The following is a 113789-nucleotide window of genomic DNA, read 5'->3' as shown; positions in this document are numbered from 1 at the left end:
TGGTCCGTTATTTCGACTATATTCTCACTGTAGGGAAGAATTTCCTGTTCGGGCTGATTGTGATCGGTGAGATAAATCTTCACAGGTCTATGGGCCGCCGCTGCCGCCGCCTGATCGGCTCCGGTGAATATGTCGGGGTTGCCGCCGCATTGCTCAATGAGATAGCGGGCGTCGCGGTGGAGCTTCCATTTCTCTTCCGGAAAATAACGCAGAACGGCAAACTCTCCTCTCTGCCCGGCCGCCGACAGGAGTTCCGCTTTGACATAGGAGGTTATCAGAGAGTCGAGGTCTCCCGAACGGTTTCCCGAAATCAGGATTAAAGGATCGTCAAAGGGGGGCATCAGCCTCTCTGGCCCGTTTTCTTTATGATATGGAACCCGAACTGAGTCTGGACAATATCGCTGATGCGGCCCTGAGATAGCTTGACCACAGCTTTTTCAAAAGGGGGAACCATCTGTCCCGGTCCGAACCATCCCAGATCTCCTCCTTTGGATTTGCTCGGGCAGGTGGAAAATTCCTTCGCAAGGGCGCGGAAGTCTCCGCCCTTTTTCAGACGCTGCAGTATGTTCTGGGCCAGAGCCCTGTCTTTAACCAGAATATGACTGGCTCTCCATTCCATGATTCTGCTCCTTGTTAGAGGGGAATTTCATTTCCATAATATTGTGAAATCAGGAATAACTCAAGGCGCATGTACCGTTGACTTTAGAAGCGACAAAACCTATTCTGTTGGCATAGGAAAGGTAGGAAAATGAATAAAAATACACTGACTCTGTTTATACTTATATCACTGATTATTTCTCCCCTGACGGCTAAAGGGGCGCGGGAGGAGTATCCCGAAAACTTTACCGTCAAGGCGACAGCTCTGAACGGTCCGACAGGTATAGGGATGATATATCTCTTTGATGAACAACCTGATTTCGGCGAGGGAGTTTCGGTCGAGTACTCGGTTGCCCTGGCTCCGAAAAACCTTATGGGCGATCTGGCTAAAAAGAGCATCGATATGGCTGTTCTTCCCGCCAATATGCCGGCTCTTCTCCATGCCAAAGCTCCGGGATATAAAGTCGCGGCTGTGACCGGAATGGGAAATCTCTATATCGTCAGCCGCGATCCGTCTATCGGGAAACCGTCGGATCTGGTCGGCAAAACGCTCTTTAACGGAGCCAAGGGCGCGACTCCCGATTTTATGACCCGTTATCTTCTGACGGGAGAGGGGATCGATGCCGATAAGGACCTCTATATGGATTTCAGTTACGGATTACCCGATCTGGCAAAGGCCGTCATCGGCGGATTGGCCGATACGGCTGTTTTTCCCGAGCCTTATATCACCATGATAACCGAAAAGAGCGATGCGGAGATCGTCATCGATCTTCAGCAGTGGTGGATGGATCAGAAGGGGACAGATGAATCCTATCCCCTTTCTGTATTTGTCGTAAAAGAGGAAATCCTGGAAAGCTATCCCCTATTCGTGGAGCGCTTCCTCAAGGCTTATCAGGATTCTATAAAAAGAGTTACAGAAAACCCCTCCGAAGCCGCTCTGCTGGTTACCGAGAACGGTTTTACCATGGCGGCGGATGTCACGGAAAAAGCCATACCGCGTTTGAATCTGAAATACACCGATGGTGAGGCTGCCAGAGATATGCTGACGCAATATTACGGCATATTATACGAAATGGATCCCGCTACTGTTGGCGGTTCTGTTCCGGGAGACGACCTGTACTACATTGAAAAGTAAGCTTCTCTCTTTTATTTCAGTAGCTGTACTTCTCATTCTCTGGAAAATCGTTTCGCTTGTTCTGGGAGCGGAGATTATTCTCCCCTCTCCGGAAAAGGCTTTTTTCGCACTGGTAAACCTGATGCGGGAGGAGAGTTTTCTCTCCCATGTTCTGTACACGGTAAAAAGGGGAGCCCTCGGGTTTATTCTCTCCGCCGGACTGGCTCTTGTTGTCGGGATCGCTGCCGGAGAAAACCGTTTCTTTTTCACTTTAATAAAACCTCTTCTCACAGTTATTAAAACCGTGCCGGTTCTCTCTATCGTACTCCTGGCCATCATCTGGCTCAGCACGGAAAACGTACCGGTATTCGTCTGTTTTCTCGTTGTTTTTCCCCTGATCAGCGGTAATGTTATCGAAGGGATCCGCCATGTCGATCCCCAGCTTCTTGAAATGGCCAGAATATATAGAGTCTCGAAAAGGCGGATAATTTTACAAATTTATATTCCCTCTCTAATTCCCTATCTTCTGGCGGGACTGTCCACAGCGGCCGGTGTCACATGGAAAGCGGTTATCGCCGCCGAGGTCATCAGCATGCCCCGGTTCGGGATCGGGACGGGTATGCAGTTCGCCCAGATTCAGCTTGATACGGCCGTGCTGTTCGCATGGACCATAACGGCTGTAATCATCAGCGCCGTGACGGAAACATTGTTACTGATGCCGGCCCGTTTTCTGCCCTGGAGGAAGGGAGCATGACAGTCGATATAAAAGATCTGACAGTTTCCTTCGGAGATCTGAAAGTTCTCGGTGGGCTTGATCTCCATTTCCCGGAGAAGGAAATATCCGTTGTTCTCGGACCTTCGGGATGCGGCAAGACGACAATTCTCAATGTTCTGACTTCCTCGGTATCACCCCGGAGGGGTTCAATCGAGGGAATAGAAGGAAAACGATTCTCCTATCTTTTTCAGGAACCGCGTCTGCTGCCGTGGCTGACTGTCGAAGGGAATCTGAACTTCGTTCTCGATGATATTTCCGATAAAAGGGAACGGGAGGCTCTGTGCCGGCGGGTTCTGAAAATGACCGGTTTGAGCGATTACGCCTCCTGGTACCCCGGCAAGCTGAGCGGAGGAATGAAGCAGCGGGTTGCCATCGCCCGGGCTTTCGCCCATCCTTCCGATATGATTCTGATGGATGAGCCCTTCCAGGGGCTGGATTTGAAGAGAAAGCTCTCTCTTATCAATCAGTTTACCGATGTCTGGGAGAAAGAAAAAAGAAGCGCCGTCATGGTGACTCACGATATCGGCGAAGCCATAAGGCTGGCCGATAAAGTCTATGTTCTGACAGAAAAACCGGCAAGGCTGGCCGATGCTTTCACCATAGATATACCCCGTCCTGAGAGAGAGCCGGGAACTAAGCGGTACAGCGAATACGAAAAACGTCTGTACGATCTTTTAAGCTGACCGTACAGAGCGGCGGGCAGCCGCTGCAACGGCTGCTTTCTCAGATCTGACGCTTGACGTAGCTCTCCAGGTTTTCCACCTTTGTCTCGACCAGACCTCTCGCTTCGGCTGATGAAATGAATTTCTTGAACTTGGTGAACCCGAGATTTTTGGTGTTTATCCCCTTGTCGAGAAGACGGGAGTTCAGAATGGAGTACTGGTGGAACTGAGCTTCTTTTTTGCCCTTATCAAGATCTTTCAGTTCCTCGATGAGAATGCGCAGGGCACTCTGCAGAGATCCCACATCTTTACGGAACTTGGTACCCGGCAGAATATTGGTCTGCTTGTCCTCTTCCTCCAGACGGATGTAACCGGCTTTTACGGCCGCGGAAACGAAAGCGCTCCACCGCCGGTATCCGAGAGACTGCTCTTTGAAATCCCGGTTGAGGATTTTCATCTTGATTTTCACCGTACCCATATTGCAGGTTTTATTTTCGCTCTGGAGAAGGCTGGCCGATTCGGCAAGGCGCTCGAACCAGTATTCCTTATTCTTTTTAATCTGACCTTCCGTGGCTTTTTCTTCGGGAACTTCATCGTCATCGGAATCGTCCGAATCGTCTGAGGTCAGGACTTCGCGGTAGTCAATGAAACTGTCGGCGATGATCAGAAGATCCTGGGCTGCTGTTTTGATATCGCAGATGATATGGATTTTCTTACCGGTTTTCTTCAGGGAGAGGAGGAGGGGACGGAAATCGCTGTCTCCCGTAATCAGAACGTAGGTGTCGATGTTGTTGTAATAGCGGAGCAGGTCAAGAGCATCGGATACGAGCTGCATATCGGCGCTGTTCTTGGTTTTTCTGGCCCGGGGGATATGAACCATGTAAAAGTTCCTGGAGGAGAGCTGGGGACCCAGGCTCCGGAATCCCGGCTTGCTCCAGTCGGCGTAGGCGTAAGAGCAGACGACGGATCCCATGGATTCCACATATTCCGACATCCCGTCGAGAAAGAGAGTGTTGGAGCTGGAAGGAGTTACGTTTTCCAGGTCCCAGAGTATAGCTATGTTGCTTGTCATATATTATTCCTTTGATAATTGCCTTGTTTGAAAGTGTTATCTAATTATAGTCTTTTAAGTTGATCTTGCAAAGGAAATGAGATCATTTGAGAGGAGAGTCGATCCATTTCTCCGCTTCATCGAGATCGTGAAACAATCGGGAATCGTTGGTATGGGAGAACCGGTTCCAAAGAGTCATTGTTTGAAGAAGATATAAAAAAAAGCTGACCTGAAGTCAGCTTGACAATAATGCCACCGGTGAGATTTGAACTCACGACACAAGGATTTTCAGTCCTCTGCTCTACCGACTGAGCTACAGCGGCATTAACAGTGGTGAATATATATTGATACGGAAAAACTGTCAATAGAGTTCTAAATAATGGGGGAAAAAATGTACTGTCCACTTTAAGGAGCGAAGTATCCGATTCCCTGCTGATGTTCATCATCCTGATACACATGGAGGAGATTGCCGCCCGTTGCTTCTTTGACATCAATTATATGAATGACATTTTCCAGAGAGGAGTAGTGCGGAACAATATCCCTGAGTATATTGGGAGACTTCAGGAAGAACTCTTCATTGAAGATCGTGTCCTCTCTGTCGGGAAACAGGGCAATGGAGATAATGTTAGCCTCCACCAGGTCGTTGAAGAAATGCGTTCCGAAGGATACTTCCGGTGTTGAACCGCTCTGTTCGAAGGCAATTTCTCCCAGGATCAGTGTTTTGTTGATATCGTTGTATCCGACCTTTACACCGAGGCTTATATCGCTGCTTCCCCATCGGCCGGGACCGAAAAGAGCAAACCGCTCTCCCGCCAGCGCCTGGTTGATACTGTGCACAGCCCGTCCGATTTCCACTTTGTCCTGATAGGTTTCCAGCTGATTGTAGGCTTTGGGATCCACATAAACGATTTTACCTATGTTCTTGATGATTTCGCTTGTTATGCACTTCCTGTTGGTGAAAAGGGTTCGGTTTGAGGGAATATTTTTAGGGACGGTTATGCTTTCGCTTGTTTTCTTGATGTTCAAAGGGCGGCATTGGAGTATATAAAGTTTGTCGCCGTGCCAGGCGAATTCCACATCGACCGGTCTGTGGTATCCATCCTCAAGCTTAGTCAGTATTTTTTTCATGATCCGGATGAAAGGTGTTTTATTAATAAGATTATCAAAGGTTATACAGGCATCGGAAGGGTCGAATTTATCCGATTTGAACATGGGAGGCGCGAGATGCCCCTCTTTGTTGACCGATATGGCGTTGAATAATTCCGGCAGTTCACTGTTTTCCGCGCTGTCGAGCAGATCAATAAAAGGAACGGTTTCCAGTTCCTTTGTTTCCAGATTTATGACGTCGACACTTTTCTGGGAGTATTTCCGGATCTGAGGCGCGGTAATTTCCGGCCGGAGCGTGGGGTGGCTCAGCGATATCATGCGGGGATAGTCGTTTCCGACTCTGTCCACGGCTCTGGTTCCCAGACCGTAAACGAGTCTGAGCAGTCCTTCCTCTTTTTTTATCTTGGGGTTCCACCGGTATCCGTTGTAGGAAAAAGCCACGCCGGCAGCAGCGGGGAAGAAGTATTTTCCGACTTTCTGTCCAACGACTTTCTGGACCAGAACATTCATTCTCTCATCGAAGTCCAGCAGGTCGTGGTCCTGGCGGTAGATGATCGGGTCAAGGGCGAAGGTGCTGATATGAACCTTCTTGAAAGCCCATATGAACTCGTCCACTCTGTCCTTGATTTTTCCCTGATTGCTGATAAAAATGGAGTCGTATTTTCCCGAAAACGAGTAACCCATATTATCTTCGAGCAGCGTGGACGAGCGGAGAATCAGCGGTGAATCATCGCCGATCTTTTCGAGAAAGCCTTTAATCATTTTCTTCTGATTAGGCGGAAGTTCTGCTTCCATTATGGTTTTATCGATTATTTCAAAATCCCGCCGCAGGTCGCTCTGGTTTTTGTATTTCTGACTGTGAAAATAGTGCAGGTTGTTGTAATCGACGAAGTCGCTGAACATTTCCGAGTTGAAAAACCACGATTCGGGAGTGGTGACGTATTTTTCCAGTTCCTCGTCGATTTCACCTAACGAAGGTTTCAGAATCTTGTGGGCGAGGATAATACCCGCCGCTTTTCCTCCGACACGACCGGTTTTACTCGATGCACCGTAAAAATTATCGGTCAGTTTTCCGATGTCCCTCACATTGATATGGTCTTTGGCTATGCCTATATAAGGAAGCTGATTGGAAATAAACCTGTCGATCAGTTTGACCCGAATCTCTTTGGTTTCGTTCAGAGGCAGATATACGTCTCCCGCGGGTATGCGGCAGAAATCATCGAGGTATTTCTTTATTTCTTTGGAAGATTTGTTCTCTCTCGTTACGGCTCTGGCCAGGACTTTTATCTTTTCATGCTTTCTGGCCAGGTTGATATAGTTTTCCACATCCTCTTCAGGGTGGGAGTTGATGAAATAGTATTCGATGAGCATATTCCGGTAATCGCTGCGAATTCCGGGATTATCCTTCTGATCGGGATTATTCTGTAAATAATCCAGTGTGAGTATTTCAAGTTCCTCTTCACTGAGAATCCCGTCACTCTCAAGCTTGTCAAGAAAAGTCTGGAGGATCTTATCTATCATGTCATTGTAAGGGATCATTTTTTTATTCAAAGTGAAAAGTTTGAAAAGGATATCATCGGGTCTGTTCATCGTTTCTCCTGTTTATGAAAAAAGGCAGCCCGCAGGCTGCCCTTCAAATTCGCTGCTGAATCAGAGTCAGGAAACCCAACCTCTGAGTTTAACCGCTTCGGCTACGCGTTTTACCGCTACCAGATAGGCAGCCTGACGCATATCCACCTTTTCAGCCTGAGCCATTTCGTAAACAGCCTGAAACGCAGCTGTCATTTTATCGTCAAGCCTTCTGTGAACTTCATCGAGCTCCCAGTAGTAGTTGTATGTATTCTGTACCTGCTCAAAATATGATACCGTGACTCCCCCTGCGTTGGCAAGGAAATCGGGAATCAGGAAGACTCCTTTTTTGTAGAGCACATCATCGGCTTCCGGTGTAGTGGGACCGTTTGCCAGCTCGAGAACCATCTTGGCTTTGAGGTTGTTGACGTTTTTGTCTGTAATAACACCTTCGATTGCCGCGGGAACCAGAATGTAGCACTCCAGTTCAAGAAGTTCCGCATTGGAAATGGCTTTTGTTCCGGGGAAGTCTTTTACGGAACCGGTTCTTTCATAAAATTTTACCAGTTCATCGATATCGAGTCCGTCTTCCTTGAGGATCGCACCGTACTCATCACTGACGGCGATTACCTTTGTTCCGATGATCTCTTCCGCGAGGATGGCGCAGTAGCGACCGACATTTCCGAATCCCTGGATTACCATGGATTTCCCTTTCAGGTCCAGATTCATGTTTTTAGCCGCTTCCCTTACTGTGAAAAGACCGCCTCTGGCTGTTGCATCGGTCCGCCCTTTGCTTCCGCCCAGGGCGAGAGGTTTTCCTGTAATGATTCCGGGGTAGGAACCCTCTTTGATGGCTTCGAACTCATCCATCATCCAGGCCATGATCTGGGGTGTCGTATTGACATCCGGCGCGGGAACATCGTTGAGAGTTCCGATATCGCGGGATACGGCTCTAATATAAGCTCTGGCCAGTCTTTCTTTTTCCGAATCGGAAAGAGTCTTGGGGTCGCAGATGACGCCGCCTTTTCCGCCTCCGAGGGGAATGTCGACAACCGAAGTTTTCCATGTCATCCATGTAGCGAGAGCCCTTACTGTATCGACAGTTTCATCGGGATGCCATCTGAGGCCGCCTTTCGCAGGTCCTCTTGCCGTGCTGTGCTGTATTCTGAATCCCTGAAAGACTTTTGTCGTTCCGTCATCCATCTTAACGGGGATATTTACTTTTACTTCGTGCTGAGGGTTTCTCAGGAACATATGTGTTCCTTCGTCGAGTCCTAATTTGGCTGCAGCTGTATCTAACTGTCTCTGAGCCATTTCAAATGGGTTTATTGCATCCATAACTGTCTCCTATCATTACAGAAATAACCATAACTAAAGAATATTTTTTTTAAATACAAGTTAGTATTATTCGAAAAATCCAATCTGGCAAGCTAAAAATTACGAAAAAGGTGAAAAATGGATTTAATCAATATATTTCCCGATATTTTCGGGGGTTATTTATATCAGAACATCAGACAATGAAGATTTTATTGTTACTACTTAAGTAGTATAGCATATGTCTTCCAGAATGTATTCGCTTTTTTTAACTGGATTTCAGATTCCGGTCGAGGATTTCCTGTATATCTTTGAGAACAATGGGTTTGGCTATATAATCGTCCATTCCCGCTTCAATTAGAGCTTCTCTGTCGCCTTTCATGGCATTGGCCGTCAGTGCGATGATTTTCACATTTTTATTCGCCTCTCCGCCTTCCCCATTACGTATGCGGGATGTCGCTTCTATACCATCCATAACCGGCATCATCTGGTCCATCAGAACAGCATCATAGGTCCGGTTCCGGCAGGCTTCCAGAGCCTGCTCGCCGTTTTCAGCCAGATCGGCCGAATAACCGAGCTTTTTAAGAAAGTTCATGGCCACAAGCTGGTTGATCTTGTTATCTTCCGCAATCAGTATGCGGATCCGGCTGTTTTCTTCACGCTCTTCCGGAAGAATCTCCTTCCGGGAATTGTTAAACAAAACTGTTTTTTTCCGTTTCTCTATGACAGTTGTCAAACAGTTTATCAGTTCATCCTGACGGCAGGGCAGGAGGAGTCTTCCGTCGATATTCTTATTCAGCGGAGAGTCGCGGGAGAAAGAGGTTTCGATTATCATTGTCTTCCCTCCTGCGCTGTTTCGCCAATCCCGGTTTGTCAGATTTTCATGGACCAGTATCACATCGGCCGTGGCAATCTCTTTTTTCGTCAAATCTTCAAACTCTGAGGCTCCGGCTGCTTCCATATGGAGTGATTTCAATCTTCTCATTAAGGCTTTCCTGCTGACAGCGTTTCCATTGATGACGATCGCTTTAAGGTTTTCCAGTTCCCTTACATCGCGGGCCAGTTTAATGGTGAACCAGAAAGTGGAGCCTTCTCCCGGGCGGCTGTCCATTCCGATTTCCCCTTCCATCATTGATACCAGCTCTTTGGAGATAGCCAGTCCGAGGCCTGAACCGCCGAATTTTCTTGTTGTCGACGAATCGGCCTGTGAGAATGACTGGAAGAGTTTCTCTTTCTCCTCTTCAGAAATGCCGATGCCCGTATCAATGACTCTTATATAGAGAGTCAGATCACCCATTCCTTCGTTTATCTGGCTGATTTGCACTTCAATAAAACCTTTATTGGTAAACTTCAGCGCGTTTCCCACAAGGTTGAGGAGTATCTGTTTTATCCTGCGGGGGTCGCCTACCAGTCTGTCCGTCACCTGTTCGTCAATGTTGACTTTAAACCGGATATTTTTTTCCTTGAAACTGACAGCCATCATTTCGATGATGTCTTCGAGCAGATTTCTCATGCTGAATGATGCCAGTCCCAGTTTGAATTTGCCCGCTTCGATCCTTGTGTAATCCAATATGTCATTTATCAGGAGGAGAAGGGTATTGGCGCTTTTGAGAACGATTGAAACCTGGTTCTGCTGCATATCGGTTAATGGGGTATTTTTCAGCAGGTCGGCCATGCCGATGATTCCGTTCAGAGGGGTCCGGATCTCATGGGACATATTGGCCAGAAATGATGTTTTCGTCCGGCTCATCTCTTCGGCCTGCATTTTGGATATTTCCAGTTCTTCCCTGATCCTCTTCAGTTCCGATATATCCTGGGCGATCAGCAGTATTCCCGCGTAGGACTGATCTTCCATCAGTACGGTTGAGAGGCTGATTTTCACATCAATCGTCCGGCGCTGTTTATTGATAAAGCGCCATTCCATATTATTTATCAAATCGGGATTATCTGTCAGCCAGGAAAATATCTGAGAGCTTTTCAGCCTGACGCCCTTTTCCGCCCTGATGTAGTTTTTGATCTCTCTTAGAAATGACGGCGCATAGAAGTGCAGCAGATCCCTTTTTCCGATGATCTCTTCCGGCGTATAACCCAGCATAACGGAAGCCCCACGGTTGAACTGACGGATTATGCCCTGGGGATCGGTGGCTATGATAGCCGCATCGGTCGCAGAATCCAGAATGCTGTTGAACCGCTGATGAAGCACTTCCAGGTTTTTTCTCCGGTTTATTTCATCAGTAATATCACGTATTGTCGCGCTGACTCCGGCTACTTCTCCGTAATCGGTGTAGATCGGCGATAACTTGGTTATGAGGTTCTTTCCCCGGTAGAAATCGTTATATTCTTTTTTCTCCCCGCGCAAAGCCGCTTCGTATCTCGCTTTCCAGTCGACGTCCATAATATCGGGAAGAGGGGGCTTAACCGGTTTATCTGCGGTTTCGAGCAGTTTGGAGAAATGGTTGTTGTAATCGACCAGAGACATCTGGGTATCTACGGACCAGAAGGCCATATCGATGTTCTGCGAAAGAGTATAGAGGTTGAAGGATTTGCGCTTCAGAACCGCGGTCTGCCGGCTCGTTTCGAGAGATTCATGAATGACGATCAGGGTTCTTTCGGTTCTGTTTTCCCTGATTTTATGGGCTGTTCCCAGACAGGCGACTTTCTTTCCATTGCCGTGAATGATTGATAGTTCCATGTCTCGGACAACCGGATTCTGTTCCAGCCGCACAGCCAGCTGCTTACTTCCACCCCTTAGGGATATTGAGCGGAATGACGGTTCATCGGTGCGGAACCATTCTTTAAAAACGTTGTTTACCCGGATTATCCTTTCACTTTTCAGTTCCATAATGATAAGGGGGTAAACTCCGTTTTCAAAAAGCGCTTCGTGAAGAGGCGCGCCATCGCCCATGGTTTCTTCTCTCTATTGAAGTTTTTTTTCCTTAATAAACAGTTCCATACTCTCTTCCCGGGAAAAAAGATAGGAGGTTCCGCAATTATGACAAAGGGATTTTATCGGGAAATCGTTTTTGCTGATGATGTCCTGTTTATCCGTATCGGGCAGGGCGCTGATGTGCACTCTGATCCGCTCTTTGCTGCAGGGGCAGAAAAACTCTGTGTCGGAGGAGGCCAGAATCTGAGGTTCGAGCGAGGCGAGTCTTTCTGATATAAAGCTCTCCGAAGTTTTGTCATCGGCAAACCATTGTCCCAGCGAGGGAAGATCCAGAATGGTCTTCTCCGCTTCCAAAAGCAATTCGTCATCGGTTCCGGGAAGGGCCTGAATGAGCAGCCCCCCCGCGCCTTTGACATTGCCGTCGTCACTGAATGAGACATCCAGCTTAAATGCCGTAGCCAGTTGTTCCGAAGCTGTGAAATAGTACGCCAGATCACGGGCCGTATTGCCGTATTGAATTTCAATCTGCCCGGTAAAAGGTTTATTCGTCATGCGGTTGAGTCTTGTAAAGGAGAGGACTCCCGCGCCGAAATAATCCGACAGAGCCATGGATCCGGGATCAGGCGCGTTGATAGGATTGTTGAAGAGATATCCCCGCACGTTGTGATTGTGGTCGGCTTCAACGTTAAGTCCGCCGAGGGGGCCGGAACAGCTGACCTGGATTTTTATGACATCCTCTTCTTTGAGATTGGCTGACAGCAGGGAGGCTGCCAGGTAATTGCGACCGAGGATTAGCGTTTCGGCAATCTGCAGCTGATGATTCGCTCTCATCTGGTTGATCATAAGGGAGCCGTTGCACAAAACGGCTCTCATTTTACCGCCGCCGAGCAGGAAGGAGGTCAGTTTGTCCTGCTCCCTGTTTCCGGAATTCTCAAGAAAGTCCGGATTTTCAATTTTCCGTTTGACCATAATAAAGAAATAGACTTAAAGGTGAGCTTTGTCAATGCGGGTAAAAAAAAGAGGCTGATACACGAAGTATCAGCCCCATTGCCACCGGTGAGATTTGAACTCACGACACAAGGATTTTCAGTCCTCTGCTCTACCGACTGAGCTACAGCGGCAAGACCTTTGTGAATATAACGCAACAGAAAATTTCTGTCAACAGGGGAGGAAAAAAGAAAAAGTTATTGACTAAAGATGTTTCTCTCTATAGAATCGGGGAAATCATCAATGTATCTATACGTAGATACATGTGAATTAATTGGAGGATCTGATGCCGGAAAAACGGATGGATACCATAATCAGAACACTGCCCGGCGAACGGTTTACCCCTTTTGCTCTGGCCGATAAACTGAATGCCAGGATAATACTTGAATCGGCGGCTTTTTCGAGAGGACGCTCCCGATACTCGATTCTCATGGTTCATGAGGCTTTCCGCGTCTCCCAGGAAGGGGATGACATTTATATAACGGAGAAGGGGAGCCGTAAACGGGTGCGCTCGGGAGCCAGGGATATTCTCGATGTCCTGGCCTATTTCTCCAATCAGCACAGCATCCCCTCTGCCGGCATGCCTTTCCCGGCGGGCGGCATCGGTTTTCTGTCCTACGAGTTCAGCCGCAAATGCGACACCATCAATTTTTCGGAGAAGGCCGACCCCCTGAATCTTCCCGACGCGATGTTTCTCTTCGGCCATATTTTTATTGTTTTCGACCATTTTACCGATGTCATATATCTGATCGGCCTCAATTACAAGGAACAGGAGATCGATCTTGAGGAAGCGGTGGATGAGACGGAAAGGAAGATCAACGATTTGAATTTTAATTATCTGGCTCCGCACGACCGCGATTACAGCGCTGAACTGATCTTCAGCGATCAGGAGAAGGACGCTTTCCTCAAGGGTGTCGTCCGCATAAAAGAGGAAATTATAAAAGGAAACCTTCTGCAGGGTGTCGTGTCGCGCAGATTGAGAGTTAAAACCAAACTGCCGGCTCTGGAAGCCTACCGGAAACTCCGCTCCACAAACCCTTCACCCTATCTTTTTTACATTGATTTTGATGATTTTCAGCTTTTCGGGTCATCTCCGGAAGTGCATGTGAAAGTCAACGATGGCCGGGCTCTCCTCCGGCCCATTGCCGGAACGAGACGGCGCGGCGCCAATGCCAAAGAGGACAAAGCCCTTGAAGAAGAGCTTCTCGCCGATCCCAAAGAGGGGGCTGAGCACCTGATGCTCGTCGACCTGGGGAGAAATGACCTGGGACGGATCTGCCGGTCCGGATCTGTGGAAATGACCGAATTCCGATCTATCGAAAAGTACTCCCATGTCATTCATATCGTTTCCCAGGTGGAAGGGGATCTGGATGAAGGGAAAAGCGCCGCAGATGCCGTTCGCGCGACTTTCCCTGCGGGAACTGTTTCCGGCGCCCCTAAGATCCAGGCTATCGAGACCATCGACAAACTGGAGATCTATCCGAGGAAATTCTATGCCGGCCTTATCGGCATTATGGAACCGGAAGGGAATATGGATTCCTGCATCACCATCAGAAGCGCTCTGAAAAAAGGCGATTCCATTTATATGCAGGCCGGAGCCGGTATTGTGTATGATTCGACTCCCGAGAGAGAGCTGGAGGAAACCGGCGAAAAACTGAGAGCCATGGCGACAGCCCTGGGCGTGGAGGTTTAGTATGATCCTTTTAATCGATAATTTTGATTCCTTTACTTATAATGTTTACCAGTTTCTCACTGAGCTGACAGATATCCCCGTGGAGGTTCACAGAAACAATGCCATCTCTATTGAGGACATCAGAGAGATGAATCCCCACGCCATTATCATCTCCCCCGGTCCCGGCCGGCCTGAAGATGCGGGAATATCCATGGAGACTGTCAGGACTTTCGCCGGAAAGATCCCCATTCTGGGGGTCTGCCTCGGGCATCAGGTCATTGGAGAAGTCTTCGGTGGAAAAATCATCCCGGCTGCCAGGATCGTTCACGGTATGGTCGAACCCGTCAGCCATGACGGCAAAGGGGTGTTCAGGAATCTTTCCGCCCCGCTGAACTGCACCAGATATCACTCGCTGGCCATAGAAGAAAAGAGTCTACCGGCCGAACTGGAAATTACGGCCCGGACTCCCGATGGCGAGATCATGGGCGTCCGGCATAGGGATTATGTCGTAGAAGGTGTTCAGTTTCATCCTGAGTCCATCGCCTCGGAAGAAGGTAAGCGGATGCTCAGAAATTTCCTCAATTACAGAAAAGAGCCTTTCGATGTAAAGGGAAAACTGGAAAAAATCATGAACGGCCAGGATCTGAATCGTGATGAGGCGGTCCTTTTTATGGAGGAGCTGACTGATGGAAGCCTCAGCGATATACACATCGCAGGATATCTGACGGCCTTCAATACCAAAGGTGTCTGCGCCGAGGAAATCGCCGGGTGCGCCTCGGTCCTTCACAAAAAAAGAGTTCCCGTTAAAACCGGAGAACCGGTTCTCGATATAGTGGGAACCGGCGGCGACGGCATAGGTACTTTTAATATTTCTTCTTTTTCCGCGCTGGTCGCAGCAGCGGGCGGCGCAGCCGTGGCAAAGCATGGAAACAGGGCCGTCAGTTCCAGAAGCGGAAGCGCCGACTTTTACCGGGAAATGGGTGTTCCTGTAGACATCTCTCCGCAACAGGCGGAGAAATTACTATCCGATGCGCGCTTTTCCTTTCTCTTCGCACCGGTGTACCACAAAGCCATGCGGTTCGCCGCACCGGTCAGAAAAGCCCTCGGTGTAAAATCGATTATGAATCTGCTCGGCCCCCTGGTTAATCCCGCCGCGGCGGAATATCAGATCATCGGTGTTTACCGGGAGGACCTCTGTGAAATTATGGCCGATGCCGCCCATATGCTCGGCGTGAAGCGGGTTATGGTGATTTACGGGCAGGACGGTATTGATGAGCTTTCAGTCTCAGCGCCTTCGAGGGTTATCGTCATCGATGAAAGGGGACAAAAAGAAGATTATATTTTCGATCCTGCAGCACTGGGGATCGGTCCTTATTCCCTCGATGATCTGAAAGGGGGAGACGCTGCTGAAAATGCCGCACTTGCCCGGGATCTTCTCGATGGAAAAGGAAGGCCGGCTATCAGGGATGCGGTTCTGCTCAACGGCGGAGCCGGGCTCTATATCTATGGTCTGGCCGGTTCCATAGAAGAGGGATACAAAATAGCGAAAACATCTCTGGAGTCCGGGAAGGTTCAACAACTTCTGGGACATCTGCAGGGAAGTTTCTCATGAATATTCTCAATAAAATAGCTTCGATACGCAGAGAGACCATTAAAAGGGAAGGCTACACTCTGGGATCGGCGGTTCCACCGGAAAGGGACGTCCCTTTACAGAAGTTCGGTCAGAATCCCTTTGTCATCTGCGAGATAAAACGGCGTTCGCCGTCGAAAGGGAAAATATCGGAAATTGCCGATCCTGTTAAACAGGCCGGTCTGTATTTCGGAAAAGGTATCCGCAATATTTCAGTTCTGACTGAAGAAGACCACTTCGGCGGAACGCTCGATGATCTTATTGCAGTAAAAAGAGCCTATCCCGAAGCGGCTGTTCTCCGTAAAGACTTTTTACTTGAAAAAGAGGATGTGCTGGTATCCTACAGAGCCGGTGCCGATGCCGTTCTGCTTATCGCCGCCTTGCTGGACAAAGAGAAAATCGAAGAGCTGTACCATTATGCCGTAAGCCTGGGATTGGCGGTTCTTGTGGAAGTTCACAACAGGGAGGAAGTCGACAAAGTGCGCTCTTTCCGACCGAAGATTATGGGAATCAACAGCAGGAATCTCAAAACCTTCCGAATAGATCAAATCCTTCCCATCGAATTGAAGAAGCATATCGATTGGGAGACTCAGGTCGTTTACGAGTCGGGGATCTCCTCTTTCAATGAGGCTATCATACCCTTTGAGAGCGGTTTCGCCGGGATTCTGGTCGGCGAATCTGTTGTCAGGGATCCTGATCTGATTGATGATCTGATCCAGGCTGCGGAACGTAAGGGGGAGGGAAATTTCTGGAATCGTCTCTATTCGCGGAAACGGCAGGGCAGGCCTCTGGTTAAAATCTGCGGTATAACAAACCGCGAGGACGGGGAGGCAGCGGTCGGGATGGGAGCCGATATTCTGGGTTTCGTCCTGGCCGAATCGCCCCGGAGAGCGGATCCCTCATTTATCCGGACTGTTAAGGATCTTGATGTTCTGAAAGTGGCGGTCGTGGTTACAGGGGAAGGCGAGCCGGACAGAGAGGTCATGGAGCTCCTGGAAAAGGGGTATCTGGATGCTGTTCAATTTCACGGCAATGAAAATCCCGGTGATCTGAGGAGTTTCTCCTATCCCTGCTTCAAAGCTCTGAGATTGAGAGACAGGGGGGATGTGCAGGAAATTGACAGATTTCCCGGACCGAGAGTTCTGGTCGATGCCTGGTCGGATAAGGAATACGGCGGCACAGGCAAGCGCCTTGACGGAGAGATAGTCACTGAAGCTTCGCAAGTCCGGCCTCTCTGGATGGCTGGCGGATTGTCTCCGGAAAACATCAGCGGGATTATCAGTGAATTCAGACCCGAGCTCATCGATGCTTCGAGTCGTCTCGAAGCGGAAAAAGGACGTAAGGATCATGGGAAAATGAAAGAATTTTTCAGGGAGATAGATAATGGCTGTGTATAATGATTTTTTCGGTCCCTACGGCGGACGTTATGTGGCGGAACTGCTCCGGGGACCTCTCGACGAACTGGAAGCCGCTTTTAAAGAAGCTATGGATGACGATGGCTTTCTAAAGGAACTGAACCGTTTCGGCAAAGAGTATATCGGCCGCCCCACGCCGCTGCTCTACGCGGAGAAAGCATCGAAGGCGGTTGGCGGTGCGGATATCTATATCAAACTGGAAGGGCTGGCCAATACGGGAGCCCATAAAATCAACAATGCCGCCGGTCAGGCTCTTCTGGCCAAAAGAATGGGGAAGAGCCGGATTATCGCTGAAACGGGAGCGGGTCAGCACGGCGTGGCAACGGCGGCGGTCTGCGCCAGGCTGGGATTGGAATGCCGGGTCTACATGGGCTCTGAAGATATAAAGAGGCAGAGACCCAATGTTTTTCTCATGGAGATGTTCGGCGCCGAAGTCTTTCCTGTGGAATCGGGATCCAAAACCCTGAAGGATGCCGTGAACGAAGCGCTCCGTGACTGGGCCTCCTCCAGCGCCGATACCCATTATCTGATCGGTTCCGCTCTCGGACCGAGCCCTTATCCCGATATGGTCCGGGAGTTCCAGTCCGTTATAGGAAAGGAAGTCAAGGCGGAACAGGAGAAGAGGAAGCTTCAGGTCAGAGCCATGGTCGCCTGTGTGGGCGGCGGTTCCAACGCCATCGGCTTTTTCGAACCTTTCATCCATAGCGGAACGCCGAGGCTGATTGGCGCGGAAGCCGGCGGTACCGGACCTGAAGAGGGGTGCCATGCCGCGAGAATGACGGGAGAAGGCAGAACGGGAGTGATCCAGGGCTATAAGAGCCGGTTTCTCTTCGATGGAGACGGGCAGGTTCTGCATACCCATTCCATATCCGCAGGACTCGATTACCCGGGCATCGGTCCCCAGCTGGCTCATCTGGGCGATACGGGACGGATCGAATTCACTTCAGTCCGCGATGATGAGGCCCTGGAAGCCCTTCGTTTTTTCGCTTCCAACGAAGGAATCATTTTCGCTCTCGAGTCGGCCCATGCCGGCGCGGCGGGACTGAAAATCGCGGAACAGTACAAACCGGGAGAGGCTGTTATAATAAATATGTCGGGACGGGGCGATAAGGATATTTTCATTACGGCCAAAGCCCTCCAGCGTGATAAATGGTTTGACTTTTTAAATGAGGAGACGAAAAATGGCTGACGGAAATATAGTAATGACTCATCTGGTCGCAGGTTATCCAAATCTTGAGGAATCCCGTCTAGCCGCATTGGCCATGGTTGCCGGAGGTGCCTCCTATCTGGAAGTCCAGTTTCCCTTTTCCGACCCCATTGCAGACGGCCCGCTTATTCAGGGAGCCTGCACCGATGCTCTCAATGAGGGTTTTTCGACAGATAAAGGATTTGAATTCCTCGCTTCTCTGACCGCAGAAACCGATGTCCCGGTTTTTCTTATGACTTACGGCAATCTTCTCATGGCTCCCGGTGTGGAGAATTTTGTGGAAAGAGCGGCTGAGAGCGGTGTCGCCGGTCTGATCATTCCCGATCTTCCCTACGATTATGATGAAGGGCTCTATGAGGCCGGCAAAAAAGCGGGAATACCTGTTGTTCCGGTTGTCATTCCCGGTATCGATGAAGAAAGACTTAATGCCGTTCTGGGGATGACCCCCCCCTTCATCTATACCGCTGTGAGAAAAGGGATAACCGGAGCCAGAACGACGATCGGTGAGGATACCGTCGCATTTCTCGATAAATTGTCCCGCTCCGGTGCCAAAGTTCTGGCTGGATTCGGCATACGGGAGAAGGAGCAGGTCGATCTTCTGGCTCCCCATGTGCACGGTACTGTCGTCGGATCGGCCCTTGTGGAAATTATCGGACGGTGCGCCGAAGAGAAAAGGGCCTGTTCCGGTGAAGTGAAAGCCTTCGTGGAATCGCTGATCTAGATTTTTCCCATAGCGGCCAGGGTGAATCCGGCCGCCATGGCGCAGGCTGTTTCGGTACGGAGAACCCGGGTTCCCATGGATAGCAGAGAGAATCCTGAATCTTTGAGAAGCGTTCTCTCTCCCTCCGTCCATCCCCGTTCGGAACCGATAGCTATCACATTCCTCTCTTTCTCCGGACTGTATCGGGAAATGGGCATAACAGATTCGTTGTTGTCCAGCGCCGCTCTGGCTTCTCCGCCTTCCAGTGCTTCCAGACAGAGCCGCAGACTGTGAAAGCGCCTCACTTCCGGTAGGAGCGTCGATTCGCCCTGCTGGGCTCCCTCCAGCACATACTCCCGGTATTTTTCATTTTGCCAGATTTTACTGGTCAGGTAGGATTTCTCACCCAGTTCCGTCCCGGTAAACCAGATACGGTCCACACCGGTAGAAGTCAGATCTTTCAAAAGCCGTCTGGCTGTCGGCGGCCTGGGAACACCTATTATAAGAGTCAGCGGATAGAGCCGCGGGGAAGTCCACTGTTCATCAAATTCCAGAACCATGCCGCTGCTGTCAAGGCTTTTTATCATGGCCCGGCCGCCGGGGCCATTAATAATCCCGCAGTCAAAACTGTCATTTTTTCCCAGTTTCAGAATGGTTCTGATATGCTGATACCGTAAGTCGAAAGAGGGTATTTTATTATTGATTTCATCATTTTCAAAGAGAATTAGATTCATAACTTTGATTGTACTATAATTAAGTCAGGAGGGTCGATGTCAGATTTTTTCGCTAAGATAAAAGCCCGGCTTTTTGTACAGTTTTCCGTTCTCTTTGCCATCCTGCAGGGCATTGTCCTCGTTACTGTGTCCCTTCTCCATATCGCCATGGGAACCGCTAAACCGTGGCAGCCGCTTATCATTTATATTCTGCTGGAATTACTCGTCTATTTTTTATTTATCTTTCTCATAAAGTATTATCTGAATAAATCTCTTGGCAGCCAGGAAGCCGTGTCCAAAGTTCTGTTTCGCAACACCAGGAATATTATCAATAATATTTCTCATGAGTGGAGAACTCCGCTGAATGCCATAATGGGATTTACCGACCAGCTTTATCATTCAGAGACGGACAGTAAAAAGAAAGAGGCATTAAATGCCATCACCCAGAACAGCCGCAGACTTTTTATTATGTCCAAGAAGCTGATTGATTTTTCATCTATCGAAACCGGTCTCTATAAAATCGATCCCCAGTATCAAAGTGTGAATAACCTGCTTATGAACCTTGTCAATAAATTCGATGAAGCTGCGAGAATGAAAAATATTCAAATCGAACAGATAAATAATATCCCAGGGGACATGCGTATCTATTTCGATTTTCACGCCGTTTTCGAGATTCTTTCCATGATCATGGAAAATTCCGTGAAATTCACATTTACCGGATCAGTTACCATCTTTGCCGAGTATAAAAGGAAAACGCTCCGTTTCGCCGTAGCCGATACAGGCATCGGCATAGATGACCAAAAAAAGCAAATTGTTCTGGAATTATACCGCCAGGGAAATGCCAATCTTGACCGTGAGTTTGAAGGGATCGGACTGGGGCTGACAATTGCATCCAAGCTGGTGGAGTTAATGAAAGGAAGTCTCAGAATCAGTGACAATAAACCGCAGGGAACGGTTGTCACTGTAGAAATAAAATGCGAATCCAGGCAGAAAAATCCGGCCATGGCAGACGAGATACTTGAGTCGGCAAAAGAAGGACTGAATGCCGAACAGAAAGAGATTCTGCGCCATGCAGCGGAAGAGCTGGGGGATTCGGTCAAAGTTTTCAACTCTGAGAAAATACGGGAAATTGGCTTTAAAATTAAAGAAAGTGATCCTCGTCTGGAAAATTATGGGGAAAAATTAGTTGAAACAGCCCGGTATTATGATGAAGCGGGGCTGGCAGCTTTAGTACAGCAAATGCTGGAGGATTCCGGTTCATGAAGAAGAAACCGATAATTTTAGTTGTCGATGATGTTGCAACAAACCGTCAGTATCTGGCGATGATTCTGGGGGAGAGCGAAGTCTATGATATCCGCCTGGCTTCCAACGGAAAAGATGCCCTAGAGTTTGTGGCCCGGGAAAAACCGGACCTGATCCTTCTGGATATCATGATGCCTGAGATGGATGGATATGAAGTGGCTTCCCGGTTGAAAGAGGATTCGCAGACTAACGATATTCCCATACTCTTTATTACAGCAGTTACGGGAACGGAAAATATCGTGAAAGCCTTTGATCTGGGAGGAGTCGATTATATTAACAAGCCCTTTAACAAACAGGAGCTTATGTCGAGGGTTTCCGCCCATCTCAATCTAAGGCTGGCGAGGATAGAACTGGAGGAGAAAAACCTCATCCTTAAGAGCCGGGAACTCCAGCTTATGGAACTGGTCGATGAAAAAACGAAACGGCTTGACGGTACGGTCTTCGCGCTGGTCAACGCTCTTGAGAATGCCAATCTTTTCAATGACACCGATACGGGCGATCATATTGCGAGAGTTGGGGCATACGCGGCTCATTTCGCCAGAGAATACGGATGCGATGAGGATTACATCAAGAGGATCAAACTCTATTCGTCGCTTCACGATGTGGGGAAAGTCGGAATCCCAGATAAAATCCTCAAAAAACCGGGGAAATACACACCCGAAGAGTTTATCCAGATGCAGGAGCATGTTGTTATAGGCTCCCGGATGCTCGATAATCCCGCCATAGATATCATGGCGAAAAATATTACTCTCTACCATCATGAAAAGTGGGACGGTAGCGGTTACGTGCGGGGAATTTCCGGTGAAGATATTCCGCTTGAAGCGCGGATAGTCGCCATCTCCGATGTGTACGATGCCCTCAGCACGAAGCGCCCTTACAAGGAACCGTTTCCCGAGGAGCAGATCGATAAGATAATTCTTGAAGGCAAGGGATCTCACTTCGATCCCCGATTGGTGGATATCTTTTTCCGCTCAAAAAAAGCTCTTCTTGAAATTCAGAAGCGGTTCAGCGAATGACTGGACTGAAATGCCCTCTCTCCGTTATGATGGGCACCGGAGTTAAATGGAAATGGAATTAAAAGGTTATCAGAGATCTTATCTGACAAAAGAAGCCCACGAAATAAAACCGGTTGTTATGATCGGGCGCAACGGAATGAGCGATCAGGTCATTAAAGCGGTGAACGAGGCTCTGGACATACACGAACTGATCAAGGTCAAGTTTATCGACTTTAAAGAATCACGTCACGATCTGGCCGGCGTTATCGCCGAAAAGACAGAGTCCCTTCTGGTCCGCGTTGTGGGTAATATAGCTATCTATTACAGAGAGCACAAAGAAAAAGATAAAAGAAAGTACAGAATTCCCCGCTAGCTTTACTGATTATCGTACTGCTGGACTTCATTGAGCTTGTATTCCAGCTGTACGCCCGCATCGGCGAACATCGTCTCCGATTCGGCGCCGGCATGATATTTCTTTTCACAGACGACCCTGACAATCCCGCAATTGATTATCAGCATGGCGCAGGTCCGGCAGGGTGTCATGCGGCAGTATAGCGTTGCCCCTTCGATGGAAATGCCTCTTTTCGCCGCCTGGCAGATCGCATTCTGTTCGGCGTGAACCGTGCGGACACAGTGGTGGCTTTCGTGGCCGTCTTCGTGAACAACCGTTTTGAACTGATGGCCGGCTTCATCGCAGTGGGGAAGCCCCTGGGGAGCACCGACATAACCTGTGGCCAGTATCTGTCTGTTCTTGGCGATCACGCAGCCGCTCCGGCCCCTGTCGCAGGTAGCCCTTTTGGAGATTGCTTCGCAGACTTCCATAAAATAATCATCCCAGCTCGGTCTTGCATAGTCGCTCAAAAGATTCCTCCGTCCGTCGGTTTCGGTATCTGTACTATATCATAATCGCTTAAAAAAATATATGCTGTTCATCCGGGATTTAAATCCCCCTGGAGGTACAGTATGGAATCGCCTTTTTACAGAGGATTGAAAAAAATAAAAAAGAATCATTTCGCCGGCAAGGTTAATGATGTGGAAGCTGAAATCAAGGAGATGCTCTACAGGAATCTCAATTTGGATGACAGCGTCTGCGATGATATTTTTTTCCGGTACTGCTCGGAAAAAGAGAATCTCTTTGATTCAGCTGAAATCCTGGCGGATATCGTCGATCTTTTTAACCGCCAGTATGACGAAGATACCGATCCTCTGACAGAAGAGGACTGGATATACGTTCGAAACATCGTCGATGCTTCGGCCGAAGAGATGGATATGGATGTGATTACTTATATTATGCGATTGATTGTGGATCGCGGATTGTACTGACCGATTTTCAATTGAAGCGGGAATTGATGTAATTCATTATGATTTCGTCATTGATATAGCCAAGATCAATGGCGATTTCACCGAACATCCGTTCATCGCCCTCATTCTGTTTTTCTATAACCTGGTTCCTCTGTTCTTGTGTCATAGCTCCGATCCTGACAAGACCTTCGCCTATTTTTTCAACTGCCATCGAGTCGCCTCCGTTACTACCATTGTATAGTCTTATGGATTTCCGTCAATACGGTTTTATTATAACACTGTTCCCGTCAGGGGGAATATCGAGAAAAAGTTTGCCGCCATTAATGCGGCTTCGGATCCTGCCGCCTTCCGAATCGTACGCTTCTGCGCTTTCCCAGTTCTCAGGGATACTGAGGCTTAGAGACAGGGGGATATCGTATTCGGAATCATCCAGATCATCATCCAGAGTCAGAATCAGGGAATCGGAAGAATTTTTTATATGGAGATCAGCGGCATCTCTCTCATATATGTACTTTGATACCGTTGCGAAAGTTTCTATCCAGAATCCCCTCCCGATTATATAGTCAACAATAATTCTAAAGTCTTTTTCCGGGAGAGCGCTCCAGCCCAGTTCATCTTCACCGGCGCGCAGCGACTGAACACCGTGGAAAGAGGTGACGAACCAGGACCCTCTGTTGAGAATATCTTCCGCCACACCCATCCACTGATCGGAGCTGTGACCGTTGAGAATTCCAAGAGCATTGACGGAGTACATATTCATCGGCGGATCAGAGGGTATTCCCCCTTTTCTGTCATAATAATAGGAAATTACACCATTACCGGATCGTGCGGAGATATAGTATTGCGATGCGGCCTTCATGGTCTCATCGGTTTCTCTCCAATGAGGCCAGCAGAAAGTTTCCACAACAGTTCCGGGAATTTCTGCTTCGATCAGATTGCGGCTCTCTCTGAATTCAAGATCGAAATCGATCTCTCCGCGACTCAAATCAATATGGCTCATGCTGTGGCTTCCGATCTCATGGCCCGAAGCGGCTATTTCCGAGGCTTCCTGCCAGGACATCATTCTTCTGCTGGTTCCGTGATCGTTCCAGATTCCTGTGCCGATCAGTCCCGCAGCCAGATAGAACGTTCCTTTGACCCCTTTTTCCTCCAGTACCGGCCAGGCAGTCGAGTATTGATCATAAGTGCCGTCATCAAAAGTCAGAGAAGCTGCGGCCCGGCTGAAACCGTGCCAGCGCGCCACGGTAGCATCAAAATCAAAATCTCCGGGGATCCTGTATTGCTCTTCCTGGAAATTCCGGGAAAAAGGCGGCATTTCAGAACCAGCTGTATCATCTTCTCCTTCGGTTTCAGGAGGAATGAGACAGGATGCTGCCGGAATCAGGATGGAAATAAAAACTGCAGTTCTCATGAGCCGCTTCATGTTCATGTATTGAATAGTAATGATTCGATTAGCTGATGTCCATAGAGGAAAAAGGACGGTTCTTCTATAATGGAAGATAAAGTTCTGGAAAAATGATTGGCGAAAACTGGACAAAGGAAGTCCAGGCCTCCGTATTCCGCACATGCAATCGTGAAAAGTCTGTATCAAACTTGCCAGAATTGGTGGTTTATGCTATTGTTGAATTAGTTTTTACGTGAAAATAGATAAGATAAAATGAATAAGGGTATAAAATATGAACATTTTTGTTAACCATATCGGCTACGGTCCGGAGGACAGAAAGCAAGCCGTTATAGAAGGACCGGAAAAGCTGGCGACATCGGCCGTTTCTCTTGTAAACAGGGAATCCGGAGCCGTTGTCTGGACCGGGCAGCCTCAGCAGAAAGGAGGGGTCGCCCGATGGAAAGACTGGAACTTTCTCATTATTGATTTTTCCGAAATTAAGGAAATCGGCCGGTACTTTTTCCAAATGAATGCGGATGGGAAGATTATAACATCCGAGCCCTTTCGCATAGGTGAAGATTTGCTGCGGGAGACCACAATTTCCGATCTTCTCTACTATTTCAAAAGCATGCGTTCTTCCGGCAATTACGACAGGCAGGACAGCGCTGTTCCCCTATTCGGAACAGATAAAACTGTCGATGCCCACGGCGGCTGGTATGATGCATCGGGCGATACGAGCAAATATCTGAGCCATCTCAGCTATGCCAATTATCTCAATCCCCAGCAGATTCCCATGGTTGCCTGGAATATGATAGATGCACTTGAAGAAATGAGGGCCGCGGGAAAGCTGACCGGCAGCGAAATGGAGAAGCGCTTTATCGAAGAGATTCTCCAGGGTTCAGATTTTATCATGCGCATGCAGGATCCGTCGGGCTTTTTTTATATGACGCTCTTCGATCAGTGGTCGAAAGATCTGAAGAAAAGGATGCTCTGTTCCTATACGGGTCAGGATGGAAAGAGATGGGAATCCTATCAGGCCGGATACCGTCAGGGCGGAGGGGTAGCCATAGCTCTCCTGGCGAGAACCGCGGCGATTGGAGCGGAAGGGGATTACGGTCGCGATGACTACCTCAAAGCGGCCGTCCGGGGATTCGACCATCTGGAAGAGCATAATATTTCCTACCTGGACGATGGAAGAGAGAATGTCATAGACGATTATTGCGCTCTTCTGGCCGCATCGGAATTGTTTGCCCTTACCGGCGAAAAGCGTTTTCTCGATGCTGCGGAAAAAAGAGCGGCCAGCCTGTCGGGGCGGGTGAGGTCAGACGGCCCCTACAGCGGATGGATCAGCGCCGATGGACAGGACAGACCTTATTTTCATGCGGCCGAAGCGGGGCTTCCCGTTCTATCTTTAATCCGTTATCTCGAGTGCGCCTCATCGGCGGATCGGAAAGACAGAGATTCGGTTTTAAGCGCTGTCAGGAAAATCATGGAGTTTGAACTGTCAATTACCGGAGAAGTGAATAATCCTTTCGGTTATGCCCGCCAGTATACAAAGGCGGAAGACCGTGAAGCATCGGGAGCATTTTTCATCCCCCATAACAACCCTTCGGGTTATTGGTGGCAGGGGGAGAATGCGAGGCTCGCATCGCTGGCTTCGGCGGCCTTAAAGAGTGCCCGGTTGTTTAAAGAAGAGAGTCAGTTGACTGTTGATTTAAGAACCTACGCCCTGGACCAGCTCAACTGGATTCTGGGATGCAACCCTTTCAATATGTGCATGATGCAGGGGCACGGTGCCAACAATCCTCCTTATGAGAGAGACTTTATCAATAATCCCGGAGGGATCTGCAACGGCATAACTTCCGGGTTTGACGATGAGGAAGATATCGATTTCGCTCCCCGGGGTGCGGGACAGCTCGGAGATCATTCGTGGCGCTGGGGTGAACAGTGGATCCCCCATGCGGGATGGTTTTTACTGGCCGTTTCGCTGCTTTAGTTCGTCTAATTTATTTTATCAGACCGGTAGTATCTTTTCAGGGGCATGAATGATACTGCCGGTTTTTTATTTTTGTTCATTATTTGACTGCTGAACCTATGAGTGTTAGATTTGTATCAACTTATTTCAAAAGGATTAGCTATGTACTCACAGGAATTCTATAACAAGCTTCTGTCCATGGCTCTGAAGAACGGAGGCGATTACGCCGATGTATTCGTGGAAGATACGAATGACACGGTTCTTCTCTTCGACAGCGGCAAAGTCAAGTCCATAAATACAGGTCTTATAGCCGGAGCGGGTATCCGGGTGATTATGGGCGGAAAAAGCGTCTATCTCTATGCCAGCAATGCCGATGAGCAGAAGCTCCTCAATCTGGCCGAAACAGTCGCTCAGGCTGTAAAATATGATAAACGGGGGAATCTTGGAGATCTGACTCCTGTTTCTCTCTCCAATGCCCACAACATCAGGATTCTCCCTTCATCGGTTGACCTGAGAGACAAACTCGAGATTCTTTCCCGCGCCGATACCGCAGCGAGAGATCATTCGTCTAAAATTCAGGAAGTCATTGTCCGCTACTGGGATAACTCCCAGAACGTAACGATCGCCACATCGGAAGGCAGGCTCGTCAATGACAAAAGAATCCGCACCCGTCTGGCGGTTACGGCCGTCGGTGTAGAAGGCGATAAAAAGGAAACAGGCTTTTTCGGGCCCGGCAAGGCTCTGGGATTTGAGCTCTTCGACCGCTATACTCCCGAATCCATCGCCGAGGAAGCCGCGCGGATAGCCCTTGTCTCCCTTGAAGCGGGAGCGGCTCCTCAGGGGAAAATGCCGGTGGTTATGGATAATGCTTTCGGAGGCGTTATCTTTCATGAAGCCTGCGGCCATGCGCTTGAGGCCACGGCTGTTGCGGATAACGCGTCGGTCTTCTGCGGCAAACTGGGACAGCAGATCGCCAATCCCATTGTCACGGCCATTGATGACGGAACCCTTCCCAATGAGTGGGGTTCCCAGAACTTCGATGACGAGGGGATGCCGACTCAGAAAAACGTCCTGATCGAGAACGGGATTCTCAAATCCTATATGGTCGATAAGCTTGGATCCTTGAAGATGAATCATCCCGTTACAGGAAGCGGAAGAAAAGAGTCATACAAATATGCACCCACATCGCGTATGACCAACACGTTCATCGCTCCGGGAAACAGCACGCTCGAGGAAATGATTTCCACTATCGACAACGGGCTCTACTGCCGCAATATGGGCGGCGGATCAGTGAACCCTCCGACAACAGATTTCAACTTTGCCGTTGCCGAGGCTTATCTGATTAAGAACGGAAAAATCGATCGGCCTGTCAAAGGGGCTTCTCTTATCGGAAAGGGGTCGGACATTATTCAGAATATCGAAATGGTGGGAAGAAATCTCGATTACGGTACGGGAATGTGCGGTTCCGAATCGGGGTCCATTCCCGCCAATGTAGGCCAGCCGCCCATAAAAGTGACCGGTCTGGTCGTCGGCGGACAGGAGGGGTTATGATGAGCAGCAACGCAGAACTTGTAAAAAAAGCCTTAAAAGATAGAAAATTCGAAGAAGCTGCGGAAATCTATTTTTCCTCCTCTTCTAAAACCAGTATAAAAGCTCACGAAGGCGAAATAGCTTCATTCTCCTACGCCGAAACATCGGGACTTGGCGCCAGAGTGGTTCTTGGCAACAAAATGGGGCTTTCCTTTACGGAAAAAGTAAACGGGGAGAATATTGCTGTCTCACTGGATAAAGCCAGGGAAAACGCCACATACATTCCCGATGATAAGGGATACGCCATTTTCGAGAGCGATGAGGAAAGGGTTTATGACCGTTTTAAAAGCGCTGATCTCCACAAGGTTTCGGTCGAGCAGAAAAAAGAGCTGGCTCTGGAAATCGAAAAATACGCCAAAGCCTATGATGAGAGAATCATAAACGTACCGGAAGCGATATACAGCGATGTGGCCAATGAGCGGATTGTAGCCAACTCTTACGGCCTGTGTAAAACCGAAAAAGCTTCTCTCTGTTATGCCTACGCCTACCTTATGGCTTCCGACGGCAAGGATACGTCTGTCGGTTTCTACTTCCAGGGGGAAAAGAACTTTGCCGATCTCGATCCGAAGAAGATCGCGGAACTGGCCGCAGAGGATGCTCTTTGCAAGCTCAATGCCGAAGAAATTGATTCCGGCAGCTATCCCGTCATTTTTTCCGCATCCACGGCATCCAGTCTCCTCGGGGCTTTCATTAATTCCGCCGGAAGCGCTTTCTTCGGTGAGAATATACAGAAAGGCCGGTCAAAGCTGGAAGGCAAACTCGGCCAGCTTATAGCCGCATCGCATATCAATATTATTGACGACCCGTCCATATTCAGCATGGGAGCGGCTTCTTTCGATGATGAAGGTGTTGAAGCTTCGACTCAGTATCTCATCCGCAATGGCGTTTTTGAAACGGAGCTTCACAATCTCTACAGTGCGAAGCGCAGCGGCGTGGAATCGACAGGGAACGGGAGCCGCGGATATTCGTCTCCTCTTTCCACAAAGCTCTACTCTCCCTATCTTCAGCCTTCGGATAAAAAAGAAGAATCTCTTTTCGGCGAAGCGGAAGGGGGAATTTATATAACTGATGTAGAGGGTCTTCACGCGGGACTGAACCAGATCAGCGGAGACTTCTCTCTGGCGGCAAAAGGTTTTCTCATTGAAAATGGCAAAAAAGGTAAAGCCATTAAGAACATCACCGTCGCCGGGAATTTTTATGATCTTATAAAAAATATCATAGCCGTGGCGGATAATAACCGCTTCAACGATTACGCCGAATTCAGTTCGCCTTCTATTTATGTGAAGGCTTTGTCTGTGTCGGGTAAATAAATTTTATATGAAGGGGGTATTTCGGATACCCCCTTTTTCTACATCATCCCCAGCTTCTTCATCCGGCTTTGAAGCGTCGTCGGCTTCATTCCCAGCAATTCCGCAGCCCCGCCGCTGCCGTATATTTTCCCGTCTGACAATTTCAAGGCCATTTCTATATGCTGCTTTACCGCTTCGTCCATAGTGACGAACGGCATATCAGGTTTTTGTGTTTTTTTCGCATTTGCATCTTTGCGACCGGGACCGGGTAGTTTCCCTCCGCCCGGAGACAGATGCTCTTTCCTGATTATTCCGTCAGCCGCCATCAGGGCCGATCGGCGGATCACATTCTGCAGTTCTCTTACGTTTCCCGGCCAGGAATAGGAGAGGAGGCTCTCTATGGCATCGGATGAGAAATAATGATGCCGGTACGCTTCGCTTTCCCGGAGATTATTCAGTAACTGTTCCGCTATGACGATGACATCCTCGCCTCTGTCCCGGAGCGGGGGAAGAAAAAGAGGAAAGACGCCCAGTCTGTAGTAGAGGTCCTCTCTGAACAGTTCTTTCTCGACTTGTTCTTTGAGATCTTTATTGCTTGCGGCTATCACCCGGACATCACAATGCAAGGTTTTTTCGCCGCCGACTCTTTCATAAGTCCCTTCCTGGAGTGTTCTGAGGATTTTCGGCTGTATTTCCGCCGGAAGATCGGCTATTTCATCGAGAAAAAGGGTTCCTCCGTCTGCCAGTTCAAAACGGCCTTTCCGGCGGATTACCGCTGATGTAAAGGCTCCTTTTTCATGGCCGAAAAGTTCGCTTTCCGCCAGGCCGGCGTTGAGGGCGGAACAATTGAGCGTAATAAAGGGCTTGCCGCTTCTGGAACTCAGATCGTGAATTTTCCGGGCCACCACTTCTTTTCCCGTTCCTGTTTCTCCCTGAATCAGAACCGGGAGATCTGAAGCGGCCACTGTCCTTATGCATTCCAGAACGCGTTGCCATTCCGGTGAATTCCCGTAGATATCGCTGAAAACGCTTTCTTCCGGTCGGAGAAGAAAGTTCCTTTCCTCAATGAGATCTTTGTTTCTGGTAATCAAGGCAATAGAAGAATCCTTCTGGGCGATTATGACGGCAATGAGTTTTGATATGGTCCCGACAAAATTGACTATGGCCGGAGAAAATACGCCGCAGGCTCTGTTATCCAGTGTCAGCATTCCCAGCAGATAGTCTTTTACATATAAAGGCGCGACCAGACAGGAATGGGAATCCGGCAGATCAACTATATTGACATAGGTATCCTCGTGTTCCAGATCCTCGTCAAAGAGATGGGGTTCGTTGCGCTTTAATATCTGAGCCAGATCCTGTCTTTTGAGCAGATCGATTTTATAGGATTTGAGTTTGTCGTTAACCAGCGGCCCTGCTGCTCTTTCAACGGTCAAGTGGGAACTGTCATTCAATTTTAAAATAACAGCAAGCTCATAATTGAGCAGTTCTTCTAGAGACTGGAGTATAAGATCCAGCACTCTGTCGGGATGAACATCGATAAGCTGATCTTCCATGAGACTAACCTCCACGAAATATCGTCAGACCGATATTTCGTTACAATCATAACCGATATATCGTTGTTTTGTAAATATAATGAACTGTTGTGCATCAGCTTAAGGTTTTTGTCTGCCTAATAAAGTTGGCATGCCCTTTGCAATATGAGATGTATATGAAATTGAAAATTACCAAGGAGAACAAAAATGGAAGAAAAAACAATTAACATGCCTTTGCTGGGAGATGCCTTTCCCGAAATGACAGTAGCGACAACTCACGGGCCTAAAAATCTGCCCGGAGACTATAAAGGGAAATGGTTTGTCCTCTTCAGCCATCCCGCCGATTTTACTCCTGTCTGTACGACCGAGTTTGTCGGTTTCCAGAGAAAAGCGGAAGAGCTGAGCAAAATGGGTGTTGAACTGATCGGGATGTCAGTGGACCAGATCTTCAGCCATATCAAATGGGTTGAGTGGATCAAGGAAAAACTGGATGTGGAGATAACCTATCCCGTTATTGCCGCCAACGATACCATAGCCAATAAACTGGGGCTTCTCCATCCCGGAAAAGGAACCAACACAGTCCGCGCCGTATTCGTCATCGACCCGGAAGGTAAAGTCAGACTGACTATCTATTATCCCCAGGAGATCGGAAGAAATATGGATGAAATCGTCCGTGCCGTCAAAGCTCTCCAGGTTTCTGATAACAACGGAGTGGCCGTACCGGCGAACTGGCCTGAAAACGATCTTATCCAGGATAAAGTGATTATTCCTCCGCCCAACAATCAGAAGGATGCGGCAGAAAGACTGAAGAAGTACGAAGGCTATGACTGGTGGTTCTGCTACAGGGATCTGTAATCATATCAGTCAGATAGATGAAGGGAACCGCCTGAAAAAGGCGGTTCTTCTTTTTACAGAAGTTTTTCACTGCCCGAATAGACTTCTTCCACTTTCAAGGCGGCGGCAGCGTGTCCGGGATGTTTTTCCGGATTCCATTTTTTCATGTCTTCAAAAACCGGTCCTTCTTTGTGGTATTCCACTGAGCCCTTTATCTGATAAGCCTTTTTATCTTCGGTGATAAAGAGAATTGAACCGGTTGATCCCTCCAGGATATTGTCTCTCGTTTTTGCAAAATAATTATCTGCCACGATCAGCCGGTCTTCGCCATAGCGTGAAACGCATGTGGCATAAATGGCATTGGGTTTCCCTTTGCTGTCCACTGTCGTAAATATGACGGGACCATCCATTCTGTCCCAGGCATCGATAACCGTACGGGGTAATTTGGCCATAGTAAACTCCTTTATGTTTCTTTCTGAACCTAACACAGGCAGACCCGATGGTCAAATGTTTGTGCATATGCTAAATAAATAATTCTCTAAATGAAATTTTAGCTGGAAAAGATATATAATCTGCCCTAATTCGGGTAAATATTTGCTATTTAATACCCGATTTCGGTGCTTTTTATGGAAAAATGTTTTAAATAGGGCTATATATACAATAATGGCAAAAATGGAACTTGAAGAATCATTCAGGCAATATCTGCTTTCATCTTATCCCATAGACGAATCTCTTCTCAGTCATCTTCTCGATGATCTGGGAGAATACTTTCTCAAAGCTCCGCAGGAGTTCATAGTCCAGCGTCATCGACAGCTTCAGAAGCGGGGACTGAGAAATGAGGAAATATACAGAAAGATTCAGAGGGAGCTTCAATCCAGACCATTTGCCGGCCCTCAAATGAGTCTGAGACAGATAAGAAGGGTCATTTACGGATAAATTGAAGATCCGGGAAACAGCGAAAAGGAGAACATTATGTGCGGAATAGTCGGTTATCTGGGAGAAAGGGACGCGGTTCCCGTTCTTATGCAGGGGCTTAAGCAGCTCGAATACAGAGGATACGATTCATCGGGAATCGGTATCGTTCACAGAAAAAAAGTCAAAGTCATAAAAGAGAAAGGCAAACTCGCCATGCTCGAGAAACAGCTGACAGATAATCTGACCGCCAAAATCGGTATAGCCCACACCCGATGGGCAACCCATGGCGGCGTCACGCAGGAAAATGCCCACCCCCATACAGGACCGAAGGAAGAGGTTATCGTCGTCCATAACGGTATCATAGACAACTATGCCGGACTGAAAGAGAAACTTATTGCCGAAGGTAATGTTTTTAAAAGCGAGACAGACTCGGAAGTCGTTGCCCATCTGGTGGAGAAATATCTTGATCTGGGTCCTGAACAGGCGGTTTCCAAAGCCATTTCCATGATCAACGGAACCTATGGTCTTCTTTTCCTCTTCAGAGATCATCCCGATCTTATTATCGCCGCGAGAAACGGCAGTCCCCTCGTTATCGGAATCGGAAAGGATGAAATGTTCCTGGCTTCCGATGCCATGGCCTTCGCCGGTTACACCCAGCATGCCGTATTTGTCGATGACGGGGAGATGGTTATCCTCAATCCGAAGGGATACAGGATCATCAACAGCCAGAATCTGGAAATTGACAGAGATGTGGAACAGCTGGAAGTCGCTTCGGAAAACCATACGAAAGAGGGATATCCTCATTATCTCCTGAAGGAAATTCATGAACAGCCTGAATCGGTTTTCCGAGCCATGGGGCGAGGCGGACGTCTTCTTCCTGACTTCGGTTCGGCTCTTCTCGCGGGACTCAATCTGGAGAAACGGGATTTCTTCGATATCAAAAAAATCCATATCATCGCCATGGGGACGGCTTACTATGCCGGTGAGCTTGGCAAGTTCATTATAGAGGATCTGGCTCGCATTCCTGTAGAAGTCTCCGATGCTTCTGAAATGTGTGGAATGAACCCCATTGTCGATAAAGACACTCTTTTTGTTGCCGTAAGCCAGTCCGGCGAAACCAGAGATACTATCGCGGCCATACAGGAAATCCAGCAGAAAGGCGGACGGGTCGTCGGGCTTGTCAACACTGTCGGTTCGACTCTGGCCAGAATGACCGATGGCGGAGTGTATATTCATGCGGGATCGGAGATCTCTGTAGCCAGCACAAAGGCTTTTTCGAATCAGGTGACGGTTCTCATACTCATGGCTCTGATGATCGGACGGTCCAGGGATATCTCTCTGTCCAGAGGTCGCGAACTGGTTGCCGAGCTGAAAGCGCTTCCCGGAAAGATCCAGGATATCCTCGATCGGGGATCGGAGCTCCGGAATATGGCGGAAAAGCTCAAAGATTATCAATCCATACTCTATCTGGGTAGGGGTATCAACTATCCCGTAGCCCTTGAAGCGGCTTTGAAAATGAAGGAAGTCAGCTATATCCATGCGGAGGCTTACAGCGCGGGATCGCTCAAACACGGTCCGCTGGCCTTAATCTCCGAGGAAATGCCCTCCGTATTCATCTGTACAAGCGGCGATTATCAGGAAAAGACAATCAGCAACATTCAGGAAGTGAAAGCCCGGGGCGGCAAGGTCTTTGTTATTTCCAATTATAAAGACAGCAATCTGGAAAATCTTGCCGATGAAATCTTTATCGTTCCCGGATCGGATGAAGCCATTTCTCCTCTTCTGACAATTGTCCCCTGTCAGCTGCTCGGCTACTACACGGCTCTGGCTCTGGGCCGGGATATCGATCAGCCCCGGAACCTGGCAAAATCGGTAACGGTGGAGTAGGTTTCCTGTAGCATAGGTAAGGGTCTTATATGAAGGGGGAATCCGTGGACTTTTCTATTTACACTTCGGAACAGATTGAAGAAATCAGGGAAATGTTTGTTAAAACCTTTACAGATTCGGAAGGAGAGAGTGAAGGTCGCTTAATCGGTGATTTGACTTACGATTTTATGACTTCTACAAAAAGTGAAGATCTCTATGGTTTTGTGGCGATGGATGATCAGAAAATCGTAGGGGGCATCTTCTTTTCACGTTTGGCCTTCGACAACGGCACCAGGGCTTTTATTATGGCTCCGGTGGCCGTTCATACCGATTTTCAGGGGCAGGGAATCGGTCAGAAGTTGATCCGCTACGGTCTTGGAAAACTAAAGGAAGAGGGAATTGAAATAGTTGTTACCTACGGAGATATCAATTTTTACTCAAAAGTCGGATTTCAAAAGATAACAGAAGACATCATCAAGGCGCCTTTAAAACTATCCTATCCCGAAGGATGGCTGGCTCAATCATTACTGGGTAATCAGCTTCATCCTATATCCGGCCGGACCTATTGTGTGGAAGAGCTAAAGAAACCCGAATACTGGTAGAATTTAACCTCTCCACAACTCCCGGGGTTGCCTGGAATCAATAAAACAACCCCGGAATTGAGCTGATATGATTCCGTTGGAAAAAACTCCCATATTTGATTTATTACACAATCAGGTATAATAATTAGAGAAGGGTAGCTCAATGGTTCGTCTTGTAAGAATAATTCTCTTTTTTCTCAGTATAATACCGATTGGAGCTGAAAATACTACTTTCACACTTGTCTCTGAGATATGGCCCCCTTTCCGTATTTCCCAAAATCCAGGAGACTGCGATGACTGCGGTATCGATATCGATATTATCAATGAACTGGAAAGACGACTCGATATAACAATAGAAGTTGAATTCTGTCCCTGGGCAAGAGCGCTTGAGGAGATTAAATCCGGAAGATCGGATTTAATCATAGGATTTGCCTATTCAGAAGAGAGAGCTGAATATGCATCTTACGTCCCTGTTTCCTATACATCGGTAGAACCGGTTTTTTACACTCATACAGGTTCCGGGGCTTCTGTTGGAGAGTATGGCGATCTTGCCGATAAATCCATCGGGCTTTCCAGAGATTCGGTCTATTTCGAACCTTTTAATTCCGATGAATCCCTGAATAAAGTCTATCTCAAATCTGAAAAGCAGATTCTCGATATGCTGGCTCTCGGCCGTCTGGAACTCGCTGTGGGGACAAATCCCAACATGGCTTACGATATCGCCCGCTTCGGTTACTGAGACAGGCTGGAATTAACCGGTTTCAAACCTGGTTTTTCAACAGATCTTTTTCTCGCATTTTCCAGAAAATCATCAAAAGTCGATTGGCTTGAATCCTTTGAGAAGGTCATGAGTCAGATGATGGAAGACGGGACGGTGGAAGCAATCCTGAATAAATACAGATGAGTCGTGTGTAAGCGGAAGAACCGATTCTAAAGATTGATAATCTTCTGACCAGCCCTGCTTTTTGCGCCTGGCATAACCATTGGCGTTCCGAACAGAGGGTGACTGGTTACAATAACCGGTATGTCGTATACCTCGGAAATGATTTCTTCCTTCAGCACATCAGCAGGAGTTCCGTAAGAAGCTATGCCGCCTTTTCCCACGAGAGCCAGATGATCGGAATAGAGCGCCGCCGTGTTAAGATCGTGTATGCTGATAATAACGGATATCCCTCTGTCATGAGCCAGATTGGCCACCAGATCGAGGATTTCCGTCTGATATTTTATATCCAGGTGGGATGTCGGTTCATCGAGAAGAAGGACTTCCGGTTCCTGTGCCAGTACCCGGGCCAGGGCGGCGCGCTGCTGTTCCCCTCCGGACAATTCGGTTATGCAGCGTTCAGCCAGATCGGAGAGACCGGTTTTTTCAAGGGCATCCTCCACAATATCCCGGTCTTCGCAGGAAAAAGGAAGAAGCCAGCCCCGGTGGGGAGCCCGGCCGAGTGCGACAAACTGTCTTATGGTAAGCGGTAATGCGCTTCCCGAATCCTGAGGCGTGAAAGCCATTGTCGAAGCGGCTTCCCGGGAGGAAATCTTCCAGAGGTCTTTCGATGCCAGAATGACTTTCCCCTTTTTAGGCTTTATCATACGGGCCAGAGTGTTAAGCAGCGTGCTTTTACCCGCTCCGTTCGGTCCGATCAGTCCCAGGATGGAACCGGGGGTAATGTGAAGATTTATGTTTTCCAGAACATTCCGTCCGCTGTAACCGCAATCCAGGTTTTCCGTTTCCAGTCTTTTCATATCAGCCTCTTAGTTCTCCCTTTCTGGTTTTCAGGAGGTAGAGAAAAAACGCTCCCCCCGTTACCGATGTAATAATTCCCGCCGGAAGCTCCATGGGAGCCACGGCCGTACGGGCAATGACATCGGCCGCCATCAGCAGCAGGGCCCCCGTCAGCATGCTGGCGGGGATAAGCTGCCTGTGAGATGATCCGAAAAAGAGCCTCGCCATATGAGGGGCGACCAGGCCCACGAATCCGATTATGCCGCCGGCAGCGACAGAAGCTGCGGTGGTCAGTGATGCCATAAGAACGATGAGAGCTCTGGTCCGCTTGATGGGCAGTCCCAGACTCCTGGCCGTTTTCTCTCCGCTGGCCAGAGCATCGAGAGGTCGGGAGAGGAGCCAGAGCGCCAGACATCCCAAAAGTATAAAAGGAGCCGTTCCTGTCAGATCTGTCCAGCTTCTGCCCGATAACCCTCCCAGAAGCCAGGTATAGGTTTCATGGAGCGTCTTGTCGGACAAGAGCATAATCAGCGAAACGGCAGAACTCAAAATGGTGCTGAGAGCCGTTCCGGCCAGAAGAAGAGAGACGGTGGAAGTGCTTTCCCCCGATTCCGCTATAAGATAGACGAGAAAAACAGCTCCGATCGAACCGATGAAAGCCGCGACCGGCACGGAGTTGAACGGGCCTATCTGTATGGACAAACCGAAGGCAATGGCCATGGTGGCTCCAAGAGCCGCGCCGCCTGAAGCCCCGACGACGAAGGGATCGGCCAGGGGGTTGCGGAACATTCCCTGGAATGCGGCGCCGGCAGCAGCCAGACCGCCGCCGATAAGCGCTGCCAGAATGACCCGGGGCAGCCGGAAGTTCATGACGATTATGTAATCGGTTCCCTCTTTGACCGCACCGGTGAGGACTTTGAAAACCTCTCCCGGTGAGATGGATACGGCTCCGGCTCCCACGCAGAAAATGGCCAGGATCAGAACCAGTAAGAGAAGGACGCTGATTGACAGAACATACCGGCTCGGTTTCATATCAGAACAGTTCCGGGTACAGGGCTTCGGCCATCATTTCGATCGCCTCTATCATTCTCGGGCCGGGGCGAGATACGATATCCCCGTCGAGAAGTATGATTCTGTCGTTGATATAGGCATCAATCGCATCCCATCCTTCTCTTTCCCTTAGAGCTTCGGAGTTGAGTTTATCTCCATGTGTTTCCGATGCGATGATGGCCTGGGGGTTGCGGCTTACCAGTTCTTCCGAGCTGACCTGGGGATAGTCTCCTTCCACATCGGTAAAGATATTGTTACCGCCGGCATAGCTTATCATCTGCCCCGTGAAGGATTCCGGTCCGGCTGTCATGAGCGGCGCGTCCCACACTTCGTAGAAAACCCGGAGTCTGTCGCCATCGAGCTTTGACAGTTTCTGCTGAACGGCCTCTATTCTCTCTTCGATTTCTTCTGAAAGAGCTTTTCCCTGCTCCTCATGGCCGGTTATCATTCCCAGTTCTTCGATTACCGAGCGAACGTCATCGACTGATTTGGGTTCAATGGACAAAACGGGAATTCCCGCTTCCTTAAGGGTATCGGCAATGGGCTGATGGGCTGAAACTCCGGCGATAACCAGATCGGGATTGAGACTGATTATTGTTTCGATACTGATAGTCTTGGGGGAGAATCCGCCGATGATCTCCCGTGTCGCCGCCTCTGCCGGGTAGTTGCAGTAGCTTGTCACTCCCACGACCTGGTCGCCCGCGCCAATGGCGAAAAGGGTTTCGGTTGTGGAAGGTGACAGGGAAATGATTCTCTGAGGATAGGATTGAACCGGAGTTTCCGCTTCTGTCGTTTTTTCCCGGGATCCTCCGGCCCAGAGCGTCGTGGTCATCAGTAAAATAAACCAGATCGATGCTTTCTTCATGTTGTTTCTCCTTGGGCGGCCTTTTATAAAAAACCGCACTGCAGTCAGGAGGGTATGGTGTTTATTAGTTAAAATAGACAGGCCATACCCGGTCTGAACCTCGCAGACATTATGGGTATTGTATTCAGGCAGGTCTCCTGGCTCCGGAGGATCATGACAGCCGCCTTCCCGGATACAAATAGTTCCAGTGGCATGTGGAGCTGTCAAACTCCGTTACAGTGGCGGGACCGCACAGGATTTCAACCTGTTTCCCTTTTCACGGCTTTTCAGCCGACCTGAATGACTTCGTTATACAACAGGTAGACAATATTGGCAAGGGAAAAAGCCCGGCCATAGGAGAGGTTTGTCTCTTCGGTCTTCACAGAACGGAGTCCCTATCGGATCGGGGCTCAGCTTAAGAGGATGGGGCTTTCCCGATCGGAAAATCCCGGTTTATGGGTAAAGTGCGGAACGGTTTCGCTTTTCCCGCTCAAAATCATATGTATGGCTCCCAGATAGTGATAGGACATATTGAGCGATTCGTAAATGCAATCCATTAATGTCAGTTCCGAGCCGGGGAGTTTTTCCTGAAGATCACTCAGCCTGATTCCGTTGATAAATTTATCCAGACGCAAGCGGATCTTGTAGAAATACCCGTTAAAGCTCATATAGGGATTGTGATGGAAGGGATTGAAGCTCTTTGTCAGGGTTTCATAGGACTGGCGGTTGTCAATCAGACGGGCCTGGAAAAAGTAATCCCCGTATCCCGCAGGGGTCAGGACCCAGCGGTCTATGAAAATCAGTATTGTCAGAAGCCATCTTCTTATACTGGCGCCGCTGTACTTCCTGATATCAAGGTCGGCTTTGTTTTTCCCCGGTGTGAAAATATCCTCGATCTCCCAGAAAATGAAATTCAGCCGTGAACAGAGAGTCTCTACAGCCGATTCATCATCTGTGGCACCCGAAGCCGGGCCAGACTGAACCGGCTGGATCCTGCTGTTTTCCAGATAATTGTCGTACTGTTTCCGCTTCTCTTCCCGGGAAAGTATCGAGTAGGCTTCGTGGATAGACCGGAAGATAAGTCCGGACCGCGATGAACCGGAGTTCTTGTCGGGATGGTGGATTTGAGCCAGTTTGCGGAATGCCGCTTTTATCTGTTCCTGTGATGAGGTACGGTCGACATTCAGTATTTCATAGTAATTTTTCAATCGGCTCATAAATAAAACAGGGAGGCTCCTGTGAACCTCCCCGCGATTATCAGATTGTTATGCTTTTTCCGCAAGCAGTGTTTTGGTAGGCTGATCGCAGACTTCCGTCGGTCCGTAGTACTGGATGGCGCCGGGGAATGTGTAAGCTGTTTCCACAGCCCATTTGTCTCTCTGGGAAGCGAAGAGCTTGAAGGGCGCTCCGTCCAGTTCAACCAGAGCCTTTTTTATAACGGGCTTCATGTGTCCGTGTCTCTGCTCCATGTTCATCATCATGGTCAGGGGAACGCCGCCGGCAACCCACTGGTCGGCCGGTTTGTGAAGTTCCGCCACGTTGGAAATGTATCCGGTCAGTCCCTGAGCCAGAAGAATAAAGGCGGAATAACCGAGAGAGTAGCAATAGTCCGCATCGAAGTTGGAGGGGAAGGCGCATCTTCCTTCATATCCGAAGAAGTGGGCCTGAGTGCTGAACTTGCCGTTGTATTTGCCTTCGGCTTTAAGCTCTTTCAGTCTCTTTCCGACCATTTCGATAATCATTTTTTCTGTTTCGATAAGGGAAACCTGAACGTTTCCGTGGGGGTCTCTGTCCATAAGAAGCTGCGCCTGGATTCCCGCAGGAAGGCTAGTGAATACGGGAGCCGCTTCCGCTGACAGTTTTCCCGCCAGCCATGTTTTCTGTGCTTCCCCATCTTCGAGCGCGGCGAACTCATCGGCGTCATGGGCCAGAAGGTCGTTGATTTCGGCGATCAGTTTACCCACTTCGGGGATAAATTCTATCAGTCCTTCGGGAATGAGGGCCACGCCGAAGTTGTCTCCCCTGGCGGCTCTCTTCACGATAACCTGGGTTACGTCTTCCACGACCTGGGCCAGCGTCATCTGTTTTTTCTCGACTTCTTCAGAGATGATGCAGATGTTGGGCTGAGTCTGGAGCGCGCATTCGAGACCGATGTGCGAGGCGCTTCTACCCATCAGTTTGATGAAGTGCCAGTATTTCTTCGCCGAGTTGGCGTCTTTTTCAATATTACCGATAAGCTCGGAGTATGTTTTTGTCGCGGTGTCGAAACCGAAGGAGGTTTCGATATATTCGTTCTTCAGATCGCCGTCGATGGTCTTGGGAGCTCCGACGACAGTGATGCCCGCATTTGTCTTCTTAAAGTATTCGGCGAGAACCGCGCCGTTCGTGTTGGAATCGTCACCGCCGATGATGATTACCGAATTGATGCCGTTGGCTTCGCAGACTTTTCTGGATTTCTCGAAATGCTCTTCCGTTTCCAGTTTGGTCCGTCCCGAACCGATCATATCGAATCCGCCGGTGTTGCGGTATTCATTCATAAACTTGTCATCGATCTCTACAAGATCGCCGTTGATGATTCCATCAGGCCCGCGGAGAAATCCGAAGAGTTTATTGCTGCTGTTGGCTTTTTTCAGAGCATCGTAAATTCCCGCAATAACGTTGTGGCCGCCGGGGGCCTGTCCGCCTGAAAGGATGACTCCCGCGTTAATGGTTTTGGACGCGAAATCATTGGACCCTTCGGTAAATCTGGCAATAGGGGCGCCGTAGGTATTTTCAAAAAGGGCTTTGACTTCAGCCTGGTCCGCGATGGATTCCGTGGGGGCACCCATGGAACAGGTTATTTTTGTTATGTCGCCTCTCAGTGCTGTGGGAAGTTTGGGCTGGTAGCTGTACCTGGCCTTCTGCAATGCAGAAATATTACTCATTTCATTCTCCTGTCATTAATTACAATATTCAAATTCATATCAATTTTTAAGTGTTTAAGTCAATAGAACCGGACCGGCTGAGGCTTCCCGGATTTTCAGCATCCTGACCGAATCCTCTCCGAAAATCGAACCCATGAAAAGCTGGAAATCTTCAGCTCTGTCCCGGGGGACATAAGCCTGAATGGTACCGGCGAATCCTCCGCCGTGAACGCGGCAGACGCCATGTCCGTCGAGAAATCCTTCACAAATAGCCAGGCCGACGGGAATCCCCTGTTTTTTCACATCTTTTGCGGAATAACAGTTCTGCAGGTATTTGAAAGAGGAGTTGCCCGAACGGCTGACCAGTTTCAGGTAAGTTTCGAAGTCATTGTGGAGAAGGCAATCTATCATTTCCTTTACTCTTCTGTTTTCTCTGAAGAAATGAATGGCCCTGAGAAAAGTCCTGTCTCCGAACTTTTCCCTTATGGCGGGCATTTCCGCCAGAAGATCCACTTCGGTGGTTTCCCGGCATATATTCTTTCCCAGGACCGATGCCGCTTCTTTCATTTCAGCCGGAATGGAGTTGAAATCTTCATCCAGGCGGCTGTAACTGCCTCCCGTATGAATGATGAAAAGCTCATATTCGAAATCATCAAAGTACAGGTCTATGGGCGTTATCTGCGGCGTTTCCCCTTCCCGGAAATCCATTGCGATTATCCCGCCGGTACCGCAGGCGAGGGGGTCCATCAATCCGCAGTGCTTGCCGAAGTAATGGTTCTCCGCTTCTTTTCCGAAAAGGGCCAGTTCGGTAATGGACACAGCGTTATCGTTGTAGAGACTGTTGAAAATCGTTCCGAGCAGGATCTCGATACTGGCCGATGAGCTCAGACCCGAACCCGGAAGGACGTCCGAAACGATGGAGGCTTTGAATCCTCCGATCCTATAGCCCTTCCTGGCCAGGGATGCGGCAACTCCGCGAATGAGGGCTTCTGTCTTTCCCGACTCGTCTTCTCTCTTTTCCAGGTCTGTCAGATCAACTTTAAAAAGGGGGAAATTTTCCGAATTCACTGTAACGACGGTGTCATCGGTTTTGGTTACCACAGCAACGGAATCCACATTTACAGCTGCGGCCAGAACAATCCCGCCATTGTGGTCCGTCTGGTTTCCTCCCAGCTCAGTCCGCCCGGGGCTGCTCAGAATCATGGCTTTTTCCACATTGAAAAAGGCTTTATGCCAATTGAGCAGATTTATATAGCGCTGCCTCTGTGTTCCCACATTGGCCGTGCCGTATAGTTCGGAAAGTCTGTCATCGTAAAAAAAATCTCCCAGCCTTTGAACCGCATCATCTATTTTTTCCAAGTTTCACCTCTTTTCAATCCTTATAATAGCGGATAAGCTAATTTAATTCCAACAACAGTCGATTATAAAATCAGTTCATCAAAATACAGGATATACGCTTTACCTATGAATAATAGCACTGTCTCCATGGAGAAAGTACGGAAACTCGACGAGCGGGTTTTTCAGGAACTTCTCCGTGTGAATTGTTCTCTTCTCTGTGTGAATAAAGCCCGGGGGAAGAGAAGAACCATACCGCTGAGAGCTCTCTATGAAAACGACAGGGAATTCTGGCTCCGCGAAAGTTCCGAATGGAGCTATTTCGTCGATTCTTCCTTGATAGATCACATTAACGATGGTCTTAAAGCAGTCGATCTGGAACTGGAAAAACGGTTGACCCGCCATGAGGAATCCATCGAGAAGGAATTGTCCGGAGAGTACTCTCTGCTCCGGGAAATCCCTCCGGGAGAGCGGATAAACGCCTTGCGGGAAACCCTCGAAAAAATCAACAGGCTCATAGAATCGCGTCATTTCTCCGATCAGGAAAAGCGCGATGTTCTGGTTGAAGCGTCCTATTATTCCTGGCTGGTCAACAAAGTCACGCTTGAAGAAGTTTCAGGGCTCAGCGACCGTGACGCCAGATTGGCTTCTGAAGAAGTCGCCCGCATGACGGAGAAAATTGTCGATGCCTTAAGTGATGTTCTTTCGGAAGAGGATGAACGCTATACCTATATGCACTCCCTTATGGATAAATCGAACGGATCAACTGTCCGCCATATGGTGAGGACTTTTGTCATGGCGCACCGGTTTATCCTCTTTTTTAACAGACAGATGAACGAAAAGGGATTGGCTTCCCGTCTCAGGGCCGATTTCGGACTCTACCGCAAGTGGTATGCTTCCCTGCTACCCGGGATTCCGGAACAGGATCTGACGCTCGAACATATATTCAAGGGCGGCATCAGGCCTGTCAGCGAAAAAGAACTGAAAGTGTATTCAGCGGGATTCCTTCTCCACGATATCGGCAAACAGCGCTATATCAACTACTTTGAAGGAGCGGAAGGATATGACAGCCGCAAAGTCGAAGCTCATGCCAAAACAGGTTTCCGCATGTTGCTGCAGAAGAGCGTTTACTCACGCAAAATCGCTGCAATCGCGGGATTTCATCACGAGTATTACGGTCATGAGAGCGGATACGGATATTACAGGGAACTGAAAGCGCTCATGCAGCTAGATAACTGCAATCATCGCCACAATTCCTGTATATCCTATGATCTTGATGATTTGAACCGTTTTGAATCGCTGGCTTATCTTCCGGTGAAATTTCTTGAAATCGTCGATGTCTATGATGCCGTAACCGATCCTGTCCGGACATATAAGCGCCATATGAGAACGGGAGAGGCTCTGAAGTTTATCAGAACCGAGTTTGTGGATAACAACAAAAAGCTCGACATTATTCTCTTTGACCTTTTCGTCCGCTTTATGGCTTCCGAAAGACCAGTTGTCTGAAAGAGCTCTTTCAATTAAACTTTAAATATGAAAGAAATCAAACTCTTCAAAATGAAGAATGTCATCCAGGAATACGCCTGGGGTTCTCCCGACGCCATTCCCGGACTCCTGGGGATAGATAATCCCGAAAAAAAGCCTAAAGCCGAATTATGGATGGGAGCTCATGGCAAAGCGCCTTCCCGGATTGAGCAGGGAAATAAAGAGATCCCTCTCGATCAATACATAAGGGAGAATAAAGTAGCCGTTCTCGGCGGAAAACTTGCTGAAAAATACGGAAACCTGCCTTTTTTATTCAAAGTCCTTGCCGCCGGCAGTCCGCTTTCCATACAGGTTCATCCAAATAAGAAACAGGCCGAAAAGGGATTCGCCAGGGAAAACAGCCTGGGTATAGCCATCGATGCCTTCAATAGAAATTACAAGGATGACAATCATAAACCGGAAATTATCTGCGCCCTGACGGAGTTCTGGGCCATGAGAGGATTCAGGCCTTTTCAGGATATTGCGGATCGCTTCGAAGCTCTGGATATTCCTTCCTTCCGCAGAGAGACAGCGGCATTCAGATCGAACCTCACCTCCGAAGGACTGGAAACTTTTTTCAACGCCCTCATGTCGCTGGAGGGTGAAAAAAAGGACAGATTCATTCGAGAGCTGACCGGAGCCGCTGCGGGAATACAGGGCGATGAGTACCAATGGGTTCTCCGCCTTTATGAAAAATACAGTGACGATGCCGCCATTGCCGCCCCATTATATCTGAATCTCCTGAAGCTGGAGCCCGGACAGGCCCTTTATCTATCGGCCGGAGAACTGCACGCCTATCTGGACGGTCTGGGAATGGAACTCATGGCCAGTTCCGACAACGTTCTGCGCGGAGGGCTGACGCCGAAATACATCGACCGCGAGGAACTGGGAAACATTGTCAATTTCAACGGCTCCGAGCCGGAAATCCTTCAGGCCCGGGCCACTGATCCCCTTACAGAAATTTACAGGACACCTTCAAAGGAGTTCGAACTTGCGAGACTTTCTCTCCGAAGAGGAGGGGCCTCCTATGATACGGCTTCCATAGGGTCAGTGCAGATTTTATTTCTGACAGAAGGCTCAGCCGATTTTACTTCAGCCGATGGAGAAATCCTGCATGCGGAGAAAGGGGAGTCTCTGTTCATTCCCGCGGGAGCTCCATCGTGGATGGTAGAAGGAGATGCCCTCATCTTCAGAGCTTCCGTTCCGGAGGATGGCGCTTTATGAGGGTCTGGGTCGATGCCGACTCCTGTCCCCGCCCTGTCAGAGAGATTGTGGAACGGGCGGCGAAAAGGGAATCCATTCCGCTGATATATACAGCCAACAGACCAATCCCCATGGAGGAGAACGAACTTTTCTCCATGGTTGTCACCGAATCGAAGGACCAGAGCGCCGATCTCTACATCGTCGACAATGTGAGAGGGGACGATCTAGTCATAACCCGCGACATTCCGCTGGCCGACCAGCTCGTAGAAAAGGATATAGCTGTTCTCAATGACCGCGGCGTGCTCTATACGAGAGAAAATATCAAGGAACGTCTTTCCGTCAGAAACTTTATGTATGAGCTCCGGGAATACGGCGGAGGCGTGGAGAGACACAGTGCTTTCGGACCGAAAGAGAAGCAGGCTTTCGCCAACGCATTCGATAGACAACTAAGAATAATGTTGAAATAATTATCGCAAAATACTCTTTTCGAAAAAAAAGCTACCGGTTGCTCCGATTTATGTGGTACAATGATCACATAGAAAAACATAAGGGAGATAAAAATGGCTAGAGGTAGACCAGAGATTGATATCGAGAGATGTAAGGGCTGCGGTTTATGTACAGCTGCCTGTCCGCAGAAAATTCTCGAAATGTCCATCGAAACCAACAATCAGGGGAATAGCTATTCCTATTGTATCGACCTGTCAAAATGCACAGGGTGCTCCATGTGCGCCGTCCAGTGCCCCGATTCAGCTATACAGATATATAAAATCAAAGAGGAGGCGGCCAAAGCATGAGTAAATCAGTTCTAATGAAAGGGAACGAAGTTCTGGCGGAAGCGGCCATCCGGGCCGGATGCACCCATTACTTCGGATATCCCATAACTCCGCAGAATGAAATTCCGGCTTATATGTCCAAGGAAATGCCCCGGAGAGGCGGTTGTTTTCTTCAGGCGGAGAGCGAAGTCGCCGCTATTAATATGGTTTTCGGTGCTTCCGGAGCCGGAGCCCGGGTTATGACCTCATCATCATCGCCGGGTATGTCTTTGAAACAGGAGGGAATCTCCTATCTGGCCGGCGCGGAACTGCCCTGCGTTGTGGTCAATATGATGAGAGGCGGTCCCGGTCTCGGCGGTATCGCCGGTTCCCAGGCCGATTATTTCCAGGCGACGAGAGGAGGCGGTAACGGGGATTACAGAACCATCGTACTGGCTCCCGGTAACGTTCAGGAAATCGCGGACCTCACAGTTCAGGCCTTCGATCTGGCAGATAAGTACAGAATGGTTGTCATGATTCTGGGAGACGGTTATCTGGGTCAGATGTCCGAACCGGTCATCCTTCCCGAACCGGATATTAAACCGGTTCCCAAGCCCTGGGCTGTTTCAGGCGCCAAAGGGAGAGAGCCCAACAAGGTTATGTCTCTCCGCCTGACGCCGGAAGATTATCTGGAAAAACACAATATCCATCTTCAGGAACTCTATAAAAAAGTGGAAGGCGAAGCGACTCAGTCCGAGTCTTTTATGACCGATGACGCCGATTACCTGATCGTCTCCTATGGAACGTCCTCCCGTATTGCGCGGAAAGCTGTAAAAATGCTGCGCAGGGAAGGTGTAAAAGTCGGACTGTTCCGGCCGATTACACTCTGGCCTTTCCCCATGAAGGAACTGCATGAACTTTCGAAAAAAGTGAAAAAAGTCCTTACGGTGGAAATGAGCGCCGGACAGATGCTGGAAGATGTCAATATCGCTGTAAACGGTGTCACCGAAGTGGATTTCCTCGGTAAACTGGGCGGAGCTCTGCCCGAAGCGAATGAAATTGTTAAAATAGTAAAGAGCTACGGGTGATAAAATGACGGAAGAATTAATATATACCAGACCAGAATCGTTAAAAGAAAAGAAAACCCACTACTGTCCGGGATGCGGACACGGGATTATTCACAAGCTTCTCGCAGAGGTTATGGATGAGCTCGGTATCCGGGAAGAGGCCATTGTCGTCGCTCCGGTAGGATGTTCGGTGCTTATTTATGACTATATCAATGCCGATGGCATCGAAGCGGCTCACGGTAGAGCGCCCGCTGTCGCTACGGGAGTCAAACGGGTACATCCCGATAAAATCGTCATTTCCTATCAGGGAGACGGCGACCTGCTGGCGATCGGTACGGGCGAAACCATCCACGCGGCCAACAGAGGGGAAAACATATCAGTCATTTTCGTCAACAATGCCATTTACGGTATGACCGGCGGCCAGATGGCTCCGACTACCATGTCTGAGCAGATAACGAAAACCACTCCTTACGGCCGCGACGTTGAGGATGTGGGGTACCCCATCAGGGCCTGTGAGATGATGAACACTCTTGTCGCTCCGGTCTACATCGAGAGGACTTCTATTCACGACGTCAAGAATATAAGAAAGACAAAAAAGGCGATCAAAAAAGCACTGCAGAATCAGATGGAAGGAAAAGGGTATTCCTTTGTGGAAATCCTCTCTACCTGTCCTACCAACTGGGGCGTAGCTCCGGTTAAAGCCGCCCAATGGGTGGAAAGCGCTATGGTTCCCTATTATCCCCTCGGAGTATTCCGCGAAGAAAAGGAGAAAATCTGATGCATGAAGAAATAATCATTTCGGGATTCGGCGGTCAGGGCGTTCTCCTCGCGGGCAAGCTGCTCTGCATAGCGGCAATGAGAGAGGGAAAACACGTGTCCCATATTCCCTCCTACGGGGCGGAAATGCGCGGGGGAACAGCTCATTGCAAGGTGATAATATCCGATGAGGAGATATCCTCTCCCGTCATTGAGCATCCCACTATCGTTATCGCTCTCAACACTCCGTCCATGCACAAGTTCGAGCCGAAAATGGCGGAAGGCGGAATGATGCTTTACAACAGCTCTCTTATCCAGGACAAGCCCTCGCGGTCTGACATCAAAGTGGAGAGCGTCAATGCCAATGATATATCCGAAGCGGCCGGTTCGCTGAGAGCTGCCAATATGGCGGCATTGGGCTATCTTCTTAAAGTCAAACCGGAAATCGCTTCCATGGACGCTTTGAAAGAGGCGCTCGATGAAGCTATCTCGGCGAGAAACAAGAAGCACAACCCGATCAATATCAAGATTATGGAAGCCGGCTACCAGAGCTGATCTTCAGCCCCCGAAATCGGGGGCTTTTTTTTCACCATATGCAGAAGCCTGCGGTGACTCAGGTATTTCAAGCGTCCAATCGACAGCCGATAAGGGCTCCGGTCTCTTTTCCCCGGCATATTTGAGATTGATAGATGCCCGGTTCGTGCGTATGATGATGGATATGAATGTGAGTTCTTTTGTGCTGGCGACCATTTCCATTTTATCCGGGGCTTTTTCGCTCGGTGCCGTTTCGATAGTCTATATGCAGTTCAGGACGCGGATCGTCAGGTTTATGCTGCTTTTTATCCTGTCTCTTTTTCTTATTTCTACAGGGTTCTGGTCCAGCGCGCTGATCCGGATCCCCGGTTTGTCCCGGGAGTCAGTTGAGCCTTTTCTTCTCCTTTTGCAGTCAGCGGGAAGCACCATCAATATTATCGTGCTCCCCTATTTCATGGCGGCGCTGATTAATCTCTCTCTCCCGCCATCGGCCTGGAAACTTGTCTGGCTCTGGAACAGTCTGTTTATTGCCGGTATTGTCATCTCCTATCTTCTGCCCGGCTTTACCCGTTTTCTTCCCCTTATGGGTGCCATGCTGGTTATAACGATTGTGTTCTGGCTGATCGTCGCCGGATTGAGGAGAAGAACGATCCGGGATAGGCTCCTGAAAAAATCGATTCTGTTTTTTATTATCGCCTCGGCAGCTTTTGTGCCGCTGCTCGTATTGGATATGATGATAACTTCAATCCCCATACAATCCCTCTCTTTTCTCGATAATTTCAGTCTGCCCGTCTATCTTATGACTATCAATGCGGGCAGTTTTCTTTTTGCCGGTTCTTTTCTCAACAGAGACCCTCTGGCGGATGAATCGGGAGTCACCGACCGCTTCCGGCAGACTTATAATATTTCAGAAAGAGAAACGGAACTGGTTAACAAACTTCTGGAAGGATTAAGTAACAGGGAGATTGCCGATCAGTTATGCATTTCTGTCAAAACAGTGGAAAACCACCTCTACAACATTTACCGGAAAACGGATGTTTCAGCACGCGGGCAGCTTATCCATATGCTGCACAGCTGGGAAAAGGGGTAGGGGAAAACACCCAGAGGGCGATTTGAGTGGTTTCCTCTATTTTATCTTTGTCTGTTACGGCTGAAGATAGGAGAAACGGAGGTTATCAAAATGTACCGGAAGATACGTAATGCGGTTTCTTTATTGTCCCTTATTCTCTTTCCCCTGACTTTTTATTATTTCTCGCCGGTTCTGCCTATGCAGGGGGCATCGGAAGGCCTTATTGCCGGCAGCCTGATCTTATTTCTCTTTCTTTTCCTTTCTTCTCTTGTAACGGGCCGGCTTTTCTGTTCATGGATTTGTCCGGCCGGGGTTATTCAGGATATAGCGGGGCAAAGCAGAACAAAAGCTGTTAAAGTCAGGTCTATTTCCTGGATTAAATACCTGGTTTGGATTCCATGGCTCTTGCTTGTCCTTTTTCTTTTCCGCAGAGCCGGAGGGATACAGGGGGCGGATTTTTTCTATCAGACGGAATACGGAGTATCTCTTACCCGTTTTGCCGATGCAGTTATTTATGGAATCGTCATTCTCGTTTTTTATCTGATGTCCATGATTTTCGGAAGGAGGGCTGCCTGCCATACAATCTGCTGGATGGCTCCCTTCATGGTGCTGGGAAAGAAAACAGGGGAAATTTTCAGAATTCCTTCATTGAAAATTAAGACAGATCCGGAAAAGTGTGTTTCCTGCGGCCGTTGTTCTTCAGTCTGTCCTATGAGTCTACCCGTCGAATCATATGGAAAAAAAGGAAAATTGAACGATGCCAACTGCATTCTCTGCGGCCGCTGCATCGAAGTGTGCAAAAGAAATGTTTTTACATTCCAAATCATGAAATAGTTTGCAAAGACCGGACGGTTCGACATAATTTATAAAGTACAAAAATAAATTATATATTCTGCAAGGACTGTATGTATCATTATAGAGACATTATAATGAAGCTGATCCGGTCTCATTACATCTTATTGGTGCTTTTCCTTCTGATAGCGCTTTTTGTTTCTTCGCAAATAAACTATCTTCTCTTTCACAGTCTCGTGGAACTTTTTTCGATTATTGTCGCCGGCAGCGTTTTTTTTCTTGTCTGGAATGCCAGGAGTTATATCCATTCGCCTTTTGTCATAATTATCGGAACCGCTTCATTATTTATCGGTTTTTTTGATTTGCTGCACACACTTTCCTATACGGGAATGAATATCATTGTTGAACAGTTAAATGGAAATCTGGCAACGCAGCTTTGGATTGTCAGCCGGTATATGGAGAGCCTTGCTTTTCTGGCCGCATTCATTTTTGCAGGAAAGATGACGAAAGCTCATAATATTTTCGTATTCCTCTTTTTCACATCGCTTTTTCTTATGCTGGTTCTCTTTTACTGGCAGATATTTCCGGTCTGTTTTATCGAAGGGGTCGGGCTGACTCCTTTCAAAGTCTACAGCGAGTATCTAATCTCATTTATATTCCTGCTGGCGATCTTTTTTGCTATTCGCCATAAGAAGATGATGAACCGGGAAGTCTATAAAATGATTATCATCATGATGACTCTGAGTATTCTTTCCGAACTGTCATTCACATTTTATGTCAGCGCATACGGGATATTCAATTTTATAGGTCATGCATTCAAACTGTTCTCTTTTATCTTTTTTTACAAAGCCATTCTGGTTACGGGAATTTTAAAGCCACAGAATCTCTTCTACAGCATGCTGGAAAATGAAGAGGAAAGGCGTAGGCAGAACGAGTTTATCCTCATGACCATGGCGAAAAATTATCCCGAATCCTATTTGCTGATTGTAGAGAAAAACTTAACAATCAGTTTCTCTACGCGTAACAGGGAGGCAACTGAGGGATATGACACTCTGGAGGAACTGTTCGGTGAAATGAAAGATGAAATCATTGCCAGAATCAATGATGCTTTTCTCGGAAAACAGAAACATTTCGAATTGAGCCGTAAAGGACAGTACTTCCAATACAAGACGGTTCCTCTATTTACAAAAGATGAAAGTGTCGAACGGGTCCTTCTCGTCGTTGAAAATATTACGGAAAGGGTCAAAGAAGAGAAAATGGAGCAGGCAAGATGGAAGTTTAACGATTTTGCCGGTAGGCATACTCTGGAAGAACTGCTTCGATACTTTCTCGACGAAGCGGAGGCTCTTACAGGCAGCCGCATGGGATTTTTCCATTTTGTAGACAGAGATCAGAAAAATGTGACTCTACAGACATGGTCCACCAATACGCTGCAGACAATGTGCAAAATCGGTAAAAAAGGACCTGAAAGGCACTATGCCATAGACGATGCGGGAATCTGGGTCGAATGTGTCCGCGAAAGAAAGCCTGTTATCCATAATGATTACCAGACTGTCGCGGGACGAAAAGGACTGCCCGAAGGACATGCTCCTGTGCTCAGGGAACTTGTGGTGCCTGTCTTCCGCAATAAGAAAATCGTGGCCATTCTGGGGGTCGGAAATAAGGAAGAGCTCTACAATGAGGATGATTTGAAGACTGTCAACGATCTGGCCGATCTGGCCTGGGACACCATTGTCAAAAAACGGACGGAAACGGCTCTGGAGGAACGTGAAAAGAGATTGCGCAATCTTGAAACGGCTCTGGAGCAGAGTCCTGTTTCCATCGTCATTACCGATAAAGCCGGCCGGATCGTCTACGTAAACAGAAAATTCTGCAATATAACCGGGTATGGAGAGGATGAGCTTCTTGGAAAGAACCCGAAGATTCTCAAGTCCGGAGAAACTTCGGAAGAACAGTATAAGGAAATGTGGGGGACAATCAGTTCCGGGAATACCTGGAAAGGAATATTTCACAACAGGAAGAGAAATGGAGAACTGTACTGGGAAGATGCTGTCATAGCCCCTGTTTTTGATGCAGGCGGGGCCATTTCTCATTATGTCAGTGTGAAAGAAGACATTTCCAGGAGACTGGAAGAGGAAGAAAAGCGTAAAGATCTTGAAGAGCAGCTTCAGCATCAGGGTAAGATGGATGCTCTGGGACAGCTGGCAGGGGGAATGGCTCATGATTTTAATAATACATTGAGCGGCATTATCGGAGCGGCGCAACTCCTGAGCGATTCATCTGTTTCCCTGGATGAGAAAGGAGAGAAATACGTCAATATGATCCTCCAGGCGGCTGTGCGGGCCGCCGATCTGACAGCCAAGCTGCTGACTTTCTCCCGAAAAGGGAAAGTCGATTTCCACACTGTGAATTTACACGAACTGATTGATGAAGCCGTCTCGATTCTCAAGAGGACCATAGATAAAAAAGTGGCCATAAATGTGGAGAAAGAGGCTGGTAACTTTCTTGTCGAAGCCGATTATTCATCACTGGAAAACAGTCTCATGAATCTTTGCATCAATGCGGGACACGCCATGCCCGACGGGGGATCCATCACAATTATCACTGCGAATGTTCAACTGGATGATAGGTATTGCAGGAACAGCGCCTTTGAACTGTCTCCCGGTGAATATATCCGACTGGAAGTCGTTGATACCGGTACGGGAATCCCCTTGAGAATCCAGAAAAAGATATTTGAGCCTTTTTTTACAACCAAAAAGCGCGGTAAAGGAACCGGGCTGGGGCTTTCTTCCGTTTATGGAACAATTCAGGAACATCATGGAGAAATCTCCGTGTACAGTCAGGAAGGGGAGGGAACGTCATTCCACCTCATACTTCCCTGCAGCCGGCAAAGGGTGTCCGGCGGTGATAACAGCAGAGGGACGATCAAAGGCTCCGGTTTGATTCTTCTTATCGATGATGATGAGTTTAACAGAAACATCGGCCATGATTTGCTGACCGATCTCGGTTATGATGTCCTGCTGGCGGAGAACGGAAGGGAAGCCATCGAAATATTCATAAAAAATAAAAATGAAATCAGGCTTGTTCTCACCGATATGATTATGCCGGAAATGAACGGCCGGGACACATTTAAAATACTTCGCAAAATCGACAGGAATCTGAAAATAATACTGGTATCCGGTTTTGTCAGCAAAGAATCCTATGAAGATCTGGTATCCCTGGGCCTCAATGGATTTATCCAGAAGCCCTACAGGATTGATGAATTAAGCCATATGATAGACAGAGTTCTCAACGGCTGAGATTCTTATTTCTGAATCAGCAATGTATTCCACATGGTCCGTTTGCCCTTTAAGAGTTTTCGGCCGGAAATGAGGAAAATGGATACCAGCATAAACAGAACATAGGCGGCGATTACCGCGAAGGACATATACATCCATTTGGGATCGCCTGTCTGAAACGCCTTGGAGGGAAAATTAATCGTCAGAATAAAGGGTATGAACATAAAGAACGTCAGACCCGAGGCATAGCTGTAATCTTCCGCGACAGGAGTTTCAAAATCCGGATCGACAACTCTGAGAAGTGCCAGGCCGGTGGAGAGCGTTCCCGTCGACACACCGAAGAGAAGAATCATGCGGATAAACGGGTAATCGGTAAACATGCGGGAGCACATCCAGGGGGTCGTTATAATCGTGACCGCACCGCCGAGCAGGACTGCTACGAGTATGGGGAACCAGTAGTTCATAACGATAACAAGGGAGATGGCAGCGATGGCGCTGGTTACCATGACATCGATAGACACTCCGGAAATACGGTGCATGCTGTGGTTGTCTACAATGTACTGGAGTTTTAACAGTTTCAGAAGGTTTTTTACGATGATGCCGCTAAGCGCCGCAAAAACGAAGCTTATGCCCCAGAAATTTTCCGCCAGTTCCATACCAAGAGGCCCGGCGAAAGAAAGAAGGAAACCGATCAGTTTGAGCATGAGGAAAGTAAACAGATAGGTGAAGAAAACCAGTCCGACATGGAGCGTCATGGAATCGATGGCTTCCGACTGGGTGGAGAGGTAGGCTCCAACAGGTTTCTCGCTTTCTGTTTTATAGATACCCGTACGGGAACGGTCCTTTTTCAGCTGATCGAGTTGTTCCTGTGTAATCCATCCTTTTTTTACACCGTAATTGATGAGGTAGATGCCTCCGATGCTGCAGAAGATAAATCCTATGGCGGCAAAGGTCAGTCCAATGGATCCGGCATCCTGTATGCCGAAGTTCTTCCAGCTCTCGCCTATGGCGTAGGCCTGTCCCGGTCCCTGGGCAAATCCCAGCGGCAGAAGGTACCCGAAAGAATGAAAAAGTTCGGGGCGCACAGTGTAAATGAAAACCAGAGTAACGCCGATGCCGATAATGACCTGCAGAATCATCTGGCTGATGATAACTACGGAGGTGGCGTAAATGTTTTTCCCTCTTTTTCTGTTTTTCCATTTGTTGGTTCGCAAAGTTATGGCAATGAAGGAAATGCTGAGCATATGATAGGCTAATTCTCCCAGTCCCATAGAGGAAATTCCCAAACCGGGCAGAACAAAATTATAGAGGGGAAGCAGTAAAAAACCGGCGATAATGGAATTGGGGATAAGGAATTTCTGAAAAAAAACAATTTTGCTTCTCAGCCAGGTGGCAGTCAGCAGAGCAAGGGATATAATCCCGATATCGATAAAAAAGGTCCATGAAAAAATCATATCGACTCCAATGTAATTCATTGTATTTCTATTTTTACATATAGTATATATAATTAACTATATAACATATTTGTAAAAGGTTAAAGTTTTGTCAGAAGATTATACAAAGGATTATAGGGAATCCCTGCTTTACAAATTCCTGAGAAGTCTGGTTAAAAATGTCGTTATGCCCTATTACAGGGTAAGCTGGGTCAATAAGGAGGCGGTGGATAAGCTGGAGAAGCCCTATCTGGTCCTGCCGAACCACAGCGGTTTTTTTGATCCCTTTTTTCTCAATGCGCCGGTAAAGGAAAAGTTCCACTATGTGGTTTCCGACACTCAGTTCCGTTCCCCCCTGATGCGTTTTCTGCTCGGGCAGACCGGCGCCATCCCCATAACGAAAAACACGAATGATCTGAAATCAGTCAAGAAGATGACCGATGCTTCCAGAGCGGGCCGGGTCGTGGGAATTTTTCCCGAAGGTCTGAGAAACTGGGACGGCGAAACCCTTCCTCTGATTGAATCCACGGCCAAGCTGGTGCGCATGCTCAATGTTCCCGTCGTGGTTCCTCTGCTGGAAGGCGCGTATCTTATGGACCCGCGATGGGGAACATCATTGCGCCGCGGCAAAGTGGTCATCACTTATAAAATTCTCTTCGATGGACAGCGTCCGGGAAGAATGAAGATAAGTGAAATTTCCTCAGCTTTGAAAGAAGCGCTGGATCATAATGAGTTTACATCTGAAACATTAAAAGGTGTCAAATTCAAAAGCCGAAAAAGAGCGGAAAACATCGAACAGATTGTTTATCTTTGTCCGGAATGCCATTCCATCAGTTCATTTAAATCCAAAGGAAATGACTTCAGTTGCAGCAAATGCGGATACTCGGTTCACTATACGGAAGAAGGACATTTTCGCGCTTTAAAAGGCAAAGATCATTTTGATAATATGGCGGAATGGAATAAATGGCAGAAAGGAGAAGCGGTAAAGATTCTCCAGAAAGATCATGGCGAAGAACCGATCTTTTCCGATTGCAATCTTATTCATTCCATGCCCGATGAAAAAGGCGCTTTCCGCAAAAAAGGAAAGGGCTGCTTATATTTTTACAAAGATAAAATCGAATATCGCGATGAAAGCGGATATCTTTTCATTTACAAACTGGAAGGCATTTCGGGAATGAATGTGCAGCTTCATGAAAGACTGGAGTTCTATTATGAAAAAGAACTGCACAGGTTTCACAGTAAGAAAAGAGTTTTTTCCGCCAGAAAAGTGAATGATTTTTATGAATTGAGCATGGATCTCTGAGTGTGGGAAGATTTCATTTTATTCTTTTAATTTAACAATTAATAAGGATTTCAAATCTTTTTAATATGTTATCGTATTAAACATTTTGACTCTTTATTGCTCTTGGTTTATCTTTTAAAACAACAGTATTAAAAACAAGAGGCACAAAATGGCAAAAAGAAAAACTTTTGAAGAGAAAAAAGCAGAGTTTATTAAAACTCATCTTGAAAATGATAAATGGAGTTATACTCAGGAATGGTTTGATAAATTATCCGATGATGATTTGAAAATGCTTATTGAAACTAATCTGGCAGGTTTGAAATACAATACAAAACGGGTTGCCAAAAAGTATTTATCATTTCGTGAAGTTAAAAAAGAAGATGTGAAAAAATCCGGTAGAAAGAGAGGGGAAATTGCTTATACCGATGATCAGATTAAAGCAATAAATACCATTCTCAATTCAGCCGATCCTACAAAAATAAAGCTTAAAACTAAAAACGGAACTTTTACAGTCGCCAATAAAGGAATCTCTTTTACCGCTCTCGATTCAGAGGGAAACAGAGTGAAAGTCGCAGGGGCGAAAATTACCGGAATAACCGGAGCTTGATTCTCCTGATCAAATAAAAAAGAGTGGCGCAAACCACTCTTTTTTTTATTCGTCTATTTCAGCCATATCCCTGGCAACGGGCGTGGTAAAAATGGAATAGATCAGTTCTTTTTTATCCCTGGGATTCAATAAACTGAAATCCTTTTTCACTTTGCCGCAGGCATACATGAGCTTTTGAACAGCCGCCTGATGGCTCAGGTCTTTGGCCTCTATAGCTCCCGCTTCATGAGCCGCCTTGCCGACAGCATACTGGTCAATCATCGTGCTGCCTTTATGGCATACTGTGGCCACGACCATGGGGATACCCCGGTCGCTGAACTTCTTCATCGTATCGATGAGCCGCGACTGGATGTTTCCCGTTCCGAATCCCCCGATAACAATTCCCGAAAGATCGGCATCCAGAAGATGGTCCAGAACATCGATGGAAGAACCGGAGGTCTGCCGCATATAGACTATTCCCGAGTCGAAATCGGTAAAGAGAACCGGATTGCCTTTAAAGCGCCTGATCCGGTGATCCAGAAGGCTGAGGGTAACGCCCAGCTCTCCCACAGGCGCCAAACGGGGAGAGGAGAAGGCGTTAAAGCCGTGGGTATTCTCCTTTACCGCGCGGGATCCTCTCAAAATGCGGTCGCCGAAACAGATAACCGTTTCGCCGATATCCCTTGTCGCCGCCTCCACGGAATAATAAAGATTGTTGATGCCGTCGGGACCGGGGGAGAATATGGGAAGCTGGGCGCCGGTTATGACAATGGGCTTCCCGAGATTCTGGATCATATAAGTGAGAGCGCAGGCCGTGTCGGCCATGGTATCGGTTCCGTGGAGAACGACAAAGCCGTCATACTCGTGGTGGTGTCTGTAAATTTCCGTAGCGATGGACGCGCGGTATTCCGTCGTCATATCGGTGCTGTCGATGCGGTCCATTCTGGTAAAGGAGAGATCGGCGAGATTCTCGAGATTGGGAACCATATCGATGTATTCGTTTACAGCGGGCTTGAGAACCCCCGTATTGTCGGGCTTCTGGCTGATGGTGCCCCCCGTATCTATAATCAGAACTTTCTTTTTCATTTAATCTCCTCCCTGATGGCTTTCAGCAGAGAACGGCTGCCGATGGAATCCTGTCCGAGTTCCCAGATCATTATACCGCCCAATCCCTGCTCCAGGGCATAGGCTGTTTTTCTTTTCACCGTATCTATTCCGTTGAAATAAATACCGCCTGCTTCATCCTGAGAGGGAGAAAGGGTAAACTCCTCAACGAGCTGCCGGTAGATTTTGGTTCTGGACCAGTACTGCGGATCCAGTCCGCTGAAGATCCTTCCGTAAAAGGGAATCCCCAGATTGATTTTCCCCGGTTCAACATTGTATTTAATCTGCAGATATTCGCTGGCTTCCACCGCGCTCTCATAAGTGCTGTGCCGGCCGAAATTGTCATAGGCCATAAGATTTATTCTGTCCAGCTTTGCCAGCACATCTTCGCTTAAGGGCTTGAAACGGCTTACCGCCGCGCTGATGGAAAGCCCCTGCGGGGACATAAGCAGCGCCGCATCATCGATCAGCTTTTCGAAAAGCGTAAGCTGTTCTTCATCTTTAGGGTATTCCCAATCAAAATCGATACCGGAAAATCCCTCGGCCAGGGCGTAATCGAGCAGCTCTTCGAGAAACTTTTTTCTGGTGTCATCATCTTCGCTGACAGCCACAAAGTTGACCGAATTGCCGGACAGGGCGAGGATTAATTCTGTCCCGTATAGATGCTTAATATTATTAAGCCGGTTCAGATCTCTCTGGTCGACATTTATCCTGTCCAGGGTTCCGTCGCTGTTGGGGATGACAGAAAAATAGATGAGCCGGTCTACGTTATTTCCGTACCAGGATTCGATGGATTCATAGAGATAACCTTCGGGAAATGACGTATAGGCAAACTCCAGATTGGACTGGCTGATGTATCTGGGCGCAGTATAATCGGGACTGAAGCCGGAGAGATCCAGAACCGGGGAACCGACGGCTCTGACGGCGCTTTCCAGTCTGTAGGAGGGGAGATATCCCGTAATCTGTAATGTATTGGCAAAGAGAGTAGAGAATGCAAAGAATAGTGCAGCAATAAATAGGCTTCTTTTCAATTTTTGCTCCGAATTTAAAAAGGGGCCGAAGCCCCCCTATGGTCAGGAATTTAGAAATTACAGTTTTTGGGAGTTCTGGCGTAGGGGATGACGTCCCTTATATTGGCCATACCCGTAACGTACTGGATCATTCTCTCGAAGCCCAGACCGAATCCCGCATGGGGAACCGTTCCGTATTTTCTCAAATCCAGGTACCAGTCGTAATCCTCTCTGTTCAGCCCCAGTTCGTCGATGCGGGCGATAAGAGTTTCGTAGCTGTCCTCTCTCTCGGAGCCGCCGATGATCTCTCCGATTCCCGGAGCCAGAACATCCATGGCGCGAACGGTTTTTCCGTCTTCGTTGAGCTTCATGTAGAAAGCTTTTATCTCTTTGGGATAGTTGTAGACGATGACCGGTCTTTTGTAGACCTCTTCGGAGAGGTAGCGCTCATGTTCCGAAGCCAGATCGATGCCCCAGGAAACGGGGAACTCGAATTTGGCGTTGGCTTTTTCAAGCTCCGCAATGGCTTCCGTATAAGTGACTCTGGCGAAATCAGCCGATGCAACTCCGCGAAGCTGATCGAGAATGCCTTTGCAGACCCACTTGTTGAAGAACTCCATGTCTTCGGCGCAGTTTTCCAGCACGTAGCTTATGATGTATTTGAGGAACTCCTCCGCCAGATCCATATCCCCGTTGATATCGCAGAACGCCATTTCGGGCTCTACCATCCAGAACTCGGCGAGGTGTCTGGTCGTGTTGGAGTTTTCCGCCCGGAAGGTGGGTCCGAAAGTGTAGACATCGCCCACGGCCGTGGCGTAAGTCTCAGCCGAAAGCTGTCCGCTTACGGTGAGGGACGCTTTCTTGCCGAAAAAGTCCCGGGAATAATCGATGCCGTTCTGGCTGTTGAAGGACTCGAAGGGGAGGGTGGTTACCTGGAACATCTCTCCGGCGCCTTCCGCGTCGCTTGCCGTGATTATCGGCGTGTGGAGATTGACGAATCCTCTCTCCTGAAAGAATTTGTGGATGGCGAAAGCCATGGCGCTTCTGACGCGAACGACCGCGCCGAAGGTGTTGGTTCTGCCTCTCAGGTGCCCGATCTCACGGAGAAACTCATTGGAGTGTCTCTTTTTCTGAAGGGGATAATCCTCGGGACAGTCCCCGATAATGATGATCTCTTCGGCCCGCACTTCGACGGACTGACCCTGCCCGGGAGACTCGACGAGAATCCCTTTTACTTCGATGGAAGCGCCGGTTGCGGCTCTGCGGAGCACATCCTGATCGGTGACGATTTCCTTATCGACAAAAACCTGCAGATTGCTCATGCAGGACCCGTCGTTTATGGCTATAAAGGCATTGGCTTTGGAATCCCTGTTGGTTCTGACCCAGCCCTTAACTGATATTTTCTGTTCTTCCGCTTTTGTCTGTAATATTTGTTTAATTCTCATGTGGGACATTATATATATTGGCCGAAGCCGGCGCAACGAAAAGTTAGAAGAAAAACGTAAAAAGGCTTTACAAAAAAAAGCATTTCCGTATATTATTCGCAAGGTAAAAACATATCCTGGTAGTGTAATTGGCAACACTGCAGATTCTGGTTCTGCCTTTGGGGGTTCGAGTCCTCCCCGGGATGCCATTATGGTGGCGTAGCTCAGTTGGTAGAGCAATCGGCTCATATCCGATCGGCCAGGGGTTCAAGTCCCTTCGCCACTACTAAAAAATCAAAGGTTTCCATTCGTGGGAACCTTTTGTTTTTATAATCTCATGCGAAGGGACTTGAACCGCGGAATCTCCGCCGAGCAAGGGCGAGGAAAAGCAGCCATGGATGGCTGCGTAAGGAGATGGAGACGGCCTGTAGGGAAGAAACAGGATGTTTCTGACTGAAAGGTCAAGTCCCGAATTTGTACAAAGAAGCTCATATGGTAAAAGCCTTTCATTCGCGGTAATTTATCAATCTCATCATTTTCCGATAAACAGTATCAATGTTTTTCCCGCTCTGTCGAATTCCCGGAAAGCGTCGTAATATTGGCTTATATTGAGCCAAAACCGTGAAAAACTATAAAAATTCCTCTTTTTTCACGGTTTTGAAGTATATAACTATTTTTTTATTGTGAGATATATATACCTCTTTTAAGGAGTTAGTGTTTGACACTATTAGTATTTAGCACTAATATTAAAAATGATTAGCAGCTTCAAGAATAAATTGACAATTAATATTTGGAACCGGCAAAAAGTAAAGCATTTTCCTTCTGATTTATTCAAAATAGCTAGAAGAAAATTGGGTTTCATTGATGATGCTGTTAGTTTGGATGATTTGCGTATACCACCGGGAAACAGACTGGAAGCGTTAACAGGTCACCGTACGGGACAATATAGTATACGAATCAATGATCAATGGCGTATTTGCTTCATCTGGACAAATGGCTCCGCTTTTGAAGTAGAAATAGTCGACTATCATTGAACGGAGTAAGTAATGGAAAATGATCTTATAGAATTATCCACCCCTGGAGAAGTTTTAAAAGAAGAGTTTCTAGATCCGATGGGAATTACACCTTACGCATTAGCTAAAGCTATTTTTGTAGATCCGCCCAGAATAGCCGCGATTATAAATGGTAAAAGGAAAATTACGGCAGATACAGCTTTGCGTTTCTCCCGATTCTTCGGGAATTCAGCTGAATTCTGGATAAATATGCAATCCCGTTATGATGTTGAGATGGTGCTTGAGAAAAAAAGAGATGAACTGAACAGAATAATCAAATTCCATAGAGCTTCATAGCTTCTTTGAAATCGGTTTCTTTCTATCAACCGAACATAATCTTCAGGGCAGAAAAGTTCTCTGGCGGCACTTCAAGGCTCAGAACTTAAACAGTCGAAACTGAAATGTGAAGCATGTTTTTCCCCGTTTATATTCAGATCCTCATGAAGAACAAACTCTCCGCTCAGATCGGGTGAAGTGTAGTCCGTAGCTGCATCCCACCGTTTCAGAAAGGTCGACCGTTGCTCGTGGTGCGTTGGTATATGTTTTTCCTATGGTATACCCGGTTTTCTCTACTTATGTTAAGCAATCTTGATAAAACGGATGCGGCTATATCTTTCAAAGTATACTCTCCAGGTAAGGTTTCATAACATTTCTGACTCTGCAAATATCTGCATAGTATAGAATCTCATCTATAGTTGCCATATTATTCTGAACGACCAGCTGCAGAGCTTCTATGACAGTTTCCATTCCAATCTTGTTTCTGTATTTAAAGCAGTCAGCCAGTGTTTTTGCTATGCTGTATATTTTTACGGAAACGCCATCCATATCCCGATCAACAATTCCCTCTTCATAGGCATTTCCAGAAAATTTGACGATTCTAACAGGAATATCTTGTCTCTCTGTAATCCAAGAATTGCGAGGTATAGCCATCCATACAAGAGAAGGATTCTGAACACCGATTTCATAATAGGAAAGAGCAGATGTAAGACAGATTACTCCCTTATCTACAAGCTTCTGAGCTTCTATCAGAGAATGATAGGGGCCGGGAATATAGTCTGGTGAACAGTAGAGACCATAAGCTATTTTTCTAAGCTCTCCAGAATCCACCATTCTCAGAATGGCTTTTCTGTCCATTCCTATAGAGGTTAGTTCTTTCGAGCGAATGAGTTTTTTGTCTTCCAGTAGTTTAAGAACTTGTTTGTTATTTATCATCACGCCACGCATCCTATACAAATAGTAATATATGTAAAGGATATGTGGCAATAAGTTTGTTGATTTTTTATTTCTTCCTGAATCTGGGAATCAGCATTCTGGCCGAACCACCAGAAGAGGTTCTGGTCAAATTATACCCTACCTTGGTGTCGGTAGAAGGTTTTCAGGAGGACTTATCGGAACGGCTGGATTCTCTTTTCAGTATGAAGGAACAAGATCATAGGATTTGGGTAAATTTTTGGTTTATCACAAGAAAAATTGTGGTTTATAAAAATTATGGATATTGATGTTTCTATCTGAACACTTTTAAAACGATATTCAGCAATTATTTTTTTGGCATGCTCTTTGCTTTTCTGTGGACAACGAAACAAACGACTTCTCCCTCTACCGGGATGTGGGACAGATTTTGAGAAAGATAGGAGTGGTACTGTTCAATGAGTAGATTAAAAGGATTCCTGTGGCTGGCCATGGAGCTGGAGTTGTTTCATTCCCGGGAACCCGATGCACAGCGGTTCCAGGCGGACAAAGAGATGAAAGGGCGTCTGAAGGCCATTGAAAAGGACCGGAAGAAATTCGGTGCTATTACGATGCGGTCCTGGAAAAACTATTACTGGCGGCGCTGGGAGGTGGAGAAGTTCGATATACAGCTGGAGTTGATCGACCAGAAATTTACCATGGTTCTGGGTTCGAAAGATATCAATCATCCCGCCAATCTGTGGGTCATGAAAAACGTGGAGGAGTTGGGGCGGTGAAATCCGGGGGGAGGTTGGCTACCATCCCGCCCCGACGGGCGGGACCGCGCTTTTCAGGGGTTCCGTTCGGCGGAGCCGGACCGCTTCGCGCCCTTGCAATCGCTTGTCAGAAGGTGGAAAAAGCCTAGGACTTTTTCTCAATATAGGAATTTTTCTTATGGCGGAAAAACTCAGATGCTTTATTATGGATACGAGATGCAAACCGGAATTTATGAGCAACTAATAACAACTCTCTTTGAAAAAAAACTTCAGAAATACGAATCCAGCTATTATATAAAAAAGCAACAAATAGACACTCATGAAGCCGCGATATATTTAAGCCGGTATCTGACTCAGATTTTGAAGGTAGCACTGGATTCTTTTCCCATATCGGATGAACAGCGGATTGAAAAACAGATTAAACTTTCTAACTCTCTTATTCTCTGGCTTTCAAATGAACTGGAAGAATCAACCTTTCATGAAAATCTTTTAGATACATCAGGTGAACTTTTAAAAGCGCTCTATTCTACTGAAAATCCTGTTGCTCAGGATCTGAAGAAGTATGTGGCCAAAATTACACCTATTACCGGTCTCACTCAGAGTGAACTTTTCACCGGCTCCAATACAGGAATTAGTCTGGAAAGCGAGATTAAACGGGAAATTCAATCTTCTGATGAAATAAATTGGCTCGTTTCATTTATCAAATGGACAGGTATCCGCATCTTTTCTCAAGAACTGAAAGATTTTGCAGAGACTGGGAAAAGAATAAAGATAATTACGACAAGTTACATGGGCGCTACAGATCAAAAAGCAGTGGATTTTTTATCTTCGCTCCAAAATTGTGAAGTAAAACTAAGTTATAACTGTGACAACGAGAGGCTGCATGCCAAGACATATATTTTTAAAAGAAATACGGGATTTCATACGGCTTATATCGGATCATCAAACATTTCCCGGTCAGCTTTGACTAATGGATTGGAGTGGAATCTAAAAGTCACAACCAAGGAAATCCCTCATATAATTGATAAATTCAATTCTACATTTGAGACATATTGGTCTTCTTCTGAATTTGAAACATATAATCATAAAGACCCTGTTCATCATGAAAAACTCAGTCATTCTCTGAAGAAAGGAAAGGGTGAAGAGATTATTGGAACTGAAACATTTTTCGATCTTAAGCCGCATATCCATCAGAAAGAAATCCTGGAAAGGTTGAGAATAGAACGGGAGATTCATAATCGGTATCGAAACCTCGTTGTAGCAGCAACTGGTACAGGAAAAACAGTTATTTCGGCTTTTGATTTCAAGAATTACTATAAAGAAAATCGAGAGGCTAAATTACTTTTCGTTGCTCATAAAGTCGAAATCCTCAAGCAGGCAAGGAATACATTTCGGGCAGTTTTACGGAATCCTTCATTTGGAGAATTATGGGTCGATCGTGAAATTCCAGATCATCATCGACAGCTTTTTGTTTCTGTACAGACTTTTAACAGTCAGAAGGAATCTATAGCTCTTTTAAGTCGGGAATTTTATGATTTTATTATTATCGATGAGGTCCACCATATCGCAGCAAAATCCTACAGACCGATTCTCGATACTTTTGAACCTGAAATTCTTTTAGGATTAACAGCGACTCCGGAGCGTATGGATGATGCCAATATTCTCGATGATTTTTGTGGAACGATTGCTGCTGAACTGCGTTTGGCTGATGCTATCAATCAAAGGCATCTCTGTCCTTTTCAGTATTTTGGAATTGAGGATACAACAGACATTTCCAACGTTAAATGGATAAATGGCCAATATGCGAAATCTGAATTGACAAATGTGTACACCGATGACAGACAGCGTGTCGATCACATATTAAGAAACATGGATGACATACTCGATAACATTCACAACAGTAAAGCTTTGGGGTATTGCGTTACAAAAGCACATGCTCAATATATGTCCGATCAATTTAATCAAAAAGGAATACGTGCTGATGTACTTACTAGTGATAACAGCGTAGAAAGAGAGACACTACGAAACAAACTCGTTCGTGGATACATCAATGTTCTTTTTGTTGTTGATATATTTAATGAAGGAGTTGATATCCCCGAGGTTGATACCTTGCTGTTTTTACGGCCAACAGAAAGTTTAACTATTTTCCTGCAGCAATTAGGGCGAGGACTTCGCCTGAGTGATAACAAAGATTGTCTTACGGTTTTGGACTTTGTAGGAAATGGAAATTCTCAATATGATTATTCTTCTAAAATGAAAGCTTTAATTGGGAAAAATCAAAGATCGACAGTAGATGATGTACAAAACAATTTTCCTCAACTACCCCTAGGGTGCTCTATTCAGCTTCAAAAACAGGTTAAAGAGAGGATTCTTTACAATATTCGGAATGCAATAATCAATAAGAGGAAATTGATTCATCTTATTCAAAACTATAGGCATAATACGGAGATGGATCTAAATGTTGGGAATTTTCTTAAAGTCAATCCCCAAGTTCGATTGGATGATGTTTATAAAACTGGATGGAATCAGTTATGTTTTCAAGCTAATATATCATCTGTTTCACGAAATGCTACATTAGCAGAGGTTTACAGAAAAGCCATTGCCAATCGTTTTCTTACCTGTAAATCCCGATCCTATTTGAAGTTCGTTGCAAAATTAATAAGTAATGATTTCACTTGGGATCAATCAACGGAAATCGAAAATCAAATGGCACTAATGGCTTATTATGATTTTTGGAATAAACCGGGAAAAGATGAAGGTTTTGAGACTATTTCTGATGGTTTCAAAGCTCTTCAAGATGAGTCATTGAAGAAGGAATGTCTCGAAGTTCTTTTACTAATTCTAGGAGATCTGGAAACGTCTGAAATGCCCATGAAATTGGGAGCCGAAATTGCTTTACAAATTCATGGACGATACAGTCGCGATCAGATTCTCGCTGCCTTTGGAGAACATAGTTTTGAAAAACGATCGAGCAGTCGAGAAGGGGTGATTTTAATTGAAAACCTCAATATTGAGTTGTTGTTTGTTACATTGAATAAACTTGAAAAACATTATTCACCAACCACTCTTTACAATGATTATGCTATTAACGAGTATCTTTTCCATTGGCAATCTCAAAATTCAGCTCGACCTGACAAAGGGAAGGGTCTGTCCTATATCAATCATGAAGATACTGGAAAGAAAATTTTGCTTTTTGTTCGGGAACAGAATAAAGATGAGTATGGTAGAACCATCTCTTATGTGAATTTGGGTGAGGTTTATTTCCGTTCAACCTACGGCCAGCAACCGATGAATATTACTTGGGAACTTCAGGAACCCCTGCCACCATATCTTTGGGATGAAGCTGCGAAATTATCGGTAGGATAGGTCTATTTTTTATGATTTTCAAAAATAATATAAATCAATACAACCTCATAGACAAAATCTCCTGTTCCGGAAAAGAAATAGCCACAGTTTTCAAAAATGAAAACCTTAACCGGACAATCATCATTGATCATCCGGAAATCTTTTCAATGGAGTTTGATTACCATCATTATTGTCTAAGCCAGAACAGATTGATGTCCGGAGGAGGTGAAGTCCTGCGATATCTCGAAGGAGATCCGGACATTCCCTGGCTTAATAATCGGGATCTGGCGGCAGAAACTACCGATTTTATTAGCTTTAAAACCTATGACCGGTCCGGTACCAGTATCGATCCATCCCCCCTGGAGTATCTTTTCGAAAAATGCTTTGAAGACGCCTATGGAACAGAAGCGCTGAAATACCTGGTTCGTGAATATCCCCTCATTACAAACAAAGGGAAAACCGGGTACATCGATTATGCTATGTTTAAAAAAGATGGAACCTGGCTTGCTATAGAAGAAAATGGAGTGACTTATCATCATCCATTTATCATTAAAAAAAGCCGCTATAGGCGTAATCTGGAAAAACAGAACTCCGTTATTCTCAATGGGGGCAGACTTTTCCGCTGGGATACTCGGGCCCTTTTGAATCAGGGAGTGATGATTGAGGAGCTGAAAGAGGCCATCGGTCCACTCGATCAGTATAAATCCAGACCAGTATTATCTCCAATCGCCGGGTTGCCCTCCATACACATCAGAAGGATTACCTTGAAGATTTAAAAACAGATAGAGAAAAAGGAAAAACAGCAGCACTGGTCCTGCTTCCGACAGGAACGGGGAAAACCAGAATCGCCTGTGAAGATATCGCACAGTTCAGAAATGAGAGGGATGATTTTACAACTCTTATTCTTGTTCCAACTCTTGATCTTGTTCGACAGTGGAAAAGAGAGATTGAAGAATATAATGGCCGCATAGGAAAGCCTCAGATTTTAACCTATGGAGGAATCGCCAACAGATATAATGGATTCGAAGCAGATACTTTCAACTATATTGTTGTAGATGAAGCACATCATGCTGCTGCTCCGGTCATGCGAAGAGTTCTGGAATACTTTTCACCCGATTTTCTGCTGGGTATGACGGCGACAGATCAGCGTCTCGATGAAAAGCGCCTGGAAGATATTTTCAGTACCTATAAACCCCGGCTGGACCTGAAAGAAGCCATAGAAAAAGGTTTACTGGCTCCGATCCGTGCGTTCCGGCTTGAATCCAGTATCGATCTGTCGGAAATCCGATTTAACAGAAGAGATTACGTCGGGAGTGATCTTGAAAGAGCTGTATCGGTCTCTTCCCGGAATGATTTGATTGCACGCTGTGTTTCTGAATATTTCGGTAAAGAACTGCCGGATAAACAGGGGGTAGTATTCTGCGTAAATGTCAAACACGCGAAAGAGATGGCCGCTTTACTCAATGAAAATAATATAAAAGCGGCATCGGTGGATGGGAAAGATAAAGATCGGGAGAAAAAAATTGAAGAATACATGGAAGGGAAAATTCAATTCCTTTGTACATGCAGTCTTTTAACCGAAGGATGGGATGCTCCCAATACTTCTGTTCTTGTAATGGCCCGGCCGACTCTTTCCAAAGTCCTTTACACTCAACAGCTCGGCCGGGGGACTCGACCCCATCCTGGAAAAGAATTCTTATATGTAATCGATGTAGTAGATACTTATGGTGCTTTCGGCCAGGTTCGCAACTCACCATGGACCCTTCACACTTTGTTTGAATCGTTTCAGTATCTGCCCTGGGGTGTTCTGGTTGGACAGGCACCAGATAAGAGCCGGGAGTTAATTGAAATCGATACGACCCATGAAACAGTCATGGCTCTGAATCCTATTGATATTTTCACCTGGCAGAAAATCTATGAGAATTATCTTTCGAATGAACAGCTGGCACGAGAGCTGTTTGTATCTACCGGAACAGTCAATTCATGGATCGGGAAAGGTGATATCATTCCCGATCAGAGTATTCCAATGGGAAGAAGTACCATTCATTTATTTCATCCCGATAGTATGCTCCGAATTCGGGAAACCAAAGGACTCAAGGAGCATGGGGAACATACTTTGGTTGATGATTTTCGGGATTTTATCGAAGAAGGAACATATACCTTCAGCTACAAAATATTTTTTATATTAGCCTTTCTAGAAGTCATGAATGAAGATGGAGAAGCCGACATCAACATCTTGATGGCTAGATACAGGGCTTTTTATCTGGAACGACATGAAAATAATATGACCGTAGATCGCACCAACTGCCCGTACAATGATAAATCTTACTTGATGGATGACAAACTCCTGCTGAGAAGTATCCTCCAGAATCCTTTTGAAAAATTCGAGCGTAAGCGTTTTATGTCATATTCGAAAGATCTGAAGTGTATCTCATGGCACCCTAAACTCAGAGAAGAGTTCAGATCTGGAGAGTATATAAAAGAACTGAAAGAAAAAATGCTTGCTGATCGGGATAAGTACTATCAGGATCTTTAATAAAAGAGGTAGGGAGAACAATTTTGGATAAAAAAATCAAATATGATAAATTAATACGGGATAAAATTCCTGCAATCATAAAAAACTCCGGAAAAGACTGTGTTACAAGAGTTTTATCAGATATGGAATACAAGGAATTCCTTTATAGAAAACTGCAGGAAGAGGTAGATGAATTTCTGGCAGATGATAATATCAGTGAGCTTGCAGATATTACTGAAGTAATTCTCGCCATTCTGGAATTAAAAAAATCTTCTCCTCAAGAGATGGAGACAATTCGATTAAAAAAATTAAAAGAACGGGGGGGATTTAAGAAAAAATTACTCTTGAAGGAAGTTATCAATAACTGAAACCATGATCTCCAGATCACAATACATAAAATACCTCCAATGCCCCAACCTATTCCAGTTTGAACATCATCTCCCAAACCACAGCCATAGTCAAACAGCGTTTTGTATTCAGTAAGAAGATTATGTTTTAATAAAAACTGAATCGGTTTTGAGAAGTTATTTCGGGAAATCGCTGTTTTGTGTCTATCAATCTTTTTTTCAGCATTTTTATCGAGATGTGAAGGTTCCGATACTGTAATTTCATGGCTTTTTATTGAGATACCTTTTTCCAATAGAACTTTCTGCCATCCATGGGAATAACCGATTGTGGACTTTTCTTTATAGAGACCTAGTTTTTCTTCTTCTTCTGTTAATCGGGAATAAAGAATATATTCCGGTCTCGTAGAATGGATGAAAGTTTCCTTGCGGTGGAGGATTGGCTTATTCTCTTTATTCTTAAAACTGACAATTCTTGATTTTCCGGTACTGAGATCAATAGTCAGTGATTCATCAAGAGCCGGATGAAGCTCTTCCCAGAAGGTAGGGTAGGATAGAAGTGAAAGTTTAAACTCATTCTTAAAGAACTTTACCAGATTGTATTCTGTCTCATCTGCTGGAAGCACGCGGTTCAGCAATTCTTTCAGTTCTGCAGATTCTTTTTTTACATCATCTATCAGCGTGTAAACATGCTGTCCTACTTTTTTTCCGAAAGAGAGGTCTTTAACTGCTTTTTTGAAAGAATCGTATGTTATCAATTATCGCTCTGTTCTCTAATACTATTTATCTACTGCTATAAACGTATACTGGGTTCTCATTGTTGACAAGAAATAATCCTATTGGCTTTTTTAATTCCAGCCTCTATATTCTCCGGTAACATTGCTCTGAAGACGGATTTATGAAATCACTAGAAACGTCTCGCAATATCATCTCGAAAATGACTGAGGAGTTATTCAAATATTCTTTTAAAGATCTCTTCTATTGCAGCCTGCTCCCCATCTGTTAGTTTCCTGAACTCTTTTTCTCTTGCGCGCTTTGAGAGGGTTCCGTTATTCTGTTTCAGAAAACGGAAGAGAAGATCAACCGTTCTGGAAGGCATTTCAACTATTTCCTCAATGCTTCTTTTGAAGCTGTCATAGCGTTGAAGAAACCGGGCTTCTTCGGGAAGATCAAGTTCAATAGTTCTTTCCACACAGGAATAGAGAAATCCGGCGTGAGGTGTAGCATCAAAGAAACGGTAATAAGCAGCTGTTTCGTTTTTTATCACCACATTATTGTCTTTTGTCGGCTCCCACTGAATGAGGGGAAGAAGACGGGATGAATATCCCAGGAGTGTTTTTCTGTACTCCTGAATCCGGTCCAGGATGACAGCCGATACAGGGAAGACCAGACCGGGGGGATTAAAGCCGTTCTCTGCCAGAATATGGTGTATCAGATAGCGGTGGATCCTTCCGTTGCCATCACTGAAGGGATGGATGTAAATAAAACCGAAGGCCAGAACTGCGGCAGCAATGACGGGATCCATATTTCCCCTGGTTCGTAAAGCATAACTTGTCAACCCTTTCAGTAGATCAGAAAGATCCCGGTGCGATGCGCTTATATGCTCGGGAATGGGTGTTCCGGTTTCCCGATCGTGTTCTCCCACAAAACCGCCTTCCCTGCGTAATCCTGTTTTGATAAATCGAGAATCGCCAATAAGGATTTCCTGTAGCCTGATAAGCTCTTCAATACATAGATCATTGGTTCCAGCCTGGCCTATTATCTGTCCCCAGCGCTCAATACGTTTGTGGGGCGGAACTTCATTTTCTATGGCGTAGGAAGCTCTGGAGTCTTTCAGGAGGAGAAATGATGCGGTACGGCTGATTATGTCAGAAGGTATGCGGTCAATAACAGCCATGGCCCGTGCTTTAAGGTTCTTTCCGGTGTATTCTTCCAGCAAAGGTGTTCTCCGCACCAGGGGGCAGAATCCGGGAGTTCCCGGCATGTTATCGAGAACTCTCTGGCGATGGACTTTTTTACCGGGAAGGGCAAATTGCAATTCAGGATTGATAACCGGTACGAAATTCCCTGTTTCCAGATCAGGCAGATTCAGCTTTTTACTGGACAACCATTCGTAGAGAAACCAGAGTCTCCTAAAGGTCCTGAAAATCCAAAATAATGTATTCTCCTGTGAAATTTCATTATAATCCATGAAAAATAATTTAAAAAGAAGTATCAACGTGAAAAATAGTTTTTATCTGAATATCTCTTTCCCCGAAATAAACCTCACGATTGTTTTATTGTTCAGTCTCCTTTCTTTTATAAAATTTAACATTCACTGGACTTGTCTAATACCTTTTATCATTGATTTTAAATCAGCAACTATTTTTACCTTGTTTTTATAACCATGAACCCGAGCAAACATAGACCCGATTTTATTTTTCTGTGCACCTTCAGCACAATTTTGACAATATACACATATATGTGTATATTAAAGGTGAAAGTGATAAAGGCTTTCATATGCCCTTAAGCGGTAAGAAAATGATTCAATTGTACAAAAAAAATGGTTGGACCGTAATCCGTCAATCCGGCAGTCATGTCCAGCTGCGAAAAGGTACCAGGCACCAGACAATTCCGAATCATAGCAGAGATCTGGGCAAAGGCCTGGAAAAGAGATTACTGAAGGAGATGTAAATTGGAATATCATTTCGAAATTTTCGAAGAAGAGGATGGCGGTTTCTGGGCGGAGAGTGTCGAACTCAAAGGATGTCTTTCCGATGGTAAAACGCTCGAAGAGTTAAAATCCCGCCTGGAAGATGCTCTGAACCTCTATCTGAATGAACCGCCCGGCTCCAGTCAGGTGTTCCCTCTCCCCGATAAAAAACTCGACAGAGATGAGAGATATATCCGGATTCCTGTCCAACCGAACATAGCCTTTGCCTTGCTGGTTCGTCATTACCGAATTTCCCGTAATTTGACTCTGGAACAGGCTCAGAAAAGGATCGGACTGAAAAACAGGAACAGCTATGTCCGCCTGGAAACTCCCGGAAACCCCACAATGGAATCCATCAGCCTGGTAAAAAAAGCCTTCCCCGAAATAAACCTCAACGATTGTTTTTAGTCGTGCAGTTTAAAAAAAGAATACAGTCATTATATCAACTTCTTTTATGCCGTTCCCAATATTTAAGTTTTCCTGAAACAGGATTAAGTCCTACCAGGTGGACAGAAACACTATCCTATTAGTATCTTTATATCATAATGAAAAAAATATATATAACAATATGCATATATATCCTCGGGAACACTTTCCAGCTATTCTCAGAGAACAGCAGCATTAGATTTCTCAACCAGACCATTTCAGAAACAAGTAAATCGATGGAGCGCCTGTCCTCAGGAACTCTTTTATGGACAGATAGCCCCTCTTCAAAGGCCATATATGAAAAGCTGGAATCTCATATTCGGTTCTTAGCCCAATCAATCAGAAATAATCAGGATATGATTTCCTATTACAGGACCCGGGAAGGGTTTCTGGAATCCACAGGTAATTCTCTGCAGAGGATTCGCGAGCTGATCGTTCAGAGATCAAACAGTTTATACGGTGAAGATGAAAGAGAGATTATTGATTCGGAAATCTTCATGCAGTATTCGGGAATACTGAAAGATCTTTCGCGGGCTCAGTTTAATACCATTCCAATTTTCGGGGACTGGCTGAAAGATGAAGAGATAGAAAAGAGGTTTCGCGAAGCGAATTTCTATAATCTTTCCGGAATTGACAGGATCATGGAAGCCGTTTTATCCGAAAGGGCCTCAATTGGCGCACTGATAAATACTCTTGAGCATAAAGGGGCAGGATTGGCTGTCGAACAGGAAAATGCTTCTGCATTTCAAAGTCGGGGTGATACGGACTTCGCTCTGGAGCTTTCGATAATGAAAAGGAATGAGATTCTCTTTTTTGCTGACTTGTTTCTATTGAGACAGGAGTGAACGATCCATACTGTTTATCCGAACATAGCTTTTGCCTTATTGGTTCGCCATTACCTGCGAAGCTTTTCCGTCGTTCTGATGATAATCATCGTATGACTCTGTCAAAGCATTCTTCAATAGGGAAATCGGGAAATGCTTTCAAAATTCTACCGGCTGTTTTGAATGTCGGATTACCCTGTCTCTCCAGTTTGACATAGCTGTTTCTACTTCTCATGCCCAGAGCATCTTTCATCTGGTTCTGTGTCAATTTCTTCCTGCGGCGATAGGCTCTTAAATAGACCATAAAAGCCACTTCAGGTGATACTGAAATCTGCATATAGGCATTATTTTCAGAGAGTTTCGGATCTGGCAGGGAATGAGCAAACTCGCCCTGGAAATCTACGGTTAAAACTCCTTCCAGAGCTTCCTTCAGGTTTGCTTCAAGTTCCTCTATATTTTCACCTTCAGAAACACATGAATCTAATTCCTTGCACTCGCCCCAGTACCCATCTTCCTCTTTATGGATTTCAAAGTGATAAGTCATTTTTGTAACTCCTTAAGCAGTTCAAAATGGTCGAGAGTCCAACCCTCCTGCTTATACTTTCTGACCATCTCCTTTCCGGATATGGGCACTTTAATTACTCTTCTCTGTTAATACTAAAAATAATTCAACTTCAGAGTAGATGTCAACTATAGTTGACGTATTTTCTATGGCTTTGCAATTGAGCATAATCGTTATTCTCCTCTTTTGGGTTATAAACACGATTTATATTGCTTCTGATTGCATTTTCTGTTCAATTATGCAAATCTCTGATGTAATCAGAGAATAATTCACTTCTTACGGGAAAACACATCTTCACCCCCATACTCCAGAACCAGAGTCTCCCACACAATTCCCTCTCTCCCCAGAGCATCCCTATTCTGAAACAGCTGCTTTTTCCGGAACCCCAGTCCCTCGAATAAACTCGCAATCTGATCTGAAGACCTGAGGATAAACAAGCGGCCGCTCTCATCGCGTTTATCATCGCCGAGTCCCTCCCTCTGCGGACAGTGAGATAGAACCAGCGTCCCGCCGGGATTTAGCAGATTTCTCAAGGCGATAGCGCAGGAGTGCAGCTCCTTATCGGGAATGTGCATAATAACCGCAGACATGTACAGATGATCAAAAGGCGAGGGGAGCCTCGACGGCAGATCCGGCAGGCTTCCCCGGAATAAGCGGCCCGAGAGTTCAGGGTATATCCTTTCGGCTTCTGTCAACAGGACGTCTCCGGGATCAACGCCGTAGGCATCGAGATCCCCTCCGAGCATCAGGGCCGTATCCCGTCCGCTTCCGCAACCGATATCCAGGATCCTGTCGCCTTTTTTAAAGAGCAGGTGAATGAGTGATTTGAGAGGACTCTCTATGGAATTGTACCTTTCGGCGATTTCTGATGCTTTTCTATTGTAGTAATCTACCGTTTTACGATCCATAGAATTATTGTAGCGCATCCTTAGGGAATATGAATGGGGGAATTTGATTCAAAACGATATTGCCTTTATATTTAGCAGTTTTTGTGATAAAATTGCCTATAAAAATATCATTATTGTTGATTTATAATGGGGTAAACCAGTGAGTACGCATTTACATAGAAAGTGTCTTCAATATTTTGACGAATGGTTTAAAAGAGGGCGGAAGAGAAAACCTCTGCTTATTCGCGGAGCGAGACAAATCGGAAAAACAACAGCTGTCAGAATCTTTGCAGAACAATCCGGCCTGGAATTAATAGAACTCAATATGGAAAAGGCCTGGTCCTTTACATCTCTGGTTGCGTCGAATAACCCTCGAAAACTGATTGAAGCCATCGAATTTGAACTCAATAGGGATATTTCTCCGGACAATTCGCTGCTTTTTTTTGATGAAATTCAGGCTGTTCCCCAACTTCTCGGCCTGCTTCGTTATTTCTATGAAGAAATTCCAGAACTGGCTGTTATCGCTACAGGATCCCTTCTGGAATTTACGCTCGCTCAACCGGATTTTTCCTTACCGGTCGGGCGGATAGAACTATATTATATGGGACCGTTTTCCTTTGAGGAATTTATTTCGGTCCTGGATCATAAGCGGGCACTGGAATTTCTGAACAAATATTCGCTCGATGAGGCCGTGCCGGATGTTGTTCATGAACAATTAAACAAACTGGTCCGCCTTTATACAATCATCGGCGGTATGCCCGAAGCCATTGCCGCCTACAGGGAATCGGGAAGCCTGAGGGATGTGGAGCGGATAAAATCAAGTATTATCGAGACATTTATTCTCGATTTCAATAAGTACAAAGGAAAGACCGATACGGTTCTCCTGAGAAAGGTTTTTGAATCGCTTCCGGCTCAACTGGGAAAAAAAGTCATTTACTCACATATTATCCCGAACGTTCGAGCCAATGAGGTTTCTTCGGCTATTGAGCAGTTGAGCCTGGCAAAAGTGCTGACACTTGTATTTCACTCATCTGCCAATGGTATCCCTCTGGCTGCGGAAAAAAACGAGCGATATTATAAACCGCTCCATCTGGATATCGGACTGTGTCTCACGCAATTGGGGCTTAATCCTGTAGAGACTGAAAATGCCGAGGATCTGAACTTTGTTAACAGGGGCACTTTAGCGGAGCAATTTATCGGACAGCAGCTCTATCATCAGTTTCCTTCCTATCGGGAACCGGAATTATTTTACTGGACAAGAGAGAGCCGGGGGGCATCGGCCGAGGTAGACTACCTCATTACAGACGGACATGGCGGAATCATCCCTATCGAAGTGAAGTCCGGCAGGACAGGAAGTCTCCGTTCATTACAGACTATAACAAAAGAAAAAGGATTGTCCCTAGCCATTCGTTTTAATTCCGATAAACCCTCTGTTTTCAACGAGAACAGAATCACTCCCAAGGGAGACGTGAAGTATCGGCTATTATCATTACCCCATTACCTGGTCCAGCAGGTGGACCGGCTGTTGCAATAGCCGGGGAATTAGCGATTGTATGGGACTGTCTATTGAATTTTACCTCTTCGCAATAATTCCAGGAACCAGTATAATCAAACCATGTATGAAAAAGAGAGGGCAGCCGCCCGTGAGTTCAACCGGCAACTGGAACATCTGGAAGACAGGGTCTTCGGGTGGGGTATCAGAAAATATAAACTGGATAAAGCGTTTGCCAATATTCACGGTCCCTACATGGATAGTTTCGACGGATTTCCCGATAATTATGTGAAAATGATGATCGCCGCCTGGCTTTTTTCCCGTGTCCTTCTCGATCCTGAACTTATAATCAAGTTCGCCAGGAATGAAAAGGAGTCTCTTTTTCCGATTCATAATGGATATCTGAAGTATTGGAAAAAACACCAGCCTATTTGGAGTCTTTTTTATATCAGAGAGAAAAAAGATGATGATGTCCTGGTTATTGAGGATCAGCTTACGGAAAAGACCATGCTGCTCCATTCGAGAAACATGGCCGGTATGGATACTGATAAACCTATTATATCTCTCCTTTTCCCACTGGAAGAGGGAATCTGGGTCTCCTATGGCATAATCCGTCAGTATAAAGGTTCATTTGCCTACCATCTGCTGGACCTGATGCGGTTGATGGATGAAGAGCTTTACGAAGCTGAAGATTTTACATCTTTCATTCATAAATACTACGGCTGTTTTTTTCAGATAGATCAAACCATGGAATCACCACTGGTAATAAACAAGAAAGAACTTGTCGAAAAAAACTGGATGGAAATCATTCTTCTCGATTTTGATCCATACGCGCTTTCTAAAAAATTCAATATTGATGAATCGTCGGGAATTGTTCGTCTTAAGGCAAAATCCAATGACCCCTTTCCCTTCAGTGAGATATATTTCAATAGCGAAACGGAAGAAGCCTATTTCTCTTCCATGACTCTGAAAGGATACAGGGAATTATGTAAACTGGTTAACGATTACGAGCTTCCTGAAGAACCGGACTATATCTTTTCCATGCCTTTATACACCGTCATGGAAAAGGATATGGGTATGTCGTTTCCGGGAGATTATTGGGAATCTTTCTTCGCTTCTGAAGAAGAAGTCTCTCCCGAAGCAAAAGAGGAAATCGAAGTCATTAACATAATAGTGAAAGAAGCTTTCGATGCGGAAAATCAGGGTCTGCCTTTTGATTTGAAGAAAAGGGGAGCCGAATTGGGACTCGATGGAGAGGCCATAAAATCTATTGAGGAAATGTTAGCGCGGATACGGAATTCCATGAATAATCCTGAATAAAACTGTTTTCCCCCAGATGTATCTAACTATCAATCTGTATCAAATCACTCCTTCAAATACATAACCGTCTCATTCCCAAGCCCGTCGATCTTCTTCAAAACCAGATCGAAAAATTCTTCCTTGTATAAATACACCCTGGCCGGATCTTTGTTGATTATAAGATAGGGTTCGTTCTCATCATCAATATGAAAAGAATAGGCCACCGAAACAATTTCCTCTTCCGATAGTTCATAATCTTCGTTTCGGTCGATCGCCGATGTGTAGAGCTCATCGGTCAACTCGATCATCGCCAGAGTGTCAATATTCAGTATGGATCCGTTCTGCCTGATTTTTATCAGCTTGTAACTTCCGTAGAAATCGGATTTTTCCGGTTGTTGGCTGCAGGAGTTAAATAACAGTGAAGCAAGCGGGAAAAGGATTATCACAAATAAAATTGATAAGAATTTTCTCACGCCTCACCTCACTTTTTTCGTATACAGTATGACAGTTTTGCCGGTTTCATCGATCCTGCTGAAAAGCCTGTCGTAGTATTTATCATCTAGCAGATAAATATTGGATTCATTTCCCGCCAGCCATATAAAGGGGTTTTCTTCATCGTCGACTGAGAATGTATAGGCGGTTTTTGATATTTCATCGGAGGAGAACAGATTATCTCCGTTTCTGTCAATTCTGTAGATGTAGAGTGAATCGGTTAATTCTATCTGATTCAACAGCGGGGAAATCTGAATCGATTCTTCCCCCTCCAGAACTTTGATAATGCTGTAGACTCCCAGGTAATCTTTTTTTTCAGGAGTGTGAGAACAGCTCAATAAGAAGAGCAGGAATAAGGCTGACAGATGTTTCATTTTCATAGGAATCCTTTTTTGATTGTGTTGTATAGTTTACGCCTCCTTGCATAATTATGCCAATCATCAGAAAAAGTTATTGACCTGGAGCCAACTCCATATTTTACCATGGAATGAAATACAGAAAGAAAATTTAAAACGGGGAATTTATGAAACCAGAAGTCTATTTTACGACATTTAAAACCACCACACAGGAAAATCTCCTGCAGAAACTCCACAGGCTGATCAAGCGCGCCGGTATGGAGGATATCGATTTTAAAGATAAATATGCGGCGATCAAGATTCATTTCGGAGAGATGGGGAACCTGGCTTTCCTCCGACCCAATTACGCCAAAGTTGTGGCGGACTATGTCAAGGAGCTGGGGGGCAAACCCTTTCTGACCGACTCCAACACATTGTATGTGGGAAGCCGGAAAAACGCCCTGGATCACCTGGATACGGCTTATCTCAACGGGTTTTCCCCTTTGCAGACCGGTTGTCATGTTATCATCGGCGACGGACTGAAAGGGTCCGATGAAGCGGTGGTTCCGCTCAACGGCGAATATGTCAAAGAGGCGAAAATCGGCCGGGCCGTTATGGATGCCGATATTCTCATCTCCATGACTCATTTCAAGGGGCACGAAATGGCGGGCTTCGGCGGCGCTGTCAAGAATATCGGTATGGGCTGCGCCTCCCGGGCGGGGAAGATGGAACAGCACAGCGAGGGGAAGCCCCATATCAATTCAAAAGCCTGCATCGCCTGCAAAGCCTGTCAGAAGATTTGCGCTCACGATGCTCCGGTCATTGTCAAAGATGGAAAATCCCATATCGATCAGGATAAATGCGTGGGCTGCGGCCGCTGTATCGCTGTCTGTCCCGTCGATGCCATCGGGGCGGACTGGAGAACCTCCATCCCGGTTATGAACCGGAAAATGGCGGAATACGCATTAGCGGTCTGCCGGGACAGGCCCTGCTTTCATATTTCGCTGATTACCGATGTTTCGCCCAACTGCGACTGCCATTCGGAAAACGATATCCCCATCATTCCCGATGTGGGGATGCTGGTCTCTCTCGATCCCGTTGCACTCGATCAGGCTTGCGCCGATCTGTCGAACAAAATGCCGGTTATAAGCAATAGCATTCTGGGTGAGAAACTCGCAGGCAACATCGAACATCATCACCAAGACCGTTACACGATGACCCATCCCGATACGGACTGGACGGAATGTCTGGACCATGGAGTCAGGATAGGGCTGGGCAGCCGGGAATACGAGCTGATCGAAATTTAAGCGATCTCTGCGGGGTGCTTTCTCAAAGTATGGAGAACAGTATCCCAGCCGGGATCAGCATCAGCAGCCGGTATCCGCCGTCAATGAGGTAAACCACCGGTTTGGTCATCCGAAAGGTTCCGTTATTGATTTCAGAAGCCGTGATGATTCCTGAACTGACGAGAGCCGCCAGGCCGAGGCCGCCCTGCCAGGATGCAATCCCGGTCAGATTGACGAGAATCCCGAAGAAATAAACCGATAGGGAATTAGCAGTTAAGCCGAAAATCATAGTCTTTCCCATATTGGAATTCTTCATATCCTCATCGGTAATCCCTTCCGCTTTCTGCCAGATGGGAAAAAATAATTTGGGACTGTACCAGACCATTCCCAAACCCATAGACCATACGATAGATATTACCAGAGCCAGCCAGTTCACTGTAAATATATTCATATTGATAATTTAATTCGTCAATTGCCGATCGGCCAGTTTATTTTAAGATTCGTCGAGGGATTCCAGATCGACGTCTTCATTTTCTGCCGAATCGGCGCAATCCGGACATACCATAAATGAGGGATCGCAACCCAGGGGAACAGAGCGGAATCCCTCACTGTTATATATGGCTGCCTTGCAGTAGAAGCAATGTCCTGTTAATACTTTTTTCATCTTGCTGACTTTGCTCTTCCTGTCGTCGGTCAAGGCTCTTCTCCGGGAATCCTATATCCGCTTTTATCGAGATATCGTCCCATAAATACGGCTGTGACGATAACCAGCGGGATGGAGGCTATCAGGCGGATAAGGCTGAAACGGATTCCCAGAAAGGTCGATTCGAAGAGGACCATGGGAACCCGTCCGATCCCGACCGCGCCGAGAAAAGCCAGTACAACCGTAAATCGTGCACCTTTTTTATGCAATTCATGGGCAATAGGCAGGGCCGGAAGAAGTCCTCCCGCCATGGGAGCCGCCAGTATGAAGACCCAGAAAAAGCTTTTTGCTCCTCCTCCCTGTCCCAAATGCTTTTCTATGGTTTCTCTTTTGACCCACACATCAAAGAGCCCGATGAGAATAAACACGGCCGGAAGGACCTGAACCATCTCCAGAAAGAAGGAGAGGAAATTGGATCCCAGATCCCTGCCGGGCTGATAGCCTGTTATGAGCGAAACAGCGATAAAGCCGAAGAAAACAGCAAACAGCGCGATTCTGACGGGGAATTTTTTCTTTGTATCTTTCATATGAGAACCCCCTGTACCAGGAAGAATACCGCGGCGATCGCCAGCCCGATACAATAACTGACCAGGTTTCTCATTAAGGCGAACTTCCAGCCGAAGAGGGATTTCTCCATGGGGAAGGTTATGGCCCCCACCATCATCAGTGTCGTGGAGAATGCGGCTATGATACTGTACGCCACTCCCTGATTCACCAGTATCCGGCAGAGCGGATAGACGATGGGGCCGGGCATGAATGTAATGGAGCCGATGAGGGAGGCTGTGATAAGAGATGCGAAATTGGAGCTCCCCCCCAGAGTCCGGGAAATCATCTCCTGCGGGACCAGATAGAGTACGACTGATACGCCCATGAGGACCGAGAGAAAGGGCGGGGTTATTTTCCAGAGTTTCTTAGCGCCGGAGAGTATAGCCTTGCCGGTCTTTTTTCTGTTGAAAACCAGGGAAACTAAAAGAGAGAGGGCTGTTATGATATAAAGAAATGTCATATATTATTCACCTTACAAACTGCAGCGGATCCAGCTCCGGTTTGACTTTATCATAAATCTCCGGAAAAACGCCTTCGGCTCCGTATTTCTGACGCATTTTTCTCCAGAGGCTGTGGTCGAACATGGCCTCGAATTCCTCTTTCGTACTGAAAATATCCACATATGTGTGGAGGAATCCCCCCAGATCGCTGATTTTCTGCTCGATTTCTCTTACTTTGTTAACCGTCGGGTAATCAAAGTTTCCTTCTCTTACGGCTTTGGGCTCGCCATAGATCCCGATGTTGAAGTAGAGAGCGCTTCTCTCCGTTCCGTCCCATTCCACAGCTCTCTGTCCCGGCAGACGAACCATGCCTCCCCGGTCGAAAACCCGGCAGGGGTAGATCAGCAGGGGATAGATTTCGAACTCATCATGGAGATGTTCCAGCATTCCCTGAAGATGTTCCGATGGAAAAGCGAAATCCTGATAGACCTGCCTTTTCATCGATCTCTCCCGCTCTTCTGTCGGGCGCGAGCTTTTGAGAAGGGGCATATTGGGGGGCAGGGTCCAGCCGAAGAACCGGCGGAACCACACATTGTTTGCCGAAGGGACAATCTGCCCCATGGTCATGCACATGCTCCTTTCATGGCGCATGAGAAAGGACGTGAGAGGCACCAGTTCGCTGAAATCTCTCCCTTCTCCCAGTTCGAGCATCGATTCCACATGTTTGAAAAAGAAGGGTTTGTGCCAGCTGTTTACATCGTTGACGGGAAAGTCTCCGGCTTCCTCCTTCCCGGCGGGATAGCCTTCAATGATAACGGCTTTATTCCGTCCGAAAACCTGAGCTTCCAGATAAGTCGGGGGATTGTCCGAATGGAGCAGGCGGCTGTGCTCTTCGCAATAGGTCTCGAGACTGTAAAAAGGGCGGTATACCAGCCGGACGTAAGGCGTCGCCGGGATAATTCTCATTTCAATTGCCACGAGGAAACCGAGAGTGCCATGGCTCCAGGGAATGGCCCGGAAGAGGTCGGCGTGTTCGCCTTCTTTTGTTACCCTGAGCAGTTCTCCCTCAGCTGTGACGATTTCATAGGCCTCGACGATATCGTGCATCAAGCCGGTTATATGGGACTTTGTCGTCATGCCGATGGCCAGAACCAGGCCGCCTATGGTTGCGCCTTTCATTTCGATGGCCGTCTCCAGCTGATATCCCTTTTTATCCAGATGGGAGACCACGTCGCCTATGGTGGCAAACGGTTCGACGCGAACAGTCATCCCGGCTTCATCTATTGAGACAACGCTTCTCAAATCCCTGATCCCTATGGGTTGTGATTGGCTTTTATCGCTAATCCGCGTGGTTAAGGAGCGGTTTCCCCTTCTGTCGGTGCGGAGTTCTTTCGCCTGGCGGGACAGGCGGCGGACATCGGAGACGACTCTATGGACCCGCTTTTCATGGTCTTTCGGATCGGGGCGGGTCAGAAAGGAAATCAGCCGGTCCTTCCATGAAAACAGTTTCCCCCAGGGGAGTATTATGGTAAGCAGAAGCAGTTCTCTGTGGTTATCGATCCAGTTTTCTATAGCAGATTTTTGGGGCATAAGGGAGTTTCCTTCATTTATATCAGTGTCTTATCAGAATAAATCGCAATATAGAAAAATACAATAAACATGATGTTTTACCATCCGCCGCATTCTTTGTATATTCTCCCCATGGAAAAACACAAAATATTTGCCATGAGCTTTTCAAACGTCTATCCCCTCTATATCGCCAAAGCTGAGAAAAAGGGAAGGACCAAAGCTGAAGTCGACGAAATCATCGGCTGGCTGTTCGGTTACAGTCAGGAAGAGCTGGACAGGCATATTGAAGCGGAGACGGATTTCGAAAAATTCATACTCGGAAGCCCGGCTCCCAATCCCTCCCGGACTCTCATAAAAGGAGTCGTCTGCGGCGTCAGAGTCGAGGAAATCGAAGATCCGCTTATGCGGGAAATCCGCTATCTCGATAAAATGATAGACGAGCTGGCCAGGGGTAAAGCCATGGAGAAGATCCTGAGGAAATAATCTTTACTGATTTTATGAACTATTTATCCTTCCGTTACATTTTTGTGACATTTGGGAACTAACTTTGTAAGCAGGAGGTAAACACATGAAACTGTTTACAATTATCACTGCTTTCTTTTTTGCTCTTTCATTCGGCCTTTTCGCAAGCGGAGAAAAGGATATGGCCGGTCAGGATAGTCATGATTCAATGGAGATGGATTCGATGGAAAAAGATGATACCATGGAGATGTCCGCCATGAGCGGAGGTCTTATGGATTTCGTCTCCATGGATAAGGCCATGATGATGGCGGAGGAAACGCCCACGGTTCTCTTCTTCAACGCTTCCTGGTGCCCCACCTGCCGGGCCGCTGTCAAAGATTTCGAGATGAATGCCATGAAACTGGAAGGGATCAATCTTCTCTCAGTCGATTATGATGATTCGGCGGATCTGAAGCAAAAATACGAAATTACCTATCAGCATACCTTTGTGCAGATCGATTCCATGGGAAAAGTTCTGGCCATGTGGAACGGCGGCGAAACGGAAGAGCTTCTCAAACAGATAAAGATGGATAAAATGTAAAGCCCCGAGGGGATGAAATTCCCCGATAGGAGCCGGGAGCCCGGGATTGCAAAATCAGTCCCGGAATTCCCTTACGATGCACAATCTGTAAAAATACAGGTAATTTTATCTTTACAATACTTTGCACTGAACTGATAATGTTTCATGATTCAAAATCACATTATTATTTTCAATCCCTCCGCGGGAAAAGGTGCGGCGCTGAAGAAGCTGCCCCTGGTGGAGTCTTTTTTTAAAAAGGAAAAAATCAATTACACCATAAAATACACTGAAGGCAGCGGCCATGCCATCGATCTGGCGGCTTCCTTCGCTTCTGTGCCGGATGTCGCGGTTATCGCCGCCGGCGGAGACGGCACATGCAATGAGGTTCTGAACGGGCTGATGAAGGGCCGGGGAGATAAGATTCCTCTATTCGGCGTACTCCCCATGGGAAGAGGAAACGATTTTTCCTATGGAGGCCATGTTCCGGCCCGGCTGGATGAGGCGCTGCATGTATTGAAATCAGGCAATAGTTCGCCTCTTGATCTCGGCCTCGTTAAAGGCGGCGATTACCCCGGTGGCCGGTATTTCGGTAACGGTATAGGAATAGGTTTCGACACGGTCGTCGGACTGGAGGCTGCGAAGATGAAGCATGTTCACGATGCCTTCGCCTATATAGCGGGAACGATGAAAACCCTTATCAAGTTTTCCGGTTCTCCGGAAGTCGAAATGGTTTACGGTGATAAAAAAATCGTCAGACGGGTGATTCAGATTTCTCTGATGAACGGCCGGCGCATGGGGGGGCTCTTTTATATGGCTCCCGATGCTGTGAATAACGATGGAATGCTCGATCTCTGTATGGTCGACCACTTAACCCGGTTCAAGCTGATGAAGACTATCTTTCATTACACGAAGGGAACGCAGCGGGGACTGGAGGGGATTACGATGGATCGCGCTGATCATTTTCATATTAAAGCACTGGACGGGGGGCTTGTCGTTCACGCCGATGGCGAAACTGTCTGTATTGACGGCAGGGAACTTGAGGTCAGCTGCATTCCCGGTCCCCTAAGGATAATTCATACTTAGATGATAATTCGCCGCACTCTGACAAACGCCTTCCTGAAAGCGGTTCTGACAATGCTCTGCCGGATCGATGACTCCGGACTGAAAGATGTTCCGCTGGAAGGGCCTGTTATTATCTGCATCAATCATATCAATTTCCTCGATGCTCCCTTAATGCAGATTGTACTCCATCCCCGTTCAGTCCGCGGTTTCGCCAAAAAGGAGACCTGGGATACGCCATTCCTTAAATTTCTTTTCAACACCTTTGACGCCATTCCCGTGGACAGGGAGAAAGTCGATCTCAAGGCATTTCGCGAGGTTGTGAAAACCATGGAGGAGAAACGCTTTCTCTGCATGGCTCCGGAGGGAACCCGCAGCGGCACAGGTGTTCTGCAGAAGGGGCGGCCGGGCATCGTAACCCTGGCTCTGAAAACAGGTGCGCCGGTGCTGCCTCTTGCCCATGCGGGAACGGAAAAATTCTGGTCCAATTTCAAGCGCCTGAGGAGAACGCCGATTACGCTTCGCGCCGGCAGGCCGATTTATCTGGAATCTCCGGGCAAGGCCGATTCGAAAAAAAGAGAGGAAATGACAGATCTGATCATGCATGAGTTGGCAGCCCTCCTGCCTCCTGAAATGAGGGGACCTTATACAAAGGGATAATAATAACTATTGACTTCCCGGCCGTTTCTGATAATTTTTTACAGGAAAGGAGTGTTCTTCAGTGAGTGAAAAAAAAGATATAACCGCAGAACATATAGAAATCATCAGCATCGAGAGAAATGATGATATCACTTTTACTTTCCGCTGCACACGGCCGGAAAATCTCATCTGGGAGACGGGAGCGAACGGACATTTCAGCCTGAAGCCTCCTACGGGTGTAAAGGAGATCGATAAGGATTTCCAGCGGCATATGTCAATCGTTTCCTACGAAGATGAGCCCTTTCTCGAATTCACGACCCGGATTCGTTCATCCGCCTCGGACTTTAAAACAAAGTTGTCAGGGCTGAAAAAAGGCGACGGACTTTTCGTCTATGGCTTAAACAACAGGATGCCGCTGATCAGAGAGGGGAGAAACCTGGTCTTTATCACTATGGGAGTTGCCATATCCACCTGCCGGCCCTATATCAGAGATTATGAAGTTGATCCCCGGGGGATTCTTTCTTTCAGCTGTCTGAATATCGATAAAACCGGTAAATCCTATTTCATGAAGCAGATGGAGGAGCATACAGCCGAAGGGTTTTCCTTCCGCTTTTTCAGCGACAGAGCTGACTTCTATAAGGGAATAGATGAAACGCTGTCAAAGGCCGATAATTTTTACTACATCATCGGCTCTGATCAGTTCCTGGCCGACACAGGCCGCTATCTCCTTGATAGAGGCGTGGCCGGTGATGCCATTTCCATCGATAAGAAATACGGGATTGAGAAACTGCTGGAAGGGAAATAATCTCAATTATTCCCTTTACAGGAGTTTCTGCAGAGCATTCAGCACTTCTTCGCTTTGCGGTTCGGTTTTGGAGTCGAAGCGGTCCACGATATTCCCTTCGCGATCAATCAGGAACTTGTTGAAGTTCCAGGTTATCCTTCCGGAGAAATCTTTGTTTGTCTCATCTGATGTCAGAAACTCGTAGAGCGGCTCTTTATCGCGCCCCGTGACTTTTATCTTGGAAAACATGGGAAAGGTCACTCCGAAATTGACCGAACAGAAGTTTTTTATCTCTTCTTCCGTTCCCGGTTCCTGCCAGAGAAAATCATTCGAGGGAAATCCCAGTATGACAAAATCATTTCCGGCATAATCTTTGTAGAGGGATTCCAGTCCTTCGTACTGATAGGTGTAACCGCATTTGCTGGCGACGTTGACAATCATGATCACTTTTCCTCTGTAGCTGTCCAGCGGGACATCCCGTCCGTCTATATCTTTGACAGTGAAATCATAAATGCTCGAAGGCGAGATTGACTGGGAGTAGAAAGGAGAAGTAATAAAAGCTAATAAAATTAGAATAAAGTATTTCATATATTAGAAATAATGAAATGGAGATAAAAAGACAAGGAAAAAAGAGGAGAATAAGAACAAATAAAATTGGGTAAGTACAAATAGATTTGTATGTTGTGTTGTTTCTTTATCGAGTCATGCCTTTTAAGGGACTCTCGGAGTTTGGCATAGCCTTTGCTTAATAAGTGTTAAGTACAAAAGTAAAGCAAGGAGATCACTATATGTCCAGAACCATCAGAAACATACTCAACTTCCAGTTCGTCCTTTTTTTTGCAAGCGGCGCCGTCCTTATCGCGCTGAACGGCAAATTCCAAAACGGATCGGCATTTCTTCTGCCGGCGTTGCTCGTTTTTATTTACAGCGCCATGGTCAACTGGGGGCTCGGCGACTGTCCTGTTTCGCAAATCGTGAAAAAGCGCTTTGATTCCATTTATCTTCTCGGTGCGCTTTATTCTGTCGTTTCCCTTATCGCCATGATGTTCGAACTCAAAGTGCTCAGCGCCTCTATGCCCGCTCCTTATCTGGCTGCCGTGGCGCTCTCATATCTGGCTATATCCATCAGCGTCAGTGTGGCATCCATGTCTTCCCGTTATTTTTTCTGGTTCCGTTTTAAAAGGGCGAAAAGGAATAAAACCTATATCCGTTACTCGATAATCGCCGCCGGTGAATAAAAATGCTGGCTGATATTTTAGAATAATACTATCATGCTTTCTGAGGAGATTCTTTTGATAAAATACAGAAAGAGACGAAAGTATAAATACACTCTGGAAGAAGATTATTCTTATGACACGGGCATGGAGTTGATTCTTCCTGTTCTTACGACCTATCTGGAAATGTCTGTCGAGGGAAAGCTTCTCATTAAAAAAGGCTATTCCTGGGACGGCCCCAGTGGGCCGGCTGTCGATACACCCGATTTCATGCGCGGATCGCTTGTTCACGATGCACTTTATCAGCTTATGAGGGGCGAGTATCTGAACCCCGATTGCCGGGAAGATGCCGATCTGATAATGCTCAAAATATGCCGGGAAGACGGTATGAGCCGTTTCCGTTCCCGCGTTGTCTACCTCGGCGTTCGCCTTTTTGCCGCCTGGGCCGCCCGGCCCGATTTAAAGCACGCCCCGTAAGGTATTTTTTGAATTTTCCCGCTCTCTAATTTAGAATTTAAGTATATATCTTTAAGGAGCGGGAGTTTGCGGGAAAAACACAGACGTACACTCTATTATTATCTCAAAGTTTTTGAAAATGAAGAGAGAGAACCTCTCGGTTTTCTGGCTGATATCACCACCGAAGGGTGTCTGCTCCTGACCGAACAGCCCCTGCGCGAAGATTCCCTCATAACCCTGAAGGTGGCTCTGCCCAGAGGTGGCGGCCTCGAAGAGGAAAGGCTGCAATTCGATTCGGTGGTACGATGGGTCAGGCGGGAGGAAAACAGATCCCTGTATTCCGCAGGCCTGTCCTTTGCCGAAGAAGATAAAGCCCGGGATATTGTCATAGAAAAGCTGATCAATCACATAGGATTCAGCGATGGAATCAAGAAAATTCATCTCTATCGAGGCGATGCTGATTTCCACTGAAGGAGGCTCTGGTTATGGAAGAACGGAAGAGGCGTCCCCTTTCCGAAATGGATACAGGCAGCAGCGGGCTCCTGGACAGAATCGAAAAAGCTAAAAACCGCGACCAGACGGAGGAAGAAGCTCTCGATGTGGTCATCAGCAAATATATGATTATTACCATCGGCAGCAGGAAATACGCTTTATATGCCGAGGAGGTGAGGGAGATCGTCGGAAATGTTCCCATCTTCTACGTTCCCTTCACTCCGCCCTATATCAGAGGATTTATCAATCGGCACGGCGAGCCCTATACAGTGCTGGATCTGCAGGTTATTTTCGATAGGGAAAGCCTTGATTCGTCGACTTTCCTCATTCTGGGCAGAGAGGATGACCAGCTGGCCCTTCTTATTTCGGAAGTGATCGAAATTGTCAAACTGCCCGACAGCGAGCTTCACAGAATTACCTCCACTGTCGATGAGGAACACTTTTTTATGGGTTCCATATCTCCCCAGGAGGACGGAAATGAAATTTTTGTCCTGAATCTGGACAATACACTGAAAAAACTGGAGAACGATCTTGCATCACTCTAATGAAGGCCGGCACGATTTTCTTCAGCTTCATTATCAGACTCTGGACTTCCTGGTTGACCGGAACCAGTTTTCGGGCAGCACCACTCTGGATGGGATTTTTTCTCTGAAAAAAGGGCAGCCCTATCTGGCAAACTGGAGCTGGTACAATGGCGAGAAAGTTCTTCTTTTTGATATGAACAGCTGTCTGAAAAACCTGTTCCGCTGCGGTCAGACCGGGCAGACTCAGCTGGCGCTGATCATGGAACCGGAAGATTTCAGCGAGACGGCCAGGAACTTTCTTCTGAGGCTTTTATCCAGGACCAACGGTCTTTCCTCACGTTATATGGGAATGATTGTCACCAGTCAGGCTGAAATCCGGACTATGGATCTCGGTGAGTTTAATCTGCTCCCTCCCGGAGTGGCGAACCTGTTTTCGAAAAGGGGCTTATACGGCTGCCGTTTCCCCCGCGAGGAGAGGATACAATTTTTCGTTGATTTGCAGAAATTCTTTTTTTATTCGCTCGAAACGGGCGCAAGGGGGAAGTATGAGGCTGTTGCTCGTTGACGATTCCATGCTGGTCCGTTCCATGATGAAGAGCCTGATCGGAGAATGGGAGGGGTTTGATATCATCGGCGAGGCTTCCAACGGAGCTGCCGGTGTAGAAATGGCGGCCAGGCTGAAGCCCGACCTCATACTTATGGATGTCAATATGCCCGTTATGAACGGTATTGAGGCCACCAGGCAGATTATGGAGAGCGCTCCTTTGCCCATAATCGTGTTTACCAGCGAAGACGTTTCAAAAATCGGTTACGATGCCATAAGCGCCGGGGCGCTGGAAGTGGTTCCGAAACCGGATATCACAAAAATGAACGATCCTGTTTTTACGAAAGGCTTCCGCAATGTTCTGAACCATGTGGCCCGCTTCGGAGCCTTGAAAATCGGTACCGGACCTTCCAGGGGTGTCAATCGGGGGAATTCTGGTGTCGGGGGGATCGGGAAGCCTTTCGATCTGCTTGTCATCGGGGCTTCTACCGGGGGACCGTCAGCCGTCAGAAAAGTCCTGTCCGACCTGCCGGGGAATTTTCCCGTTCCCATTCTGCTCAGCCAGCATATCGAGCTGGGGTTCGATCAGGGCTATGCGGACTGGCTCGACGAAGCGACGGACCTGAAAGTTTCCCTTGCGGGGGAATCGCAGAAGCTGACGGGCGGAACGGTTCTGGTAGCAAGGGCGACCCATCATCTGGTCTGCAGCAGAGGGGCGGCCCTTCTGGACGACGGACCGGCTATAGCCAACCAGAAACCCTCCATAGACCGCATGTTTCTCAGTGCTCTTGAAGAGTACGGAAGCCGTCTCGCCGGGGTTCTGCTTACCGGAATGGGGCAGGACGGCGCCAAAGGCTGCAAGGCTATTGTCGATAAAGGGGGAACGACGCTTGTTCAGAACCAGGCCAGTTCCATGATTTTCGGTATGCCCAAAGCCGCCATTGAATTGGGCGGCGCATCAAGGGTGCTCTCTCTCGAGGAGATCGGCCCGGTTCTCAGGAGGATGGCCGGAGTGTGAACGCGGGAGATTTTCACAAACTGAATGCCTATATACTCAGAGCCACGGGAATGAATGTTCCCGAAAGCAATGTCTCCACCGTTGAGAACTTCGTGAAAATCCGAATGGAGGAGCAGGCTCTGGATTTGCCGGCCTATCTGAATCTCCTGGATCGCGACCTTGGAGAGCGGGATCTTTTTTTCAATAGCATTACCATTAACGAAACCTATTTCTTCCGGGAGGAGAAGCAGTTTAAAGCTCTTCGCGATTTTTTTATTCCCCGGTGGAATGAACGGGGAGGAGAGCCTCTCAGGCTCTGGAGCGCCAGTTGCTCCTCCGGAGAGGAACCGCTCTCTCTTTACGCGCTGTTAAAAGAGTTCAGCCGGCGGCCGTTTACTCTGACCGCTTCAGATATCAGCGGGAGAATGCTGGAGGTTTTTTCCCGTGGTTCCTACAGATACACGGCTTTCCGCCATGACGGAGAAGAATTCCGGGACTTATTGGACCGGGCCATTAAAGACAGGGAAGAGAAGAGTTTTTCAGTTGAAGGAGCCGTCCTGGAAGAGATTGATAGAAAACAGATCAATGTTTTTTCCGACAGCTTTGACGGTCTTCCGGATATGGACCTGATATTTTTCCGCAACACTCTGATTTATATGAGCCCCGATAACAAGAAGAAGATCATCGGCCGCTTAGCGGGAAAGCTGAAAGAAGAGGGGGTTCTTTTCCTCTCCGTTTCCGAAACGGCGCTTATCTCCGATCCGGCGCTTGAACTGGAGGAGTGGCACGGTGTCTATTTCTTCCGGAAGAAAGCGCCTTTGAAAGTAGCGGAAAAAACGGCTCCGGTTCCGGCTTCCTCTGCTCGCGGCTCCGTTTCCCTTGAAACCGCGGTCCGGCACCGCCTGCCCGAAGACGACCTGGAACTGTGCCGGAGAATAAACCGGTACAGGGGCAGGGGCAAAATCTGTCCTCCCGAAGACTCGGGGCTTGTCTGTCAGTACGTGAATCTTGCCGCCGCTGTGGAGAATCAGGATCTTGAAGAAGCTTCAGAGTTTCTCGGCAAAGATCGGGAATTGAGCCGTTTCCCCGGCCTTTTCCATTTTTTTTCCGGCTATCTCGCTTATTCGAAGGGGTGCAATGAAGAGGCGGCGGCCCATTTCCGGTCGTCGGTTGAGGCCTGCCCGAAACTCTGGCCCTCCCGATATTATCTGCTGCGGAGCGGCGGAAGGGAACTGAATAAAGAGGAAAAGCTTGAGAATCTGGAGGCCGCGCTCGAGCAGATCCGCCGCTACATCAGTGCGGACCGCTATGACTTCCAGTTTCTTCTCGAGGGGTTCAACGCCCGTTATTTTGAATTGATTTGCAATCGCGAGCGGGAACAGCTCGCTTCGGGGAGTGTTTAATATGCCCATAAGTAAAGAAGCATTTGTAGACAATTATCTCAATGAGGCGAAGGAGAACCTCGTCCTTCTCAGCGATGTTGTCATAGCCCTGAGAAGAGATCCTGACAACCCGGAAACCCTGGCCGAACTGCTCAGGCTGCTGCACACTCTCAAAGGTTCGTCGAGAATGATGAACTATCCCGTTCTCGAGGAGATCGCCCACAGTCTGGAAGATATTTTCAAAGGGGTTAAAGACAGGCGATTCGCTATTTCCAAGCCTCTGATTCAGCTGGTTCTGAGTTCGGTGGATTATATGGAACTGGCTCTGAAAGCGATAAGAAATACGGGCAGCGATGATATCCCCCACAAACGGCTGAAACAGGCTTTTCAGAAGGCCATGTCGGGCCTTCAGTTCAATCTCGATGATCTTGAGGAAGACAGGGACAGAGGGTCGGTTCAAGAGGTCTCTGAGGTGGCGGAGGAGAAAAAAAGCGGTCTGGGGGATTACGACACGGTAAGGATAAAAGTCAGCGTCATCGACGATATCGTCAAACAGCTGAACGGTCTGATTATCCAGCAGTTCAAGTTCAAAAAGGAAAATGAAACCCTGGCCGAACTGGAAACGGGATTGCGGGAGATCCAGGATAAATTCCGCCTTATTTCCGACCGGATCCCCGAAGCGGGGGAGTATACCCGTTCGGTTGACAACACGGTCAAGCTCGTCCAGAAAATCCGCAAATCCTATTCCGAGGAAACCGCCCAGCTGGAACATATGAGTTTTGAGCTCCAGGAGGATATTCTGGGCCTGAGAATGCTGCCCATGGAAATTGTGCTCGGCCCTCTTAAAAAGATGGTCGAGGAAACGGCGCTGATGCTGGACAAGGAAATCGATTTTTCCATTTCCGGTACGGACCTTCTCCTCGACAAAACCATTCTGGAGCAGATCAACGACCCCATCATCCATCTTCTGAGAAACGCCATCGACCACGGGATCGAACCTGTTGAAGAGAGGATTGCGGGAGGCAAGGATAAGGCCGGGAACATATCGATCAGCTGCCATTCCGAAGGAGGGCGCATCAACATTTCCATCCGCGACGACGGACGGGGGATAGACTACGAGGGAATCCGGAAAAAAGCCCTTGAGCTGAACCCCGATCAGGAGGAGGAGATCCGGGAGATGGAGGAGAGAAACCTGGTCAACTTCCTTTTCCAGTCGGGCTTTACAACCACGAGGAAGGTTACCAGTCTGTCGGGCCGCGGTGTGGGTCTCGATATCGTCCGGAGCAATATCGAAAACATCAAGGGGAAAATAACACTGGAGAGCACCAGGGGCGAAGGAACGGAATTCCTTCTCTCCCTGCCTCTTTCCCTTGCGACTGTGGCGGGATTCTTCGTCTCTTCCCGCAACGAGCGGTTCCTGATTCCCGCGGCCTTCGTCCGGGAGATCCTCATTGTCCAGAGGAGCGATGTCATTCAGGTGCTCAACCGCAATGTCATCCGTCTCCGCGATATGATCATTCCCGTCTATCCTCTCTCTTCCCTGCTCGAGGGAGAGGAGAGTTACAGCGGCGATAAACTATCGGTTGTCATCGTCGAGTCTCTGGGCGATATAATCGGAATCGTTGTCGATTCTGTCATCCAGTTCACCTCCCTTATCTACAAACCCCTCCCCGGCAATCTGGTCAACCTGAAAGCCATACAGGGCGTCGTATTCGATGAGAACTTCGATATCATCAATATCCTCTTTATTCCCGAACTCATTGACCGGTTCAAAGGGATAAGAAATATCGAGTTCCGCCGGAAGTTTTCCTCCAGAAGCAAGGAGTACAAGCAGATTCTCGTTGTCGACGATTCGAAAACGACAAGGGAGATCGAAAAATCCATCCTCGAACTGGACCACTACAATGTGGATCTGGCGGAAGACGGCATAGACGCTCTGGACAAGCTGAAAAAACAGTACTATCACCTCATAATCACCGATGTGAAAATGCCCCGCATGGACGGCATCACCCTGATCGAAAACCTGAGACGGCAGGATAAGTATAAGTCCACCCCGGTCATAGTCGTCAGTTCCGAAGATATGGCGGGGCTGAAGGACAGCGCCATGAAAGCCGGAGCCAATGCCATTATCAATAAGAAGGATTTTGACAGGGGAAGCCTTCTTGAAAAAGTGAGGAACCTGCTGGGAAAAGTGAATGATGCGTAGGATATTCTATCTGGGAAGAGACAAGCCGCTTTTCGAATCCGATGAAAAAACAATCCTCGAGCATTTCCCCGGCGGTGACTTTTCCTTTGACAGTCCCGATGATGTACCCCACCTCGTTCTGGCCGATCTGGCCGACCCTCTCTGCCTGGATCTGGTTTCCGCTTTGAGAGAAGAATTCCCCCCGGACCTACTCCCCCTGTGGTCTTACGGCGAGCAGATTCCCTTCGGAAGGGAAAATCTCTTTTTTGCCCTGGGCGGAGACCGGAAGGGGGATAAAGAAGCGCTCTGGAGGGATGCGGCCCGGTTCAGCGGAGGAGAAAGGGATCTGACGGCTTTTGATTTCCCCATTAAATTTTCACTGGGGGAACGGGCTTCCGTGGAACGGCTCATTCGATCGCTTCAGCTCAATCGTCTGAAAAAGGACCTGGCGGAAATCCCCCAGTCCACCAGTCTGTTCGAAAAAGCCATTACCGAGTTTTTCCGTATGCTCGAAGAGATCTGCCATCCCCACCTGCTTGTCCTTCTTTTCAGCAGCCATCTCAATGTGGAAGCCTATGTGAAGCCATCGGCCATGCTCCACCGCGAGGATTACAATGACTTCCGCAGCTTCTGCCTCAGCGATTTTTTCAGTTATTTCAAAGGTCTGGATCTGGAAAATCCCAAAGAGACCATTTTTCTCGGCGGCCGTACAGATTTCGATAAAATTTCCATGGATCGGCAGAAAATCAGTTCCTATCTCTGTCTCCCTTTGAAAAATCACAAAGGCGATGTTCTGGCGACCTTTCATTTCGGACATTTGAGTAACCATTATTTCAACAGGCTGATGATTGGAAGAATCATGGAATTCCTCGATCCACTGGCCGTTCCCTTTGCCAAGATACTTCAGAACCACCAGACAGTGCTGCGGCAGCAGAAGATCTTTCAGATTTTTTCCCGCTTCGTTCCGCCGGATATCATACCCCAGCTGGTGGAACAGGAGAAAAGCAAAACGTCGGTCAAGCCGGGCAAACAGGAGGTCACCGTTCTCTTTTGCGATATCCGCTCTTTTACGACCATCACCGAATCGAACGGCGCCCAGCAGGTCGTGGAATTCCTCAACCACCATTTCGATGCCATGGTCGGGGCTATCGAAGGGGCGGGAGGCAGTATCGATAAGTTTATCGGCGATGCCATAGTCGCTTTTTTCGGCGTTCCCCAGTCTCTGGAAAACACCGGAAAGCAATCGCTTATCGCCGCTATGGATATGGTGAGAAATCTGAAGAAAGTCGATACGGAAGGTCTGATCCTCCCCGAGGCGGGCTATTCCATAGGCGTCGGGCTCCACAGGGGAGAAGCCATTGTGGGCAATATCGGTTCACTGGAGAAATCCGATTACACGGCTATCGGCGATGTCATCGGAATTGCCGAGGAACTGGAAGCTCTGACCAAGGAGTATCCCGGCCATATTCTGGCCAGCCAATCGGTTTTCCAGTCGGCGGGAGATGATTTTCCCATGAAACGGGTGGATCGCCTTGAGAATGGCGTGGAGCTCTACATTCCTCTCTGGGAAGATACGGAGGGCGCGCCGTGACGGATATTCTCTATTGCGAATCTTCGGGGCTGCTCGCCTCATCTTTTCTCAAATGGCTGGAAGCGTGGAACATCAGGCACCTGACGGACCCGGCTGTTTTCTGGGAAACCCTTTCCCAAGTGTCGCCCCGTCTCATTATCATGGGCGACAGTTTTTCCAGCCGGATGGAGGAACTTATTTTCTGTCTCAAATCGCGGGCCGACTGCTCCTCCATTCCCGTCGTCCTTCTCTCGGAGAGAAAACCGGGCTCCCATATACCCGTCAATCTGTGGGTTTCCCGCTTCGATCCCGACGAACAGGAATTCAAGCTGATTATTAACAGGCTTTTATACAGTAAAAACAAAAGAGGTGAAAGCGCGCCCATTGCGCTTCAGCAAGGCGGCTGCGGCAGTACGGTCAAAAAAGGTCTGGAACAGAGGATTTTTCTGGAATACGCAAGCGCTCAGCTGGAAGGGGTGCCCATCGCGGGCAATTCCATGGAGAATGTTATCGACACGCTTCTGCGGCGGACATGCGCCTTAACCGGCTGTGATTTCGCCTATATGGAGTTCCGGGGAGGAGAGCAGGAAATCCGCCATCTCTATTGCGGCGGATTCTGGACCGAAGAGCTGAGGACCGGAATTATGAAGGCCTGCAGAAAAAAACAGCCCGAAGCTTTTATTCCCGTGGACGCGGACTGGACCTGTTCTTTCGCCAGTCAATCGGGCGGTTCGGGAACTGAGGATAAGACGATCGGGATAGTAATTTTTTCAGTTCTGGAAAGCCACCCGTGGTTTTCCGCTTATCTGGCCTGCGGAAATCTCTCCGATGGGGAGAAGCGGAGCGCCGCCGCCAGACTCTCTGCTCTTGTCTCCGATAAATGCGGTAAAACCCTGGAACTGGCGGTGCGGCATTATAATTCGGAACTGGAGACTGAAACGCTATACAGGGCTTTCACCCGTTTTCTGCCCGCTCCCATAATCGAAGACCTGCTGGTAAAAACTTCAGAACGGGACCTTATGACCGGTGAAAAGAGGAAAATCGTCGTGCTTTTTTCCCACATCAGGAATTTCGAATACATAGCCGAACACAACAGCGCGGAGAATATCGTCCGGTTTCTCAACCAGCACTTCACATCTATGGGGAGCATTATCAAGGATAACGGCGGGACTATCGACAAGTTTATCGGCGATGCCATCTTCGCCATTTTCGGCGCCCCCATCAGCTACACCGACAACTGCGGGAGGGCGGCGCGCGCCGCGAAAGAGATGATAGAGACCTACCGCAAAAACAACACTTCTTTCATGACCCTTCCTTCAGAGGGTTTCCATATCGGAGTGGGGCTGAACGAAGGGGTCGCCATTATCGGAAACATAGGCTGTTCCGTCAAATTCGACTATACGGCCATCGGCGATACGGTGAATCTGGCGGCGCGGCTGGAAAGCCTTTGCAAGCATTATCACCGCCATATTCTTATTTCAGAAGTTATGTATCATCAGCTGAAGAACGACTATTTCTGCCGTCTGGTCGATGTGGCGCGGGTCAAGGGGAAAACGGAACCGAGCCGGATTTATTCATTGGAGATCGAACCGGATCTGTATCCTGAAAAGTGGCGTGAGCTCTATCAGAAAGGGCTATCCATGTACCTGATGGGGAACTGGTATCTGGCCATACAGTATCTTGAAGAAGCACTGGAAATCCTCCCGGAGGATTTTCCCACAAGCCAGTTTCTCGACCGCTGCGAGGAATACAGAAGCGACCCCCCCGACCGCTGGGACGGGGCGGTCACTCTCAATTTCAAATAACTCTATCAGCCTTTGCTCTCCGGTTTTCTCTCCATCGACTGATCCATGGAACAGACATCGGTCGTGTTGTAGTAGGAGAGGAAGGTGCCCATGCTGTTGGCCATGTCTTTCAGTTTCTGGCTGATTTCCGTATTGGAATTGGTGGAAATTACGAAGTTGTTGATTCCTTCGGATATCTGTTTCAGCGTCAGGAGTATCTGTTCGAAAGCCACGACCATCTGCTTGATCGAACTGGAGATGTTGTCGGCGGAACCGGCCGTTATTTCCGACGATTCCATTATCTCTTCGAAGGTCTGGTGGAGGCTCTGGGTCAGCGAGTCTCCCTCTTTGATTTTATTCGTGCCGTCTTCCGATGCGGTAATGAGCCTGTCGGAGGATCTCTGGATTTCGTTGATTTTGCTTTTGATCTCCGAAGTGGAGTTCACCGTGCTGTCGGCCAGGCGCCTGATCTCCGAAGCGACAATCTGAAAGTTCTTGCCCGCTTCTCCCGCGGCCGATGCTTCCAGTTCGGCGTTGAAAGCGATGATCTTCGTCTGGTCGGCTATGCTGTTGATGATTGTGACGATTTCCCATATGGCTTCGATCTTCTCGCTGAGAGACCGGATTCCCGTAATGGTGTCATCGTTGGATGTGCGGATTTCGCTCATCTTCACCAGGCTTTCCTCAATGTTGTTGACGCCGTTCTTCACTTTCTCCTTGGTGGCATTGGCTATGTTGGAGACCTCGTTGATCATCGATTCTATGCCTTTCGACAGCTGGTCCGAATCCTCCATGGTGGTAACGATCTCTTTAACCGCCGAAGCCTGTTCGTTGGAGGTCGTCGCAATTTCCTTGCTCGAGCTGCTGAGGTCCTGTATCGACGAATTGAGTATTTCCACATCGTGTTTCATCCGGCAGAAGACTTTGTTCAGCCCTTCGATCAGATGGTTGATGTCTCCGGTCATGGCGCCTATTTCATCAGCCGTATAGATATCTATCTGATGGCTGATATCGCCTTCCGAAACCTGGTTGACGGCTGAGCTGATCCGCTTCAAAGGTGTCAGCATCATTTTCAACAGCCAGAAGATAACAAAATTCATGACAACGAAAGCCCCCAGGGAAATGAAGATCAGGATTCTGCCCAGGGTGTAGAGAATCCCGTAGATTTCCTTTTTGGAAATGCTGGAGGCGATAAACCAGTCCATTTCTTCATAATAGGTCATGGATATCATTCTTTCCTGGCCGTCGGTTTCACCTATATAGCTGTTCTGAATGATTTCGCCGTTTCGGATTTTCGCTTCGGACATCATATTGACTATGGTGGAGATCGAGGGGTCGTCCAGGTTTTTCATATCGAGAGATTGCAGTTCGGGGTGATAGATCAGCCTGCCCGTACTGTCCAGGATAAAGTTATATCCTGTTTCTCCATTTTTAAGGCTTTTCAGTTTTTCCTTCAGCCTCGTTTCATCGACGAGAAAGCGGAACTCGCTTTTATAGCTGGAAGCCCAGACTATGATGTCCCAGGGTTCGAAATAGGACATGTATCCCACTTTGTCCCGGGGGACATCCTCTCCCGTATTCTGCCATTCATAGGTGAGGAAACCGTTTTTCATCTCCATGGCTTTTTTCATGAAATCATAGCCGCTGGCATCCACGCCCTCCGAAGCGGGATGAATAGCCAGGATCCCTTTGGAGGAGACACCCGCTATATAGCCTGTGGTTCCTATTTTTCCATAGTTTTTATCGAGAATCAGAGCCCGGGCTTCGGCGAAGGCTTCCTGCCTGGTCACCATTCCGGAGGCGTACTGGTTGTAGTAGATCTCGATAAGGGACTTTGTTTTCTCGGCAATAGCCCTCAGGTAGTTTTCCACTGTGGAATTGACATAGACATGGGTCATATCGCTGATGAGTTTCGTGTTGGAAACAAGTTCGATGCTTGTTCTATGGGCTATCTCCGTGCTGGTTGTGGTAAAGACTGAAATGCCGAGGGGTATCATAACGATAAGAAACAGAAGATTTAAAGCAATCTGCATTTTCAATGATAACTTTTTGATTTTCATGTATTTCTCCGCTTATGTTTTAATTCTGATACTTTCCTGTGCAATTATCAAATACATTCGATTAAAGGAAATACAGGCGTTCGGGATTCTGTGAACAGTTAAAAAAAATATAGATCCCATTGTCAGAAAAGAGAGGGAAACGGTATAATCATTCTTAAAAATATGAACAACAACAGCTTATTGTATCAGTCCTACATCATTATCCGGCGCTCGATCGGGTATCTGGGAGTCTTTCTCCCTGTTCTGCTTATTCTCGGCGGCCTTTTTCTCAACGAAGGGAAAGTGGAGTTTTCTCTAAGCGCCTATTACCACAATAATCTTGGCGACATATTCGTCATGTGCCTCGGCGCATCGGGTATCCTCCTGGTCGCATACAGAGGCCGGGAACCTTTTATCCGGATCCTGACCAGTCTCGGAGGAGTTCTGGCTCTTCTTGTCATACTGTTTCCCACGGAAGTCAAAGGGGTCGACGGGCCTTATGGTATTCTGAAACTGGAGCCTTCCCTGTCCGGAACAATCCATCTGGTCTGCGCATCGCTGTTTTTCATCGTTCTCGGCGTTATTTCCTTCTGGCGATTTACAGACCATACCAGCGACGCAGAAGAAGAGAGGCGCAAACTCGACCGCTGGTACAAGCTTCTCGGACTGACCAGCATGCTCTGCGCGGCTGTGTACCTGGTCCTGGTTCTCTTCTTCAAGGGAACTCTCGAGTGGTATCCCATTCTCGTGGTCGAGACAGTCGGCCTGGAAGCTATGGGATTCACCTGGCTGATCAAGGGAGCCAAAACCATTGGTGCCTGACAGAGCGGATCAGCTCTTCAAGCCGCCTTTTTATCTGCGAAACAGCATGGTTCAAACCTGGCTTGCCAGCAGCCCGGTCAGACTCGCCGCCGGGAATCCGCTGTCCCGGTGTTCTCAGGAAGTTATCGTCCGGGCGGGAGAGGGTGTGCATCTGTCGGGCTTTCTGACGCGAGCCGATGGTGATGCACCCCGGGGACTGGCTGTGCTCATCCACGGATGGGAGGGGTCCGCCGATGCGCCCTACATGGTCTTTACGGGTTCTGCTCTGGTTCGCGCCGGGTTTGATGTTTTCCGCCTCAATTTGAGAGACCACGGAGGCAATCACCAATTAAACAGCGGAATTTTCATGGGGACTCTTATCGATGAAACTTTCGGGGCCGTGCGGAATGTCGCCGAAGAATACAATCGTTCCGACAGCCTCTATTTGCTGGGAGTTTCCCTCGGAGGAAATTTCGCCCTTCGCATTGCGGCTCTCTGCGGTAAGGATATGATTGACGGTCTGAAACAGGTCGTCGCCGTAAATCCGCCGCTCAATCCCTGCGATGCCACGGTCCGGCTCGACAGAAATCCTATGATCCGCCGGCACTTCCTCGGCAAATGGAAAGCTTCGCTTCGCATCAAGCAAAAAGCTTTTCCCCATATTTATGACTTCTCCCACATCGAGGGAGCTGATAATTGTATGGATCTTACTGAAGATCTCATTCCCCGGCATTCCGATTGCACAAGCGCTGCCGACTATTTCAGCCGCTACACTCTCAAAGAGGGAATCCTCGACCGGGCGGCGGTACCGGTAACGGTTATCACAGCCGAGGATGATCCCATCATTCATGCGGAGGACTTCCGCAGAGCCAAAGTGAATGGAAATGTCAGATTAATCATGCTCCCCTACGGCGGACACTGCGGCTATATAGAAAACTTATCCATGCGGTCCTGGCTGGACAGGAAAGTGCCGGAGCTCTTTTTAGCTGATTGAAGCCCTTTCAGCTCCGGACCGTAACGTACGGCGGATCAACTTCGCTTACGGCAGAGATACCAGTTGTTGAAGGACCTGACGGGTATGACTTTTACGGAACTGAATGCTTCTTTCATTTCACTGAGCCCCGTTCTGATAAAATTAAAATAATCTCCGTCTTCCAGGTATTCTATTATGTCGATGAAAAGGTTTCTCTTTGTGCTGTAGTCATGAAAGAGAACCGGTCCCCGGCTAATTCTGGCGGCTTCCCGGAAGAGCACGCTTCTCTTTTCCCTGTCCAGTCCGTGGGCCACATAGGCACAGATGACGAGATCGAAAGAGTTGTCATCGAAGGAGACACCCTCGAGAATATTTCCCGAGTTACAGAGCAGTCCCCGGGCTTCCGCTTTGCTCACCATTTTCTCCGCCAGGTCTATGCCTCTTACTTTATGCCCCCTGGCAGCGAATGCCGCGCCGAAAGCACCGGTACCGCATCCCAGGTCAAGGATTTCCTCCCGGCCGGTTAATTCAACCTCATCGCCGTAACTGTCGATCAACTCCGAATAGGAGCGGACCTGTCCTTTATAGAAAAGATTGTAGACCGGGGAAATGATATTAAAAATCCGTTTATGCTTCTTTAAATCCATGTGTTTAATACTATAACAGTTTTTTTCTTTTCAGGGCACACAGGAAAGTTTATACTTCATTGGAAAAAAGAACCAACCTGCGGGGTAAAGAGTATGAGCGGAATAGGGTCATGGGCAGAAAGAATCCGGAACAATACGGGTAAAGTTTTTTACGGCAAGAATGAGGTCGTCGACCAGATTCTGACGGCTTTGCTCTGCGGCGGCCATGTTCTCCTCGAAGATGTTCCGGGACTGGGAAAAACCATACTGGCCCGGGCTGTGGCGGCAAGTCTCAGCGGTGTTTTCAACCGCATCCAGGCTACACCCGATCTCCTTCCCGGCGATATTCTCGGAGTTTCCATATACAACAGCCGCGAGGAAAAATTCACTTTCAAGCCCGGTCCCATCCACTCCAATGTGCTGCTGGTCGATGAAATCAACCGGGCGACGCCCCGGACCCAGTCGGCTTTTCTCGAAGCCATGGCGGAATCTCAGGTTTCCATCGAAGGGGAAATCAGACCGCTTCCCGATCCCTTTTTTCTTCTCGCTACGGAAAATCCCGCCGAGTTCGAGGGAACCTTTCCCCTGCCGGAGGCTCAGAAAGACCGTTTTTTCATGACAGTCAATATCGGCTATCCCTCAAGGGATGCTGAAGCCATGATTCTGGAAAGCCAGAGACGGCTGACCCATCCGGTCAACGATCTCGAGGCGGTTTCATCGCTGGAAGAACTGCAGAAATACAGGGCCGAAGTTGTGCAGATCCATGTTTCGGCGGAATTGCGCAATTACATTCTTGATCTGGTTGAAGAATCCCGCAGTAATCCTCTATTTCACCTAGGTATCTCCCCCCGGGGATCCCTTGCCCTTTACAAAGGCGCTCAGGCCAAAGCGGCCATTGAAGGCAGGGACTATGTTGTCCCCGAAGATATTCAATCCGTATTCATGCCCATTATGCGTCAGAGGGTGCTGGTCAAGGCGGAACATCAGATAAAGGGTATCGGTACGGAAGAAGCGCTGGAAACCCTGTTGAATCGAGTCGAAGTGCCCCCGGTTCCCCTGAAATGAACCGAATCAGCCTGTTTCCTCTTTTTGTTTTTTTATGTCTCCTTCTTTTCGTTCCGCTTAAGGCAATACAGTTTGTCTCAGCATTTTTCATCCTGCTCTTCAGCAGTTCCTTTTTTATTTCCCTTTATATGCGCTTGTCCCTGGCCGTTGAAAGGGGGAGGGAGACTCAATTCTGCCCCAACGGAAGCAATGAGAGCGCAGAGTTTACCGTGACAAACAGGGGATTCCTGCCCATTAGCCGAATTCTCCTCCTCGACAGGGCTTCCGGCTGTTATGCCTCTGAAACTGGGACTTTCCTCACCTCGATTCCGGGAAAGAGCTCCCGAACCTATTCCTGTCCCGTTCTGACAAGGACCCGGGGCAAATACAGGGCGGGACCTGTGATCGTGAAAGGTTCCGATCCGCTCAACTTCTTTCCCTGGGAGAAAATATTTCCCCTCTACAGTTCCATTGTGGTTTACCCGGCAGGACATCCTCTTCCTCTTCTGCTTGCCGAGGGAGAAAGAGGCGGAAAAATCAAATCCCCCAGTCTGATCCATGAAGATCTGAATCAGCTCAAGGGAATCCGCGATTACAGGCCGGGAGATTCGCTGAAAAGAATAAACTGGAAAGCTTCGGCCCGAACGGGGAAACTGAAAACCATGGAGTTTTCCTTTACCCTTGATGCCCCGCTGCTGGTTCTGCTCGATATTACAGTTTCCCGTTATCCCCTGAAACACCGTCATATTCTTCTCGAACGGGCTATTGAGGCAGCGGTGTCTCTGATTCTCTCTTATGGAGAAGCGGGGCAGAAAATCTCTCTGCTCGTCAGAGGATCGGCTGATCCCCTTTATATCCCCTTCGGACGGGGATTCGGCCATGTCGTCACCCTCCTGGAGGAACTGGCCCAGGTCGCTTTTTCCGATGAGGAGGGAGAGGAATCCATTATCGATTACATGATGAGCCGGGGAATCGGTATTGAAACGGGCGCTCATATTTCTCTGCTTGTTCCCTCACTGGAAGGGGAGCTTGCCGGCGGTATGGAAATCCTCCGCCGCCGCAGGGCCGAAGTTCAGCTTATTGCCACAGGGGGCTCTCTTCCTGTTGATGTTCCGCCTTTCTGCCGGGTCTACACTCTCAGCGAATATGGAAAGGAGTATTTCTCATGACCAGGGAGAACGACAGCCCCGCCATAACGCTGCTCTCTTTTTTCTATCCCTTTTTCTCCATGCTGGCACCGGTGCTGTTCTTTCATTCTCTCTTCCGGGATTTTCTGCTCTTACCCTGGATTTATCCACTCGTATTTATAATTCTGATTTTCGTCGGAGTCCTGTTTTTCAATCCCTACTGCCGGAACAATCTTTTCGAGTTTGAGGATCTGGGAAATGCTTTTACCGACAGGATTATTTTCGCCCTTATAATACTTTCCCTTCTGGCGGCGCTTCTGGTCACAGGCTTCGATCCCTACAGGTTATATCTGGCCCTGCCGCTCCTGGCGGCTTTGATCCAAACCTATCTGACTGTTCTTTTCCAGTCGCTGAGGTTCCATCCGGTAGCGGGTGTTGTCCGCCTGACTTATATCCACATCGGTAAATCCCTGGTGATAATAATAACCCTCCTGCTTTTCAAAGCCGCTATGATCATCAGTCTGCAGATTGCGGAATTACCCCGGTTCGCGACACTGCCGGCGGCAGCGGGGTTCACCGCTGATATAATTATGATCATCTTTCTTCGAAAGCATCTCTATCAGCTGGAAATGGAGAAAGAGGGGTTTGCAGAGGGCGATATCACCCGAAACGGCCATGGATCGACAGCTCTCCTTATGGTTCCGGCCTTTCTTGTCTCATTGTTTTTCCTCAGAGACAGAGCCTGGCCGGGACCGGAGGTCCTGCTCCGGTTCTACCGCTGGCTTTTATCTTTCTCCATGCAAAGGGAAATGGGAGAGGTGCCCCTATCGATTCCGGATCAGGCCGATGCGTCCCCCGATGGACTGGAGGATTTACAGGCGTTGTGGGAAGTCCGGAAAATCGATTTTGTGTTAATTCGAAAGATATTTGATGTACTGGGATATATTCTACTCGGTTTTATCGCCCTTTTAATCGTCTATTTTATCTTCTATCCTCTCTTCGCTCCTCTGTTTTTCCGAAAGAGACAAAACCCTACCTTCCGGGAATACTACAGGACCCTTTTGAGGGGATTCCTCAGATTTCTCAGGACATTGAAATCTTTATTCAAACCCTTCAGACAATTGAAGAGAAAGGGAACCGGCGGGGATGGCGGACCTCTGGATGGTCTGTTCTCAGCAATCGATCAGGGTGAGACTGTAAGCGCGGCCAAGAAAGCGGAAGTGAGACATCTCCACAAGATCTACCGGAAGCTCCGGACCAGGGGGAGAAGGCGTCTGGGCCATCAGTCTCTCGCAATCGTTCCCGTCGAGGATTTCTTCAGTCTGCTCTCATCGGCAAACAGCTCCTGGAGCGATTCCTGCCGTATTCTGGCACCGCTTTTCAACAAATCCTTTTTTTCCCTGGACCGACTCGACAGAAAGGATATGAAGATGGTTAAGGTCGAATCGGACCGCCTGATGAAAGAGTTGTGATTCCGGCCCTTCTCATACTAGAATAAGGACGGAGGTTCCAACATCATGCCCGCTATCGAACGCCTGGTCAATCTCGCCGGATCGGATCCCGGATTCTACATTCTGGCCCTTCATTCCTATATGGAAAGCTATCTGAAAAAAGAGGCCCCCATCGATTATACCGAAACGGGTTACGGCGATTTCGGGCGGAATATTATGAAGCTCGGCGATTATATCGGACAGGAGTATGAACATTTCAATTCAGATCTCAAATGTTTCAGGGCAATAGCCCGTGAGCATAGAATAACCAATGAAGTCCGTCATGAGTTCAAGGATTTTACATCTGCCGAAGCCACTCAGGCCACCTTTCTTTTTCTTCAGTTCTGCCGGCTCTGCCGGATCAATGAAGGGGCGGCTCTCGCCCAGCTGGAAGGGACGCTGGAACACTGGAACGAACGGCGGTCGCGCAAAGTGGAAATTGATGAGCTCCGGAAGCTCAAATGGGATATTTTCCGTTCCCAGCGGGAAAATCGGAAACTCCTGGAACAACTGGAACAGTGGCAGGCGGAAAAAAGCGAATACGATGAGATGCTCCTGCAGATGGACGTTCTCAACAGTCAGCTGGCTCTCTATGAAAAGAAGGACAGCGCCGCGGCGGAACGGAACAAGAAATTGCGCGACGAGCGGTTCAAACTGAAAGAAAAGCTCCGGGATAAGGAAAAGCAGCTCGAAAAATATAAATCCATCGCTACCTACAGTTACAACCTCAAGCGGATGGTCGCCTATACGAGGACCCGCCTTGATTATGAAAGAAGTCTGATCCGCCTGACCAATGAGCAGAAGGAGGTTCTGGGGCGGATCGACCTGGAAAGCGATTACCTCATACGGGGAGCCGCCGGAACGGGCAAGACTTTTCTCCTTCTGGAATCCATGCGGAAAGCCATTATCGACCGCAACGAATCACTCTGGAATGACGGTTCATTCGTTCTGCTCGCTTATACCAAAACCCTGGTCAAATACAATCGGTATATAACAAAAATCATGAAGCTCGACTCGCGGACCGATGATATGATCGGTACGGTCGATGCTTATCTCAACGGCTTGCTGCGCGAGACGGGAAAAGGGGTGATCGATTACAAAATCATGCAGGAACTCTGCCGCAGGCACAATGACCAGACCCTCTTTGAAGACTGGAAACAGCTTCTCTGCGAGGTGGAGGATTTCCTGTACTGGAACGGAGTGACCCGCGAGGAATATATCGACCTCGCCATTGACAGGCGGGGAATGTCCGTTCCGCTGAGTACAGCGAAGAGGGTCCTTGTCTGGGAGATCAAGGAGAAAATGGAAGAGGAGATGCTTTCATCGGGCCGCCTTTCCCGGGGATTCAGCCGCAGCATTATTGAATCGTGCGCCGAACCCGGGGGAATCGATACGATTTTTGTCGATGAAGCTCAGGATCTCTCACCCCAGGAACTGCGAATCCTCAAGAAAACAGTCCGGAAAGGGGTCATTCTCGCCGGAGATCTGGGGCAGAGCCTGTACAGCATTCAGCCTCCCTACAGTCGGTCGGGGTTGAAAATCCAGGGGCGGACTTCCTTTCTCAGGACGAATTTCAGAAGCACTCATTCCATTCACGATCTGGCTCTGCGCTTCCGCAGCGGCGAGGACGGCGATGAGAGTTCCGCTTTCCGCGACGGCCCCCAGCCGGAGCTCTTTACAGCTCCGGAAACCGCCGAGCTCTATACGCTCCTCACAAGAAGGATTCACTTTCTCATAGATGTTCTGGAATACGACCCGGAAAACATATTCATACTGGTCGCCAATTCGGTCATGGAAAAGAAAGTGGCCCGCATGGTTTATGAGAGCGGGTATGATACGATCAACATCAAGGATGATGCCTTTGATTTCCTCAATTCCGGACAGATCAGGATTTCGCCCTTTCACTCGGGAAAAGGTCTGGATATGCCAGTTGTGCTGCTCTTCCTTCCGCGGCTGTTCCCGGCGAATGAGGAGAGCTTCAACGGCGAAACCAGTGAAAAAATGCTCAGGAACCTTATCTATGTCTGTATGACCAGAGCCATGGATATGCTCAACGTCTTTATGAAGGATGAACCGGACCACCCCGTTCTTGTTGATTTACAAAATGCTTTTGAAGAAGTGAACCGCTTAAGTTCAAAAGATATTTAATATAATTTTTATATTTGCAACGCTTTGCGTGCGTTACAATTCTACTCAGGAGTGTGAAAATGAAAAAATCTCATATCTTTTTGATTGCCGCCGCCGTCGCAGCGGCATCAATACTTGTTTCCTGTGCGCCCGGTCCCAATGGAATGGTCGGTTCCGCCGATGGTTCCGGTGAACTGGCTGGATTCTGGATGGGCCTCTGGCATGGCTGCATATCCTTTATCACCTTCATTATTTCCCTGTTCAACGACAAGGTGAATGTCTATGAGGTTCACAATAAAGGCAATCTCTACAATCTCGGATTTATACTGGGAATCATGATCGCCTATGGCGGAAGCGGCGGCGGAGCGGCTAAAAAAAGGAGGAAATAGACCAAACGGCCTATTTCCCCGATCCGGTAAATAGGATAGGGTTATATTATCTAAAATTATGCTCTTCCGCATCCGATAATGAAGTTGTACTTCATAGGAAGAAGCAGAATTAAAAAAGTTTATATTAAGAGAAAGTAAAATGCGTAACCAATTGAGAAAGATTCTGGAGAATTCTTCCATTCCCCTGGAGGAACTGGCTCTGGACGTTTTCAGGGAGACCATTCACGAACTCGGCAATGTTAAGCATTCGGTCGCTCTATCCAAACTGGACAAAGCTCAGATTCTCACAGGCCATGTTAACGACAGGCAGCTTGAGAAACTCTACAGCCGCATGGCTGACATTCACGATAGCGGGATCTTCCACGGCAAGGCCTATAATCTGACAGGCTTTGCCCGCGTCAGCCGCAAAAGACTGAGAGAAAGGCAGCCTGCCAGCCCTGTATCAATTTATCTGAAACTCGATATAGTCTCGAGTACCGACAAGCTGGCTCAATACGGCGAACCTTTCGAAGAGCAGGTCCGGATCATTCTGGAAGAGGCCAAAGTCCTGTTCGGAACTGTTTCCGGTCAACTCCTGGCACAGGAGGGTGATGCTCTCTATTTCAGCTTTCCGGGAGAACCTGACGAGGGAAGCTGTGATCTTTTCGACGGAACGCTCAGTTTCATTTCCTGGCTTGAGGAGTACAATCTCTTCCACAATTCGCTGGGAGACCCTGCAGCGGTCAAACTGGTGGGATTGAGCATTCCGGCACACAAAGACGACAGGGACAAACAGACCATTACCGACAGGCTTACTGAATTTGAGAAGAAGTTCGGCCGCGGAGACTCTCTTGTTATTGATGAGAACATATGGAAACACGTTCCGGTTAATGTGAATAATCTCGTGAGAAAATTCTATATTTCCGATGGAATGTTTTATGGCATGTACAAGCGCTTCGCCTTTTCCGGCAGCTTTGTCCGGGAATCCATTTTATGTTAAGAGGTTGAAGGAGTAGGAGTAAAGATCTCCTTCTTCTTTTGTCTCTTTCAAATTGTTTCTCAGATTATCGGGCAGCAATGCCAGAACCTCTGAGGAGATATACAATCTTTCTTTTTTCAGTGAATCCGCCAGTTTGTATATATTGCTGCACGCGGGAATCAGTCTTTCGCTGCTGTCGCCGCTTTTGTAAAGAAGCTTCCGGGCCGTAAGGTAATATCTTAACTCCACATCACGCTTGTCCTTCTCTCTAATATTGTCCATCTGTTTATTGAGAAAAATGCGGAATGTGCTTTTTATGGCGTTGAGATTGTCTTTGCGGACCGGCGTTATATAAATTCTTTTCCTGGAATGATCGTTGCCGCAGAAAAGCTTCCAGACGGCTTCTTCACCGAGCTCGGAACTGCAAATGTAATCTTCTATGCGCTCGCGCCACAATTCTTCCAGACTGTGATCCCATTCGTAATCCATATCCACATAGAGAATGAAAAAAAGATGTTCTTCATTTTCTCCAATGAGGCTCCAGTCTTTTTCATGCAGCTCTGCTGAAGAAGGGGAGGAAAAGAAACTGTCGGCTTGTTTATCGAGAGATATATCTTCGGAGCGGACCAGCAGCCGGATATCAAGCCATCGGGCCATATCCTTCAATTTCTGCTGAATCTGCTCCGTTTCTTCTTCTGTATTGTTACCGTCGATGATGAGTAGAGCTTTTTTCTTCATACTCATCAAATATTACTGGATTAAACAGTTTTAAGCAAAAAAACTGCCGATTCTTTCGGAATTTTTTAACTTATTTATCGTTTTGACCTGAATCTGGCGGACTCTTTCTCTTGTAATACCCAGTTCCTTGCCTGCTGTATCCAGAGTGTGGGGCTCCTGTCCTCTCAGGCCGAAGCGCATTTCGATAATGCGCCGTTCTCTTTCGGGCAGAGACGCCAGTTCTCTGTTGAGGGTTTCACACATTTCCTTGCGGAAAAAATCGTCGACAAAACCGCTTGAGTAATCATCGATAAGGAAATCCAGCAGGTCCGATTTGTGGTCGCTTTCCAGAACGCTGTCCAATGATGTTATATCGTTCATGCAGGTGAAGAGCTCGCAGACTTTTTCTTCGGGAATATCCATAAAAAGGGACAGTTCGGCCATAGTGGGTTCCCGTCCGAAATCCTGAGTGAGATGATCGAAAACGCTTTTAAAATGCTTGATCTTATTATTCATGTATACGGGAAGACGGATAGAACGGACCTTTTCGCTCAGAGCTTTGGTTATTTCCTGTTTGATCCACCATGTGGCGTAAGTGGAGAAGCGGAATCCCTTTGTATAGTCAAAGCGGTCCAGAGCCAGAATCAATCCTATATTGCCTTCGTTAATCAGATCCGGGAGAGACATCCCTTTGTGCTGATATTTTTTGGCTATGGAAACGACGAGCCTCAGGTTGGAATTCACCATATGGTCTTTAAGCTCTTTAATTCTGGCATGACAGGACTCTTTCCTTCCCGATAGATATGTCTGACTGACATCGGCACTCTTTTCCGCTTCGGCGAGCTCCGCAAGAGTATTCTTCAGGCTTACCAGTTCAGCAAAGAGCTCCTGTTCGTCATTAAAGGTCAGTAATTGAAAACGGGATATCTGGTTCAGATAAGTTTTTAAAGGATCATTGGCTTTTTCTGCGACAGCATACATGACTTTCACTCCTGTGTTCATAGTTGCGCAATATTATATGCAAGCGCTGTGCCATGTTCTCTCAGTGCGCTTTTTCCCCTTGAGAAACTTTTCGGCTGTACAAAAACAGCAACTGCTTTTGCCATACTGCAACTTTTGTTTCTCTATTGGTAAAAAAAGACTGGCTCTCTGGAATTTTCAGGATATGATATATATATGTCCTTTCTCACCGATTTCATCAGACTCGCAGCACTGGTTATATCTCTTTCATTCATTTACGGGATTCATCAGCGGCATCTCAGCCGGTATTCGCACCGGATAAAGGAACTTTTTACGGGGATTCTCTTCTCGCTGATCGCAATCGCCTCCATGCTCTCTCCCATAGTGATGCTTCCCGGAATTATTATCGATGCCAGGATTATCACCATTGTTTATGCGGCGGTATTCGGGGGAATCCCCGCTTCATTGATTGTAACGGCGAGCTGTCTGCTCACGAGGATTCTTCTCGGAGGTGAGGGGATTTTTGCCGGGGCGGCTTCCATTGTCATGGCTTTTCTTCTGGGCATTTTGATCAGGAACATTTATCTCAGAAGAAAAAAGAAGAAAAAACCGCATTTTTTTGTTCTTTTCGCAGCAGCCGGATTGTTTTCCACACATATATATCTGATCTCAATGATTTTTCTGCCCGGCGAGCTCATCCTTTCCGATCTGATAAAAAGCGCATCTGTTCCTCTGACTCTGATATTTACCGTAATCGGCTGGTTTGCCGGTGTTCTCATTCTCCGGGAGGAGGACCGCTATCAGATCGAGCAAAAGCTTAAACAGGAGAATGAACGGAAAACCAAAGCTCTGGCGGTGGCGAACGACGGCTATTTCGAGTGGGATTACAAATCGGGTAAGTTCTATCTGGATTCCAATTACTACCGCATGATCGGATACGAACCGGGAGAATTTGAAGGGTCCGTAGAGGAATGGAGGAGCCGGATCCATCAGGATGATCTTCCTGTTGTCGACAGGGGGCTTCTGGATTTTTCTTCAGGGCTTGATCAGGAATTCGACATGATATACCGGTTCAGGAAAAAGGACGGTTCATGGCTGTGGATCCATGCCAGAGCTGTCGTAACCGGGAGGGATGACAGAGGAGATGTTCTGCGGGTTCTCGGCACGCATTCCGATATAAGCGCTTATAAAGACGCCCAGCATGAACTGAAGCAGTTTCTCTCAGCGATCGAGCACGCGGCGGAAGCCATACTGATTTCCGATTCCGAAGGCATGATCGAATATGTGAATCCCGCTTTTTGCGTCATGACCGGCTATTCCAGAGAGGAAGTGATCGGAAGGAAAACGAATCTGCTGAAAAGCGGAGAGCAGGACAATGAATTTTACCGCGATCTGTGGGATGTCATAAAAGGCGGTCAGAGCTGGTCGGGACAGATGAAAAACAGACGCAAAGACGGTTCTCTCTATACGGAGGAGAGTGTCATATCCCCTGTCATCAGTGAAGATAACAGCAGCATTATCAATTTTGTTTCCATTAAAAAAGACATCTCCGGTGATCTCGATCTGCAGGAACAGATCGAACAGAGTCGGAAAATGCAGGCAATCGGTCAACTCGCCGGGGGAGTCGCCCACGATTTCAACAACATGCTGACGGGAATTATGACGGCTTCCATGATGCTGCGAAAAAAAATACCCGGGGATGACCTGGCTGAACGTTATCTTTCCATTATTGATGAAGCTGTACAGAGATCGGCGGAACTGACCCGCAACCTCCTGTCTTTTTCCCGAAAGCAACCCCAGCTTCTCAATATCATTTCGCTTCATGATTCCATCAGGAGAACGGAAAAGCTTTTGAGAAGCACTCTGGACAAAAGCATCCAGCTGAATATTGATTTGTGCGATGGAGAAGATGCCATTGTCGGTGATACGTCCCGTATTGAAAACGCCGTGCTGAACCTCTGCATCAACGCCTCCCATGCGATTGATTCCGATTCGGGTGTGATAACCGTAAAAACGGAAGTTGTGACTTTCGATAAAAAGCGCTGTGAAAAGGATCCGTTCGACCTGGAACCGGGGGATTATATTCATCTTTCGGTCCGCGACAACGGTTCGGGGATCGATCAGGATCATCTGGGGAAAATATTTGAACCTTTTTTTACGACGAAACAGAAGACAAAGGGGACGGGACTGGGGCTGACAGCTGTTTATACTATGGTTCAGCAGCATAAAGGTTCGATTTCAGTCGAGAGCGCACCGGGAAAGGGGACGGTCTTTCATCTCTATTTCTACCTGGTCGGTAAGAAAGCCGAGAGCCATTTTGTCCCCGACACCTACCTCAGTTCCAGGGGAGAGGGGACGATTCTGCTCGTCGATGATGAGGAACTCATCCGCAAACCCGTAATGGATATGCTTACGGACGCAGGCTTTCATGTTTATGTCGCACAGGACGGCAGGGAAGCTCTCGATGTCTTTTCTGAACACAGCCGGACCATAGATCTCGTCAT

General features: G+C 47.5%; 110 protein-coding genes, 4 tRNA genes, 1 pseudogene and 1 riboswitch (2 of these 116 cut by a window edge). Of the genes and pseudogenes, 72 read left to right on the top strand and 43 right to left on the bottom strand.

Annotated elements, in window-relative coordinates:
• Together HNR50_RS17875 and HNR50_RS17870 are read right to left on the bottom strand one after the other, a co-directional pair.
• A protein-coding gene (locus HNR50_RS17875; protein WP_184748160.1) for a DHHA2 domain-containing protein crosses the window boundary here: on the bottom strand, positions 1 to 341 show its 5' portion. Its footprint begins 721 nt before the window's first position; only the first 341 of its 1062 coding nucleotides appear in the window; the start codon lies at positions 339 to 341; its stop codon lies off the left edge, out of view.
• Complete coding sequence (locus HNR50_RS17870; RefSeq protein ID WP_184748159.1) at positions 341 to 619, bottom strand: peptidylprolyl isomerase; 279 nt, start codon at positions 617 to 619, stop codon at positions 341 to 343. Before HNR50_RS17870 ends, HNR50_RS17875 begins: the two co-directional genes overlap by 1 nt.
• Before the next feature lie 129 nt (positions 620 to 748).
• On the opposite strand from HNR50_RS17870, the gene HNR50_RS17865 reads away from it, so the two are divergent.
• Genes HNR50_RS17865 through HNR50_RS17855 form a run of 3 tightly spaced genes read left to right on the top strand, consistent with a single transcriptional unit; the run spans position 749 to position 3169 of the window.
• Positions 749 to 1732, top strand: a complete 984-nt coding sequence (locus HNR50_RS17865) for an ABC transporter substrate-binding protein (protein ID WP_184748158.1) — start codon at positions 749 to 751, stop codon at positions 1730 to 1732.
• Positions 1722 to 2465: an ABC transporter permease gene (locus HNR50_RS17860; protein WP_184748157.1), complete on the top strand. Its 744-nt coding sequence runs from the start codon at positions 1722 to 1724 to the stop codon at positions 2463 to 2465. Before HNR50_RS17865 ends, HNR50_RS17860 begins: the two co-directional genes overlap by 11 nt.
• Entirely contained in the window at positions 2462 to 3169 is a 708-nt protein-coding gene (locus tag HNR50_RS17855) for an ABC transporter ATP-binding protein (RefSeq protein WP_184748156.1), read from the top strand. Before HNR50_RS17860 ends, HNR50_RS17855 begins: the two co-directional genes overlap by 4 nt.
• Positions 3170 to 3209: 40 nt before the next feature.
• On the opposite strand, the gene HNR50_RS17850 is transcribed toward HNR50_RS17855, so the two are convergent.
• From HNR50_RS17850 to HNR50_RS17820, 7 genes are all read right to left on the bottom strand, one after another.
• A complete protein-coding gene (locus HNR50_RS17850; protein WP_184748155.1) occupies positions 3210 to 4220 on the bottom strand; it encodes an NYN domain-containing protein in 1011 nt (336 codons plus the stop codon).
• 229 nt (positions 4221 to 4449) lie between these two features.
• Positions 4450 to 4522: transfer RNA gene (locus HNR50_RS17845), tRNA-Phe, on the bottom strand.
• A gap of 82 nt (positions 4523 to 4604) precedes the next feature.
• A complete protein-coding gene (locus tag HNR50_RS17840; protein ID WP_184748154.1) occupies positions 4605 to 6896 on the bottom strand; it encodes a PEP/pyruvate-binding domain-containing protein in 2292 nt (763 codons plus the stop codon).
• A 66-nt stretch (positions 6897 to 6962) separates the two neighbouring features.
• The gene (locus tag HNR50_RS17835) at positions 6963 to 8213 is read right to left on the bottom strand and encodes a Glu/Leu/Phe/Val family dehydrogenase (RefSeq protein ID WP_184748153.1); all 1251 of its coding nucleotides are present in this window, start codon (positions 8211 to 8213) and stop codon (positions 6963 to 6965) included.
• Between the two features lie 244 nt (positions 8214 to 8457).
• Positions 8458 to 11094, bottom strand: a complete 2637-nt coding sequence (locus tag HNR50_RS17830; RefSeq protein ID WP_184748152.1) for an ATP-binding protein — start codon at positions 11092 to 11094, stop codon at positions 8458 to 8460.
• A gap of 12 nt (positions 11095 to 11106) precedes the next feature.
• Positions 11107 to 12045: an Hsp33 family molecular chaperone HslO gene (locus HNR50_RS17825; protein WP_184748151.1), complete on the bottom strand. Its 939-nt coding sequence runs from the start codon at positions 12043 to 12045 to the stop codon at positions 11107 to 11109.
• Positions 12046 to 12124: 79 nt separating this feature from the next.
• Positions 12125 to 12197, bottom strand: a tRNA-Phe gene (locus tag HNR50_RS17820).
• Between the two features lie 152 nt (positions 12198 to 12349).
• On the opposite strand from HNR50_RS17820, the gene trpE reads away from it, so the two are divergent.
• Genes trpE through trpA form a run of 5 tightly spaced genes read left to right on the top strand, consistent with a single transcriptional unit; the run spans position 12350 to position 18708 of the window.
• Complete coding sequence (gene trpE, locus HNR50_RS17815; RefSeq protein ID WP_184748150.1) at positions 12350 to 13756, top strand: anthranilate synthase component I; 1407 nt, start codon at positions 12350 to 12352, stop codon at positions 13754 to 13756.
• A gap of 1 nt (position 13757) precedes the next feature.
• A complete protein-coding gene (locus HNR50_RS17810) occupies positions 13758 to 15347 on the top strand; it encodes a bifunctional anthranilate synthase component II/anthranilate phosphoribosyltransferase (protein WP_184748149.1) in 1590 nt (529 codons plus the stop codon).
• Entirely contained in the window at positions 15344 to 16762 is a 1419-nt protein-coding gene (gene trpF, locus HNR50_RS17805; protein WP_184748148.1) for a bifunctional indole-3-glycerol phosphate synthase/phosphoribosylanthranilate isomerase, read from the top strand. The genes HNR50_RS17810 and trpF overlap by 4 nt, the downstream gene beginning before the upstream one ends.
• Positions 16749 to 17969, top strand: coding sequence for a tryptophan synthase subunit beta (gene trpB, locus HNR50_RS17800; protein ID WP_184748147.1), 1221 nt, complete (start codon positions 16749 to 16751; stop codon positions 17967 to 17969). Before trpF ends, trpB begins: the two co-directional genes overlap by 14 nt.
• Complete coding sequence (trpA, locus tag HNR50_RS17795; RefSeq protein WP_184748146.1) at positions 17962 to 18708, top strand: tryptophan synthase subunit alpha; 747 nt, start codon at positions 17962 to 17964, stop codon at positions 18706 to 18708. Before trpB ends, trpA begins: the two co-directional genes overlap by 8 nt.
• Here trpA and HNR50_RS17790 read toward each other — a convergent pair.
• Positions 18705 to 19421 (bottom strand): RsmE family RNA methyltransferase, encoded by a 717-nt coding sequence (locus HNR50_RS17790; RefSeq protein ID WP_184748145.1) that lies wholly within the window; start codon positions 19419 to 19421, stop codon positions 18705 to 18707. The two genes, trpA and HNR50_RS17790, sit on opposite strands and share 4 nt — an antisense overlap.
• Before the next feature lie 36 nt (positions 19422 to 19457).
• Here HNR50_RS17790 and HNR50_RS17785 point away from each other — a divergent pair, with 36 nt between their 5' ends.
• From HNR50_RS17785 to HNR50_RS17775, 3 genes are read left to right on the top strand one after another with little or no spacing between them, the layout of a single operon-like run.
• A complete protein-coding gene (locus HNR50_RS17785) occupies positions 19458 to 20663 on the top strand; it encodes a sensor histidine kinase (protein ID WP_184748144.1) in 1206 nt (401 codons plus the stop codon).
• The gene (locus tag HNR50_RS17780) at positions 20660 to 21718 is read left to right on the top strand and encodes an HD-GYP domain-containing protein (protein ID WP_184748143.1); all 1059 of its coding nucleotides are present in this window, start codon (positions 20660 to 20662) and stop codon (positions 21716 to 21718) included. The genes HNR50_RS17785 and HNR50_RS17780 overlap by 4 nt, the downstream gene beginning before the upstream one ends.
• A gap of 52 nt (positions 21719 to 21770) precedes the next feature.
• Complete coding sequence (locus HNR50_RS17775) at positions 21771 to 22070, top strand: YhbY family RNA-binding protein (protein ID WP_184748225.1); 300 nt, start codon at positions 21771 to 21773, stop codon at positions 22068 to 22070.
• A 2-nt stretch (positions 22071 to 22072) separates the two neighbouring features.
• Here the strand turns inward: HNR50_RS17775 and HNR50_RS17770 are convergent, their stop codons facing one another.
• Positions 22073 to 22558, bottom strand: a complete 486-nt coding sequence (locus HNR50_RS17770) for a deoxycytidylate deaminase (protein ID WP_184748142.1) — start codon at positions 22556 to 22558, stop codon at positions 22073 to 22075.
• 102 nt (positions 22559 to 22660) lie between these two features.
• Here HNR50_RS17770 and HNR50_RS17765 point away from each other — a divergent pair, with 102 nt between their 5' ends.
• On the top strand, positions 22661 to 23020 hold the full coding sequence (locus HNR50_RS17765) for a hypothetical protein (protein WP_184748141.1): 360 nt from the start codon (positions 22661 to 22663) through the stop codon (positions 23018 to 23020).
• Between the two features lie 7 nt (positions 23021 to 23027).
• On the opposite strand, the gene HNR50_RS17760 is transcribed toward HNR50_RS17765, so the two are convergent.
• Entirely contained in the window at positions 23028 to 23210 is a 183-nt protein-coding gene (locus HNR50_RS17760) for a hypothetical protein (protein WP_184748140.1), read from the bottom strand.
• Between the two features lie 45 nt (positions 23211 to 23255).
• On the bottom strand, positions 23256 to 24428 hold the full coding sequence (locus HNR50_RS17755; protein ID WP_184748139.1) for a polysaccharide deacetylase family protein: 1173 nt from the start codon (positions 24426 to 24428) through the stop codon (positions 23256 to 23258).
• Between the two features lie 247 nt (positions 24429 to 24675).
• On the opposite strand from HNR50_RS17755, the gene HNR50_RS17750 reads away from it, so the two are divergent.
• The 3 genes from HNR50_RS17750 (at position 24676) to HNR50_RS17740 (ending at position 29258) form a co-directional block, all read left to right on the top strand.
• Positions 24676 to 26379 carry a glycoside hydrolase family 9 protein gene (locus tag HNR50_RS17750; RefSeq protein ID WP_184748138.1) on the top strand — a complete coding sequence of 568 codons (1704 nt, stop codon included), beginning with the start codon at positions 24676 to 24678 and terminating at the stop codon, positions 26377 to 26379.
• Between the two features lie 141 nt (positions 26380 to 26520).
• The gene (locus tag HNR50_RS17745) at positions 26521 to 27909 is read left to right on the top strand and encodes a TldD/PmbA family protein (protein WP_184748137.1); all 1389 of its coding nucleotides are present in this window, start codon (positions 26521 to 26523) and stop codon (positions 27907 to 27909) included.
• Entirely contained in the window at positions 27906 to 29258 is a 1353-nt protein-coding gene (locus HNR50_RS17740; RefSeq protein WP_184748136.1) for a TldD/PmbA family protein, read from the top strand. The genes HNR50_RS17745 and HNR50_RS17740 overlap by 4 nt, the downstream gene beginning before the upstream one ends.
• A 38-nt stretch (positions 29259 to 29296) precedes the next feature.
• Here HNR50_RS17740 and HNR50_RS17735 read toward each other — a convergent pair whose 3' ends face one another.
• Positions 29297 to 30790: a sigma-54-dependent Fis family transcriptional regulator gene (locus HNR50_RS17735; RefSeq protein ID WP_184748135.1), complete on the bottom strand. Its 1494-nt coding sequence runs from the start codon at positions 30788 to 30790 to the stop codon at positions 29297 to 29299.
• Between the two features lie 186 nt (positions 30791 to 30976).
• On the opposite strand from HNR50_RS17735, the gene HNR50_RS17730 reads away from it, so the two are divergent.
• Positions 30977 to 31624, top strand: coding sequence for a peroxiredoxin (locus HNR50_RS17730; RefSeq protein ID WP_184748134.1), 648 nt, complete (start codon positions 30977 to 30979; stop codon positions 31622 to 31624).
• A gap of 53 nt (positions 31625 to 31677) precedes the next feature.
• Here HNR50_RS17730 and HNR50_RS17725 read toward each other — a convergent pair whose 3' ends face one another.
• The gene (locus HNR50_RS17725) at positions 31678 to 32055 is read right to left on the bottom strand and encodes a pyridoxamine 5'-phosphate oxidase family protein (RefSeq protein WP_184748133.1); all 378 of its coding nucleotides are present in this window, start codon (positions 32053 to 32055) and stop codon (positions 31678 to 31680) included.
• 211 nt (positions 32056 to 32266) lie between these two features.
• Here HNR50_RS17725 and HNR50_RS17720 point away from each other — a divergent pair, with 211 nt between their 5' ends.
• The 4 genes from HNR50_RS17720 to HNR50_RS17705 all read left to right on the top strand — a co-directional run bounded on the left by HNR50_RS17720 (position 32267) and on the right by HNR50_RS17705 (position 35704).
• Positions 32267 to 32539, top strand: a complete 273-nt coding sequence (locus HNR50_RS17720; RefSeq protein ID WP_184748132.1) for a hypothetical protein — start codon at positions 32267 to 32269, stop codon at positions 32537 to 32539.
• Positions 32540 to 32575: 36 nt separating this feature from the next.
• Complete coding sequence (glmS, locus tag HNR50_RS17715; RefSeq protein ID WP_184748131.1) at positions 32576 to 34405, top strand: glutamine--fructose-6-phosphate transaminase (isomerizing); 1830 nt, start codon at positions 32576 to 32578, stop codon at positions 34403 to 34405.
• A 44-nt stretch (positions 34406 to 34449) separates the two neighbouring features.
• Complete coding sequence (locus HNR50_RS17710) at positions 34450 to 34986, top strand: GNAT family N-acetyltransferase (RefSeq protein WP_184748130.1); 537 nt, start codon at positions 34450 to 34452, stop codon at positions 34984 to 34986.
• A 142-nt stretch (positions 34987 to 35128) separates the two neighbouring features.
• Complete coding sequence (locus tag HNR50_RS17705) at positions 35129 to 35704, top strand: substrate-binding periplasmic protein (RefSeq protein ID WP_184748129.1); 576 nt, start codon at positions 35129 to 35131, stop codon at positions 35702 to 35704.
• Between the two features lie 191 nt (positions 35705 to 35895).
• Here the strand turns inward: HNR50_RS17705 and HNR50_RS17700 are convergent, their stop codons facing one another.
• From HNR50_RS17700 to HNR50_RS17675, 6 genes are all read right to left on the bottom strand, one after another.
• The gene (locus HNR50_RS17700; RefSeq protein WP_184748128.1) at positions 35896 to 36705 is read right to left on the bottom strand and encodes an ABC transporter ATP-binding protein; all 810 of its coding nucleotides are present in this window, start codon (positions 36703 to 36705) and stop codon (positions 35896 to 35898) included.
• Position 36706: 1 nt separating this feature from the next.
• Positions 36707 to 37717 carry a FecCD family ABC transporter permease gene (locus HNR50_RS17695; protein ID WP_184748127.1) on the bottom strand — a complete coding sequence of 337 codons (1011 nt, stop codon included), beginning with the start codon at positions 37715 to 37717 and terminating at the stop codon, positions 36707 to 36709.
• Position 37718: 1 nt separating this feature from the next.
• Positions 37719 to 38600, bottom strand: coding sequence for an ABC transporter substrate-binding protein (locus HNR50_RS17690; RefSeq protein WP_184748126.1), 882 nt, complete (start codon positions 38598 to 38600; stop codon positions 37719 to 37721).
• Between the two features lie 110 nt (positions 38601 to 38710).
• Positions 38711 to 38894: riboswitch (cobalamin riboswitch) on the bottom strand.
• Positions 38895 to 38989: 95 nt separating this feature from the next.
• Positions 38990 to 39796, bottom strand: a complete 807-nt coding sequence (locus HNR50_RS17685) for a J domain-containing protein (RefSeq protein ID WP_184748125.1) — start codon at positions 39794 to 39796, stop codon at positions 38990 to 38992.
• 48 nt (positions 39797 to 39844) lie between these two features.
• Complete coding sequence (locus tag HNR50_RS17680) at positions 39845 to 41503, bottom strand: diphosphate--fructose-6-phosphate 1-phosphotransferase (RefSeq protein WP_184748124.1); 1659 nt, start codon at positions 41501 to 41503, stop codon at positions 39845 to 39847.
• Positions 41504 to 41557: 54 nt separating this feature from the next.
• A complete protein-coding gene (locus tag HNR50_RS17675) occupies positions 41558 to 42841 on the bottom strand; it encodes a galactokinase (protein ID WP_184748123.1) in 1284 nt (427 codons plus the stop codon).
• A 105-nt stretch (positions 42842 to 42946) separates the two neighbouring features.
• On the opposite strand from HNR50_RS17675, the gene HNR50_RS17670 reads away from it, so the two are divergent.
• The 7 genes from HNR50_RS17670 (at position 42947) to HNR50_RS17640 (ending at position 48674) form a co-directional block, all read left to right on the top strand.
• Positions 42947 to 44323, top strand: a complete 1377-nt coding sequence (locus tag HNR50_RS17670) for an HD-GYP domain-containing protein (RefSeq protein ID WP_184748122.1) — start codon at positions 42947 to 42949, stop codon at positions 44321 to 44323.
• A gap of 27 nt (positions 44324 to 44350) precedes the next feature.
• Entirely contained in the window at positions 44351 to 45565 is a 1215-nt protein-coding gene (manA, locus tag HNR50_RS17665; protein WP_184748121.1) for a mannose-6-phosphate isomerase, class I, read from the top strand.
• Positions 45562 to 46011, top strand: a complete 450-nt coding sequence (locus HNR50_RS17660) for a YaiI/YqxD family protein (protein WP_184748120.1) — start codon at positions 45562 to 45564, stop codon at positions 46009 to 46011. Before manA ends, HNR50_RS17660 begins: the two co-directional genes overlap by 4 nt.
• A 93-nt stretch (positions 46012 to 46104) precedes the next feature.
• Entirely contained in the window at positions 46105 to 46338 is a 234-nt protein-coding gene (locus tag HNR50_RS17655) for a 4Fe-4S dicluster domain-containing protein (protein ID WP_184748119.1), read from the top strand.
• On the top strand, positions 46335 to 47384 hold the full coding sequence (locus tag HNR50_RS17650; protein ID WP_184748118.1) for a 3-methyl-2-oxobutanoate dehydrogenase subunit VorB: 1050 nt from the start codon (positions 46335 to 46337) through the stop codon (positions 47382 to 47384). Before HNR50_RS17655 ends, HNR50_RS17650 begins: the two co-directional genes overlap by 4 nt.
• A 4-nt stretch (positions 47385 to 47388) precedes the next feature.
• Positions 47389 to 48141, top strand: a complete 753-nt coding sequence (locus HNR50_RS17645; protein WP_184748117.1) for a thiamine pyrophosphate-dependent enzyme — start codon at positions 47389 to 47391, stop codon at positions 48139 to 48141.
• Positions 48141 to 48674 carry a 2-oxoacid:ferredoxin oxidoreductase subunit gamma family protein gene (locus HNR50_RS17640; protein ID WP_184748116.1) on the top strand — a complete coding sequence of 178 codons (534 nt, stop codon included), beginning with the start codon at positions 48141 to 48143 and terminating at the stop codon, positions 48672 to 48674. The genes HNR50_RS17645 and HNR50_RS17640 overlap by 1 nt, the downstream gene beginning before the upstream one ends.
• Before the next feature lie 3 nt (positions 48675 to 48677).
• On the opposite strand, the gene HNR50_RS17635 is transcribed toward HNR50_RS17640, so the two are convergent.
• Positions 48678 to 48869 (bottom strand): hypothetical protein, encoded by a 192-nt coding sequence (locus HNR50_RS17635; RefSeq protein ID WP_184748115.1) that lies wholly within the window; start codon positions 48867 to 48869, stop codon positions 48678 to 48680.
• Between HNR50_RS17635 and HNR50_RS22795 the strand changes: the two genes are divergently transcribed.
• The 3 genes from HNR50_RS22795 to HNR50_RS17620 all read left to right on the top strand — a co-directional run bounded on the left by HNR50_RS22795 (position 48844) and on the right by HNR50_RS17620 (position 53813).
• Positions 48844 to 49743, top strand: a complete 900-nt coding sequence (locus HNR50_RS22795) for a LuxR C-terminal-related transcriptional regulator (RefSeq protein ID WP_184748114.1) — start codon at positions 48844 to 48846, stop codon at positions 49741 to 49743. The two genes, HNR50_RS17635 and HNR50_RS22795, sit on opposite strands and share 26 nt — an antisense overlap.
• Before the next feature lie 90 nt (positions 49744 to 49833).
• On the top strand, positions 49834 to 50556 hold the full coding sequence (locus HNR50_RS17625) for a 4Fe-4S binding protein (RefSeq protein ID WP_184748113.1): 723 nt from the start codon (positions 49834 to 49836) through the stop codon (positions 50554 to 50556).
• A 71-nt stretch (positions 50557 to 50627) separates the two neighbouring features.
• Positions 50628 to 53813, top strand: a complete 3186-nt coding sequence (locus HNR50_RS17620; protein ID WP_184748112.1) for an MASE3 domain-containing protein — start codon at positions 50628 to 50630, stop codon at positions 53811 to 53813.
• 5 nt (positions 53814 to 53818) lie between these two features.
• Here the strand turns inward: HNR50_RS17620 and HNR50_RS17615 are convergent, their stop codons facing one another.
• The gene (locus HNR50_RS17615; RefSeq protein WP_246434070.1) at positions 53819 to 55267 is read right to left on the bottom strand and encodes a sodium/glutamate symporter; all 1449 of its coding nucleotides are present in this window, start codon (positions 55265 to 55267) and stop codon (positions 53819 to 53821) included.
• A 67-nt stretch (positions 55268 to 55334) separates the two neighbouring features.
• Between HNR50_RS17615 and HNR50_RS17610 the strand changes: the two genes are divergently transcribed.
• Together HNR50_RS17610 and HNR50_RS17605 are read left to right on the top strand one after the other, a co-directional pair.
• A complete protein-coding gene (locus HNR50_RS17610) occupies positions 55335 to 56528 on the top strand; it encodes a lysophospholipid acyltransferase family protein (protein ID WP_184748111.1) in 1194 nt (397 codons plus the stop codon).
• A 148-nt stretch (positions 56529 to 56676) separates the two neighbouring features.
• On the top strand, positions 56677 to 57114 hold the full coding sequence (locus HNR50_RS17605; RefSeq protein WP_184748110.1) for a hypothetical protein: 438 nt from the start codon (positions 56677 to 56679) through the stop codon (positions 57112 to 57114).
• Positions 57115 to 57159: 45 nt separating this feature from the next.
• Here HNR50_RS17605 and HNR50_RS17600 read toward each other — a convergent pair whose 3' ends face one another.
• The 3 genes from HNR50_RS17600 to asnS are packed head-to-tail and all read right to left on the bottom strand — an operon-like array spanning position 57160 to position 60661.
• Positions 57160 to 58179 (bottom strand): asparaginase, encoded by a 1020-nt coding sequence (locus tag HNR50_RS17600; protein ID WP_184748109.1) that lies wholly within the window; start codon positions 58177 to 58179, stop codon positions 57160 to 57162.
• Positions 58176 to 59228, bottom strand: coding sequence for a glycoside hydrolase family 18 protein (locus HNR50_RS17595; protein ID WP_184748108.1), 1053 nt, complete (start codon positions 59226 to 59228; stop codon positions 58176 to 58178). The genes HNR50_RS17600 and HNR50_RS17595 overlap by 4 nt, the downstream gene beginning before the upstream one ends.
• A 50-nt stretch (positions 59229 to 59278) precedes the next feature.
• Positions 59279 to 60661 (bottom strand): asparagine--tRNA ligase, encoded by a 1383-nt coding sequence (asnS, locus tag HNR50_RS17590; protein ID WP_184748107.1) that lies wholly within the window; start codon positions 60659 to 60661, stop codon positions 59279 to 59281.
• Positions 60662 to 60765: 104 nt separating this feature from the next.
• Between asnS and HNR50_RS17585 the strand changes: the two genes are divergently transcribed.
• The 4 genes from HNR50_RS17585 to HNR50_RS17570 all read left to right on the top strand — a co-directional run bounded on the left by HNR50_RS17585 (position 60766) and on the right by HNR50_RS17570 (position 61980).
• Positions 60766 to 60840: transfer RNA gene (locus HNR50_RS17585), tRNA-Gln, on the top strand.
• A gap of 4 nt (positions 60841 to 60844) precedes the next feature.
• Positions 60845 to 60917: transfer RNA gene (locus HNR50_RS17580), tRNA-Met, on the top strand.
• Positions 60918 to 61383: 466 nt separating this feature from the next.
• Complete coding sequence (locus HNR50_RS17575) at positions 61384 to 61665, top strand: type II toxin-antitoxin system RelE/ParE family toxin (RefSeq protein WP_184748106.1); 282 nt, start codon at positions 61384 to 61386, stop codon at positions 61663 to 61665.
• Positions 61666 to 61677: 12 nt separating this feature from the next.
• The gene (locus HNR50_RS17570) at positions 61678 to 61980 is read left to right on the top strand and encodes a HigA family addiction module antitoxin (protein WP_184748105.1); all 303 of its coding nucleotides are present in this window, start codon (positions 61678 to 61680) and stop codon (positions 61978 to 61980) included.
• Positions 61981 to 62298: 318 nt separating this feature from the next.
• On the opposite strand, the gene HNR50_RS17565 is transcribed toward HNR50_RS17570, so the two are convergent.
• The gene (locus tag HNR50_RS17565; protein ID WP_221439928.1) at positions 62299 to 62895 is read right to left on the bottom strand and encodes a type IV toxin-antitoxin system AbiEi family antitoxin domain-containing protein; all 597 of its coding nucleotides are present in this window, start codon (positions 62893 to 62895) and stop codon (positions 62299 to 62301) included.
• Positions 62896 to 63329: 434 nt separating this feature from the next.
• On the opposite strand from HNR50_RS17565, the gene HNR50_RS17560 reads away from it, so the two are divergent.
• From HNR50_RS17560 to HNR50_RS17540, 6 genes and pseudogenes are all read left to right on the top strand, one after another.
• Positions 63330 to 63647, top strand: a complete 318-nt coding sequence (locus HNR50_RS17560; RefSeq protein ID WP_184748103.1) for a hypothetical protein — start codon at positions 63330 to 63332, stop codon at positions 63645 to 63647.
• A gap of 195 nt (positions 63648 to 63842) precedes the next feature.
• On the top strand, positions 63843 to 66992 hold the full coding sequence (locus HNR50_RS17555; protein WP_184748102.1) for a DUF3427 domain-containing protein: 3150 nt from the start codon (positions 63843 to 63845) through the stop codon (positions 66990 to 66992).
• A gap of 11 nt (positions 66993 to 67003) precedes the next feature.
• Entirely contained in the window at positions 67004 to 67747 is a 744-nt protein-coding gene (locus HNR50_RS17550; protein ID WP_184748101.1) for a hypothetical protein, read from the top strand.
• Positions 67675 to 68055, top strand: a pseudogene (locus tag HNR50_RS22865) (DEAD/DEAH box helicase); the annotation flags it as partial. The gene HNR50_RS17550 and the pseudogene HNR50_RS22865, both read left to right, overlap by 73 nt.
• 45 nt (positions 68056 to 68100) lie before the next feature.
• Positions 68101 to 69507, top strand: a complete 1407-nt coding sequence (locus HNR50_RS17545; RefSeq protein ID WP_221439927.1) for a DEAD/DEAH box helicase — start codon at positions 68101 to 68103, stop codon at positions 69505 to 69507.
• A 23-nt stretch (positions 69508 to 69530) separates the two neighbouring features.
• Positions 69531 to 69854: a nucleoside triphosphate pyrophosphohydrolase gene (locus HNR50_RS17540; RefSeq protein WP_184748099.1), complete on the top strand. Its 324-nt coding sequence runs from the start codon at positions 69531 to 69533 to the stop codon at positions 69852 to 69854.
• Here the strand turns inward: HNR50_RS17540 and HNR50_RS17535 are convergent.
• Positions 69764 to 70588 carry a class I SAM-dependent methyltransferase gene (locus HNR50_RS17535; RefSeq protein WP_184748098.1) on the bottom strand — a complete coding sequence of 275 codons (825 nt, stop codon included), beginning with the start codon at positions 70586 to 70588 and terminating at the stop codon, positions 69764 to 69766. The genes HNR50_RS17540 and HNR50_RS17535 overlap by 91 nt on opposite strands.
• 191 nt (positions 70589 to 70779) lie before the next feature.
• Positions 70780 to 72021, bottom strand: coding sequence for a Fic family protein (locus HNR50_RS17530; protein WP_184748097.1), 1242 nt, complete (start codon positions 72019 to 72021; stop codon positions 70780 to 70782).
• A 308-nt stretch (positions 72022 to 72329) separates the two neighbouring features.
• On the opposite strand from HNR50_RS17530, the gene HNR50_RS17525 reads away from it, so the two are divergent.
• The 3 genes from HNR50_RS17525 to HNR50_RS17515 all read left to right on the top strand — a co-directional run bounded on the left by HNR50_RS17525 (position 72330) and on the right by HNR50_RS17515 (position 73793).
• A complete protein-coding gene (locus HNR50_RS17525) occupies positions 72330 to 72503 on the top strand; it encodes a type II toxin-antitoxin system HicA family toxin (protein WP_184748223.1) in 174 nt (57 codons plus the stop codon).
• A 1-nt stretch (position 72504) separates the two neighbouring features.
• Entirely contained in the window at positions 72505 to 72930 is a 426-nt protein-coding gene (locus HNR50_RS17520) for a type II toxin-antitoxin system HicB family antitoxin (protein ID WP_184748096.1), read from the top strand.
• A gap of 137 nt (positions 72931 to 73067) precedes the next feature.
• Complete coding sequence (locus HNR50_RS17515) at positions 73068 to 73793, top strand: flagellin (RefSeq protein WP_184748095.1); 726 nt, start codon at positions 73068 to 73070, stop codon at positions 73791 to 73793.
• Positions 73794 to 73878: 85 nt separating this feature from the next.
• Here the strand turns inward: HNR50_RS17515 and HNR50_RS17510 are convergent, their stop codons facing one another.
• Both HNR50_RS17510 and HNR50_RS17505 read right to left on the bottom strand, forming a co-directional pair.
• Entirely contained in the window at positions 73879 to 74316 is a 438-nt protein-coding gene (locus tag HNR50_RS17510; RefSeq protein ID WP_184748094.1) for a type II toxin-antitoxin system HicB family antitoxin, read from the bottom strand.
• Positions 74317 to 74603: 287 nt separating this feature from the next.
• Entirely contained in the window at positions 74604 to 75242 is a 639-nt protein-coding gene (locus tag HNR50_RS17505; RefSeq protein ID WP_184748093.1) for a class I SAM-dependent methyltransferase, read from the bottom strand.
• 139 nt (positions 75243 to 75381) lie between these two features.
• Between HNR50_RS17505 and HNR50_RS17500 the strand changes: the two genes are divergently transcribed.
• Together HNR50_RS17500 and HNR50_RS17495 are read left to right on the top strand one after the other, a co-directional pair.
• Positions 75382 to 76755, top strand: coding sequence for a DUF4143 domain-containing protein (locus HNR50_RS17500; RefSeq protein ID WP_184748092.1), 1374 nt, complete (start codon positions 75382 to 75384; stop codon positions 76753 to 76755).
• A gap of 81 nt (positions 76756 to 76836) precedes the next feature.
• Entirely contained in the window at positions 76837 to 78033 is a 1197-nt protein-coding gene (locus HNR50_RS17495) for a hypothetical protein (RefSeq protein WP_184748091.1), read from the top strand.
• Positions 78034 to 78077: 44 nt separating this feature from the next.
• On the opposite strand, the gene HNR50_RS17490 is transcribed toward HNR50_RS17495, so the two are convergent.
• A complete protein-coding gene (locus HNR50_RS17490; RefSeq protein WP_184748090.1) occupies positions 78078 to 78458 on the bottom strand; it encodes a hypothetical protein in 381 nt (126 codons plus the stop codon).
• Between the two features lie 30 nt (positions 78459 to 78488).
• Complete coding sequence (locus HNR50_RS17485) at positions 78489 to 78878, bottom strand: hypothetical protein (protein ID WP_184748089.1); 390 nt, start codon at positions 78876 to 78878, stop codon at positions 78489 to 78491.
• Positions 78879 to 79027: 149 nt separating this feature from the next.
• On the opposite strand from HNR50_RS17485, the gene HNR50_RS17480 reads away from it, so the two are divergent.
• On the top strand, positions 79028 to 80146 hold the full coding sequence (locus tag HNR50_RS17480) for a DUF362 domain-containing protein (protein WP_184748088.1): 1119 nt from the start codon (positions 79028 to 79030) through the stop codon (positions 80144 to 80146).
• Between the two features lie 22 nt (positions 80147 to 80168).
• Here HNR50_RS17480 and HNR50_RS17475 read toward each other — a convergent pair whose 3' ends face one another.
• From HNR50_RS17475 to HNR50_RS17455, 5 genes are read right to left on the bottom strand one after another with little or no spacing between them, the layout of a single operon-like run.
• Complete coding sequence (locus tag HNR50_RS17475; RefSeq protein WP_184748087.1) at positions 80169 to 80576, bottom strand: DUF1761 domain-containing protein; 408 nt, start codon at positions 80574 to 80576, stop codon at positions 80169 to 80171.
• A gap of 42 nt (positions 80577 to 80618) precedes the next feature.
• Entirely contained in the window at positions 80619 to 80822 is a 204-nt protein-coding gene (locus tag HNR50_RS17470) for a hypothetical protein (RefSeq protein ID WP_184748086.1), read from the bottom strand.
• Positions 80819 to 81355 (bottom strand): permease, encoded by a 537-nt coding sequence (locus tag HNR50_RS17465; RefSeq protein WP_184748085.1) that lies wholly within the window; start codon positions 81353 to 81355, stop codon positions 80819 to 80821. The genes HNR50_RS17470 and HNR50_RS17465 overlap by 4 nt, the downstream gene beginning before the upstream one ends.
• Positions 81352 to 81834: a hypothetical protein gene (locus tag HNR50_RS17460; protein WP_184748084.1), complete on the bottom strand. Its 483-nt coding sequence runs from the start codon at positions 81832 to 81834 to the stop codon at positions 81352 to 81354. The genes HNR50_RS17465 and HNR50_RS17460 overlap by 4 nt, the downstream gene beginning before the upstream one ends.
• A gap of 7 nt (positions 81835 to 81841) precedes the next feature.
• The gene (locus HNR50_RS17455; protein WP_184748083.1) at positions 81842 to 83404 is read right to left on the bottom strand and encodes an FAD-binding oxidoreductase; all 1563 of its coding nucleotides are present in this window, start codon (positions 83402 to 83404) and stop codon (positions 81842 to 81844) included.
• Between the two features lie 111 nt (positions 83405 to 83515).
• Here HNR50_RS17455 and HNR50_RS17450 point away from each other — a divergent pair, with 111 nt between their 5' ends.
• From HNR50_RS17450 to HNR50_RS17430, 5 genes are all read left to right on the top strand, one after another.
• The gene (locus HNR50_RS17450; protein WP_184748082.1) at positions 83516 to 83866 is read left to right on the top strand and encodes a DUF2200 domain-containing protein; all 351 of its coding nucleotides are present in this window, start codon (positions 83516 to 83518) and stop codon (positions 83864 to 83866) included.
• Between the two features lie 85 nt (positions 83867 to 83951).
• The gene (locus tag HNR50_RS17445) at positions 83952 to 84425 is read left to right on the top strand and encodes a thioredoxin domain-containing protein (protein WP_184748081.1); all 474 of its coding nucleotides are present in this window, start codon (positions 83952 to 83954) and stop codon (positions 84423 to 84425) included.
• A 144-nt stretch (positions 84426 to 84569) separates the two neighbouring features.
• Positions 84570 to 85487: a diacylglycerol/lipid kinase family protein gene (locus tag HNR50_RS17440; RefSeq protein ID WP_184748080.1), complete on the top strand. Its 918-nt coding sequence runs from the start codon at positions 84570 to 84572 to the stop codon at positions 85485 to 85487.
• Positions 85488 to 86123: a lysophospholipid acyltransferase family protein gene (locus tag HNR50_RS17435; protein ID WP_184748079.1), complete on the top strand. Its 636-nt coding sequence runs from the start codon at positions 85488 to 85490 to the stop codon at positions 86121 to 86123. It begins immediately after the preceding gene.
• 61 nt (positions 86124 to 86184) lie between these two features.
• Positions 86185 to 86907, top strand: a complete 723-nt coding sequence (locus tag HNR50_RS17430) for a ferredoxin reductase domain-containing protein (protein WP_184748078.1) — start codon at positions 86185 to 86187, stop codon at positions 86905 to 86907.
• 15 nt (positions 86908 to 86922) lie between these two features.
• Here the strand turns inward: HNR50_RS17430 and HNR50_RS17425 are convergent, their stop codons facing one another.
• A complete protein-coding gene (locus HNR50_RS17425) occupies positions 86923 to 87474 on the bottom strand; it encodes a glutathione peroxidase (protein ID WP_184748077.1) in 552 nt (183 codons plus the stop codon).
• Between the two features lie 200 nt (positions 87475 to 87674).
• Here HNR50_RS17425 and HNR50_RS17420 point away from each other — a divergent pair, with 200 nt between their 5' ends.
• The 10 genes from HNR50_RS17420 to HNR50_RS22790 all read left to right on the top strand — a co-directional run bounded on the left by HNR50_RS17420 (position 87675) and on the right by HNR50_RS22790 (position 98055).
• Entirely contained in the window at positions 87675 to 88124 is a 450-nt protein-coding gene (locus tag HNR50_RS17420) for a hypothetical protein (protein ID WP_184748076.1), read from the top strand.
• A gap of 54 nt (positions 88125 to 88178) precedes the next feature.
• Positions 88179 to 88577 carry a DUF1353 domain-containing protein gene (locus HNR50_RS17415; RefSeq protein ID WP_221439926.1) on the top strand — a complete coding sequence of 133 codons (399 nt, stop codon included), beginning with the start codon at positions 88179 to 88181 and terminating at the stop codon, positions 88575 to 88577.
• Between the two features lie 66 nt (positions 88578 to 88643).
• The gene (locus tag HNR50_RS17410) at positions 88644 to 89027 is read left to right on the top strand and encodes a PilZ domain-containing protein (RefSeq protein ID WP_184748075.1); all 384 of its coding nucleotides are present in this window, start codon (positions 88644 to 88646) and stop codon (positions 89025 to 89027) included.
• Between the two features lie 14 nt (positions 89028 to 89041).
• The gene (locus tag HNR50_RS17405) at positions 89042 to 89593 is read left to right on the top strand and encodes a chemotaxis protein CheW (protein ID WP_184748074.1); all 552 of its coding nucleotides are present in this window, start codon (positions 89042 to 89044) and stop codon (positions 89591 to 89593) included.
• Positions 89580 to 90137, top strand: coding sequence for a hypothetical protein (locus HNR50_RS17400; protein WP_184748073.1), 558 nt, complete (start codon positions 89580 to 89582; stop codon positions 90135 to 90137). The genes HNR50_RS17405 and HNR50_RS17400 overlap by 14 nt, the downstream gene beginning before the upstream one ends.
• On the top strand, positions 90118 to 91134 hold the full coding sequence (locus HNR50_RS17395) for a chemotaxis protein CheB (RefSeq protein ID WP_184748072.1): 1017 nt from the start codon (positions 90118 to 90120) through the stop codon (positions 91132 to 91134). The genes HNR50_RS17400 and HNR50_RS17395 overlap by 20 nt, the downstream gene beginning before the upstream one ends.
• On the top strand, positions 91131 to 92516 hold the full coding sequence (locus HNR50_RS17390) for a CheR family methyltransferase (RefSeq protein WP_184748071.1): 1386 nt from the start codon (positions 91131 to 91133) through the stop codon (positions 92514 to 92516). Before HNR50_RS17395 ends, HNR50_RS17390 begins: the two co-directional genes overlap by 4 nt.
• A 1-nt stretch (position 92517) precedes the next feature.
• Positions 92518 to 94701 (top strand): hybrid sensor histidine kinase/response regulator, encoded by a 2184-nt coding sequence (locus tag HNR50_RS17385; protein WP_184748070.1) that lies wholly within the window; start codon positions 92518 to 92520, stop codon positions 94699 to 94701.
• The gene (locus HNR50_RS17380; protein ID WP_184748069.1) at positions 94691 to 96271 is read left to right on the top strand and encodes an adenylate/guanylate cyclase domain-containing protein; all 1581 of its coding nucleotides are present in this window, start codon (positions 94691 to 94693) and stop codon (positions 96269 to 96271) included. The genes HNR50_RS17385 and HNR50_RS17380 overlap by 11 nt, the downstream gene beginning before the upstream one ends.
• Positions 96268 to 98055: an adenylate/guanylate cyclase domain-containing protein gene (locus tag HNR50_RS22790; RefSeq protein ID WP_184748068.1), complete on the top strand. Its 1788-nt coding sequence runs from the start codon at positions 96268 to 96270 to the stop codon at positions 98053 to 98055. The genes HNR50_RS17380 and HNR50_RS22790 overlap by 4 nt, the downstream gene beginning before the upstream one ends.
• 5 nt (positions 98056 to 98060) lie before the next feature.
• Here the strand turns inward: HNR50_RS22790 and HNR50_RS17370 are convergent, their stop codons facing one another.
• Entirely contained in the window at positions 98061 to 100094 is a 2034-nt protein-coding gene (locus HNR50_RS17370; protein ID WP_184748067.1) for a methyl-accepting chemotaxis protein, read from the bottom strand.
• A gap of 162 nt (positions 100095 to 100256) precedes the next feature.
• Between HNR50_RS17370 and HNR50_RS17365 the strand changes: the two genes are divergently transcribed.
• Positions 100257 to 100895: a DUF998 domain-containing protein gene (locus HNR50_RS17365; protein WP_184748066.1), complete on the top strand. Its 639-nt coding sequence runs from the start codon at positions 100257 to 100259 to the stop codon at positions 100893 to 100895.
• Positions 100888 to 101868: an alpha/beta fold hydrolase gene (locus tag HNR50_RS17360; RefSeq protein ID WP_184748065.1), complete on the top strand. Its 981-nt coding sequence runs from the start codon at positions 100888 to 100890 to the stop codon at positions 101866 to 101868. The genes HNR50_RS17365 and HNR50_RS17360 overlap by 8 nt, the downstream gene beginning before the upstream one ends.
• Before the next feature lie 35 nt (positions 101869 to 101903).
• Here HNR50_RS17360 and HNR50_RS17355 read toward each other — a convergent pair whose 3' ends face one another.
• Positions 101904 to 102494: a class I SAM-dependent methyltransferase gene (locus HNR50_RS17355; RefSeq protein WP_184748064.1), complete on the bottom strand. Its 591-nt coding sequence runs from the start codon at positions 102492 to 102494 to the stop codon at positions 101904 to 101906.
• 93 nt (positions 102495 to 102587) lie between these two features.
• Here HNR50_RS17355 and HNR50_RS17350 point away from each other — a divergent pair, with 93 nt between their 5' ends.
• The 6 genes from HNR50_RS17350 (at position 102588) to HNR50_RS17325 (ending at position 109629) form a co-directional block, all read left to right on the top strand.
• Complete coding sequence (locus HNR50_RS17350; protein ID WP_184748063.1) at positions 102588 to 103538, top strand: AAA family ATPase; 951 nt, start codon at positions 102588 to 102590, stop codon at positions 103536 to 103538.
• Positions 103535 to 104686: a DUF58 domain-containing protein gene (locus HNR50_RS17345; protein ID WP_184748062.1), complete on the top strand. Its 1152-nt coding sequence runs from the start codon at positions 103535 to 103537 to the stop codon at positions 104684 to 104686. The genes HNR50_RS17350 and HNR50_RS17345 overlap by 4 nt, the downstream gene beginning before the upstream one ends.
• Positions 104683 to 106116, top strand: a complete 1434-nt coding sequence (locus tag HNR50_RS17340) for a hypothetical protein (protein ID WP_184748061.1) — start codon at positions 104683 to 104685, stop codon at positions 106114 to 106116. Before HNR50_RS17345 ends, HNR50_RS17340 begins: the two co-directional genes overlap by 4 nt.
• A 45-nt stretch (positions 106117 to 106161) precedes the next feature.
• Positions 106162 to 108282: a 3'-5' exonuclease gene (locus tag HNR50_RS17335; protein ID WP_184748060.1), complete on the top strand. Its 2121-nt coding sequence runs from the start codon at positions 106162 to 106164 to the stop codon at positions 108280 to 108282.
• 59 nt (positions 108283 to 108341) lie between these two features.
• Entirely contained in the window at positions 108342 to 108650 is a 309-nt protein-coding gene (locus HNR50_RS17330) for a hypothetical protein (RefSeq protein WP_184748059.1), read from the top strand.
• A 139-nt stretch (positions 108651 to 108789) separates the two neighbouring features.
• Positions 108790 to 109629, top strand: a complete 840-nt coding sequence (locus HNR50_RS17325) for a hypothetical protein (protein ID WP_184748058.1) — start codon at positions 108790 to 108792, stop codon at positions 109627 to 109629.
• On the opposite strand, the gene HNR50_RS17320 is transcribed toward HNR50_RS17325, so the two are convergent.
• On the bottom strand, positions 109621 to 110346 hold the full coding sequence (locus HNR50_RS17320; RefSeq protein WP_184748057.1) for a hypothetical protein: 726 nt from the start codon (positions 110344 to 110346) through the stop codon (positions 109621 to 109623). The genes HNR50_RS17325 and HNR50_RS17320 overlap by 9 nt on opposite strands.
• A 30-nt stretch (positions 110347 to 110376) precedes the next feature.
• On the bottom strand, positions 110377 to 111327 hold the full coding sequence (locus HNR50_RS17315; RefSeq protein ID WP_184748056.1) for a sigma-70 family RNA polymerase sigma factor: 951 nt from the start codon (positions 111325 to 111327) through the stop codon (positions 110377 to 110379).
• 174 nt (positions 111328 to 111501) lie between these two features.
• Between HNR50_RS17315 and HNR50_RS17310 the strand changes: the two genes are divergently transcribed.
• Positions 111502 to 113789, top strand: the 5' portion of a protein-coding gene (locus HNR50_RS17310) for a PAS domain-containing protein (protein WP_184748055.1). It continues 223 nt past the right edge of the window; 2288 of the gene's 2511 nt are visible here — the first part of the coding sequence; it begins with the start codon at positions 111502 to 111504; its stop codon lies beyond the right edge, outside the window.

The organism is Spirochaeta isovalerica (genome assembly GCF_014207565.1).
In the GTDB taxonomy this organism is placed as follows: Bacteria; Spirochaetota; Spirochaetia; order DSM-2461; family DSM-2461; genus Spirochaeta_F; species Spirochaeta_F isovalerica.
Note: the sequence above shows the minus strand (reverse complement) of the source record. Positions and strands in the feature narration are given on the sequence as shown.

Excerpts from the sequence above, each read along its gene's own strand:
- HNR50_RS17870 (WP_184748159.1), bottom strand. The coding sequence starts at position 619 with ATGGAATGGAGAGCCAGTCATATTCTGGTTAAAGACAGGGCTCTGGCC.
- HNR50_RS17865 (WP_184748158.1), top strand. The coding sequence starts at position 749 with ATGAATAAAAATACACTGACTCTGTTTATACTTATATCACTGATTATT.
- HNR50_RS17855 (WP_184748156.1), top strand. The coding sequence starts at position 2,462 with ATGACAGTCGATATAAAAGATCTGACAGTTTCCTTCGGAGATCTGAAA.
- HNR50_RS17850 (WP_184748155.1), bottom strand. The coding sequence starts at position 4,220 with ATGACAAGCAACATAGCTATACTCTGGGACCTGGAAAACGTAACTCCT.
- HNR50_RS17840 (WP_184748154.1), bottom strand. The coding sequence starts at position 6,896 with ATGAACAGACCCGATGATATCCTTTTCAAACTTTTCACTTTGAATAAA.
- HNR50_RS17835 (WP_184748153.1), bottom strand. The coding sequence starts at position 8,213 with ATGGATGCAATAAACCCATTTGAAATGGCTCAGAGACAGTTAGATACA.
- HNR50_RS17830 (WP_184748152.1), bottom strand. The coding sequence starts at position 11,094 with ATGGGCGATGGCGCGCCTCTTCACGAAGCGCTTTTTGAAAACGGAGTT.
- HNR50_RS17825 (WP_184748151.1), bottom strand. The coding sequence starts at position 12,045 with ATGGTCAAACGGAAAATTGAAAATCCGGACTTTCTTGAGAATTCCGGA.
- trpE (WP_184748150.1), top strand. The coding sequence starts at position 12,350 with ATGCCGGAAAAACGGATGGATACCATAATCAGAACACTGCCCGGCGAA.
- HNR50_RS17810 (WP_184748149.1), top strand. The coding sequence starts at position 13,758 with ATGATCCTTTTAATCGATAATTTTGATTCCTTTACTTATAATGTTTAC.
- trpF (WP_184748148.1), top strand. The coding sequence starts at position 15,344 with ATGAATATTCTCAATAAAATAGCTTCGATACGCAGAGAGACCATTAAA.
- trpB (WP_184748147.1), top strand. The coding sequence starts at position 16,749 with ATGGCTGTGTATAATGATTTTTTCGGTCCCTACGGCGGACGTTATGTG.
- trpA (WP_184748146.1), top strand. The coding sequence starts at position 17,962 with ATGGCTGACGGAAATATAGTAATGACTCATCTGGTCGCAGGTTATCCA.
- HNR50_RS17790 (WP_184748145.1), bottom strand. The coding sequence starts at position 19,421 with ATGAATCTAATTCTCTTTGAAAATGATGAAATCAATAATAAAATACCC.
- HNR50_RS17785 (WP_184748144.1), top strand. The coding sequence starts at position 19,458 with ATGTCAGATTTTTTCGCTAAGATAAAAGCCCGGCTTTTTGTACAGTTT.
- HNR50_RS17780 (WP_184748143.1), top strand. The coding sequence starts at position 20,660 with ATGAAGAAGAAACCGATAATTTTAGTTGTCGATGATGTTGCAACAAAC.
- HNR50_RS17775 (WP_184748225.1), top strand. The coding sequence starts at position 21,771 with ATGGAATTAAAAGGTTATCAGAGATCTTATCTGACAAAAGAAGCCCAC.
- HNR50_RS17765 (WP_184748141.1), top strand. The coding sequence starts at position 22,661 with ATGGAATCGCCTTTTTACAGAGGATTGAAAAAAATAAAAAAGAATCAT.
- HNR50_RS17760 (WP_184748140.1), bottom strand. The coding sequence starts at position 23,210 with ATGGCAGTTGAAAAAATAGGCGAAGGTCTTGTCAGGATCGGAGCTATG.
- HNR50_RS17755 (WP_184748139.1), bottom strand. The coding sequence starts at position 24,428 with ATGAACATGAAGCGGCTCATGAGAACTGCAGTTTTTATTTCCATCCTG.
- HNR50_RS17750 (WP_184748138.1), top strand. The coding sequence starts at position 24,676 with ATGAACATTTTTGTTAACCATATCGGCTACGGTCCGGAGGACAGAAAG.
- HNR50_RS17745 (WP_184748137.1), top strand. The coding sequence starts at position 26,521 with ATGTACTCACAGGAATTCTATAACAAGCTTCTGTCCATGGCTCTGAAG.
- HNR50_RS17740 (WP_184748136.1), top strand. The coding sequence starts at position 27,906 with ATGATGAGCAGCAACGCAGAACTTGTAAAAAAAGCCTTAAAAGATAGA.
- HNR50_RS17735 (WP_184748135.1), bottom strand. The coding sequence starts at position 30,790 with ATGGAAGATCAGCTTATCGATGTTCATCCCGACAGAGTGCTGGATCTT.
- HNR50_RS17730 (WP_184748134.1), top strand. The coding sequence starts at position 30,977 with ATGGAAGAAAAAACAATTAACATGCCTTTGCTGGGAGATGCCTTTCCC.
- HNR50_RS17725 (WP_184748133.1), bottom strand. The coding sequence starts at position 32,055 with ATGGCCAAATTACCCCGTACGGTTATCGATGCCTGGGACAGAATGGAT.
- HNR50_RS17720 (WP_184748132.1), top strand. The coding sequence starts at position 32,267 with ATGGCAAAAATGGAACTTGAAGAATCATTCAGGCAATATCTGCTTTCA.
- glmS (WP_184748131.1), top strand. The coding sequence starts at position 32,576 with ATGTGCGGAATAGTCGGTTATCTGGGAGAAAGGGACGCGGTTCCCGTT.
- HNR50_RS17705 (WP_184748129.1), top strand. The coding sequence starts at position 35,129 with ATGGTTCGTCTTGTAAGAATAATTCTCTTTTTTCTCAGTATAATACCG.
- HNR50_RS17700 (WP_184748128.1), bottom strand. The coding sequence starts at position 36,705 with ATGAAAAGACTGGAAACGGAAAACCTGGATTGCGGTTACAGCGGACGG.
- HNR50_RS17695 (WP_184748127.1), bottom strand. The coding sequence starts at position 37,717 with ATGAAACCGAGCCGGTATGTTCTGTCAATCAGCGTCCTTCTCTTACTG.
- HNR50_RS17690 (WP_184748126.1), bottom strand. The coding sequence starts at position 38,600 with ATGAAGAAAGCATCGATCTGGTTTATTTTACTGATGACCACGACGCTC.
- HNR50_RS17685 (WP_184748125.1), bottom strand. The coding sequence starts at position 39,796 with ATGAGCCGATTGAAAAATTACTATGAAATACTGAATGTCGACCGTACC.
- HNR50_RS17680 (WP_184748124.1), bottom strand. The coding sequence starts at position 41,503 with ATGAGTAATATTTCTGCATTGCAGAAGGCCAGGTACAGCTACCAGCCC.
- HNR50_RS17670 (WP_184748122.1), top strand. The coding sequence starts at position 42,947 with ATGAATAATAGCACTGTCTCCATGGAGAAAGTACGGAAACTCGACGAG.
- manA (WP_184748121.1), top strand. The coding sequence starts at position 44,351 with ATGAAAGAAATCAAACTCTTCAAAATGAAGAATGTCATCCAGGAATAC.
- HNR50_RS17660 (WP_184748120.1), top strand. The coding sequence starts at position 45,562 with ATGAGGGTCTGGGTCGATGCCGACTCCTGTCCCCGCCCTGTCAGAGAG.
- HNR50_RS17655 (WP_184748119.1), top strand. The coding sequence starts at position 46,105 with ATGGCTAGAGGTAGACCAGAGATTGATATCGAGAGATGTAAGGGCTGC.
- HNR50_RS17650 (WP_184748118.1), top strand. The coding sequence starts at position 46,335 with ATGAGTAAATCAGTTCTAATGAAAGGGAACGAAGTTCTGGCGGAAGCG.
- HNR50_RS17645 (WP_184748117.1), top strand. The coding sequence starts at position 47,389 with ATGACGGAAGAATTAATATATACCAGACCAGAATCGTTAAAAGAAAAG.
- HNR50_RS17640 (WP_184748116.1), top strand. The coding sequence starts at position 48,141 with ATGCATGAAGAAATAATCATTTCGGGATTCGGCGGTCAGGGCGTTCTC.
- HNR50_RS17635 (WP_184748115.1), bottom strand. The coding sequence starts at position 48,869 with ATGGTCGCCAGCACAAAAGAACTCACATTCATATCCATCATCATACGC.
- HNR50_RS17625 (WP_184748113.1), top strand. The coding sequence starts at position 49,834 with ATGTACCGGAAGATACGTAATGCGGTTTCTTTATTGTCCCTTATTCTC.
- HNR50_RS17620 (WP_184748112.1), top strand. The coding sequence starts at position 50,628 with ATGTATCATTATAGAGACATTATAATGAAGCTGATCCGGTCTCATTAC.
- HNR50_RS17615 (WP_246434070.1), bottom strand. The coding sequence starts at position 55,267 with ATGAATTACATTGGAGTCGATATGATTTTTTCATGGACCTTTTTTATC.
- HNR50_RS17605 (WP_184748110.1), top strand. The coding sequence starts at position 56,677 with ATGGCAAAAAGAAAAACTTTTGAAGAGAAAAAAGCAGAGTTTATTAAA.
- HNR50_RS17600 (WP_184748109.1), bottom strand. The coding sequence starts at position 58,179 with ATGAAAAAGAAAGTTCTGATTATAGATACGGGGGGCACCATCAGCCAG.
- asnS (WP_184748107.1), bottom strand. The coding sequence starts at position 60,661 with ATGTCCCACATGAGAATTAAACAAATATTACAGACAAAAGCGGAAGAA.
- HNR50_RS17575 (WP_184748106.1), top strand. The coding sequence starts at position 61,384 with ATGATTAGCAGCTTCAAGAATAAATTGACAATTAATATTTGGAACCGG.
- HNR50_RS17570 (WP_184748105.1), top strand. The coding sequence starts at position 61,678 with ATGGAAAATGATCTTATAGAATTATCCACCCCTGGAGAAGTTTTAAAA.
- HNR50_RS17565 (WP_221439928.1), bottom strand. The coding sequence starts at position 62,895 with ATGATAAATAACAAACAAGTTCTTAAACTACTGGAAGACAAAAAACTC.
- HNR50_RS17560 (WP_184748103.1), top strand. The coding sequence starts at position 63,330 with ATGAGTAGATTAAAAGGATTCCTGTGGCTGGCCATGGAGCTGGAGTTG.
- HNR50_RS17555 (WP_184748102.1), top strand. The coding sequence starts at position 63,843 with ATGCAAACCGGAATTTATGAGCAACTAATAACAACTCTCTTTGAAAAA.
- HNR50_RS17550 (WP_184748101.1), top strand. The coding sequence starts at position 67,004 with ATGATTTTCAAAAATAATATAAATCAATACAACCTCATAGACAAAATC.
- HNR50_RS17545 (WP_221439927.1), top strand. The coding sequence starts at position 68,101 with ATGACGGCGACAGATCAGCGTCTCGATGAAAAGCGCCTGGAAGATATT.
- HNR50_RS17530 (WP_184748097.1), bottom strand. The coding sequence starts at position 72,021 with ATGGATTATAATGAAATTTCACAGGAGAATACATTATTTTGGATTTTC.
- HNR50_RS17525 (WP_184748223.1), top strand. The coding sequence starts at position 72,330 with ATGCCCTTAAGCGGTAAGAAAATGATTCAATTGTACAAAAAAAATGGT.
- HNR50_RS17515 (WP_184748095.1), top strand. The coding sequence starts at position 73,068 with ATGAAAAAAATATATATAACAATATGCATATATATCCTCGGGAACACT.
- HNR50_RS17510 (WP_184748094.1), bottom strand. The coding sequence starts at position 74,316 with ATGACTTATCACTTTGAAATCCATAAAGAGGAAGATGGGTACTGGGGC.
- HNR50_RS17505 (WP_184748093.1), bottom strand. The coding sequence starts at position 75,242 with ATGGATCGTAAAACGGTAGATTACTACAATAGAAAAGCATCAGAAATC.
- HNR50_RS17495 (WP_184748091.1), top strand. The coding sequence starts at position 76,837 with ATGTATGAAAAAGAGAGGGCAGCCGCCCGTGAGTTCAACCGGCAACTG.
- HNR50_RS17485 (WP_184748089.1), bottom strand. The coding sequence starts at position 78,878 with ATGAAACATCTGTCAGCCTTATTCCTGCTCTTCTTATTGAGCTGTTCT.
- HNR50_RS17480 (WP_184748088.1), top strand. The coding sequence starts at position 79,028 with ATGAAACCAGAAGTCTATTTTACGACATTTAAAACCACCACACAGGAA.
- HNR50_RS17475 (WP_184748087.1), bottom strand. The coding sequence starts at position 80,576 with ATGAATATATTTACAGTGAACTGGCTGGCTCTGGTAATATCTATCGTA.
- HNR50_RS17465 (WP_184748085.1), bottom strand. The coding sequence starts at position 81,355 with ATGAAAGATACAAAGAAAAAATTCCCCGTCAGAATCGCGCTGTTTGCT.
- HNR50_RS17460 (WP_184748084.1), bottom strand. The coding sequence starts at position 81,834 with ATGACATTTCTTTATATCATAACAGCCCTCTCTCTTTTAGTTTCCCTG.
- HNR50_RS17455 (WP_184748083.1), bottom strand. The coding sequence starts at position 83,404 with ATGCCCCAAAAATCTGCTATAGAAAACTGGATCGATAACCACAGAGAA.
- HNR50_RS17450 (WP_184748082.1), top strand. The coding sequence starts at position 83,516 with ATGGAAAAACACAAAATATTTGCCATGAGCTTTTCAAACGTCTATCCC.
- HNR50_RS17445 (WP_184748081.1), top strand. The coding sequence starts at position 83,952 with ATGAAACTGTTTACAATTATCACTGCTTTCTTTTTTGCTCTTTCATTC.
- HNR50_RS17440 (WP_184748080.1), top strand. The coding sequence starts at position 84,570 with ATGATTCAAAATCACATTATTATTTTCAATCCCTCCGCGGGAAAAGGT.
- HNR50_RS17435 (WP_184748079.1), top strand. The coding sequence starts at position 85,488 with ATGATAATTCGCCGCACTCTGACAAACGCCTTCCTGAAAGCGGTTCTG.
- HNR50_RS17425 (WP_184748077.1), bottom strand. The coding sequence starts at position 87,474 with ATGAAATACTTTATTCTAATTTTATTAGCTTTTATTACTTCTCCTTTC.
- HNR50_RS17420 (WP_184748076.1), top strand. The coding sequence starts at position 87,675 with ATGTCCAGAACCATCAGAAACATACTCAACTTCCAGTTCGTCCTTTTT.
- HNR50_RS17405 (WP_184748074.1), top strand. The coding sequence starts at position 89,042 with ATGGAAGAACGGAAGAGGCGTCCCCTTTCCGAAATGGATACAGGCAGC.
- HNR50_RS17395 (WP_184748072.1), top strand. The coding sequence starts at position 90,118 with ATGAGGCTGTTGCTCGTTGACGATTCCATGCTGGTCCGTTCCATGATG.
- HNR50_RS17385 (WP_184748070.1), top strand. The coding sequence starts at position 92,518 with ATGCCCATAAGTAAAGAAGCATTTGTAGACAATTATCTCAATGAGGCG.
- HNR50_RS17380 (WP_184748069.1), top strand. The coding sequence starts at position 94,691 with ATGATGCGTAGGATATTCTATCTGGGAAGAGACAAGCCGCTTTTCGAA.
- HNR50_RS17370 (WP_184748067.1), bottom strand. The coding sequence starts at position 100,094 with ATGAAAATCAAAAAGTTATCATTGAAAATGCAGATTGCTTTAAATCTT.
- HNR50_RS17365 (WP_184748066.1), top strand. The coding sequence starts at position 100,257 with ATGAACAACAACAGCTTATTGTATCAGTCCTACATCATTATCCGGCGC.
- HNR50_RS17355 (WP_184748064.1), bottom strand. The coding sequence starts at position 102,494 with ATGGATTTAAAGAAGCATAAACGGATTTTTAATATCATTTCCCCGGTC.
- HNR50_RS17350 (WP_184748063.1), top strand. The coding sequence starts at position 102,588 with ATGAGCGGAATAGGGTCATGGGCAGAAAGAATCCGGAACAATACGGGT.
- HNR50_RS17345 (WP_184748062.1), top strand. The coding sequence starts at position 103,535 with ATGAACCGAATCAGCCTGTTTCCTCTTTTTGTTTTTTTATGTCTCCTT.
- HNR50_RS17340 (WP_184748061.1), top strand. The coding sequence starts at position 104,683 with ATGACCAGGGAGAACGACAGCCCCGCCATAACGCTGCTCTCTTTTTTC.
- HNR50_RS17335 (WP_184748060.1), top strand. The coding sequence starts at position 106,162 with ATGCCCGCTATCGAACGCCTGGTCAATCTCGCCGGATCGGATCCCGGA.
- HNR50_RS17330 (WP_184748059.1), top strand. The coding sequence starts at position 108,342 with ATGAAAAAATCTCATATCTTTTTGATTGCCGCCGCCGTCGCAGCGGCA.
- HNR50_RS17325 (WP_184748058.1), top strand. The coding sequence starts at position 108,790 with ATGCGTAACCAATTGAGAAAGATTCTGGAGAATTCTTCCATTCCCCTG.
- HNR50_RS17320 (WP_184748057.1), bottom strand. The coding sequence starts at position 110,346 with ATGAAGAAAAAAGCTCTACTCATCATCGACGGTAACAATACAGAAGAA.
- HNR50_RS17315 (WP_184748056.1), bottom strand. The coding sequence starts at position 111,327 with ATGAACACAGGAGTGAAAGTCATGTATGCTGTCGCAGAAAAAGCCAAT.